This window comes from Streptomyces sp. NPDC034037 (assembly GCF_055575715.1).
In genome coordinates this window covers 1,027,315-1,142,657 of the sequence record NZ_JBVISC010000002.1, presented here as the reverse complement: position 1 = coordinate 1,142,657, position 115,343 = coordinate 1,027,315, and the positions used below count along the sequence as shown (strand labels likewise).

General features: G+C 72.4%; 83 protein-coding genes and 2 pseudogenes (1 of these 85 running past the window's edge). 47 read left to right on the top strand and 38 right to left on the bottom strand.

Annotated features, from left to right (window positions below):
* Positions 1-13,895, top strand: the 3' portion of a protein-coding gene (locus ACZ516_RS10555; RefSeq protein WP_469009588.1) for a non-ribosomal peptide synthase/polyketide synthase. 10,021 nt of this gene lie to the left of the window's left edge; 13,895 of the gene's 23,916 nt are visible here — the last part of the coding sequence; its start codon lies off the left edge, out of view; it ends in the stop codon at positions 13,893-13,895.
* Between the two features lie 111 nt (positions 13,896-14,006).
* Here ACZ516_RS10555 and ACZ516_RS10550 read toward each other — a convergent pair whose 3' ends face one another.
* Both ACZ516_RS10550 and ACZ516_RS10545 read right to left on the bottom strand, forming a co-directional pair.
* Complete coding sequence (locus tag ACZ516_RS10550; RefSeq protein ID WP_358909259.1) at positions 14,007-15,248, bottom strand: alpha-hydroxy acid oxidase; 1,242 nt, start codon at positions 15,246-15,248, stop codon at positions 14,007-14,009.
* A gap of 225 nt (positions 15,249-15,473) precedes the next feature.
* A complete protein-coding gene (locus ACZ516_RS10545; RefSeq protein ID WP_358909257.1) occupies positions 15,474-16,061 on the bottom strand; it encodes a histidine phosphatase family protein in 588 nt (195 codons plus the stop codon).
* A 197-nt stretch (positions 16,062-16,258) separates the two neighbouring features.
* Here ACZ516_RS10545 and ACZ516_RS10540 point away from each other — a divergent pair, with 197 nt between their 5' ends.
* The 6 genes from ACZ516_RS10540 (at position 16,259) to ACZ516_RS10515 (ending at position 23,350) form a co-directional block, all read left to right on the top strand.
* A complete protein-coding gene (locus ACZ516_RS10540; RefSeq protein ID WP_469009587.1) occupies positions 16,259-18,103 on the top strand; it encodes a gamma-glutamyltransferase family protein in 1,845 nt (614 codons plus the stop codon).
* Positions 18,104-18,279: 176 nt separating this feature from the next.
* Complete coding sequence (locus ACZ516_RS10535; protein ID WP_469009586.1) at positions 18,280-19,152, top strand: inositol monophosphatase family protein; 873 nt, start codon at positions 18,280-18,282, stop codon at positions 19,150-19,152.
* Between the two features lie 125 nt (positions 19,153-19,277).
* Positions 19,278-20,687: a phytoene desaturase family protein gene (locus ACZ516_RS10530; RefSeq protein WP_469009584.1), complete on the top strand. Its 1,410-nt coding sequence runs from the start codon at positions 19,278-19,280 to the stop codon at positions 20,685-20,687.
* Between the two features lie 22 nt (positions 20,688-20,709).
* Positions 20,710-21,240, top strand: a complete 531-nt coding sequence (locus ACZ516_RS10525; RefSeq protein ID WP_361083862.1) for an O-acetyl-ADP-ribose deacetylase — start codon at positions 20,710-20,712, stop codon at positions 21,238-21,240.
* A gap of 115 nt (positions 21,241-21,355) precedes the next feature.
* Positions 21,356-22,834, top strand: a complete 1,479-nt coding sequence (locus tag ACZ516_RS10520) for an AlkA N-terminal domain-containing protein (protein ID WP_469009645.1) — start codon at positions 21,356-21,358, stop codon at positions 22,832-22,834.
* Between the two features lie 12 nt (positions 22,835-22,846).
* Positions 22,847-23,350 (top strand): methylated-DNA--[protein]-cysteine S-methyltransferase, encoded by a 504-nt coding sequence (locus ACZ516_RS10515; protein WP_469009583.1) that lies wholly within the window; start codon positions 22,847-22,849, stop codon positions 23,348-23,350.
* 18 nt (positions 23,351-23,368) lie between these two features.
* Here the strand turns inward: ACZ516_RS10515 and ACZ516_RS10510 are convergent, their stop codons facing one another.
* Positions 23,369-23,866, bottom strand: a complete 498-nt coding sequence (locus ACZ516_RS10510; protein WP_361083865.1) for an NUDIX hydrolase — start codon at positions 23,864-23,866, stop codon at positions 23,369-23,371.
* Between the two features lie 280 nt (positions 23,867-24,146).
* Here ACZ516_RS10510 and ACZ516_RS10505 point away from each other — a divergent pair, with 280 nt between their 5' ends.
* A complete protein-coding gene (locus ACZ516_RS10505; RefSeq protein WP_361084121.1) occupies positions 24,147-25,268 on the top strand; it encodes a glycerate kinase in 1,122 nt (373 codons plus the stop codon).
* 134 nt (positions 25,269-25,402) lie between these two features.
* Positions 25,403-26,662: an amidohydrolase gene (locus tag ACZ516_RS10500; RefSeq protein ID WP_469009582.1), complete on the top strand. Its 1,260-nt coding sequence runs from the start codon at positions 25,403-25,405 to the stop codon at positions 26,660-26,662.
* 9 nt (positions 26,663-26,671) lie between these two features.
* Here ACZ516_RS10500 and ACZ516_RS10495 read toward each other — a convergent pair whose 3' ends face one another.
* Positions 26,672-27,925, bottom strand: a complete 1,254-nt coding sequence (locus ACZ516_RS10495) for a PucR family transcriptional regulator (RefSeq protein WP_469009580.1) — start codon at positions 27,923-27,925, stop codon at positions 26,672-26,674.
* A gap of 242 nt (positions 27,926-28,167) precedes the next feature.
* On the opposite strand from ACZ516_RS10495, the gene ACZ516_RS10490 reads away from it, so the two are divergent.
* The 5 genes from ACZ516_RS10490 to ACZ516_RS10470 are packed head-to-tail and all read left to right on the top strand — an operon-like array spanning position 28,168 to position 33,136.
* Complete coding sequence (locus ACZ516_RS10490) at positions 28,168-28,980, top strand: ABC transporter ATP-binding protein (RefSeq protein ID WP_469009643.1); 813 nt, start codon at positions 28,168-28,170, stop codon at positions 28,978-28,980.
* Positions 28,977-29,822: an ABC transporter ATP-binding protein gene (locus ACZ516_RS10485; RefSeq protein ID WP_469009579.1), complete on the top strand. Its 846-nt coding sequence runs from the start codon at positions 28,977-28,979 to the stop codon at positions 29,820-29,822. Before ACZ516_RS10490 ends, ACZ516_RS10485 begins: the two co-directional genes overlap by 4 nt.
* Positions 29,819-30,709, top strand: coding sequence for a branched-chain amino acid ABC transporter permease (locus ACZ516_RS10480; protein WP_361083877.1), 891 nt, complete (start codon positions 29,819-29,821; stop codon positions 30,707-30,709). The genes ACZ516_RS10485 and ACZ516_RS10480 overlap by 4 nt, the downstream gene beginning before the upstream one ends.
* Positions 30,702-31,880 (top strand): branched-chain amino acid ABC transporter permease, encoded by a 1,179-nt coding sequence (locus tag ACZ516_RS10475; protein ID WP_469009578.1) that lies wholly within the window; start codon positions 30,702-30,704, stop codon positions 31,878-31,880. The genes ACZ516_RS10480 and ACZ516_RS10475 overlap by 8 nt, the downstream gene beginning before the upstream one ends.
* Complete coding sequence (locus tag ACZ516_RS10470) at positions 31,877-33,136, top strand: ABC transporter substrate-binding protein (protein ID WP_361083880.1); 1,260 nt, start codon at positions 31,877-31,879, stop codon at positions 33,134-33,136. Before ACZ516_RS10475 ends, ACZ516_RS10470 begins: the two co-directional genes overlap by 4 nt.
* Before the next feature lie 61 nt (positions 33,137-33,197).
* Here ACZ516_RS10470 and pssA read toward each other — a convergent pair whose 3' ends face one another.
* The 9 genes from pssA to ACZ516_RS10425 all read right to left on the bottom strand — a co-directional run bounded on the left by pssA (position 33,198) and on the right by ACZ516_RS10425 (position 44,054).
* Positions 33,198-34,064 carry a CDP-diacylglycerol--serine O-phosphatidyltransferase gene (gene pssA, locus ACZ516_RS10465; RefSeq protein ID WP_469009577.1) on the bottom strand — a complete coding sequence of 289 codons (867 nt, stop codon included), beginning with the start codon at positions 34,062-34,064 and terminating at the stop codon, positions 33,198-33,200.
* Positions 34,051-34,707: a phosphatidylserine decarboxylase gene (locus ACZ516_RS10460; protein ID WP_361083884.1), complete on the bottom strand. Its 657-nt coding sequence runs from the start codon at positions 34,705-34,707 to the stop codon at positions 34,051-34,053. The genes pssA and ACZ516_RS10460 overlap by 14 nt, the downstream gene beginning before the upstream one ends.
* A 171-nt stretch (positions 34,708-34,878) precedes the next feature.
* Positions 34,879-36,084 (bottom strand): acyl-CoA dehydrogenase family protein, encoded by a 1,206-nt coding sequence (locus ACZ516_RS10455; RefSeq protein ID WP_361083887.1) that lies wholly within the window; start codon positions 36,082-36,084, stop codon positions 34,879-34,881.
* Positions 36,085-36,086: 2 nt separating this feature from the next.
* Complete coding sequence (locus ACZ516_RS10450) at positions 36,087-36,599, bottom strand: MaoC family dehydratase (protein ID WP_361083890.1); 513 nt, start codon at positions 36,597-36,599, stop codon at positions 36,087-36,089.
* Positions 36,600-36,605: 6 nt separating this feature from the next.
* Positions 36,606-37,571, bottom strand: a complete 966-nt coding sequence (locus ACZ516_RS10445) for an HpcH/HpaI aldolase/citrate lyase family protein (protein ID WP_358585396.1) — start codon at positions 37,569-37,571, stop codon at positions 36,606-36,608.
* Complete coding sequence (locus ACZ516_RS10440; protein WP_358585394.1) at positions 37,568-39,595, bottom strand: protein meaA; 2,028 nt, start codon at positions 39,593-39,595, stop codon at positions 37,568-37,570. The genes ACZ516_RS10445 and ACZ516_RS10440 overlap by 4 nt, the downstream gene beginning before the upstream one ends.
* Positions 39,596-39,617: 22 nt before the next feature.
* On the bottom strand, positions 39,618-40,955 hold the full coding sequence (gene ccrA, locus ACZ516_RS10435) for a crotonyl-CoA carboxylase/reductase (RefSeq protein ID WP_361083893.1): 1,338 nt from the start codon (positions 40,953-40,955) through the stop codon (positions 39,618-39,620).
* A 392-nt stretch (positions 40,956-41,347) separates the two neighbouring features.
* The gene (locus ACZ516_RS10430) at positions 41,348-42,178 is read right to left on the bottom strand and encodes a TetR family transcriptional regulator (protein WP_358585390.1); all 831 of its coding nucleotides are present in this window, start codon (positions 42,176-42,178) and stop codon (positions 41,348-41,350) included.
* Positions 42,179-42,272: 94 nt separating this feature from the next.
* Entirely contained in the window at positions 42,273-44,054 is a 1,782-nt protein-coding gene (locus ACZ516_RS10425) for a 3-hydroxyacyl-CoA dehydrogenase family protein (protein ID WP_361083897.1), read from the bottom strand.
* 371 nt (positions 44,055-44,425) lie between these two features.
* Here ACZ516_RS10425 and ACZ516_RS10420 point away from each other — a divergent pair, with 371 nt between their 5' ends.
* Positions 44,426-44,995, top strand: coding sequence for an adenylosuccinate lyase (locus tag ACZ516_RS10420; protein WP_358909245.1), 570 nt, complete (start codon positions 44,426-44,428; stop codon positions 44,993-44,995).
* A 65-nt stretch (positions 44,996-45,060) separates the two neighbouring features.
* Here the strand turns inward: ACZ516_RS10420 and ACZ516_RS10415 are convergent, their stop codons facing one another.
* Positions 45,061-46,656: an alpha/beta hydrolase gene (locus ACZ516_RS10415; RefSeq protein WP_469009574.1), complete on the bottom strand. Its 1,596-nt coding sequence runs from the start codon at positions 46,654-46,656 to the stop codon at positions 45,061-45,063.
* Positions 46,657-46,794: 138 nt separating this feature from the next.
* A complete protein-coding gene (locus ACZ516_RS10410; RefSeq protein WP_469009572.1) occupies positions 46,795-47,823 on the bottom strand; it encodes an Rv2578c family radical SAM protein in 1,029 nt (342 codons plus the stop codon).
* Positions 47,824-48,035: 212 nt separating this feature from the next.
* On the opposite strand from ACZ516_RS10410, the gene ACZ516_RS10405 reads away from it, so the two are divergent.
* From ACZ516_RS10405 to ACZ516_RS10385, 5 genes are all read left to right on the top strand, one after another.
* Positions 48,036-49,283 (top strand): SLC13 family permease, encoded by a 1,248-nt coding sequence (locus ACZ516_RS10405; RefSeq protein WP_358589766.1) that lies wholly within the window; start codon positions 48,036-48,038, stop codon positions 49,281-49,283.
* Positions 49,284-49,377: 94 nt separating this feature from the next.
* Positions 49,378-49,821: an SRPBCC family protein gene (locus tag ACZ516_RS10400; RefSeq protein WP_361084130.1), complete on the top strand. Its 444-nt coding sequence runs from the start codon at positions 49,378-49,380 to the stop codon at positions 49,819-49,821.
* 175 nt (positions 49,822-49,996) lie between these two features.
* Positions 49,997-52,420: an MFS transporter gene (locus ACZ516_RS10395; RefSeq protein ID WP_469009570.1), complete on the top strand. Its 2,424-nt coding sequence runs from the start codon at positions 49,997-49,999 to the stop codon at positions 52,418-52,420.
* 160 nt (positions 52,421-52,580) lie between these two features.
* The gene (locus ACZ516_RS10390) at positions 52,581-55,061 is read left to right on the top strand and encodes a SpoIIE family protein phosphatase (protein WP_469009568.1); all 2,481 of its coding nucleotides are present in this window, start codon (positions 52,581-52,583) and stop codon (positions 55,059-55,061) included.
* 194 nt (positions 55,062-55,255) lie between these two features.
* Positions 55,256-55,981 carry a class I SAM-dependent methyltransferase gene (locus tag ACZ516_RS10385; protein ID WP_469009567.1) on the top strand — a complete coding sequence of 242 codons (726 nt, stop codon included), beginning with the start codon at positions 55,256-55,258 and terminating at the stop codon, positions 55,979-55,981.
* A 7-nt stretch (positions 55,982-55,988) separates the two neighbouring features.
* Here the strand turns inward: ACZ516_RS10385 and ACZ516_RS10380 are convergent, their stop codons facing one another.
* The 3 genes from ACZ516_RS10380 to ACZ516_RS10370 form a co-directional block, all read right to left on the bottom strand.
* Positions 55,989-56,168 carry a hypothetical protein gene (locus tag ACZ516_RS10380; protein ID WP_469009565.1) on the bottom strand — a complete coding sequence of 60 codons (180 nt, stop codon included), beginning with the start codon at positions 56,166-56,168 and terminating at the stop codon, positions 55,989-55,991.
* 295 nt (positions 56,169-56,463) lie between these two features.
* Positions 56,464-57,282: a Crp/Fnr family transcriptional regulator gene (locus tag ACZ516_RS10375; RefSeq protein ID WP_358581639.1), complete on the bottom strand. Its 819-nt coding sequence runs from the start codon at positions 57,280-57,282 to the stop codon at positions 56,464-56,466.
* Positions 57,279-57,644, bottom strand: a complete 366-nt coding sequence (locus tag ACZ516_RS10370; protein WP_469009563.1) for a hypothetical protein — start codon at positions 57,642-57,644, stop codon at positions 57,279-57,281. Before ACZ516_RS10370 ends, ACZ516_RS10375 begins: the two co-directional genes overlap by 4 nt.
* An 886-nt stretch (positions 57,645-58,530) precedes the next feature.
* Here ACZ516_RS10370 and helR point away from each other — a divergent pair.
* The 13 genes from helR (at position 58,531) to ACZ516_RS10305 (ending at position 74,134) form a co-directional block, all read left to right on the top strand.
* Entirely contained in the window at positions 58,531-60,741 is a 2,211-nt protein-coding gene (gene helR / locus ACZ516_RS10365; RefSeq protein WP_469009561.1) for an RNA polymerase recycling motor ATPase HelR, read from the top strand.
* Positions 60,742-60,815: 74 nt separating this feature from the next.
* Complete coding sequence (locus ACZ516_RS10360; RefSeq protein ID WP_469009558.1) at positions 60,816-61,550, top strand: 3-keto-5-aminohexanoate cleavage protein; 735 nt, start codon at positions 60,816-60,818, stop codon at positions 61,548-61,550.
* A gap of 207 nt (positions 61,551-61,757) precedes the next feature.
* Entirely contained in the window at positions 61,758-62,435 is a 678-nt protein-coding gene (locus ACZ516_RS10355) for a GntR family transcriptional regulator (RefSeq protein WP_361083931.1), read from the top strand.
* A complete protein-coding gene (locus ACZ516_RS10350) occupies positions 62,432-63,334 on the top strand; it encodes a dihydrodipicolinate synthase family protein (protein ID WP_358699163.1) in 903 nt (300 codons plus the stop codon). The genes ACZ516_RS10355 and ACZ516_RS10350 overlap by 4 nt, the downstream gene beginning before the upstream one ends.
* Positions 63,322-65,079, top strand: coding sequence for an L-arabinonate dehydratase (gene araD, locus ACZ516_RS10345; RefSeq protein WP_469009556.1), 1,758 nt, complete (start codon positions 63,322-63,324; stop codon positions 65,077-65,079). The genes ACZ516_RS10350 and araD overlap by 13 nt, the downstream gene beginning before the upstream one ends.
* Before the next feature lie 156 nt (positions 65,080-65,235).
* On the top strand, positions 65,236-66,201 hold the full coding sequence (locus ACZ516_RS10340) for a carbohydrate ABC transporter permease (RefSeq protein ID WP_469009554.1): 966 nt from the start codon (positions 65,236-65,238) through the stop codon (positions 66,199-66,201).
* On the top strand, positions 66,198-67,028 hold the full coding sequence (locus ACZ516_RS10335) for a carbohydrate ABC transporter permease (protein ID WP_469009552.1): 831 nt from the start codon (positions 66,198-66,200) through the stop codon (positions 67,026-67,028). Before ACZ516_RS10340 ends, ACZ516_RS10335 begins: the two co-directional genes overlap by 4 nt.
* Positions 67,025-68,227, top strand: a complete 1,203-nt coding sequence (locus ACZ516_RS10330; protein ID WP_361083940.1) for a Gfo/Idh/MocA family protein — start codon at positions 67,025-67,027, stop codon at positions 68,225-68,227. The genes ACZ516_RS10335 and ACZ516_RS10330 overlap by 4 nt, the downstream gene beginning before the upstream one ends.
* Positions 68,224-69,105, top strand: a complete 882-nt coding sequence (locus tag ACZ516_RS10325) for a DUF6807 domain-containing protein (protein WP_469009551.1) — start codon at positions 68,224-68,226, stop codon at positions 69,103-69,105. Before ACZ516_RS10330 ends, ACZ516_RS10325 begins: the two co-directional genes overlap by 4 nt.
* Positions 69,102-70,655 carry a glycoside hydrolase family 43 protein gene (locus ACZ516_RS10320; protein ID WP_469009550.1) on the top strand — a complete coding sequence of 518 codons (1,554 nt, stop codon included), beginning with the start codon at positions 69,102-69,104 and terminating at the stop codon, positions 70,653-70,655. The genes ACZ516_RS10325 and ACZ516_RS10320 overlap by 4 nt, the downstream gene beginning before the upstream one ends.
* A 31-nt stretch (positions 70,656-70,686) precedes the next feature.
* A complete protein-coding gene (locus ACZ516_RS10315) occupies positions 70,687-72,087 on the top strand; it encodes an ABC transporter substrate-binding protein (protein WP_361083949.1) in 1,401 nt (466 codons plus the stop codon).
* Positions 72,084-72,809 (top strand): rhamnogalacturonan acetylesterase, encoded by a 726-nt coding sequence (locus ACZ516_RS10310; RefSeq protein ID WP_469009549.1) that lies wholly within the window; start codon positions 72,084-72,086, stop codon positions 72,807-72,809. The genes ACZ516_RS10315 and ACZ516_RS10310 overlap by 4 nt, the downstream gene beginning before the upstream one ends.
* Positions 72,806-74,134 carry a pectate lyase family protein gene (locus ACZ516_RS10305; RefSeq protein ID WP_469009548.1) on the top strand — a complete coding sequence of 443 codons (1,329 nt, stop codon included), beginning with the start codon at positions 72,806-72,808 and terminating at the stop codon, positions 74,132-74,134. The genes ACZ516_RS10310 and ACZ516_RS10305 overlap by 4 nt, the downstream gene beginning before the upstream one ends.
* 144 nt (positions 74,135-74,278) lie before the next feature.
* Here ACZ516_RS10305 and ACZ516_RS10300 read toward each other — a convergent pair whose 3' ends face one another.
* A complete protein-coding gene (locus ACZ516_RS10300) occupies positions 74,279-76,600 on the bottom strand; it encodes a WD40/YVTN/BNR-like repeat-containing protein (RefSeq protein ID WP_469009546.1) in 2,322 nt (773 codons plus the stop codon).
* Between the two features lie 452 nt (positions 76,601-77,052).
* Between ACZ516_RS10300 and ACZ516_RS10295 the strand changes: the two genes are divergently transcribed.
* From ACZ516_RS10295 to ACZ516_RS10270, 6 genes are all read left to right on the top strand, one after another.
* On the top strand, positions 77,053-78,060 hold the full coding sequence (locus ACZ516_RS10295) for a LacI family DNA-binding transcriptional regulator (protein ID WP_469009544.1): 1,008 nt from the start codon (positions 77,053-77,055) through the stop codon (positions 78,058-78,060).
* Positions 78,061-78,289: 229 nt separating this feature from the next.
* Positions 78,290-81,241, top strand: a complete 2,952-nt coding sequence (locus tag ACZ516_RS10290; protein WP_469009542.1) for a glycoside hydrolase family 3 C-terminal domain-containing protein — start codon at positions 78,290-78,292, stop codon at positions 81,239-81,241.
* Positions 81,214-81,396, top strand: coding sequence for a hypothetical protein (locus ACZ516_RS10285; RefSeq protein ID WP_361083963.1), 183 nt, complete (start codon positions 81,214-81,216; stop codon positions 81,394-81,396). Before ACZ516_RS10290 ends, ACZ516_RS10285 begins: the two co-directional genes overlap by 28 nt.
* 79 nt (positions 81,397-81,475) lie before the next feature.
* Positions 81,476-82,027 carry a SigE family RNA polymerase sigma factor gene (locus ACZ516_RS10280; protein ID WP_358581683.1) on the top strand — a complete coding sequence of 184 codons (552 nt, stop codon included), beginning with the start codon at positions 81,476-81,478 and terminating at the stop codon, positions 82,025-82,027.
* Complete coding sequence (locus ACZ516_RS10275) at positions 82,024-82,884, top strand: hypothetical protein (RefSeq protein ID WP_469009538.1); 861 nt, start codon at positions 82,024-82,026, stop codon at positions 82,882-82,884. Before ACZ516_RS10280 ends, ACZ516_RS10275 begins: the two co-directional genes overlap by 4 nt.
* Before the next feature lie 68 nt (positions 82,885-82,952).
* The gene (locus ACZ516_RS10270; protein ID WP_469009537.1) at positions 82,953-83,783 is read left to right on the top strand and encodes a pectate lyase; all 831 of its coding nucleotides are present in this window, start codon (positions 82,953-82,955) and stop codon (positions 83,781-83,783) included.
* A 238-nt stretch (positions 83,784-84,021) separates the two neighbouring features.
* On the opposite strand, the pseudogene ACZ516_RS10265 reads toward ACZ516_RS10270, so the two are convergent.
* From ACZ516_RS10265 to ACZ516_RS10245, 5 genes and pseudogenes are all read right to left on the bottom strand, one after another.
* Positions 84,022-84,321, bottom strand: a pseudogene (locus tag ACZ516_RS10265) (GNAT family N-acetyltransferase); the annotation flags it as partial.
* Positions 84,322-84,538: 217 nt separating this feature from the next.
* Positions 84,539-85,042, bottom strand: a complete 504-nt coding sequence (locus tag ACZ516_RS10260) for a hypothetical protein (protein ID WP_469009535.1) — start codon at positions 85,040-85,042, stop codon at positions 84,539-84,541.
* A 58-nt stretch (positions 85,043-85,100) separates the two neighbouring features.
* Positions 85,101-85,964, bottom strand: coding sequence for a carbohydrate ABC transporter permease (locus tag ACZ516_RS10255; RefSeq protein WP_469009534.1), 864 nt, complete (start codon positions 85,962-85,964; stop codon positions 85,101-85,103).
* Entirely contained in the window at positions 85,961-86,908 is a 948-nt protein-coding gene (locus tag ACZ516_RS10250; RefSeq protein ID WP_469009533.1) for a carbohydrate ABC transporter permease, read from the bottom strand. The genes ACZ516_RS10255 and ACZ516_RS10250 overlap by 4 nt, the downstream gene beginning before the upstream one ends.
* Positions 86,905-88,260 carry an extracellular solute-binding protein gene (locus ACZ516_RS10245; protein ID WP_358581695.1) on the bottom strand — a complete coding sequence of 452 codons (1,356 nt, stop codon included), beginning with the start codon at positions 88,258-88,260 and terminating at the stop codon, positions 86,905-86,907. Before ACZ516_RS10245 ends, ACZ516_RS10250 begins: the two co-directional genes overlap by 4 nt.
* 221 nt (positions 88,261-88,481) lie before the next feature.
* Here ACZ516_RS10245 and ACZ516_RS10240 point away from each other — a divergent pair, with 221 nt between their 5' ends.
* The 5 genes from ACZ516_RS10240 to ACZ516_RS10220 all read left to right on the top strand — a co-directional run bounded on the left by ACZ516_RS10240 (position 88,482) and on the right by ACZ516_RS10220 (position 95,573).
* Positions 88,482-90,974 (top strand): alpha-L-arabinofuranosidase C-terminal domain-containing protein, encoded by a 2,493-nt coding sequence (locus ACZ516_RS10240; protein ID WP_469009532.1) that lies wholly within the window; start codon positions 88,482-88,484, stop codon positions 90,972-90,974.
* Positions 90,975-91,067: 93 nt separating this feature from the next.
* Positions 91,068-92,606 carry an arabinosylfuranosidase ArfA gene (gene arfA, locus ACZ516_RS10235; protein WP_469009531.1) on the top strand — a complete coding sequence of 513 codons (1,539 nt, stop codon included), beginning with the start codon at positions 91,068-91,070 and terminating at the stop codon, positions 92,604-92,606.
* 37 nt (positions 92,607-92,643) lie between these two features.
* The gene (locus ACZ516_RS10230) at positions 92,644-93,639 is read left to right on the top strand and encodes an arabinan endo-1,5-alpha-L-arabinosidase (RefSeq protein ID WP_358581702.1); all 996 of its coding nucleotides are present in this window, start codon (positions 92,644-92,646) and stop codon (positions 93,637-93,639) included.
* Between the two features lie 58 nt (positions 93,640-93,697).
* On the top strand, positions 93,698-94,795 hold the full coding sequence (locus tag ACZ516_RS10225; RefSeq protein ID WP_361083991.1) for a glycoside hydrolase family 43 protein: 1,098 nt from the start codon (positions 93,698-93,700) through the stop codon (positions 94,793-94,795).
* A 34-nt stretch (positions 94,796-94,829) separates the two neighbouring features.
* The gene (locus ACZ516_RS10220) at positions 94,830-95,573 is read left to right on the top strand and encodes an alpha/beta fold hydrolase (protein ID WP_469009528.1); all 744 of its coding nucleotides are present in this window, start codon (positions 94,830-94,832) and stop codon (positions 95,571-95,573) included.
* A gap of 52 nt (positions 95,574-95,625) precedes the next feature.
* On the opposite strand, the gene ACZ516_RS10215 is transcribed toward ACZ516_RS10220, so the two are convergent.
* The 7 genes and pseudogenes from ACZ516_RS10215 to ACZ516_RS10185 form a co-directional block, all read right to left on the bottom strand.
* A complete protein-coding gene (locus ACZ516_RS10215) occupies positions 95,626-96,798 on the bottom strand; it encodes an aldose epimerase family protein (protein WP_469009526.1) in 1,173 nt (390 codons plus the stop codon).
* A gap of 38 nt (positions 96,799-96,836) precedes the next feature.
* Positions 96,837-98,069, bottom strand: coding sequence for a multiple monosaccharide ABC transporter permease (gene mmsB / locus ACZ516_RS10210; protein WP_358581712.1), 1,233 nt, complete (start codon positions 98,067-98,069; stop codon positions 96,837-96,839).
* An 8-nt stretch (positions 98,070-98,077) separates the two neighbouring features.
* Positions 98,078-99,658: a multiple monosaccharide ABC transporter ATP-binding protein gene (gene mmsA, locus ACZ516_RS10205; protein WP_469009524.1), complete on the bottom strand. Its 1,581-nt coding sequence runs from the start codon at positions 99,656-99,658 to the stop codon at positions 98,078-98,080.
* Positions 99,655-100,767, bottom strand: a complete 1,113-nt coding sequence (gene chvE, locus ACZ516_RS10200; RefSeq protein ID WP_358698609.1) for a multiple monosaccharide ABC transporter substrate-binding protein — start codon at positions 100,765-100,767, stop codon at positions 99,655-99,657. The genes mmsA and chvE overlap by 4 nt, the downstream gene beginning before the upstream one ends.
* A gap of 3 nt (positions 100,768-100,770) precedes the next feature.
* Positions 100,771-101,738 (bottom strand): annotated as a pseudogene (locus ACZ516_RS10195) (hypothetical protein).
* Between the two features lie 126 nt (positions 101,739-101,864).
* On the bottom strand, positions 101,865-102,878 hold the full coding sequence (locus tag ACZ516_RS10190) for a zinc-dependent alcohol dehydrogenase (protein WP_469009523.1): 1,014 nt from the start codon (positions 102,876-102,878) through the stop codon (positions 101,865-101,867).
* Entirely contained in the window at positions 102,875-104,041 is a 1,167-nt protein-coding gene (locus ACZ516_RS10185) for a mandelate racemase/muconate lactonizing enzyme family protein (protein ID WP_358581722.1), read from the bottom strand. The genes ACZ516_RS10190 and ACZ516_RS10185 overlap by 4 nt, the downstream gene beginning before the upstream one ends.
* 229 nt (positions 104,042-104,270) lie before the next feature.
* Between ACZ516_RS10185 and ACZ516_RS10180 the strand changes: the two genes are divergently transcribed.
* The gene (locus tag ACZ516_RS10180) at positions 104,271-105,041 is read left to right on the top strand and encodes an IclR family transcriptional regulator (protein WP_361084004.1); all 771 of its coding nucleotides are present in this window, start codon (positions 104,271-104,273) and stop codon (positions 105,039-105,041) included.
* Positions 105,038-105,898 carry an SMP-30/gluconolactonase/LRE family protein gene (locus tag ACZ516_RS10175; protein WP_358581727.1) on the top strand — a complete coding sequence of 287 codons (861 nt, stop codon included), beginning with the start codon at positions 105,038-105,040 and terminating at the stop codon, positions 105,896-105,898. Before ACZ516_RS10180 ends, ACZ516_RS10175 begins: the two co-directional genes overlap by 4 nt.
* 16 nt (positions 105,899-105,914) lie before the next feature.
* On the opposite strand, the gene ACZ516_RS10170 is transcribed toward ACZ516_RS10175, so the two are convergent.
* From ACZ516_RS10170 to ACZ516_RS10145, 6 genes are all read right to left on the bottom strand, one after another.
* Positions 105,915-106,910, bottom strand: coding sequence for an ABC transporter substrate-binding protein (locus ACZ516_RS10170; protein WP_361084010.1), 996 nt, complete (start codon positions 106,908-106,910; stop codon positions 105,915-105,917).
* Positions 106,911-106,986: 76 nt separating this feature from the next.
* Positions 106,987-107,760, bottom strand: coding sequence for an ABC transporter ATP-binding protein (locus ACZ516_RS10165; RefSeq protein ID WP_469009520.1), 774 nt, complete (start codon positions 107,758-107,760; stop codon positions 106,987-106,989).
* Position 107,761: 1 nt separating this feature from the next.
* A complete protein-coding gene (locus ACZ516_RS10160) occupies positions 107,762-108,814 on the bottom strand; it encodes a FecCD family ABC transporter permease (RefSeq protein ID WP_469009641.1) in 1,053 nt (350 codons plus the stop codon).
* 44 nt (positions 108,815-108,858) lie between these two features.
* A complete protein-coding gene (locus tag ACZ516_RS10155) occupies positions 108,859-110,121 on the bottom strand; it encodes an MFS transporter (RefSeq protein WP_469009518.1) in 1,263 nt (420 codons plus the stop codon).
* Positions 110,118-110,957 (bottom strand): Rossmann-like domain-containing protein, encoded by an 840-nt coding sequence (locus tag ACZ516_RS10150; protein ID WP_469009516.1) that lies wholly within the window; start codon positions 110,955-110,957, stop codon positions 110,118-110,120. Before ACZ516_RS10150 ends, ACZ516_RS10155 begins: the two co-directional genes overlap by 4 nt.
* A 76-nt stretch (positions 110,958-111,033) precedes the next feature.
* Positions 111,034-112,026 (bottom strand): pyridoxal-phosphate dependent enzyme, encoded by a 993-nt coding sequence (locus tag ACZ516_RS10145; RefSeq protein ID WP_469009514.1) that lies wholly within the window; start codon positions 112,024-112,026, stop codon positions 111,034-111,036.
* A gap of 277 nt (positions 112,027-112,303) precedes the next feature.
* Between ACZ516_RS10145 and ACZ516_RS10140 the strand changes: the two genes are divergently transcribed.
* Positions 112,304-113,185 carry a GHMP family kinase ATP-binding protein gene (locus tag ACZ516_RS10140; RefSeq protein WP_469009640.1) on the top strand — a complete coding sequence of 294 codons (882 nt, stop codon included), beginning with the start codon at positions 112,304-112,306 and terminating at the stop codon, positions 113,183-113,185.
* 63 nt (positions 113,186-113,248) lie between these two features.
* On the opposite strand, the gene ACZ516_RS10135 is transcribed toward ACZ516_RS10140, so the two are convergent.
* Positions 113,249-115,300: a heavy metal translocating P-type ATPase gene (locus ACZ516_RS10135; protein WP_469009512.1), complete on the bottom strand. Its 2,052-nt coding sequence runs from the start codon at positions 115,298-115,300 to the stop codon at positions 113,249-113,251.
* Between the last annotated feature and the right edge of the window lie 43 nt (positions 115,301-115,343).

Genomic DNA, 115,343 nt, shown 5'->3' with positions numbered 1-115,343 from the left:
GCGCCCAGAGCGCCTTCACGCTCGACGCCCCGACGCACGCCGCCCTGCGGGAGCTGGCCCGCTCGGCGGACGCCACCTTGTTCATGGTCCTGCACACCGGCCTCGCCGCCCTGCTCTCCCGCCTCGGCGCGGGCACGGACATCGCGGTGGGCTCACCCATCGCCGGGCGCACCGACGAGAACTTGGACGACCTGGTCGGGTTCTTCGTCAACACCCTGATCCTGCGCACCGACACCTCCGGCGACCCCTCGTTCGCCGACCTCCTCGCCCAGGTCAGGGAGACCAGCCTGGCCGCCTACACCCACCAGGACATCCCCTTCGAATACCTGGTGGAGAAGCTCAACCCGCAGCGCTCCACCGCCCACCACCCCCTCATCCAGGTCATGCTGGCCCTGCAGAACAACACGGACCTGCGCTTCGACCTGCCGGGCCTGCACACCCAGCTCCTCGAACCGGCGGCCGGCGGCTCGCAGTTCGACCTCACCCTCAACCTGGTCGAGGACTTCGACGCGGACGGCGGGCCCGCCGGACTCACCGGCACGATCGAATACGCCACCGACCTCTACGATCCCGCCACCATGGACGCCTTCGCGGCCCGCTGGACCCGCCTGCTGAGCACCGCCGCGCACGATCCGCACCGCCGCCTTCGCGCACTGGACGTCCTCGACGCCGGCGAACGGCGCGCCCTCGCCACCTGGGGCACCTCGGCGCGCACCGAGCCGACGGCGACCCTGCCCGAGCTGTTCGACAGGCAGGTGCACGCCACCCCGCACGCACCCGCGCTCATCGACGCCGACGGCACCACCTCCTACGCCGAACTCGACGCGCACGCCAACCGGATCGCCCACTGGCTCATCGCGCGGGGCGCGGGCCCCGAGACACCGGTCGGCGTCGCCGTCGACCGCTCCCGCACCCAGATCGCCGTCATCCTCGGTGTCCTCAAGGCCGGAGCGGCCTACCTGCCGATCGACCCCGCGCACCCCGCCGAGCGGATCGCGTACCTCGTCTCCGACGCCCGGCCCGCACTGGTGCTGGCCACCCGGCCCCTGGACGTCCGGGCACCGCTCCACCTCACCGACGACCCCGCCACCCTCGCCGCATGGGGCCGGCAGCCGACGCGGGCACCCCGCGACACCGACCGCACGGCACCCCTGAGCCCGCACAACACCGCGTACGTCATCTACACCTCGGGTTCCACCGGCACCCCGAAGGGCGTGACCGTCACCCACGCCGGCCTGGCGGGGCTGACCGCCACCGCCGAGCGCTTCGGCCTCACCGAGGGCAGCCGCACCCTCCAGTTCACCTCGTCCAACTTCGACGTGTCCGTCATGGAACTCCTGACCGGCTTCACCGTCGGCGCCGCCCTCGTGCAGACCGGCACCGAGCACCTGGTCGGCGAGCAGCTCGCCGCCGCGCTCGCCGCGCACCGGGCCACCCACCTCTTCATCCCGCCGTCCGTCCTGGCCACCCTCCCGGCCGGCGCCGAGTCCGCCCTGCCCGACCTCGGCTCCCTCGTCGTCGCGGGCGAGGCGTGCCCGCCCGCCCTGGCCGCACGCTGGTCCGCCGGACGCCTGATGATCAACGCCTACGGCCCGACCGAGGCCACGGTCTACGCCACCACCAGCCGGCCCCTCACCGGGGCGCACGCCCCCATCGGCACACCGGTCGTCGGCGCCCGCGTGTACGTCCTGGACGGCGGCCTGACCCCGGTGCCACCGGGCGTACCCGGCGAGCTGTATGTGGCGGGCCCCTCACTCGCCCGCGGCTACGTCGGCCGGCCGGGACCGACCGCCGAGCGGTTCGTGGCCTGCCCGTTCCAGGAACCGGGCGCCCGGATGTACCGCACCGGGGACGTCGTCCGCTGGAACGCCGACGGCCAGCTGGAGTACCTGGGCCGGGCCGACGACCAGGTGAAGATCCGCGGGTTCCGGGTGGAGCCGGGCGAGGTGGAGGAGGCGCTGCGGCGGCTGCCCGCCGTCGCCCAGGCGGTCGTCACGCCGTTCGTCCACGCGGGAGAGACACGGCTCGCCGCGTACGCCGTCCCCGCCCCCGGCGCCGAGGCGACGCCCGAGTCGCTGCGCTCCGCCCTCCAGGACGTCCTGCCGGGCTACCTCGTGCCGTCCACGGTCATCCTGCTGGACGCGCTCCCGCTGACCCCCAACGGCAAGCTCGACCGCGCCGCGCTGCCCACGCCGCGGTACGCCGGACACACCGCCACGGCACCCCGCACCCCACAGGAGGAAATCCTCTGCGCCCTGTTCGCGGACATCCTCGGGGTGCCCTCGGTCGGGGTGGACGACAGCTTCTTCGACCTCGGCGGCCACTCGCTGCTCGCGACCCGCCTGGTGAGCAGGGTCCGCCGCGTCATGGGCGTGGAACTGCCGCTGCGGGTGCTGTTCGAGGCTCCGACCGTCGCGCGCCTCGTCGCCCACCTCACCGAGGGAGGGGTGCGCCCGCCACTGGAGGCACGGCCGCGCCCGGAGCTGCTGCCGCTGTCGTTCGCCCAGCAGCGGCTGTGGTTCCTGCACCAACTCGAAGGCCCCTCGGCGACCTACAACATGCCCTTCACCCTCCGTCTCACCGGCGACGTGGACCGCGAGGCGCTGGAGACCGCCGTCAACGACGTCGTGGCCCGCCACGAATCGCTGCGCACGGTCTTCCCCGAGAGCAACGGCCGGCCGTACCAGCGCGTGCTGCCGGTCGGCGAGGCCCGGGTGCCGTTGACCGTCGAACCGGTCGCGGAGGCCGCGGTCACCGACCGCGTCGCCGAGACCATCCGGCACGGCTTCCGCCTCGACCGGGACGTGCCCCTCCGCGCCCACCTGCTCGACGTCACCGGCGGCGCTGATGCGATCCTGGTGCTGGTCCTGCACCACATCGCGGGGGACGGCTGGTCGGCGGGCCCGCTGGCCCGGGACCTGGTGGCGGCGTACGCGGCCCGCTCGGGCGGCGCGGCCCCGGCGTGGGCGCCGCTGCCGGTGCAGTACGCGGACTACACCGTGTGGCAGCACGAGGTGCTGGGGGACGTGGACGACCCGACGAGTGTGGTGGGGTCTCAATTCGCCTATTGGCAGCACCTTTTGGCGGACGCGCCGGACGAGGTGACGGTCCCGGGCGACCGGCCGCGTCCCGCTTCGGCCTCGTACGAGGGTGAGGTGCTCGGCTTCGAGATCGGCGCCGGCCTGCATGCCGGACTGCGCGACCTCGCGCGGTCGGCGGACGTCACCCTGTTCATGGTGCTGCACGCCGGCCTCGCGAGCCTCCTGTCACGGCTGGGCGCCGGAACGGACATCGTCGTCGGCTCACCGGTCGCGGGACGCATGGACGAGGGCCTGGACGACCTGGTCGGCTTCTTCGTGAATACGTTGGTGCTGCGGACGGACGTGTCGGGCGACCCGTCGTTCTCGGAGCTGTTGGGTCGGGTGCGTGAGGGGTGTCTGGAGGCGTTCGCGCATCAGGATGTGCCGTTCGAGCTGGTGGTGGAGCGGCTGAACCCGGTGCGGTCGGGTGGCCGGCATCCGTTGTTCCAGGTGGCGTTGGTGCTCCAGAACAACGAGGAGGGCAGGTTCGAGCTGCCCGGCCTCGGGGTGCGGACGGAATCGGTGGGGACGGGCACGGCGAAGTTCGACGTGACGGTCAGCCTGTCGGAGACCTTCGACGAGGAGGGCCGCCCGGCGGGCATGTCCGGGTTCATCGAGTACGCGACGGACCTGTACGACGCGGGCACGGTGGAGACGTTCGGGGCCCGGCTGGAGCGGTTGCTCAGCGAGGCACTGACCGGCCCGGAGACCCGGGTGGGCGAACTCGATGTGCTGGGGGAGGGTGAGCGGGAGCGGTTGCTCGGGTGGTCGGCGGCCGGCGAAGTGTCCGTTCCGGTGACGTTGCCGGAGTTCTTTGCCGCCCGGGTGCGGGAGTGCCCGGGGGCGGTGGCTGTCATTCGGGGCGAGGAGGCTTTCTCGTACGGCGAGTTGGCCGGTCGGGTGAACCGGCTGGGGCGGTGGCTGATCGGCCGGGGGATGGGTCCCGGGGATGTGGTGGCGGTCGCGGTTCCGGCGGGTGTGGAGCAGCTGGTCTCGGTACTTGCCGTCGTCTCGGCGGGGGCTGCGTATGTGCCGGTGGATGTGGAGTACCCGGGGGCGCGGATCGGGTTCCTGTTGGAGGATGCGCGGCCGGGGTTGGTGCTGACGACGCGGGCGGCTGCGGGTGATCTGCCCGAGGGCGTGCCGGGTGTCGTGTTGATGGACGAAGTCGATACCGCAGCTCTGTCGGGTGCGGAGATCACTGATGCCGAGCGTAGGACGCCGTTGTTGCTCTCACACCCCGCGTACGTCATCTACACGTCCGGTTCGACGGGCCGTCCGAAGGGCGTGGAGGTCACGCACGCCGGTGTCGCGGGGTTCGCGGCCGGTCTGGTGGAGCGGATGGGTATCGGTGCCGGCGGCCGTGTGCTGCGTACGGCGTCGCTGAGTTTCGACGCGTCGGTGTTGGAGCTGGTGCTGGCGTGGGGTTCCGGTTCGGTGCTGGTCATTCCGGAGGGTTCAGGTCTTGCGGGCGAGGAGCTGGAAGAAGCCCTCGCTGGGGGTGGGGTGACGCATGCGTTCCTGCCGCCGTCGGTGGTGGCGACACTGCCCGAGGGCGCGTGGGAACGCCTTGATGGCCTCGTCGCTCTCGGGGTGGGCGCGGAGGCCTGTCCGCCCGAGCTGGTGTCCCGGTGGACGGGTGGCGGGCGGCGCGTGGTCAACGCGTACGGGCCTACGGAGATCACGGTGGCTGCGGCGATCAGTGATCCGCTGACGGCGGGCGAGGGTGTGCCCATCGGGCGGCCGGTGCCGGGTGCGGCCCTGTTTGTGCTGGACGAGCGCTTGGCGCTTGCTCCGGCCGGTGTGCCGGGGGAGTTGTATGTCTCTGGGCCCGGACTGGCACGCGGATACGCGGGCCGCCCGGCGTTGACCGCCGAGCGTTTCGTGGCCAGCCCCTTCGGCGCCCCCGGCGCGCGCATGTACCGCACAGGTGACCTCGTACGGTGGAACGCCGACGGCCAGCTCCAGTACTTGGGCCGTGCCGACGACCAGGTGAAGATCCGTGGCTTCCGTATCGAACCCGGGGAGGTCCAGGCGGCGTTGGAGGCCGAGCCGGGCGTCGCGCAGGCACTGGTGGTCGCCCGCGCGCACCAGGACGACAAGCGTCTCGTCGCCTACATCGTCCCTTCGGCAGCAGGGGAGGACAGCACGACCGGTGAGCAGGTCGAGGAGTGGCGAGAGATCTACGACTCGGTGTACGGCGAGGCCGGGTCGGACGCGCTGGGGGAGGGGTTCGAGGGGTGGAACAGCTCGTACTCGGGTGAGCCGATCCCGCTGGACGACATGCGGGAGTGGCGCGATCAAGTGCTGGCCCGTATCCGGGGGTTCGCGCCTCGCCGGGTGTTGGAGATCGGTGTCGGTTCCGGGTTGTTGATGGGGCATGTGGCGCCGGGCGTGGAGTCGTACTGGGCGACGGACTTCTCGTCGTCGGTCGTGGAGCGGTTGCGCGGGCAGGTGGCGGGCCTCGGCTGGGATCATGTGACGGTGCGCTGTCAGGCGGCCGATGATGTGTCGGGTCTGCCCGTCGGTGGGTTCGACACGGTGGTCATCAACTCCGTGGTGCAGTACTTCCCGGGCTGGGAGTACTTGGAGCGGGTGCTGGACCAGGCGTTCGGGCTGCTGGCCGAAGGCGGGCGGCTGATCGTCGGTGACGTTCGCCACCGGGGGCTGCTGCGGGCCTTGCAGACGGCCGTGCAGGCCCGGCAGCCCGGTATCGAGGACACCGACCGACTGCGCGCGGCGGTGGAGCAGGCCGTGGTGACGGAGAAGGAACTGCTGCTCGATCCCGACTTCTTCGCCGTCTGGGCGGCTACCAGGCCGGAAGCGGTGGGCGTGGACGTGCGGTGGAAGCGGGGCGCTGCCCACAACGAGCTGACCCGGCACCGGTACGACGTGGTCCTGCACAAGGCACCCGCGCGGCCCCTTTCGCTGGCCGGGGTGCCGGTCCTCGCCTGGGACCGGGACGTTCAGTCACTGGACGCCCTGGCGGACGTAAACCTGCCGGTACGCGTGTCCGGGGTGCCGAACGCTCGCCTGACCGGGGAAGTCGCGGCCGCCCGGGCGGTGGCGGACGGAGAGCCCATCGAGCGGGTCCGCGAACTGCTGGACGCGGAGAGCGGGATCGACCCGGAAGCGGTGTGCGCCTGGGCGGAGTCCCGAGGTGGGGGCGCCGTGGTGACCATGGGGCAAGGGCGGTCCGACACCTTCGACGTGGTCCTGCTGCCCCCGGACACGGGTGCGGTGTCGGATACGTTCGTCCCGGTGGGGACGCGTTCGCTCGCGGGATTGGCGAGTGATCCGGTGCGTACGCGGGTGGCGGGTGAGCTGGTGTCCGGCCTGCGCCGCAGTCTGGGGGAGCGGCTGCCCTCGCATCTGGTGCCGGCGGCGTTCGTCGTGCTGGAGGCGCTGCCGCTGACGGTCAGCGGCAAGGTGGACCGCAAGGCCCTGCCTGCCCCGGAGTACGCGTTCACGGCCTCGCGGGCCGCGCGGACCCCGCAGGAAGAGATCGTGTGCGGCCTGTTCGCCGAGGTACTGGGTCTGCCGGCGGTCGGTGTCGAGGACAGTTTCTTTGAACTGGGCGGACACTCCCTCCTGGCGACCCGCCTGGTGAACCGGATCCGGGCCGTCCTCGGCGTCGACCTGGCCCTGCGCGCGCTGTTCGACCAGCCCACGGTCGCCGGTGTCGTACGCCACCTGTCGGCGGCGGGATCCCGGCCGGCACTGGAGCGCCGCGAACGCCCCGAAAGGCTGCCGCTGTCCTTCGCGCAACGCCGACTGTGGTTCCTGTACAAGTTGGAAGGCGCGTCGGCCACGTACAACATCCCGCTCGTCCTGCGACTCGAAGGAGAGCTGGACGTGCCCGCGCTTGAGGCGGCGCTGAACGATGTGATCGCCCGGCACGAGCCGCTGCGGACGGTCTTCCCCGATGTCGACGGGGAGCCCCACCAGCACATCCTCACCCCTGCCGAGACCCACCTCGCTCTCGCCGTCGAACCGGTGACAGAAGGCGCGGTGGCTTCCCGAGTGGCGGCCTGCGTCCGGCACAGGTTCGAACTGGACGGGGAAATCCCGCTGTTCGCACGCCTGCTGGCCACCGGGCCCAGGGAAGCCGTCCTGGTGCTCGTCATGCACCACATAGCCGCCGACGGCTGGTCGATGACGCCCCTCGCTGCCGATCTCGCCTCCGCGTACGCGGCCCGGCGCGGCGGCGCGGAACCGGAGTGGAGCGTGCTCCCGGTGCAGTACGCCGATTACAGCCTCTGGCAGCACGACCTGCTCGGCGAGGACACCGACCCCGACAGCCTGCTGCGCCGCCAGGCCGACTACTGGACCGAGCACCTGCGCGACCTGCCGGACATCGTGTCCCTGCCCACGGACCGGCCGCGCACCGCTACCCCCTCCTACCGCAGCGACACCGTGAGTTTCACGCTCGACGCCTCGACGCATGCGGCGCTGCGGGAGCTCGCCCGCTCGGCGGACGCGACGCTGTTCATGGTCCTGCACGCGGGCCTCGCGGCGCTGCTCTCACGTCTGGGCGCGGGGCGGGACATCGCGGTGGGCTCACCCATCGCCGGACGCACCGACGAGGGGCTGGACGACCTGGTCGGCTTCTTCGTCAACACCCTGGTCATACGTGCCGACTTGGCGGCGGACCCGACGTTCGGCGAACTGCTGAACCAGATCCGCGAGACGAGCCTCGCCGCATACGGCCATCAGGACATCCCCTTCGAATACCTGGTGGAGCGGCTCAACCCGCAGCGCTCGCCCGGCCACCACCCGCTCGCCCAGGTCATGCTGGCGCTGCAGAACAGCACCGACCTCGCCTTCGAACTCCCGGGCCTGCGAGCCCGGTTCGAGGACCCCGGCGTCTCCGGCTCGCAGTTCGACCTCACCGTCAACCTGGGAGAGACGTTCGACCAGGATGGCAACCCCGCCGGCATGTCCGGGCTGATCGAGTACGCGACGGACCTGTACGACGCGGGCACGGTGGAGGCGTTCGGGGCCCGGCTGGTGCGGGTGCTGAGCGGAGCGGTCGCCGTACCCGGCACGCGGGTGGGCGAGCTTGATGTGCTGGGTGGGGATGAGCGGGAGCGGTTGCTGGGGTGGTCGGCGCCTGGTGCCGCGTCGGTGCCGGTGACGTTGCCGGATCTCTTTGCCGGTCGGGCGCGGGAATGTCCGGGGGCCGTTGCTGTGATATGCGGCGAAGGGGCGGTCTCGTACGGCGAGTTGGCCGGACGAGCGAACCGGCTGGGGCGGTGGCTGATCGCCCGGGGGATCGGGCCTGGGAATGTGGTGGCCGTAGCGGTACCGGCGGGTGTGGAGCAGCTGGTCTCGGTACTTGCCGTCGTCTCGGCGGGGGCTGCGTATGTGCCGGTGGATGTGGAGTATCCGGGGGCGCGGATCGGGTTCCTGTTGGAGGATGCGCGGCCGGGGTTGGTGCTGACGACGCGGGCGGCTGCGGACAGCTTGCCGGACGGTGTGCCGGGTGTCGTACTGCTGGATGAAGTCGACACCGCAGCTCTGTCGGGTGCGGAGATCACCGACGCCGAGCGCAGGACGCCGTTGCTGCTCTCACACCCCGCGTACGTCATCTACACCTCGGGTTCGACCGGTCGCCCGAAGGGCGTGGAGGTCACCCATGCCGGTGTCGCGGGCTTCGCGGCCGGTCTGGTGGAGCGGATGGGCATCGGTGCCGGCGGCCGCGTGCTGCGTACGGCGTCGTTGAGTTTCGACGCCTCCGTGTTGGAGCTGGTGCTGGCGTGGGGTTCCGGTTCGGCGCTGGTCATCCCGGAGGGTTCTGGTCTGGCGGGCGAAGAGCTGGAAGAAGCCCTCGCCGGGGGCCGGGTGACACACGCGTTCTTGCCGCCGTCGGTGGTCGCGACACTGCCCGAGGGTGCGTGGGAACGCCTTGACGGCCTCATCGCCCTGGGAGTGGGTGCGGAGGCCTGCCCGCCCGAGCTGGTGGCCCGCTGGGCCCCCGGTCGTAGGCTGGTCAACGCGTACGGGCCCACGGAGATCACCGTAGCGGCAGCGATCAGTGATCCGCTGACGGCGGGTGAGGGTGCGCCCATTGGGCGGCCGGTGCCGGGCGCGTCCCTGTTCGTACTGGACGAGCATCTCGGGTTCGCTCCGGCCGGTGTGCCGGGGGAGCTGTACGTCTCGGGGCCCGGACTGGCGCGTGGATACGCGGGCCGCCCGGCACTGACCGCCGAACGCTTCGTGGCCAACCCCTTCGGCGCCCCCGGCGCGCGCATGTACCGCACGGGCGACCTCGTACGCTGGAACACCGCCGGTCAGCTCGAATACCTGGGTCGTGCCGACGATCAGGTGAAGATCCGTGGCTTCCGTATCGAACCCGGCGAGATCCAGGCCGCGTTGGAGGCCGAACCGGGCGTCGCCCAGGCACTGGTGGTCGCCCGCGCGCACCAGGACGACACCCGCCTCATCGCCTACATCGTCCCCGAGGACCGGCTCGGCCGCTCCCTCGGCGCTCTGCGCGAGTCGCTGAGTCGGCGTCTGCCCCGGTACATGGTGCCGTCGGCCATCGTCGCGCTGGACGAGTTCCCGCTGACCGTGAGCGGGAAGATCGACCGAAGCGCCCTGCCCGCACCGGAGTACGGCGGGACGGGGACGTCCCGGGCGCCGCGCACCCAGACCGAAGAGGTGCTGTGCGAACTGTTCGCCGGCGTCCTCGGCGTACCGACGGTGGGCGTGGACGACGACTTCTTCGATCTGGGGGGTCATTCGCTGCTGGCGACGCGGTTGGTGAGCCGGGTGCGTGCGGTGTTGGGGGTGGAGTTGCCGTTGCGGGCGTTGTTCGACGCGCCGACGGTGGCGGGTCTTGCGGGGAGGTTGTCGCAGGCGGGGTCGCGTCCGGTGCTGGCGCGGCGGGAGCGGCCGCGGGTGTTGCCGTTGTCGTTCGCCCAGCGGCGGCTGTGGTTCCTGTACAAGTTCGAGGGCGCGTCGGCGACGTACAACATGCCGCTCGTCCTGAAGCTGACCGGGAAGCTGGACGTCGGCGCCCTGGAGTGCGCGCTCAACGACGTGGTCGCACGCCACGAACCCCTGCGCACCGTCTTCCCCGACACCGACGGACAGCCCCACCAGGCGGTGCTCGGGCCGGAGCGGGCGCGGATCGACGTCGAGGTGGCGGAGATCGGCGAGGAGCAGGTGCCCGAGCGGGTGGCCCGGATCGTGCGGCACGGGTTCGAACTCGACCGCGAGATCCCCGTCCGCGCCGGGCTGCTGGTCACCGGGCCCGACACGTCCGTACTGGTCGTGGTCATCCACCACGTCGCCGCCGACGGCTGGTCGATGGGGCCGCTGACGCGCGACCTGGTCGCCGCCTACACCGCCCGCCGGGACGGCGCACGACCCGAGTGGAGCCCGCTGCCCCTCCAGTACGCGGACTTCACCCTCTGGCAGCACGACCTGCTCGGCGACGACTCCGACCCGGACAGCCTCTTCGCACGCCAGGCCGCCTACTGGGCGCGCCAGTTGGCCGGGCTGCCGGAGCAGGCCACGCTGCCGCCCGACCGGCCGCGCCCCGCGCTCCCCTCCTACCGCGGCGACGTCACACCCTTCCGCATCGGCGCCGGGACCCACGCCGGGCTGCGCGCACTGGCCCGCTCCGCGGACTCGACGCTGTTCATGGTCCTCCAGGCGGGCCTCGCCGCACTCCTGTCGCGGCTCGGCGCCGGGGACGACATCCCCGTCGGCTCGCCCATCGCCGGCCGCGGCGACGAGAACCTGGACGATCTGGTCGGGTTCTTCGTCAGCACGCTGGTGCTGCGCACGGACACCTCCGGGGACCCGACCTTCACCGAGCTGCTGGCCCGGGTGCGCGAGACCTGCCTGGCCGCGTACACCCACCAGGACCTGCCGTTCGAGTACCTGGTGGAGAAGGTCAACCCGCAGCGCTCCACCGCCCACCACCCGCTGTTCCAAGTCGTGCTCGTCCTCCAGAACGACGACGGCGCGCGCTTCGACCTGCCCGGTCTGACGGTGGGCGCCGAGAAGGCGGGCGCGGGCTCGGCCAAGTTCGACGTCTTCGTCAGCGTCACCGAGACCTTCGACGAGGCGGGCGAGCCGGCCGGCCTCACCGGCCTGGTGGAATACGCCACCGACCTGTACGACGCGGCGACCATCGACGCGTTCACCGCCCGCTGGACGCGGCTGCTCGACTCGGCGATCGACGACCCCCGGCTGCCGGTCAGGTCGCTGGAGATCCTCGCACCGCACGAGCGCGGGACGCTGCTCGAATGGTCCGGGGCCGACCCCGCCGACCTGCCCCCGGTGACCCTGCCGGACCTCTTCCGGGCGGCGGCCGGACGGGCACCCGACGCCGTGGCGACCATCTCCGGCCGGGGCGAAGCGTCGTACCGCGAAATGTCGTACGCCGAACTGGACCGCCGCTCGAACCGCGTCGCCCACCACCTGCTGGGCCTCGGGGTCGGCCCCGGACAGCGGGTGGCGCTGCGGATGCGGCGCGGCCCGGAGCTGGTCACCACCATTCTCGGTGTGGTCAAGACCGGCGCCGCGTACGTCCCCGTCGACCCGGACTACCCGGCCGAGCGGATCGCGTACATGCTCGCCGACGCGGACCCCGCCGTCGTCCTCGACGACGACTGGACGGCCCGCGTCGACCAGGAGGCGCTGCCCGACACCGATCCGGGCGTGCCGGTCCACCCCGCGCACACCGCGTACGTCATCTACACCTCCGGGTCCACCGGCCGGCCCAAGGGCGTCGAGGTCACCCACGCCGGGTTCGCCAACCTGGCGCGGGCCCAACTGGACGCGTTCGCGCTCACACCGGACAGCCGGGTGCTCCAGTTCGCCTCGCCGAGTTTCGACGTGTCGGTGTGGGAGCTGGTGATGGCCTTCGCCTCGGGCGCGGCCCTCGTCGCGGCCTCCGCCGACGCGCTGGCCGGCGACGCCCTAGGGGAGACGCTCGCCGGGCGGCGGGTGACCCATGTGACGCTGCCCCCCTCGGTGCTCGCGACCCTCGACGCGCGGGGACCCGGCGTACCCTTCCCCGACCTGGCGGTTCTCCTGGTGGCGGGCGAGGCGTGCTCGCCCGACCTGACGGAACGCTGGGCCCCCGGCCGCCGCATGATCAACGCGTACGGGCCCACCGAGTCCACCGTCGGCGCGGCCATGAGCGCGCCGCTGACCGGCCGCGAGAGCGGCGTCGTCCCCATGGGGCGGCCCCTGTTCGGCCTGTCCGGCTACGTCCTGGACGCCGGTCTGCACCCCGTGCCGCAGGGCGTCGTCGGTGAGCTGTACGTGGCCGGCGCGGGCCTGGCCCGCGGCTACCTGGGCCGGCCCGGGCTCACCGCCGAACGGTTCGTGGCGAACCCGCTGGGCGGCCCGGGGGAGCGGATGTACCGCACCGGTGACGTCGTGCGGTGGAACGCCGACGGGCAACTGGAGTACCTGGGCCGTGCCGACGACCAGGTGAAGATCCGCGGTTTCCGCGTCGAACCCGGCGAGATCCAGGCCGAGTTGCTGCGGCTGCCCGGCCTCGTCCAGGCCTTCGTGGCCGTCCACCGGCACGGCGGCACGGATCCGCGTCTCGTGGCGTACGTGGTGCCGGAGGACCCCGACGGCTTCTCCGCGGCCGCCGTGCGCGAGGCACTGCGCGACCGGCTCCCCGGCTACATGGTCCCCTCGGCGGTGACGGCCCTGCCCGAACTGCCGCTCAGCCCCAACGGCAAGGTCGACCGCAAGGCGCTGCCCGCCCCCGACTACGGCGGCCGGGCCGGGCGCCCGCCGCGCACACCACGCGAAGAGGTGCTGTGCACCCTCTACGCCGAAGTGCTCGGCCTGCCCGGCGTGAGCGTCGACGACGGCTTCTTCGACCTCGGCGGCCACTCGCTGCTGGCGACCGGCCTCATCAGCCGGATCCAGGCCGTCCTCGGCGTCGAACTGCCGCTGCGCGCCCTCTTCGAGGCGCCGACCGTCGCCGAACTCGCCCGGCGCCTCGACGAGGGTTCCGGCGAGGGAGGCGCCGGGTCGTCCTCCGCCTTCGAGGTTCTCCTGCCCCTGCGCACCAAGGGCCGTCAGGCCCCGCTGTTCTGCCTGCACTCGGGCGGCGGAATGTGCTGGAACTACGCCGGCCTGCTGCCGCACATCGACGCCGACATCCCCCTCTACGGCCTCCAGGCCCGCGGTCTGTCCGACCCCGGGAACCTGCCGGAGTCCGTGGAGGAGGTGGCCGACGACTGCGTGGAGGCGATGATCCGGGTCCAGCCCGAGGGGCCCTACCGGCTGATGGGGCACTCCTTCGGCGGCATCGTCGTCCACGCGGTCGCCGCCCGGCTCGCCGAGCGGGGGCAACGGGTCGAGCTGATGGTCTGCCTCGACGCGAAACCCGCCGCGCGGGAGGACATCCCCGAGCACGCGCACGAGGAGTACTACCGGGGCATCCTCGAACTGCTGGGGGTGAGCACCGTCGAAGTCCCCACGCAGGGGATGACGTTCGAGGAGTTCGCGGCGGTGGCCCGCACGACGAACACCGTGCTGGGCAGCATCGAGGAGAGCGAGTTCCTCACCATCATGCGGGTAATGGAGAACAACATCGACATCACCGGACGCTACCGGCACCAGCGGGTCGAGACGGAGATGATGCTGTTCGCCGCCACCCAGGAGACGGAGAGCGTGCTGGAACCGCACGTCTGGCACGAGTACGTCGACGGACCGGTGGACTACCGGCGGATGGACTGCTCCCACGCCGGCATGCTCAAACCCGAGACCCTTCACCTCATCGGCGGGATCATCCAGGACCGTCTGCGCGGCGGCAGGGACGGTTCCTAGGCGAGGACGGCGGACAAGTGCCCGGCGGGACCGGACGAACCGGCCCCGCCGGGGGCAAGGCGCTCAACCGGCGCGCGGTTCAAACGGCAAGTCGCTCAACCCGCACGCGGCTCAACCGGCGCGCAGCCGGACGCGGTCCTGGGTGAGCTCCTCGACCGAGGTGACGCCCAGCAACCGCATGGTCTGCCGGAACTCCGCCGTGAGGATGTCGAGGACCCGGCGCACCCCCGCCTCGCCACCCGCCATCAGGCCGTACAGGTAGGCGCGGCCGACCAGGACGGCCGTGGCGCCCATGCAGAGCGCCGCCACCGCGTCCGCGCCCGAGCGCACGCCTGAGTCGAGATAGACCTCCGCGGCCCCGTCGACCGCCCGCACCACCGCGGGCAGCTCCTCCAACGGCACCGGCGCACGGTCCAGTTGGCGCCCGCCGTGATTGCTGACCACCAGCGCGTCCACACCGAGGCCCGCGATCACCCGGGCGTCCTCGGCCGTCTGGACGCCCTTGACGATGAGCTTGCCGGGCCAGACCTCCCGCAGCCACGCCACGTCGTCGGCGGTCGCCGCGGGATCGAACATCAGGTTGCCCAGGTCCGCGGCGGTGCCCTGCCACTGCGAGAGCGAGGCGAACCGCAGCGGCGGGGTGGTCAGCAGGTTCAGCCACCACCGCGGCCGCAGCGCCCCGTCCAGCACGGTGCGCGCGGTCAGCGCCGGCGGGATCGTCATGCCGTTGCGCACATCGCGCAACCGCGACCCCGCGACCGGTGTGTCCACGGTCAGCATCAGCGCCTCGTACCCGGCCTCGGCGGCGCCGCGCACCAGGTCGAGGCTGCGCGCCCGGTCGCGCCACAGGTACAGCTGGAACCAGCGGCGGACGCCGGGCACGGCGGCGGCCAGCGGCCCGGCGGCCGTCGTGCCCATCGTCGACAGCGTGTAGGGCACGCCGTGGGCGGCGGCCGCCCGGGCCACGGCGATCTCACCCTCGTGGTGCATCATCCGCGTGAAGCCGGTCGGGGCCAGCGCGATCGGAAGAGCGGACGCCTCACCGAGCAGGACCGTCGAGGTGTCGACCGCCGAGACGTCCCGCAGGACGGCGGGCCGGAACTCCATCCGGCGGAAGGCCGACCGGTTGCGGGCCAGCGACAGCTCCTCGCCGGCGGCGCCGTCCGTGTAGTCGAAGACGGCTCTGGGCGTACGGCGGCGGGCGAGCGCCCTCAGGTCCGCCACATCGGCGGCGGCCGCGAGCCGCCGGGCCCCACCGCCCCCCGGGCGCCGCGGGCGCAGCAGAGGCGCGAGTTCGGCCGGGCGCGGCAACCGTCGGCGGACGCCCTCCGGTGCTGAAGGCAGACTCTCCAAGGCCCCTCCTCGATCTCAGGGCCCTCGCGACCGGCCACGGGCTGCACCCGGGAGGCCCGGGGGCCGTCCTGTCACGTTCCGGGCACTGTACGGCCGGGGCGCGACGCGTGACGAGAAGTGTTCGGCTGCGCAGACCGGAGGAAGCGGCCGGGCCCCGCGCCCCGCCCTCGTGCGGACGGGGCTCTGTTCAACTGCTCGCGTCCGGCGGGGGCTTCGCTCAGTCGCTCAGGGCCGGGCGCCCGGCCCGAAGCCCGTCCAGCGGAGGTTCGCGGGGAGGTGGCTCATGTCGTTGTACACCACGAGCGAGGGGGCCGCGCCGGTGTAGTACTCGATGGCCGTCACCGCCGCGTTCCCGCAGCTCATCCCCAGCCAGCGCTCGCGCGGAGCGTCCAGGGCGTGCCGCAGCAGCCACGCCACCTGGTAGGCGTGGGTGACCAGGACCTCGAGCGTCTCGGTGTCGGCGGGGCGGGCGAACCGGTCCGTCAGCGCGTCGGCGAGGCGCTCGCCCCTGGCGGCCTCCACCGGGTCGTAGCCGTCGAACACCCCGGCCCAGGCCGCCGGTGGCTTCCGCGGCACGTGCGGGATGTAGTCGGTCAGCTCGGGCGCCTCCCGTACGGGGACTCCGCTCAGCCGCTCGCCGATGAGCCGGGCCGAGGACACCGCCCGGGGCATCGGCGAGTGCCACACCGCGTCGATCGGCAGCCGGGCGAGGCGCTCCGCGAGCAACTCCGTCTGGCGCCGCCCCACTTCGGTGAGCGCCCCGAAGGCGTCCGCCGCACCGTGCCTGACCATGTACAGACGCCGAGTCGCCATGTCAGCCCTTCTGGAGAGGACGCCGAGACGGGGGAGAACCAACCAGATGCCCGCAACATCCGGATGGTAACAACATTCCCCACTCCTGTCGTGAGAGCAAGGAAAGCCCCGCCGCCCCGGCCACTACGCTCCTGACCGCTGACCGCTGATCATTCGGCCGACGGCCGACGGTTACAGAACACGAGGTGACAGGCCCTATGTTCACGACCCGCCCCACGCTCCAGGGCACCTTCGGCATGGTGTCGTCCACCCACTGGCTCGCCTCGCAGTCGGCGATGGCCGTCCTGGAGGACGGCGGCAACGCCTTCGACGCCGCCGTCGCCGCCGGGTTCGTCCTGCACGTGGTCGAGCCCCATCTCAACGGCCCCGCAGGCGAGGTGCCGATCCTCCTCGCGCCCGCGGGCGGCCGGGTGCGGGTGCTCTGCGGGCAGGGCCCGGCGCCCGCCGGCGCCACCGTGGCCCACTACCGCTCCCTCGGGCTCGACCTCGTGCCCGGCACCGGACCGCTCGCCGCCGCCGTGCCCGGCGCCTTCGACGCCTGGATGCTGCTCCTGCGCGACCACGGCACGAAGTCCCTCGCCGATGTCCTCACGTACGCCATCGGGTACGCGGAGGACGGCCACTCACCCGTCGAGCGCGTCACCGAGACGGTGGAGACCGTACGGGAACTGTTCGTGAAGGAGTGGCCCTCGTCCGCCGAGGTGTATCTGCGTGAGGGCCCCACCGGCGACGAACCGCCCAGCCCGGGACGGCTGTTCCGCAACCCGGCGCTCGCGGCGACCTGGCGGCGGCTGCTCGCGGAGGCGGCGGCCGGAGCCGGGAAGGGGGCGTCCCGGGGCGCGGTGATCGACGCCGCGCGCGAGGTGTGGCGGAGCGGGTTCATCGCCGAGGCGCTCGTGCGGCAGGCCGCGCGGCCCACCATGGACACGAGCGGAGAGCGGCACACGGGAACGCTCTCGGCGGCGGATCTGCGCGGCTGGTCCGCGTCCTACGAGGACCCGGTCACGTACGACTGGAACGGCTGGACCCTGTGCAAGGCCGGCGCCTGGAGCCAGGGCCCCGCCTTCCTCCAGCAGTTGGCGCTGCTGCCGCATGACGTCGCCGAGCTGCCCGCGTACGGATCCGCCGACTACGTCCATCTCCTGGTCGAGGGCTGCAAACTGGCCATGGCGGACCGCGAGGCCTGGTACGGCGACGCCGGGGCGGGCGGTGCGCGGGACGTGCCCGTCCCCGACCTGCTCTCGGACACGTACAACGCGCGGCGGCGGGCGCTGATCGACGACACGGCCTCGTACGAGCTGCGGCCCGGCGCGCCCGGCGGGCGACGGCCGAGACTCTCCGCGCACGCCCTCGCGGTGGCCTCGGGGGAGGGGGCGGTGCGGGGATTCGACGCGGGGGCCGGGGCCGGCGAGCCGACCGTGGCCGGGGACGGCGGGACGCGGGGCGACACCTGCCATCTCGACGTCGTCGACCGCTGGGGGAACATGCTCTCCGCGACCCCCAGCGGCGGCTGGCTCCAGTCCAACCCCGTCGTGCCGGAACTGGGCTTTCCGCTGGGTACGCGGTTGCAGATGGCGTGGCTGGAGGAGGGGCTGCCGAACTCCCTGACGCCGGGCAGGCGCCCCCGGACCACACTGACGCCGTCGCTGGCGCTGAAGGACGGCGTCCCGGTCATGGCCTTCGGTACGCCGGGGGGCGACCAGCAGGACCAGTGGCAGGTGCACTTCTTCCTCGGGGTGGTGCTGCGGGACCCGGTGCGCGGCGGCCTGGACCTCCAGGGCGCGATCGACGCGCCGAGCTGGCACACGGACAGCTTCCCCGGGTCCTTCCACCCCCGAGGGATGCGGCCCGGAAGCGTGACGGTGGAGTCCCGCACGGCCCCCGAGGTGGTGGCGGAGCTGCGGCGGCGCGGGCATGACGTACTGGTCGCGGGAGCGTGGTCGGAGGGCCGCCTGTGCGCGGTGGCACGGGACCCGCACACCGGCCTGCTCTCAGGCGCGGCGAACGCGCGGGGAATGCAGGGATATGCGGTGGGGCGGTAACCCCGCTGCCCCTACGCCAACGGCCCCATGCGGGGTAAACGGGTGGGTGGGTGGGAAACATCCGCCGCGAAGCGGCGGGCAAGAACACCCACAACGCCGACAAGCGTTCATACGGAGGCAACCCCCGGTTGGGGGAGCCCCCACGCGCTGTCAGCGCGGCATGCTCTCATGGACGCATGATCGAAGAGTTCTTGACACACGGCACAGGCGACGTGGAGGAGGCGCTGCGAAGGGCCGCCGCCACCGAGGTGACCCCCCGCTTCCGGCAGCTCGCCGAGGGCGACGTCGTGGAGAAGAGCGGCCCGCACGACGTCGTGACGATCGCCGACCGCCGGGCGGAGGAGCAGCTCACCGTCGACCTGCCCGCCCTCCTGCCGGGCTCGGTCGTCGTCGGCGAGGAAGCGGTGCACGCCGACCCCGCCACGTACGAGGCGATACGGGGTGACGCCCCGGTGTGGATCGTCGACCCCGTCGACGGGACCCGGCAGTTCGTGCGGGGCGACCCCGGATTCTGCATGCTCGTGGCCCTCGCGGTGCGCGGCGAGGTCCTGGCGTCCTGGACGTACGCGCCGGCGCTGGGCGAGATGGCCGTCGCCGTACGCGGCAAGGGTGTCTGGCTGGACGGGCGGCCGCTGACCGCGGGGTCGCCCCGGCCGGGCGAGGAGCTGCAAGTGGCCACCTCCCACCCCGACTTCACCACCGAGGAGCAGAAGCACGCGCTGCTCGGCCTGTGGACGCAAGGGGTGCGCCCCCGGCCGTGCGGGTCGGCCGGGCTCGAATACCTCGCCGTGGCGAAGGGGGAGTTGGACGCGGTGGCGTTCTCGTGGGAGCTGGCCTGGGACCACGCCGCCGGGCTGCTGCTCGTCACGGAGGCGGGGGGCGCCGCCCTGACGCGGACGGGCGAGCCGTTCAAGATCGCCGGGGGGAACGCCCTGCCGTTCACCGCGGCCCGGGACGCGGCCACGGCCCGCCGCGTAATGGACCTGCTCACAGGCGAGAACGCCACCCGACAGGCCTTCACCGGGGACGCCCGGCCGAGCGGGACCTGAGCCCGACCGCCCGCCCCGGGCGATCGGAGTCGTGAACGGCGCCGCGGCGGCGATGGCCCCGGCGCCGCGGCCTATCCTGGGCGCCAGTGGCCATCGGCTGACAAAGGAGTCCGAAGGTGCCGTCGATGCTTGATGCCGTCGTCGTGGGCGCGGGGCCGAACGGGCTGACCGCCGCCGTCGAGCTGGCCCGTCGCGGGTTCTCCGTGGCCGTCTTCGAGGCCAGGAGCACCGTGGGGGGCGGGGCGCGCACCGAGGAGCTGACCCTGCCCGGGTTCCGGCACGACCCCTGCTCCGCCGCCCACCCGCTGGGCGTCAACTCCCCGGCGTTCCGCGCCATGCCCTTGGAGCGGTACGGCCTCGAATGGCTGCACGCGAGGCTGCCCATGGCCCACCCCTTCCCCGACGGCAGCGCCGCCGTGCTGTCCCGCTCCGTCGCCGAGACCGCCGCCTCGTTCGGGCCGCGTGACGCGGGGACGTACCGCCGCCTGGTGAAGCCCTTCCTCCCCAAGTGGGACACGCTGCTACGGGACTTCATGTCCCTGCCCATGAGTTCGCTGCCCCGCGACCCGGTCACCCTCGCCCGCTTCGGACTCGTGGGCCTGCCCCCCTCGACCTGGCTGATGCGGCGCTTTCGCGACGAGCGGGCCCGCGCCCTGTTCGCCGGCCTCGTCGCCCACGTCATCGCACCGCTCGACGGCATCGTCACCGGCGGCGTCGGCATGGTCTTCGCGCTGGCCGCGCACGCCCGGGGCTGGCCGGTCGCCCGCGGCGGCTCCCAGTCCCTCTCCGACGCGCTCACCGCGTACCTGACGGACCTCGGCGGCAGCGTCCACACGGACTACGAGGTCAGACGGCTCGACGACCTGCCTCCCGCCCGGGCCTACGTCTTCGACACCTCTCCGGCCGCGCTCGCCCGCATCGCCGGTCTCGGCAACGCCTACGACGGCTTCCGCTACGGGGCGAGCGTCTTCAAGGTCGACTACGCCCTCGACGGTCCCGTCCCCTGGACCGCCGAGGAAGCCCGGGCATCGGGTACCGTGCAGGTCGGCGCGAGCAAGGAGGAGATCGGCGCGGCGCTGCACGCGGCGTCCCGCGCGGGACGCGCCCCCGACGCGCCGTTCCTGATCACCGTGCAGCCCGGTGTCGCCGACCCCTCGCGCGCCCCCGAGGGCAAGCACGTCTTCTGGGCGTACGGCCATGTGCCGAACGGCTGGGACGGGGACCTGACCGACGCGATCGAGCGCCAGCTGGAGCGGTTCGCGCCCGGCTTCCGCGACCGCGTCCTCGCCCGCGCCACGGCGGGCCCGCCCCAACTCGCCGCACGCAACGCCAACTACGTGGGCGGCGACATCGCCTGCGGCGCCGCGAGCGGACTGCAACTGCTGCTGCGGCCCAAGCCCTCCCTCTTCCCGTACGGGACCAAGCACCCGGCGGTGTTCCTCTGCTCGTCCGCGACACCGCCGGGCCCCGGTGTGCACGGCATGTCCGGGCACAACGCCGCGAAGGCCGTGTGGAAGAGGCTGCGCGATGCCTGAACCGTCCCCCGAGGAAAGCCCGGTGACCGTGCCCATCACACTCGTCCAGGGCGACATCACGCGCCAGCACGCCGACGCCATCGTCAACGCCGCCAACTCCTCCCTCCTCGGCGGGAGCGGCGTCGACGGCGCCATCCACCGGCGCGGCGGCCCCGAGGTCCTCGCCGCCTGTCGACGCCTGCGCGCCACCTCCCACGGCAAGGGGCTGCCCACCGGGCACGCCGTGGCCACCGTCGCCGGGCGGCTCGACGCCGGACACGTCATCCACACCGTGGGGCCCGTCTGGTCCGCGTCACAGGACCGCTCCGAGCTGCTCGCCTCCTGCCACCGCGAGTCCCTGCGGGTCGCCGCCGAGCTGGGGGCGCGCACCGTGGCCTTCCCCGCCATCTCCACGGGCGTCTACCGCTGGCCGCTGGACGACGCGGCCCGCATCGCCGTCAAGGCCGTGCGGGAGGCCGCCGATCCGGCGCTCTTCGACGAGGTGCGGTTCGTCCTCTTCGACCGGGCCGCCCACGACGCGTTCGCCGCGGCACTGGCCGCCGAGGACGCCTAGGGTGCCCCCGAAGTAGATGTCGGATTCTCGCCAGTCACGCCCGGAGGAATCCGACATGCTTGCCCGCATGCACCCCGACACCGCGACCCGCGTGCACCCCGACACCGAGCGCCGTATGCACCACGACACCGAGCGGTGTGTACGTGCCGTCCGGTCGAAGGACGCCCGTTTCGACGGCTGGTTCTACACCGCCGTCCTCACCACCCGCATCTACTGCCGTCCCAGCTGCCCGGTCGTGCCGCCGAAGGCCGAGAACGTGACGTTCTACCCGAGCGCCGCCGCCTGCCAGCAGGCCGGGTTCCGCGCCTGCAAGCGCTGCCGCCCGGACAGCACGCCCGGCTCGCCCGAGTGGAACCAGCGGGCCGACCTCGTGGCCCGCGCCATGCGCCTCATCGCCGACGGGGTCGTCGACCGCGAGGGCGTGCCCGGCCTCGCCGCCCGCCTCGGCTACAGCGCCCGCCAGGTCGAGCGGCAGCTGCTCGCCGAGCTGGGCGCCGGACCGCTCGCGCTCGCCCGCGCGCAGCGCGCCCAGACCGCGCGGCTGCTCATCGAGACGACCGCGCTGCCGATGGCGGACATCGCCTTCGCCGCCGGGTTCTCCTCGATCCGCACCTTCAACGACACGGTCCGGGAGGTCTTCGCCCTCGCCCCCGGCGAGCTGCGCGCCCGCGCCCCGAAGCAGCTCGGGGAAAGAGCCCGCGCGACACCCGGCGTCCTCTCGCTGCGCCTGCCGTTCCGCGCCCCGCTCAACCCCGACAACCTCTTCGGGCACCTCGTCGCGACCGGCGTGCCCGGCGTCGAGGAGTGGCGCGACGGCGCCTACCGCAGGACCCTGCGCCTGCCGTACGGGCACGGAGTCGTCGCCCTCACCCCGCACCCCGACCACATCGGCTGCCGGCTGAGCCTGACCGACCCGCGCGACCTGACCAACGCCATCAGCCGCTGCCGCCGCCTGCTCGACCTGGACGCCGATCCGGTCGCCGTCGACGACCAGCTGCGCGGCGACCCGCTGCTTGCGCCGCTCGTCGACAAGGCGCCCGGACGGCGCGTGCCGCGCACCGTCGACGAGGCCGAGTTCGCCGTGCGGGCCGTCCTCGGCCAGCAGGTCTCCACGGCTGCCGCCCGCACCCACGCCGCGCGCCTGGTGCTCGCGCACGGCGAGCGCGTCGAGGACCCCGAAGGCGGCCTCACCCACCTCTTCCCCGCCCCGCAGGCCCTGGCCGCCCTCGACCCCGAGGCCCTCGCCCTGCCCCGCAGCCGCCGCACCACCCTGACCACGCTCGTCGGCCACCTCGCCGACGGCAGCCTGCGGCTCGGCGCGGAGAGCGACTGGGGCGAGGCCCGCGCCCGCCTCACCGAGCTGCCCGGCTTCGGGCCCTGGACGGTCGAGGCCATCGCGATGCGCGCCCTCGGCGACCCCGACGCCTTCCTCCCCACCGACCTCGGGATCCGGCGCGGCGCGCGGGATCTCGGCCTGCCGCACACCCCGGCCGCGCTCACCGCGCGCGCCGCAGCCTGGCGGCCCTGGCGGGCGTACGCGGTGCAGTACCTGTGGGCCACCGACGACCACCCGATCAACTCCATCCCCGCGTAAAGGGACATGACCATGGAACGCCTGCACACCGTCCTCGACAGCCCCTACGGGCCGCTCACCCTCGTCGCCACCGACGGCGTCCTGAGCGGCCTGTACATGACCGAACAGCGCCACCGACCGGCGCAGGAGACCTTCGGCGACCGCGACCCGGCGCCCTTCGGCGAGGCGATCAGCCAGCTCCAGGCCTATTTCGCCGGGGAGTTGAAGGAGTTCGACCTGCCGCTGCGGCTCGACGGCACGCCGTTCCAGCGCCTGGTCTGGGACGAGCTCCTGCGCATCCCCTACGGCGAGATCCGTACGTACGGCGAACTCGCCGTACTCCTCGGCAGGCCCGGCGCCTCCCGCGCGGTCGGACTGGCCAACGGCAAGAACCCGATCAGCGTCATCGTCCCCTGCCACCGCGTCGTCGGCGCCAACGGCAACCTGACCGGGTACGGCGGCGGACTCGACCGCAAGCAGCAACTGCTCGCCTTCGAGGGCGGGGCCCTGGGCGGCGGCGCGGACGCGCTGTTCTGAGACGGGCGGCCGGGTGGGTCAGCCGGCCCGGTAGCCGTTCTCCAGCTCCACCGTGCCCTCGCCCCGCTCGATGACGTCGAGCGCGGCGGCGACACGCCGGCCCAGCTCGTCGGGCAGCAGCCCGGCGAGCTCCTTGGGGGCCACCAGACGCCAGGACAGCAGCTCCGCCTCCTGGAGCCTGATCGACTTCAGCTGCTCCGCGTCCAGCACCCCGCCGTCGTACAGATAGGCCACCAGCGGCGGCCGCGGCTGTCCGGCCGGCGGCACCCAGTCCACCGCGAGCAGCCGCCCGAGGGTGACGTCGAGACCGATCTCCTCGGCCGTCTCCCTACGCGCCCCCTGGCGGGGCGTCTCCCCGTCGTCGGACTCGACGGTCCCGCCGGGCAGCGCCCAGCCCTCGCGGTAATTGGGCTCGACGAGAAGGACCTTGCCCCCCGCGTCCCGGAAGAGGGCGGCCGCGCCGACGAGCACGCGCGGCAGACCCGCGATGTACCTGGTGTAGTCCTCAGTGGTCATCGGGGAAGGGTAACGCCGACGCCCGCACGTCGCCCGCCTCGCGCCGACCGTCCCCGAACGGGCGCGGATACGCCCATTCGCCCCTGTTTCGCCGTCCCGCTCCGCGGGCGGCCATGGGCAGGCGGCCCCTTCGGCGGTTAAGGTCGCAGCGGCGCGACTGCCTTGACACGAGCAAGGCCGAAAGCAAGGGGAACGCAAGGTGGCGGACGCTGCAAGGACCACGGGACGCGAGCAGCAGGCGCGGCGTGATCGGCACACGGCGCGCGAGCAGGCGCAGCACGTGCTCATCGCCGCGGACAAGTTCAAGGGCTCACTCACGGCCGTACAGGTCGCCGAGCGGGTGACGGCCGGGCTCCACCGCGCCGCCCCCGGCGTGGCGGTCGAGGCGCTGCCGGTCGCCGACGGCGGCGACGGCACGGTCGCCGCGGCCGTGGCGGGCGGCTTCGAGCGCCGGGAGGTACGGGTCACGGGCCCGCTCGGCGACGAGGTCACGGCCGCGTACGCGCTGAAGGACGGCACCGCCGTGGTGGAGATGGCCGAGGCCTCGGGCCTCCAGCTGCTCCCCGAGGGCGTCTTCGCGCCGCTCACCGCCACCACGTACGGCTCCGGCGAGCTGATCCGCGCCGCCCTCGACGCGGGGGCCCGCAGCATCGTCTTCGGCGTCGGCGGCAGCGCCACGACCGACGGCGGCGCGGGCATGCTGGCCGCGCTCGGCGCGCGCTTCCTGGACGCCGACGGCGAGCCCGTCGCGCCGGGCGGCGGTCCGCTCAAGGAGCTGGCCACCGCCGATCTGGCGGGCCTGGACCCGCGTCTGAAGGACGTCGACATCGTGCTCGCCAGCGATGTCGACAACCCGCTGACCGGGCCGAAGGGCGCGCCCGCCGTGTACGGGCCGCAGAAGGGGGCCGGCCCCGAGGACGTCGCCGCGCTCGACGCGGCGCTCGCCCACTTCGCCACGGTCCTGGAGAAGGCCATCGGCCCCAAGGCGGCCGAGTACGCGCAATCCCCGGGCGCGGGCGCCGCGGGCGGCATCGGCTACGGCGCACTCGTCGGGCTCGGGGCGAGCTTCCGGCCGGGCATCGAGGTCATGCTGGACGTCCTGGGGTTCGCCCCCGCGCTGGAGCGGGCCACCCTGGTGATCACCGGCGAGGGCTCGCTGGACGAGCAGACGCTGCACGGCAAGGCGCCCGCCGGAGTGGCCGCGGCCGCCCGCGCCGCGGGCATCGAGGTCGTCGCGGTCTGCGGCCGCCTCGCGCTGCCCCCGGAGGCCCTCGGCAAGGCGGGCATCCGCCGCGCCTACGCCCTCACGGACATCGAGCCGGACGTGGCGCGGTGCATCGCGGAGGCGGGACCCATCCTGGAGGAACTGGCGGAGAACCTGGGGCGCGACTACCTGGTCTGAGCCCGCAGGCCGGGCGGATCCGGTGGCGCGCCAGGACGGGCGCGCCAGGACGGGCGCCGGGTGCGCGGGTCGTCGTCGGCGGGGCCGGGGGCCGTACGTAGGGTGGCGGACGTACCCCAGGACAGGAGCGCGACATGACCGCCGCCGAACGGACTCCGACCGCCCTGCTCGGCCTCGACGCCCTCAAGGGCGACCTCGCCGACCTCTACCGTGATCTGCACGCCCACCCCGAGTTGTCCTTCGAGGAGCACCGCACCGCCGCCGAGGTCGCCCGCCGCGCGACCTCGTACGGGTACGAGGTCACCACCGGGGTGGGCCGCACGGGTGTGGTCGCCGTCCTGGAGAACGGGCCGGGTCCCACCGTCCTGCTGCGCGCCGACATGGACGCCCTCCCGCTGACGGAGGCCACCGGGCTGCCGTACGCGTCCGGCACCGACGGCGTGATGCACGCCTGCGGCCACGACATGCACGTGACCTGTCTGATCGGCGCGCTGAAACTGCTCGCCGACGCGAGCGCCGACTGGTCCGGCCGGCTCGTCGCGGCCTTCCAGCCGGCCGAGGAGGTCGGGCGGGGCGCGGAGAAGATGCTCGAGGACCGCTTCTACGAGCGGTTCGGCACGCCCGACGTCGTCCTCGGCCAGCATGTCGCTCCGCTGCCCGCCGGTCTGATCGGCGCGCACGCGGGGCCCGCCTTCGCGGCGACCGACGCCCTGCGGGTGCGGATGTTCGGCAGGGGCGGACACGGCTCGCGCCCGGAGACCACCGTCGACCCCGTCGTCATGGCCGCGTCCACCGTGATGCGGCTCCAGACGGTGGTGTCCCGGGAGATCGCGGGCGGCGAGACCGCCGTGCTCACGGTCGGTGCGCTGCGGGCGGGCACCAAGCACAACATCATTCCCGACGAGGCCGAGCTGCAGCTCAACATCCGTACCTACACGCCCGAGGTCCGCACCAAGATCCTCGCGGCCGTCGAGCGGATCATCAAGGGCGAGGCGGTCACGGCCGGGGCGGTGCGGGAGCCGGAGATCACCGAGATCGAGGCGTTCCCCGTCGTGACGAACGACGCCGACGCCCTCGCCAGGACGACGGCGGCGATCGGCGCCGTCCTCGGCGACGAGCGCATCGTGGACCCCGGCCAGGTCACCGGCAGCGAGGACGTCGGCGTCTTCGCGACCTCGGCCGGCCCGCACGTCCCGCTCTGCTACTGGCTGTTCGGCGGCGCCGACCCCGACGAGGTGAGCGCGGCGCGGCGAGCGGGCACCTTCGAGCGGGACATCCCCTCGAACCACTCGCCGTTCTTCGCACCGCTGGTCGAGCCGACCCTCACCACCGGCGTCACCGCGCTGACGGCGGCCGCGCTGGCCTGGCTCGACGGGCCTGGGCGCGCGGGATAGACCGCGTGCCTACCCCGGCGTCAGCCGGTGCGCCTCCAGTGCCAGCGCCACCTCCACCAGGTCCCTGGGTCTGGCCAGGGAGCGGGCCGTGAGCTGTTCCAGGCGGCGCAGGCGGTTGAAGACCGTGTTGCGGTGGCAGTACAGGCGGGCAGCCGCCCGGCCCGCCGAGCCCTCGCACGCCAGCCACGCCTCCAGCGTCTCCAACAGGACCGCGCGGTCGGCCGGTTCCAGCGCGAGGACCTCGCCGAGCACGTCCGCCACCAGCCGCCCCGCCAGCTCCGGCTGGCTCACCACCAGCGCGGACGGCATCCGCTGGTCCAGGCGCACGATGCCCGTCGCGTCCGGCGGACAGGTGCGCAGCGCCAGCGCCGCGAGCCGCCGCGCGTGGCCGAGGCCGGCCAGACCGCCCACCACGGGGCTGATCCCGCCGGGCCCGGGGCACCGCCCGTCGAGCAGCCGGGCCAGCCCGTCGAGCCCCTCACCCGCGCCGAGCGCGACCACCCCGACCTCGCAGTCCGTCCGCATCCGCCAGACGAAACGGAACCCCGGCCGCTGGATCTGCCGGTGGAACGCCTCCCGCCCGTCCCGCCGCTCCACGCGCAGCACCACCACCGCGTACGGGCCGTGCTCGGGCAGGTCGAGACCGGCCGCCGCGCGCGCCGCGAGCCCCGGCGCCGCGTCGCCCTCCAGGAGCGCGTCGAGCAGCGCCTGCAACTGCTCGTCGGTGCGCCGCCGCAGCTCCAGCTCCGTGGCCCGGTACGCGTCGGACGCCACCGCCGCCTGCGCGTCGACCGCCGACCACACCATCGTCGCCGACCGCATCAGGACCGCCAGCTTCTCGGGTTCCCTGCCCGCCACCCCCTCCAGGAGCGAGTCCCACACCAGATAGCCCGCGTTGCGGTACGAGTGCACCAACAGGTCCAGCGGCAGGCCCTGCTGGGCCCGGCGCCGGCCCGCCTCCTCCGCGTGCTCCAGATCCCGGCGCGGTGAGGCCCGCGGCGCCGAGATCGCCTCGATGCCGATCCGCATGGCCTCCTCGGCCTCGCGCCAGTGCACGTCGTGCGGCAGGACGCGGCCGAAGACCGGGGAGTGCTCGGACAGCTGCCGCAGATGCTCGTCGACCAGCTCGGGCACCCGGGGGAGCAGCGCCGTGCACGCCTCCTTCAGGAGCCTCCAGTCGTGCCCGGTCCGCGGCCTGCGTCCGTTCGCGCCCCCGGCCGTCCGCCCGCCCACCCGGTCCTGATCTCCCGCCAACCCGGTCATGGATCTCCCGTCGCCACGCTCCAGGACGCCCTTGGTGCGGAGGATGCCACGGGCCGGGCCCCGCCCGCAGGCCCCTGACACGCGGTGTTGTGCGCGTGCACAACGCCGGGGCGCCGCCGCTGGTCCCCCGCAGCGTTTCCCCCGCTGCCCGTGGACGGGCCGCTCCCGCGGTGCTGGGGTGAGCGCCACGCGACGGCCGCCGGCCGCGCGGAACGGAGGGCTGGTACGTGGGCGGTCACGACATACGAGGTTCCGGACTCGCCGTACGGGAGGTGTCCGTCGGCTACGGCCCCGTGCGCGCCCTGCGCCGCGTCTCGCTGGACGTGCCGGACGGCACCGTCGTCGCCGTGCTCGGCGGCAACGGCGCGGGCAAGTCGACGCTCCTGCGCGCTCTCTCGCGCACCCTCGCCTTCCAGGGCGGGACGCTCACCTCGGGCAGCGTCCACTTCGACGGCACCCGCGTCGACGCGTGGGCGCCCGACCGCGTCGTGGCCGCCGGCATCTCCCACGTCCCGGAGGGCAGGCAGGTGTTCGCCCGGATGACCGTCGCCGACAACCTGCGCGCCGGGGCGCTCGGCGCCACCGGCTCACGCGCCGCCAAGGCGGCCGCCCTGCGCCGCGTCCACGAGCTGTTCCCGGTCCTCGCCGAGCGCGCCGCCCAGCGCGCGGGGCTGCTGTCCGGCGGCGAACAGCAGATGCTCGCGGTCGGCAGGGCCCTGATGGCCGCGCCGCGTCTGCTCCTGTTGGACGAGCCGTCCCTCGGCCTCGCCCCGCTGATGGCCGCCCGCATCGCCGACACCGTCCGGGAGATCAACGCGCAGGGCACCTCCGTGCTGCTCGTGGAGCAGAACGCCGCGATCGCGCTGCGGCTCGCCTCCCACGCGTACGTCCTCGACGTCGGCGAGGTCGCCCTGGCCGGTCCGGCCGACGAGCTGGCCGCCTCTGACGAGGTGCGCCGCCGCTACCTCGGCGTGGTGGACGAGGACGCGGCGGCCGACGCGAACCGGGGTCTCGGCACCCTGCCGACGCTGCCCCGCTGGGAGGCCCGACGATGACCGCGCAGCCCGTACCGCCCCTGGAGGTGCGCGACCTGACCGTCCGCTTCGCCGGGCTCACCGCGCTGGACGCCGTCGGCTTCACCGTCCGCCCCGGCACCGTGCACGCCCTCATCGGGCCCAACGGCGCGGGCAAGTCGACGTGCTTCAACGTCCTGTCCGGCGTCTACCGCGCCACCAGCGGCAGCGTCCGCTTCGGTGCGCACGAACTGACCGGCATGCGCCCGCACCGGATCGCCGGGCTCGGCGTCGCCCGGATCTTCCAGAACCTCGCCCTACCGCCGCGCGCCACGGTCGCCGACAGCCTGCTCCTCGGCCGCCACCGCCTGACCCGCACCGGTTTCCTCGCCGCCGGGCTGCGGCTTCCCGCCGCGGCCCGCGAGGAGCGCCGCCACAGCGAACGCGTCCGCGAGATCGCCGCGTTCGTCGGCCTGGAACACCGCCTCGACCAGCCCGCCGGATCCCTGCCCTACGGTCAGCGCAAACTCGCCGAGCTGGCCCGCGCCCTGTGCATGGAGCCCCGCCTGCTGCTCCTGGACGAGCCGGTCGCGGGCATGACCGCCGACGAACGGCGCCGCACGGCCGCCGTCATCGCGGGCGTCCGCGACAGCCTCGGCATCTCGATCGTCCTGGTGGAACACGACATGGGGGTGGTGATGCGGCTCGCGGACACGGTGACCGTACTGGACTTCGGGCGCCGCATCGCCGACGGCGCCCCCACCGACGTACAGAACGACCCGGCGGTCATCCGCGCCTACCTCGGCGAGGGCGACCGCACCGACGGCCCGGCCAGCCCGAACGGCCCGGACGACCGGTCCGACGAAGGGGGCGCCCGCTCATGACCACCTTCACCGAACTCCTCCTCAACGGCCTGTCGATGGGCTCCGTCTACGCCCTCATCGCCCTCGGCTTCGTCGTCATCTTCCGCGCCACCGAGGTGGTGAACTTCGCCCACGCCTCCCTGCTCCTCGCGGGCGGCTACCTCACCGCCTCCCTCCACGACGACCTCGGCTTCTGGCCGGCGCTGCTCGTCGGCGTCGCGGGCGCCGCCGTGGTCGGCGCGGCCGTCGAGTTCCTCGTCATACGCCGCTACCGGGGCACCGACCCCAGCGTGCTCGCCATCGTCACCATCGGCGTCGACATCCTGCTGACCACCGAGCTGACCCGGCGCCTGGGCACCGACGTCCTGCCGCTCGGCGACCCCTGGGGCGACGACGTGCTGAGCCTCGGACCGATCTCCCTCGCCCACACCCGGATCGCCGCGTTCGTCGCGGCGGCCCTGCTCATCACCGCCTTCCTGCTCGCCTTCCGCCACACCTCCTGGGGCGTGGCCATGCGCGCCGCCGCCGAGAGCCCCGAGACCGCCGCCCTGATGGGCGTACGCCTCGGCCGCGTCTCGCTCGGCGCGTGGGCCGTGGCGGGCGCGCTGGCCGCCGTGGCCGCGCTCTTCCTCACGGTCTTCCCCACACCGGGCCTGGAGCGCGCGACCTCGCTGGCCGCCCTGAAGGCCTTCCCCGCCGCGATCCTCGGCGGCCTGGACTCCACCACCGGTGCCCTCGTCGGCGGCCTCGTCGTCGGCGTCACCGAGTCCCTCGCCACCGGCTACCAGAGCGAGCTGACCTTCCTCGGCCGCGGCCTCGGCGACCTCGCGCCCTATCTGGTGATGACCGTGATCCTGCTCATCCGGCCCGCCGGGCTCTTCGGCACGAAGGAACTCACCCGTGTCTGACACCCACACCCCCGCGGCGCGCTCCCGCCGCCGCGCCCCGGCCGTCGACCGCCGTACGTACCTCTGGGCGGCCGGCACCCTCCTGCTGCTCGCCCTGCCCTTCTACCTGGACCGCTTCTGGCTCCAGGCGGGCCTGTTCGCGATGGCCGCGGCCATCGGCGCGATCGGCATCAACCTCCTCACCGGCGCGACCGGCCAGCTCTCCATGGGGCACGCCTTCTTCCTCGCCGTCGGCGCCTACGGCTACTGCGCCCTCGCCGGGGACGGCGGCGACGGCCTGACGGGGCTCGGGCTGCCGACGGGGCTCGCCGCCGTGCTCGCGGTGGCCCTCTCCGGGCTCGCGGGCGGGCTCTTCAGCCCCATCGCGGGCCGCCTGCGCGGCGCCTACCTCGGCATCGCCACCCTCGCGCTGATCTTCATCGGGCAGCACGTGCTGTTCAACGCCCACGACCTGACCGGCGGCTCCACGGGGCGCGACGTACCGCCCCTGCACCTCTTCGGCCTCACCTTCGACGAGAGCGAGACCGTCGTCGCCGCCGTGCCGTTCGGCTCCGCCGAGAAGCTCTGGTACGCCGGTCTCGTGCTGCTCCTGGCCTGCGGGCTGTTCGCCGGGGGAGTGCTGCGCGGGCGCCCCGGACGCGCCATGAACGCCATCCGCGACCACCGCGTCGCCGCCGGTGTCATCGGCGTCCCGGTGGCCCGCTACCGCGCCGGCGTCTTCGTCCTGTCGTCGATGTACGCGGGCCTCGCCGGGGTGCTGCTCGCCCTGGTCTTCCAGCGGACCGTGCCCGACTACTTCGGCATGACGCTCTCCCTGGAGTACCTCGCCATGATCGTCATCGGTGGCCTCGGCTCGGTCTCCGGCGCGATCGCGGGCGCCGCCCTGGTCTCCCTGCTGCCGCAGCTGCTCACCCGCTACAGCGACGCGCTGCCCCTCGTCTCGGCCCCGGGCGCCGGCGGGGTCTCACCGGGCGAGGCGTCCCGGTACCTGTACGGCGCCGCCGTCGTGGCGGTGGTCCTCTTCCTGCCCGGCGGCCTGGTCCGGCTCGCCGCCCGACGCGACAAACCCACGCCGGACACTCCAGCCACTTCCGGCACTCCAGCCACTCCAGCCACTTCCGGCACTCCAGCCACTCCAGCTACTTCAGGCACTCCAGGGGAGACAGCATGAACGCACTGACCAGGGCCACGGCGGCCGCCACCGCGCTCGCCGCCCTCCTCGCCCTCGCCGCGTGCAGTTCCAAGGCCCAGGACGGCGACGACGGGGGCAAGGCGGCCGGCGGGGTCAAGACCGGCGAGGGCATCTCCGGCAAGACCATCAACCTGGGCGTGCTCACCGACATGACCGGCGTCTACGCCACCCTCGGCAAGAGCGTCACCCAGGCCCAGCAGCTCTACGTCGACCAGACCAACGAGGACGGCGGCATCTGCGGCCACAAGCTGAAGCTGACCGTCCGCGACCACGGCTACGACCCGCAGAAGGCCGTCGCCGCCTACACCGAGCTGGAGCCGAAGGTGCTCGGCTTCGCCCAGTTCATCGGCTCGCCGTTCGTGGCCGCCGTCAAGCAGCGCATCGCCGGCGACAAGGGCCTGGTGCTGCCCCAGGCCTGGTCGGCGAACCTGCTCGGCAGCCCATACGTACGGGTCATCGGCTCCACGTACGACCTGGAGACGATCAACGCGATCGACTTCCTGATGAAGGAGAAGGGCCTCAAGAAGGGCGACAAGCTCGGGCACGTCTACTTCGAGGGTGACTACGGCGAGAGCGCCCTGAAGGGCTCGAAGCACATGGCGGAGAAGGCGGGCCTCACGGTCGTCGAGCAGAAGATCAAGCCGACGGACAACGACATGACCGCCCAGGTCTCCGCCCTGAAGAAAGCCGGCGTCAAGGGCGTCGTGGTCAGCGCGGGCCCGCGCCAGGCGGCGTCCCTGGTCGGCGTCGCCGCGGCGGGCCGCTTCGACGTCCCGGTCATCGGCAACAACTCGGCGTTCGCCCCGCAGCTCCTGGCCACGCAGTCCGGGCCCGCCCTGGAGAAGAACTACTACGTCGCCTCGCCCACCCTGCCCATCGGCGCGGACACGGCCGCGGCGAAGAAGCTCGTCGCCGACTACCGCAAGGCCCACCCGAAGGACTCCCTCGACAACGGCGTCGTCGCGGGCTGGACGGCGGCCTCCGTCTTCGGGGAGGCACTGAAGAAGGCGTGCGAGGACAAGGACCTCACGCGCGAGGGCGTCGGCAAGGCACTGCTGACCCTGGACTCGTTCGACTCCGGCTTCGGCGTCACCCAGGACTTCACCGACCCGAAGGCCCCCTCGTCCAGGGAGAGCGTGATCCTCCGGCCGGACAAGAAGGCGACGGGCGGCATGAAGGTGGTCCGCGCGCCGAGCGCGTCACCGGCGGCGAAGGGGTACAGCACCGGGGGCTGACGGTACGCGAAGGGGGCCTGAACCATATGGTTCAGGCCCCCTGGGCCGCGTACAGGCGCCGTTACGGCACCTGCGCCGCTCGGGCCTCACGCCGGTTGTCGCGGAAGTTGTTCACCCTGCGGGCCGTGGCGAACAGGGGGATCACCGCGCCGAGGACCGCCTGGAGCGCGCAGCCGGTCTGCAGGAGCAGCTGGCCGCCCGGCGCGTCGAACGCCCAGGCCGCGAGCAGCCCCATGGCCGCGACGATCCACGCGAGCATGGCCACCGCGAGGGGGCCGCGCGGCTTGGGGTACTCCACGCGGCTGACCATGAGCCACGCCGTGCCGATGATCGCGAGGAGCGTCGCCACGAAGGGCAGCTCCAGGAGCACGATCGAGACGACCGTCAGCGCCCCAAAGGGCGAGGGCATGCCCTGGAAGGTGCCGTCCTTCACGGTCACGCAACTGAACCGCGCGAGCCGCAGCACCACCGCCAGGAGCACCACGATCGCACCCACCGCCGCCACCCGCTGGTGCGCGTCGTCGGCGACCATGCCGTAGACGAGCACGAAGTAGGCGGGGGCCAGACCGAAGCTGATCAGGTCCGAGAGGTTGTCCAGCTCGGCGCCCATCGGCGAGGACCGCAGCTTGCGGGCCACGAGCCCGTCGAAGAGGTCGAAGACGGCCGCGCAGAGCATGAGGATCACGGCGGTCGCGGCGGAGTGCCGCGCCATGCCGCTCTCGGTGCTGCCCTGGACGTACGGGATGAGGATGCCCGTGGTGGTGAAGTACACCGCCATGAACCCGCACGTGGCGTTGCCGAGCGTGAGGGTGTCCGCTATCGACAGGCGCATGGACAGCGGCATCTCGTCGCCGTCGAGGGACTCGTCGTCCCGCATCCCCGCCTCCGGCACCCAGCCGGCCTGTGTCTCGGGATCAACCACGGTCAATGCGAGTCACCCCTGCCACGGTCTTCTGCCCGACCTCGACGTCCGCCTCGACACCCTCGGGGAGGTAGATGTCGACGCGCGAGCCGAAGCGGATCAGGCCGATCCGCTCGCCCTGCTCCACCTTCGTGCCCTGGGGCACGTAGGGCACGATGCGCCGGGCGACCGCGCCCGCGATCTGGATCATCTCGATGTCGCCGAGCTCGGTGTCGAAGTGCCAGACAACGCGCTCGTTGTTCTCGCTCTCCTTGTTGAACGCCGGGACGAACCCGCCGGGGATGTGTTCCACGGACGTCACCGTGCCCGCGAGGGGGGCGCGGTTGACGTGGACGTTCAGCGGGCTCATGAAGATGGCGACGCGGGTCCGCCCGTCCTTCCACGGCATGATGCTCTGCACCACGCCGTCGGCGGGGGAGATGACCCGGCCCTGAGCGATCTCGCGCTCGGGGTCGCGGAAGAACCACAGCATTCCCGCCGCCAGAGCGGTGGCGGGAACGGCGACGGCCGCGGCGCCCTTGGAGCGGCGCGCGCGGACGAGGCTGAGTGCCGCGGTGGCGACGGTCGGCAGGAGCCACGGCGATGCTCCGCGAGCAAGGCGTCCCTGAAGAATGCCGTCGCGTGGTGCAGAGGTTTGGCTGTGGGGCATGGATGACCTTCGTAGCGGATGATGCCGCGCGGTGATACGGGGGACGGCGGCTTTCTCCGGATGGTATCGGTTGCGAGCCGCAACTGGGCAAGCGAGGAAGCCGAGTCGACGGCCGAAGAGTGTTGACAGGGTGTGATCTTCTTCGCGAAGAAAACGCCCCAAACCGGGCATCTAGCCCTGGAACCGATACTCTTCGAGCAGTCGACGACCAATGATCATTTTCTGGATCTCGGCGGTACCTTCACCGATCAGCAGCATCGGCGCCTCCCGGTAGAGGCGCTCGATCTCGTACTCCTTCGAGAAGCCGTAGCCGCCGTGAATCCGGAACGCGTCCTCGACGACTTCCTTGCAGTACTCGGAGGCGAGGTACTTCGCCATCCCTGCTTCGAGGTCGTTTCGCTCCCCGGAGTCCTTTTTGCGTGCCGCGTTCACCATCATCGCATGGGCGGCCTCGACCTTGGTGGCCATCTCGGCCAACTTGAACTGAATCGCCTGGTGCTGGGCGATCGGCTTGCCGAAAGTGTGGCGTTGCTGGGCATACGAGACGCCCAGTTCGAACGCACGCTGAGCGACGCCGCAGCCACGTGCCGCGACATTCACCCGGCCGACCTCGACACCGTCCATCATTTGGTAAAACCCTCGGCCGGTGGTCCCGCCGAGCACCCGATTGGCCGGAATTCGCAGGTCGTCCATGATGAGCTCGGTCGTGTCGACGCCCTTGTAGCCCATCTTGTCGATCTTGCCCGGGATGGTCAGACCGGGCCGGACCTCGCCGAAGCCGGGCTCCTTCTCCACGAGGAACGTCGTCATCGACTTGTGGGGCGCCGTGCCCTCGGGGTGTCCTTCGTCACTTCGGCACAGAACAGCCACCAAAGTGGACGTTCCGCCGTTGGTGAGCCACATCTTCTGGCCGTTCAGGACGTAGTCGTCGCCGTCCCGCACGCCCTTGGACGTGATGGCCGACACATCGGAGCCGAGCCCCGGTTCCGACATGGAGAACGCCCCGCGCACCTCGCCGGCCGCCATCCGGGGCAGGAAGGTGTCCCGCTGCTCCTGCGTGCCGTGCTGCTTGAGCATGTAGGCGACGATGAAGTGGGTGTTGATGATGCCGGAGACCGACATCCAGCCACGCGCGATCTCCTCGACGCACAGCGCGTACGTGAGCAGCGACTCGCCCAGACCGCCGTACTCCTCGGGGATCATCAGGCCGAACAGGCCCAACTCCTTGAGGCCGTCCACGATCTGCTGGGGGTACTCGTCACGGTGTTCGAGCTGGGTCGCGACAGGGATGATCTCCTTGTCGACGAAGTCCCGGACGGTGGCCAGGATCTCCTGCTGGACGTCGGTGAGACCGGCGGTCTGGGCGAGTCGGCTCATGGCTACTTCTCCTGGCTCTTCGGCTCCGGGCGGCCGGGCTGCTCGCCGCCGCGCTCCTTGATGTACGTCTCGGTGGGCACCATCACCTTGCGGCGGAACACGCAGACCAGGGTGCCGTCCTGCTTGTAGCCCTTGGTCTCCACGTGGACGATCCCGCGGTCGCTCTTGGACTTCGAGGGCGTCTTGTCCAGGACGGTCGTCTCGCCGTAGATGGTGTCGCCGTGGAAGGTCGGCGCCACGTGCTTGAGCGACTCGACCTCCAGGTTGGCGATGGCCTTGCCGGAGACGTCGGGCACGGACATGCCGAGGAGCAGCGAGTAGATGTAGTTGCCCACGACGACGTTCTTGCCGAAGTCGGTCGTCTTCTCCGCATAGTTGCTGTCCATGTGGAGGGGGTGGTGGTTCATGGTGAGCAGGCAGAAGAGGTGGTCGTCGTACTCGGTGACCGTCTTTCCGGGCCAGTGCTTGTACACGGCGCCGACTTCGAACTCTTCGTAGGTGCGGCCGAACTGCATGGTGTCTTACGCCTCCGGGGCCTCGAACGTGGACGTGCGGGTCATTCCGGCCGCACGGCCCTTCCCGGAGATGACCAGCGCCATCTTCCGGCTGGCCTCGTCGATCATCTCGTCGCCGAGCATCGCCGAGCCCTTCTTGCCGCCCGCCTCGGACGTGTAGTACTCGTACGCGTCCAGGATCAGCTCGGCGTGGTCGAAGTCCTCCTGCGAGGGCGAGAAGACCTCGTTGGCGGCCTCCACCTGGCCGGGGTGCAGGACCCACTTGCCGTCGAAGCCGAGGGCGGCGGCGCGGTTCGCGACCTCGCGGTAGCCGTCGACGTTCTTGATCTGGAGGTAGGGGCCGTCGATCGCCTGGAGGTTGTTGGCGCGGGCGGCCATCAGGATCTTCATCAGGATGAAGTGGTAGGCGTCCGCGGGGTAACCGGGCGGCTGCTCGCCGACGACCAGGGACTTCATGTTGATGGAGGCCATGAAGTCGGCCGGGCCGAAAATGATCGTCTCCACGCGCGGGGAGGCCTCGGCGATGGCGTTGACGTTGTTGAGGCCGCGCGCGTTCTCGATCTGCGCCTCGATGCCGATCTTGCCGACCTCCAGGCCGACCGTCTTCTCGATCTGGGTGAGCAGCAGGTCGAGGGCGACGACCTGATCGGCCGTCTGCACCTTCGGCAGCATGATGCAGTCGAGGTTCTGGCCCGCGCCCTCGACGACGGTCACGACGTCGCGGTAGGTCCACTCGGTCGTCCAGTCGTTGACGCGCACGACCCGCGTCTTGCCCGTCCAGTCGCCCTCGTTGAGGAACTTGACGATGGTGTGCCGGGCCTCCGGCTTGGCGAGCGGCGCGCAGGCGTCCTCCAGGTCGAGGAAGACCTGGTCGGCCGGCAGGCCCTGGGCCTTCTCCAGGAAGCGCGGGTTCGAGCCGGGGACCGCCAGACACGAGCGGCGGGGGCGCAGCCGGTTCACGGGGTGGGTCATGCGGGGACCTCCAGAGGGTCGAGCTTGTTCGCTTTCCGGATCTCGTCGACGATACGGCCGATGATCTCCGTGATGCCGAAGTCCTTGGGCGTGAAGACGGCGGCGACACCCGCCGCCAGCAGGTCCTCGGCGTCGCTGTGGGGGATGATGCCGCCCGCGATGACGGGGATGTCGCGCGCCCCCGCCTCGCGCAGGCGCACCAGGACGTCCGGCACGAGTTCGGCGTGCGACCCGGAGAGGATCGACAAACCCACCGCGTGCACGTCCTCGGCGAGCGCCGCGTCGACGATCTGCTCGGGCGTGAGCCTGATCCCCTGGTAGACCACCTCGAAGCCGGCGTCCCGCGCGCGCACCGCGATCTGCTCGGCGCCGTTGGAGTGACCGTCGAGACCCGGCTTGCCCACCAGGAAGCGCAGCTTGCCGACGCCGAGGTCCGCGGCCGTCTTGGCGACCTTCTCGCGGACCAGGGCGAGCGGCGTGCCCGCCTCGGCGGTGACGGCCACCGGAGCGCTGGAGACGCCCGTGGGCGCCCGGAACTCCCCGAAGACCTCCCGCAGGGCGCCGGCCCACTCGCCGGTCGTCACACCGGCGCGCGCGCACTCCAGGGTGGCCTCCATGAGGTTGCCCGTCCCCGCGGCGACTTCCTTGAGCCGCTCCAGGGCCTTGCAGGGCCGGGGGTGGTTGAACGGCGGCTGGTAGCGGTTGTCGCGCCAGTCCTTGAGGGCGCTCACCACGCGCGCCTCGACCGCCGGGTCAACCGTCATGATCGCCCCGTCCAGGTCGGCGGTGAGCGGACTCGGCTCGGTCGACTCGTACGAGTTCACACCGACGATCTTCTCCTCGCCGGACTCGATGCGCGCCCGGCGCTCGGCGTGCGAGGAGACGAGCTGGGACTTCAGGTAGCCCGACTCGACGGCGGCCATCGCGCCGCCCATCCGCTCGATGCGGTCCATCTCGGCGAGGGACTCCTCGACCAGGGAGGCGACCTTGGCCTCCACGACGTGCGAGCCGTCGAAGATGTCCTCGTACTCCAGCAGGTCGCTCTCGTGCGCGAGGACCTGCTGAATGCGCAGGGACCACTGCTGGTCCCAGGGCCTCGGCAGCCCCAGCGCCTCGTTCCAGGCCGGAAGCTGCACGGCACGCGCGCGGGCGTCCTTGGAGAGCGTGACGGCCAGCATTTCGAGCACGATGCGCTGGACGTTGTTCTCGGGCTGGGCCTCGGTCAGACCGAGGGAGTTGACCTGCACGCCGTAGCGGAACCGGCGCTGTTTGGGGTTCTCGATGCCGTACCGCTCGCGCGTGACCTGATCCCAGATCCGCCCGAACGCCCGCATCTTGCACATCTCCTCGATGAAGCGGACACCCGCGTTCACAAAGAAGGAGATGCGGGCCACGACGTCCCCGAACTTCTCCTCGGGAACCTGCCCCGAGTCGCGTACGGCATCGAGAACCGCGATGGCGGTGGACATCGCGTACGCGATCTCCTGGACCGGTGTGGCCCCCGCCTCCTGGAGGTGGTAGCTGCAGATGTTGATGGGGTTCCACCTGGGGAGGTGGGCCACCGTGTACGTGATCATGTCGGTGGTCAGGCGCAGGGAGGGCACCGGCGGGAAGACGTGCGTCCCGCGCGAGAGGTACTCCTTGACGATGTCGTTCTGCGTCGTCCCCTGGAGCTTGGTGATGTCCGCGCCCTGCTCCTCGGCGACCACCTGGTAGAGCGCCAGCAGCCACATGGCGGTGGCGTTGATCGTCATCGAGGTGTTCATCTGCTCCAGGGGGATGTCCTGGAACAGCCGTCGCATGTCGCCGAGGTGGGAGACCGGTACGCCGACCCGGCCGACCTCGCCGCGGGCGAGGATGTGGTCGGGGTCGTAGCCGGTCTGGGTGGGCAGGTCGAACGCGACCGACAGGCCCGTCTGACCCTTGGCGAGGTTGCGCCGGTACAACTCGTTGGACGCCTCCGCCGTGGAATGACCGGCGTACGTCCGCATGAGCCACGGCCGGTCCTTCTGGCGCTCTGTCATGTCCCGCTGCTCCTTAGGGCGTTCAGACGTTGCGGAAGCGGTTGATGGCGTCGATGTGCTTCGCCCGCTTCTCCGGGTCCCGCACGCCGAGGCCCTCCTGGGGGGCGAGGGCGAGGACGCCGACCTTGCCCTGGTGGAGGTTGCGGTGCACGTCGTAGGCGGCCTGGCCGGTGTCCTCCAGGGAGTACACCTTGGAGAGCGTCGGGTGGATCTTGCCCTTGGCGATCAGGCGGTTGGCCTCCCACGCCTCGCGGTAGTTCGCGAAGTGCGAGCCGATGATGCGCTTGAGGGACATCCACAGGTAGCGGTTGTCGTACTCGTGCATGTAGCCCGAGGTCGAGGCGCAGGTGGTGATGGTGCCGCCCTTGCGGGTCACGTAGACGGAGGCGCCGAAGGTCTCGCGGCCGGGGTGCTCGAAGACGATGTCGATGTCCTCGCCGCCGGTGAGTTCGCGGATGCGCTTGCCGAAGCGCTTCCACTCCTTGGGGTCCTGGGTGCGCTCGTCCTTCCAGAACTTGTAGCCCTCGGCGTTGCGGTCGATGATCGCGTCGGCGCCCATGGCGCGGCAGATCTCCGCCTTCTGGGGGCTGCTGACCACGCAGATGGGGTTGGCGCCGCCGGCCAGCGCGAACTGCGTGGCGTACGAGCCGAGTCCGCCGCTCGCGCCCCAGATCAGGACGTTGTCGCCCTGCTTCATGGCGGCGCCGTTGCGGGAGACCAGCTGGCGGTACGCGGTGGAGTTCACCAGGCCGGGGGAGGCGGCCTCCTCCCAGCTCAGGTGGTCCGGCTTCGGCATCAGCTGGTTGGACTTGACGAGCGCGATCTCGGCGAGGCCGCCGAAGTTGGTCTCGAAGCCCCAGATGCGCTGCTCGGGGTCGAGCATCGTGTCGTTGTGGCCGTCGGAGGACTCCAGCTCGACGCTCAGACAGTGCGCGACGACCTCGTCACCGGGCTTCCAGGAGTTCACGCCGGGGCCGGTGCGCAGCACCACGCCCGCCAGGTCGGAGCCGATGATGTGGTACGGCAGGTCGTGCCGCTTGGTCAGCTCGCTCAGGCGGCCGTAGCGCTCCAGGAAGCTGAAGGTGGAGACCGGCTCGAAGATCGAGGTCCACACGGAGTTGTAGTTCACGGAGGAGGCCATGACGGCCACCAGGGCCTCGCCGGGGCCGAGTTCGGGGACCGGCACGTCGTCCAGGTGGATCGACTTGCGCGGGTCCTTCTCGCGGGTCTCCAGACCGGCGAACATCTCCGTCTCGTCCTTGTGCACGGTGATCGCGCGGTACGAGTCGGGCAGGGGGAGAGCGGCGAAGTCGGCGGACTTGGCGTCCTGCGACTGGATCGCGTCCAGGATTTCCTTCACGGTGTTGCCTCCGGCGAAGAAGCGCTCTGCGGTGGCGCTGCTTGAGGGTTGCGTCGGGGTGCTGGTGGTGCGGGGGAGGTGTGCCGTCGGTTCGGCGAAGGGTGGTGCTCGGCGACGCCTTGGTGGGGCGTGGGAGGTGCCTGTGACGCAGGCGTCCGGGCGCACAAGCCGGGGCTTGCGGGGACAGCCGGTGTACGGAGGATCTCTGTACGCCGGCCGCCCGGACAACATCAACGTATGGCACCGCGTGCCAGTCGGCAAGACACTGGGTGCCACTAATTTTTGACCGATGATCGATCAGTGCAGGTCAGAAGGGGTGACGACATGGCGAAGGGGCCACTACCAGCCGGTAGCGGCCCCTCGAAAGCTCAGGACGAAGTAGGCGAAAAGGGCTAAGACGCGCGCTCTCTGAGCGCCTTCTCGATGGTCCGCATGACCTCGTCCAGCGGGGCGTCCGTCCGTGCCACCGTGACCAGGACCTCACCGTGGGCGGACGCCGTCGGCGCGCCCGCCGGGGGCAGGGTGTCGCGCCCGGCGCCGATGCCCGTGCCGAAGGTGCGCCGCACGATCGCGAAGGCGTGGTCCAGCTGGCTCTCCACGTCGCCCTGCCCGCCCGCCCGCAGCCAGCGCCGCAGGACGTGGTTGTGGGCGGTGACCACCGCGGAGGCCGCCACCTCGGCGAGCAGCGGGTCGTCGTTGCCGTCGTGGTGCGCGTGCTCGTCGAAGTGGCCGAGGAGATAGCGGGTGAACAGCCTCTCGTAGCGGGCCACCGAGGCGATCTCGCGCTCGCGGAGCGTGGGGACCTCGCGGGTGAGGCGGTAGCGCTCCACGGAGACCGCGGGGGAGGCCGCGTACATCTTCATGACCTCCTTGATGCCGCGGCACACCGTGTCCAGCGGGTGCTCGTGCGGGGGCGCCGCGTTGAGCACCGCCTCCGCGCGGATCAGGGTGTCGTCGTGGTCCGGGAAGATCGCCTCTTCCTTGGAGCGAAAGTGCCGGAAGAAGGTCCGGCGGGCGACGCCGGCGGCCGCGGCGATCTCGTCGACCGTCGTCGCCTCGTACCCCTTGGTCGCGAACAGCTCCATGGCCGCGGCCGCCAGCTCCCTGCGCATCTTGAGCCGTTGGGCGGCGGCGCGGCTGCCCGCGGCGCTCTCCGGGGCGTCGGGCGTGGCGGGCGTGCGCGAGGTCTTGGCGGCCTTGGACATGCCACGAACGTACTGCATGTGCGCGGTGCGGTGCTCCGGAGGGACGGGCCCGCCCGGAGGCCCGAGCAGCCCGCCCCAGTCCGCCCGCGCCCCCAGCCGCCCTCCGGCCGGCTCAGCGCCGGGCATATTCGCGGAAGCCACGGCCCGTCTTGCGGCCGAGGCAGCCCGCGGCCACCAGGTGTTCGAGCAGCGGCGCGGGGGCCAGCCCCGGGTCGCGGAACTCGCGGTGCAGCACCTTCTCGATGGCCAGCGAGACATCCAGGCCGACGACGTCCAGGAGCTCGAAGGGCCCCATGGGGTAGCCGCCGCCGAGCTTCATCGCGGCGTCGATGTCGTCGAGCGAGGCGTAGTGCTCCTGGACCATCTTGATCGCGTTGTTGAGGTAGGGGAACAGCAGCGCGTTCACGATGAAGCCGGCGCGGTCGCCGCAGTCCACCGGGTGCTTGCGGACGCGTGCGCACACCTCGCGGACCGTGGCGTGCACGTCGTCCGCGGTCAGCACGGTGCGGACCACTTCGACCAGCTTCATCGCCGGGGCCGGGTTGAAGAAGTGCATGCCGATCACGTCGCGCGGGCGCGTGGTGGCGCGGGCGCAGGCCACCACCGGCAGCGAGGACGTCGTGGTCGCGAGGATCGCGCCGGGCTTGCAGACCTTGTCGAGCGCCTGGAAGAGCTGCTGCTTGACCTCCAGGTCCTCGGCGACGGCCTCCAGCGCCAGGTCCACGTCGGCGAACGCCTCGTAGGACCCGGCCGGGGTGATCCGCTCCAGCGTCAGGGCGGCGGCCTCGGCCGTCATCCTTCCCTTGTCCACGGAGCGCGCGAGGGACTTGCCGATCCGGGCCTTGGCCGTCTGCGCCTTCTCGTCGGTGCGGGCGGCGAGGACCACGTCGTAACCGGCCTTGGCGAAGACCTCCGCGATGCCGGACGCCATCGTCCCCGAACCGGCGACGCCCACGGAGCGCACCGGGCGGCCCTCGACACGCCCCTCGCCCGCGAGCGGGGTCAGGGCGTCGGGCACCACGTCCGCGCTGCCGGGCGCGGCGTAGGTGTAGAAGCCGCGGCCCGTCTTGCGGCCGGTCAGGCCGGCCTCGCTGAGCTGCTTGAGGATCGGGGCGGGCGCGTGCAGCCGGTCGTGCGACTCGGCGTACATGGCCTCGAGGACGGTGCGGGCGGTGTCCACGCCGATCAGGTCGAGCAGCGCGAGCGGGCCCATCGGCAGGCCGCAGCCCAGCCGCATCGCCGCGTCGATGTCCTCGCGGGAGGCGTACTTCGCCTCGTACATCGCGGCGGCCTGGTTGAGGTAGCCGAAGAGCAGCCCGTCGGCGACGAAGCCGGGCCGGTCGCCGACCGCGACGGGCTCCTTGCCGAGGGCCTGCGCCAGCTCGGTCACCGAGGCGACGGCGGCGGGGGAGGTCAGCACGGACGAGACGACCTCGACGAGCTTCATCGCGGGCGCCGGGTTGAAGAAGTGCAGGCCCAACACGCGCTCTGGGCGCGCCGATTCGGCGGCGAGCCGGGTCACGGACAGCGCGTTGGTGCCGGTCGCGATGATCGTCTCGGGACGCACCACCGCGTCCAGCTCCCGGATGACCTGCTGCTTGATCTCGTACGACTCCGGGACGACCTCGATCACCAGATCGGCCTCGGCCGCGGCCCGGAGGTCGGTGAAGGTGCGGAAGCGGGCGAGGACGTCGCGCCGCTCCTCGTCGGTGAGCTTCTCGCGGCGCACGGCCCGCGCGGTGGAGGCCTCCAAGGACGCCACCGCCCGCGTGGCCGCCGCCTGGCTGATGTCGATGCCGATGACCTCGCGGCCCGCGCGGGCCAGGACCTCGGCGATTCCGGTGCCCATGGTGCCCAGACCGATGACGGCGACCGTGTTCAGGGGAGTGTCCATGCGTGGACTCCTGGTAAGAGAGTGACGACTGAGGGGCGCACGCGGACACGTGACTGTCGCGGGGCGTGCGGGAAGGCGGGTGTCGTGTCCGGGCGGCGTCGCTGCGCCCACGCCCGGTGAGGCCGGCCGGCTCTGTCCCGGAGCCATGCCGTACTGGGGCGGACAACCGGAAAGATCCGGGATGTCCGCGGTACCGAACCGACGTGCATCCATGACGGCTGCGTCACCAGGCCGTCATGAGGAGGTGCTCACGGGGAGTGTGCCCCGCTCACATGAGATTAACCGCCGGGTAACGAGCGCGCCAGCCCGTCCGGATCCCCGATCCCTGTGATCTACGTCGCGACCGGCGCGCAAGGCTTAGGCTCGCGGCCATGGATGAGGAGTTGCGCACGGTGGTGGAGCGTTTACGCCGTGAGGCGGGGGCCTCGCGGGAGTACGAGAAGCTGGCCGCGACCGGCGACCTCGACGAGCTGGCCGAGGTGCTGGTCTCCCCCGGCCGCCCGCTGTGGGCGCGGGAGTTGGCGGCGGTGCGGCTCGGTGTCGCCGGCGACCGCAGGGCCTTCGAGTCGCTCGTCCTCTTCCTCAACCACCGCGATCCGCCGCGCTGCGCCGCCGCGGCCCACGCCCTGGCCCGCCTCGGCGACCCGCGCACCGCCCGCGCGGCAGCGGCCCTCGCGACGAACGAACTCCGCGTCGCCTACGCCCTCCACCCGGTGCGGCTGCTCACGGAGCTGCGCGCCCCCGAGTCGGCCCCGGCGCTGATCACCACCCTGCGCCGCAGGCTCGCCCCGCACGACCCCTACGGGAAGATCGCCCTCGCCTGCGTGGAGGGACTCGGCGCCCTGGGCGACGCCCGGGCCCGCCCGGTGCTGAGCGAGGCCCGGGCCCACCCCCGGCTCGCGGCGGCAGCGGCGGCGGCACTGGCGCGGCTGCCGGAGTGAGGCGGGCCCGGCGCCCGTTCGCCACGGCCCGCCGGACCCGCCGCGCCTCGGGACGCCGACGCGGGTCAGTCCGCCCGGACCCGCGGGACGGGCCAGGGCACCGCCGACGCCCCGCGCCCGCCGCGGGCGGGGCCGTGCCCGGCGCGGGCCGGCTTCGGCTCGGGCGGCGCGTCGCACACGGCGTCCGCCTCGGCGGCCGGCGCGCCGCCCCCGTCCGGCACCTCGCCGCTCGCCAGGTAGGCCGTCAGGTGCCGGTCGAGGCAGTCGTTCCCGCGCAGTGAGACGCCGTGGTTGCCGCCGCCCCGCTCGACCACGAGGCGGGAGCCGGCCAGCTTGCGGTGCAGGGTGACGGCGCCCTCGTACGGCGTGGCGGGGTCGTCGGTGGCCTGGAGCAACAACACCGGCGGGAGGGCGGAGTTGGAGACGTCGGGCTGGCTGAGGTGGTACGTCGGCCAGAAGGCGCACGGCGCGTTGTACCAGGCGTTGTTCCAGGTGGAGAACGGTGCCTTCGCGTACGTCCGGGCGTTGTCCTCGCGCCACGTCTCCCAGGAGCGGGGCCACAGCGCGTCGCGGCACTGGATGGCCGTATAGACGCTGTAGCTGTTCTCGCCCGCCGCGTCGGTGGCGCCGAGGCTCTCGTACGCCTTGAGGAGCGGACCGGCGTCCTTGTCGTTCGTGTACGCGGCGAACGCCTCGGCCAGGCGCGGCCAGTAGCCGTTGAAGTAGCCCCCGGGCAGGAAGGTGTCCTCCAGTTCGGCGGCGCCCACCTTCTTGCCCGCGGGCCTGCGGGCGAGCGCGTCGCGCATGGCGTACCACTTGGCCTCGATCCGGGCGGGGTCCTTGCCGAGCCGGTACGCCGCGTCGTGCCGGGCGATCCAGGCCATGAGCGCCTTGTGCCGGGCGTCGAAGGCGTGATCCTGGCGCAGGTTCCCCTCGTACCAGACGCCCGTGGGGTCGACCAGGGAGTCCAGCGCCATGCGGCGCACCCGGTGCGGGTACAGCTTTCCGTAGACGGCGCCCAGGTAGGTGCCGTACGAGTAGCCGAAGTAGTTGAGCCGCTCGGCGCCGAGGGCCGCGCGGATGGCGTCCATGTCCTGCACCGTGCTCACCGTGTCGATGAACGGCAGGACGTGCCCGTGCTTCGCCGCGCATCCCCGGGCGAAGGCGCGGGCCCGGTCGAGGTTGGCCCGCTCCAGGGCGGGCGTGCGCGGAAGGCTGTCGGGCCGGACGGGGGCGAAGTGCCCGGGGCGGCAGTTGAGGGCCGGCCTGCTCCGGCCGACGCCGCGCGGGTCGAAGCCGATGACGTCGTACTGCGCGGCCACGTTCTTCGGCAGCGCGTTCGCCACGAAGCCGGCCATGGCGAGGCCGCCGGCCCCCGGACCGCCGGGGTTCACCAGGAGCGGCCCCTGGAACGTGTCCGCGGTGTGCGGTACGCGCGACAGGGCGAGGGTGATCTTCTCGCCGTCCGGCTCCCGGTGGTCGAGCGGGACCTTCAGCGAGGCGCATTGCAGCGAGGGGTGGGCCTTCGTGGAGCACGCCTGCCACGCGAGCGGGGCGTGCGCGGGGCGCGCCCGCTCGTAAGGAGGCGGCGCGGCGACGGCCGGCCCGACGAGCGCGGTGAGCGCGGTGAGGGAACAGAGGGCGACGGCGCTTTTCTTCATCGGCTTCCCAGGACGAGGGTGCGGGCCGTGCCCGCCACGACCTCTGGCGCATCGTCCCGGACATCACGGCCGCGGGGTCGCGGTTGCGCCGAGGAAGTACCTGAAAGGAGCACGCCGATGCCTCGGCGGCCCCGCCGCCTACAGCAGTGTGAGCTGTGTGGGCCCGGCCGCCGGCTCCTCGGGTGCCCGTACGCGGCGCGGGGCGCCCGCGCGCGTGGGGCCGATGCCGAACTCCTCGGCCAGCTCGTGCACCTGCCGTGTGACGCGCCGCTGGTACCACTTGGGGGCGTAGGCGCCCTCCGCGTACAGCCGCTCGTAGCGCCGCACCAGGTGGGGGTGGTGGGTGCCCACCCACGCCATGAACCACTCCCGGGCGCCGGGCCGCAGGTGCAGGACGAGCGGTGTCACGGAGGTCGCCCCGGACGCGGCGATGGCCCGCACCGTGGCGCGCAGCTGATCGGGGTGGTCGCCGAGGAAGGGGATGACCGGCGCCATCAGGACCCCGCAGCCGATGCCGTGGCCGGTCAGGGTGCGCACGACGTCCAGGCGCCGCTCGGGGGCGGGCGTGCCCGGCTCGACGGTGCGCCACAGCTCCTGGTCGATGAAGCCGACGGAGACGGAGATGCCGACGTCGGTCACCGCGGCGGCCTGCCGCAGCAGATCGAGGTCGCGCAGGATGAGCGTGCCCTTCGTCAGGATGGAGAAGGGGTTGCCCCTCTCGCGCAGCGCCGCGATGATCCCCGGCATGAGGCGGTAGCGGCCCTCGGCGCGCTGGTAGCAGTCGACGTTCGTGCCCATGGCGATGTGGTCGCCGTGCCAGCGGGGCGAGGCCAGCTGGCGCCGCAGCAGCTCGGCGGCGTTGACCTTGACGACGATCTGGCTGTCGAACCCGAGGCCGGTGTCCAGGTCCAGATAGCTGTGGGTCTTGCGGGCGAAACAGTAGACGCACGCGTGCGTGCAGCCCCGGTACGGGTTGACCGTCCATTCGAACGGCATGCGGGAGGCACCCGGCACGCGGTTCACGATCGAGCGGGCCCGGATCTCGTGGAAGGTGATCCCGGCGAACTCGGGGGTGTCGAACGTCCGTGTCGTCACCGCGTCCGCGCCGAACAGCGCGGGATCGGCGGTGCCCTGACGCGGCCCGTCGGAGAGATTCTCCCAGCGCATGACGCCTCCTCGGTAGAACTGACCCCAGAATAGAACATACGTTCCCTTGATCGTGCGACCCGGAGCTCCGCGCCCCGAGCGAGAGAGCACCTCGCCGCGCCGGAGGCGTCCCGCCCGACAGCCGACACGCACGACCCGATTGCTGACACGCACTAACGGAATCACCGGGTCCGGTGACGGGCGGGGCGAACGCACGATGCATGATCGGACGCATGCCCGTCGAGTTCCTGTCCGTCGCCGCCCTGGCCGTCGTCCTGATCTGTGCCGTCGTGCGTCCCTTCGGACGCCCCGAGGCCGTCTTCGCCGTACCGGCCGCCGCCGTCGTGATCGCGGCCGGCGCGATCACGCCGGCCGACGTGCGCGACGAGGCGGCCCGGCTCGGGCCGGTGATCGGCTTCCTGGCCGCCGTACTCGTGCTCGCCAAGCTCTGCGCCGACGAGGGGCTCTTCCACGCCTGCGGCACCTGGATGGCGCGCCGGGCCGGCGGACGGCCCCGCCGGCTGCTCGCCGCCGTCTTCGGCCTGGCCTCGGTGATCACCGCGGCGCTGAGCCTGGACGCCACCGTGGTCCTGCTCACCCCGGTGGTCTTCGCCACCGCCACCCGCATGGGCGCCCGGCCCCGGCCGCACGTCTACGCGAGCGCCCACCTCTCGAACACCGCGTCCCTGCTGCTCCCGGTCTCCAACCTGACGAACCTCCTCGCGTTCACCGCCACCGGCCTGAGCTTCACGCGCTTCGCGCTCCTGATGACCTTGCCGTGGCTGGTCGCCATCGCGGTCGAGTACGCCGTCTTCCGGCGCTACTTCGCCGCCGACCTCGACGCCCCGACCGACGCCGACGAGAGCGCGGAGCCCCCTCGGATGCCGCGCTTCGCCCTGGTGACCGTCGCGGCCACGCTCGCCGGGTTCGCGGTCGCCTCCACCGTCGGCGTCGACCCGGCCTGGGCCGCCGCGGCCGGCGCGGGCGTGCTCACCGTGCGCGCCCTCGTGCGGCGGCGCACGACCCCCGCCGCGATCGTGCGCGCCACCTCGCTGCCGTTCCTCGCCTTCGTCCTCGCCCTCGGCGTCGTCGTGCGGGCCGTGGTCGACAACGGCCTCGGCGACGCGCTCGGGCGGGTGCTGCCCGACGGCACCGCCCTGCCCGCGCTGCTGGGCACCGCCGCCCTCGCCGCGCTCCTCGCCAACGTCATCAACAACCTGCCCGCCGTCCTCGCCCTGGTCCCGCTGGCCGCGCCCTCCGGCCCCGGCGCGGTCCTCGCCGTACTCATCGGCGTGAACATCGGGCCCAACCTCACCTACGCAGGCTCCCTCGCCACCCTGCTCTGGCGCCGCATCGCCCACCAGCACCAACACCGCGTCGGCCTCAAGGAGTTCACCGTCCTCGGCCTGCTCACCACCCCCGCCGCCCTCGTCCTGTCGACCCTCGCGCTGTGGCTCTCGCTGCGCCTCCTGCCGGGCTGAGCGCGCCCTGGGCGGGGACCCGATTTGGGGGGCCGGAGCGCAGGGTGGTTGGCTCTCCCTGAACTCCCCGAGAAACCAAGTGCTGGAGGAAGCAATGGCGCAGGTCGAGGCGACCACGGAGCGGATCATCGCGGCACAGCCGGACGACGTCTTCGACGCACTGGCCGACTACAACGGCACGCGCGGAAAGATCCTTTCGGAGCACTTCAGCGAGTACGAGGTGCGCGAGGGCGGCGACGGCGAGGGCACCCTCGTCCACTGGAAGCTCCAGGCCACCAGCAAGCGCATCCGCGACTGCCTCCTGGAGGTCACCGAACCCACCGACGGCGAGCTGGTCGAGAAGGACCGCAACTCCTCCATGGTCACGACATGGCGGGTCACCCCGGCCGGCGAGGGCAGGGCGCGGGTGGTCGTCACCAGCGTGTGGAACGGCGCCGGCGGCATCGGGGGCTTCTTCGAGCGGACCTTCGCCCCCAAGGGACTCGGCCGGATCTACGACACGGTCCTCACCAACCTCGCCGCCGAGGTGGAGAAGTAACTTTTCACGCTCACCGTTTCGAGTGGTCTTCTGTTCGGCTCCGTTGTACGCCGTAGGGCTCCGACCGGCGCATACGCCCGCGTAACCCCGGAAAAGGCCGACTCGTCGCGCTTGCTCACCGTTGTCGCGCAATGCGAGAAAGCAGGCGGCGCAGGCGCGACGAGGGGAGCGGTACGTGGGTGGGACGACGCTGGTGAAGGCCGCGGGGCGGGGCGACGAGGCGGCTGCCCCGGCCCCCGGCGCACGACAAGCGGGGCAGCAGCCGCCCCCGGCGCCCGGCCCGCCCGCGCGCGAGCTGGGCCCGCGCCGTGTGCGCCTGGTCTTCTGCGGGCTGATGCTCGCCCTGCTGCTCGCCGCCCTGGAGCAGATGATCGTCGCCACCGCGCTCCCCAGAATCGTCGGTGAGCTGCACGGCCTGGACCGCATGTCCTGGGCGATCACCGCCTATCTGCTCACCTCCACCATCACCCTGCCCGTCTACGGCAAGCTCGGTGACCTCTTCGGGCGCAAGGGCGTCTTCCAGTTCGCCATCGTCGTCTTCGTCGTCGGCTCCGCGCTCGCCGGGTGGTCGCGGACGATGGACCAGCTCATCGCCTTCCGCGCCCTCCAGGGCATGGGCGCGGGCGGCCTCATGATCGGCGTCCAGGCGATCATCGCGGACATCGTGCCGCCCCGGCAGCGCGGCCGCTACATGGGCCTCATCGGCGCCGCCTTCGGCCTCGCCTCGGTCGCCGGCCCGCTGCTCGGCGGCTTCTTCACCGACCACGCCTCCTGGCGCTGGTGCTTCTACTTCAACGTGCCGTTCGGCCTGGTCACCCTCCTCGTGATCACCCTCGTGCTGCACCTGCCCAAGCCCGCCGCCAGGGGCCGGCTCGACGTGCTCGGCGCGCTGCTGCTGGCCGCCGCCTCCACCTGCCTGGTGCTGCTCACCAGCTGGGGCGGGACCCAGTACGCCTGGGGCGACCGCGTCATCCTCGGCCTGGGCGCCGGCGCCGTCGTGACGAGCCTGCTCTTCCTCGTCGCGGAGCGCCGCGCCCCGGAACCGATCATCCCGCCGCGCCTGTTCCGCGACGCGGTCTTCAACCTCACCTCGCTCATCGGCATGGTCGTCGGCGTCGGCCTCTTCGGGGCCGCCAGCTATCTGCCGACCTTCCTCCAGATGGTCGACGGGGCGAGCGCCACCGAGTCCGGCCTGCTGATGCTGCCCATGATGGGCGGCGTCGTGGGCGCCTCGATCCTCTCGGGACAGCTCATCAGCAGGACCGGGCGCTACAAGATCTACCCCGTGCTCGGCGGCGCCCTGTCCGCCGTCGGCATGTGGCTGCTCTCCCGGCTCGAGACCGGCACCGCACGGCTGGAGTACAGCGTCTGGATGGCCGTGCTCGGCGCGGGCATCGGCCTGGTCATGCCCGTGCTGATCCTCGCCGTGCAGAACGCCGTCCGCCCCGCCGACCTCGGCACCGCGACCAGCGCGCACAACTACTTCCGGCAGATCGGCGGCAGCGTGGGCGCCGCGATCTTCGGCACGCTCTTCGCCGACCGGCTCGCCGACGCGCTGGGTGACCGGCTGCCCGCCGGATCGCACGCCTCCTTGCCCGACCCCGAGTCCGTCACCCCCCAGCTCGTCCACGTGCTGCCCGCGCCCCTGCGCGAGGGCTACATCCAGGCGTACGCCGACGCGATGCCGCGGATCTTCCTCTATCTGGTGCCGGTGCTCGTCCTCGGCACGCTGCTCGCCTTCTTCCTCAAGGAGACCCCCCTGTTGTCCAGCGCCCCTTCCCCCGACGCGCCCACCGCCGAGCCCGCGCCGATCCCGCACGCCCGTGCGACGGCGCACGCGGCCGGGATCCCGGTCTGCGGCACCGTGCAGCACCCCGACGGGAGCGTCGTGCCCCGCGCGGCCCTCACCCTCATCGACGTGGCCGGGCAGCAGATCGGGCGCGGTGCCAGCGGCGTGGACGGGCGGTACGCCCTGTCGACGCCCGGCTCGGGGTCGTACGTGCTGATCGCGGCGGCGGGCGGCCACCAGCCGCAGGCGGTCACCGTCACCGTCGGCGAGCGGCCCGTCGAGCTGGACGTGGTCCTCGGCGGCGCGGGACGCCTCGCGGGGACGGTGGTGACCGCCGACGGCACACCCGTCAGGGACGCCGCCGTCACCCTCACGGACGTCCGCGGCGACGTCGTCGCCACCACCCGCAGCGGCCGCGAGGGCGGCTATGTCATCACCGAGCTGGTGGCCGGCGAGTACACCCTCGCGGCGAGCGCCCCGGCGTTCCGGCCCGCCGCGCTGCCCGTCACCGTGCAGGCCTCGCGGGAGACCCGCCAGGACGTGGAGCTGGCCGGCGGCGCCGTGCTGCGCGGCACCGTGCGGGCGGGCGGCGGACGGGCCGTCGAGGACGCGCGCGTAACGCTGCTCGACGCCGCGGGCAACGTCGTCGACACCCTGACCACCGGCGCGGACGGCACCTTCCGCTTCGTCGACCTGTCGTCCGGCGAGTACACCGTCATCGCGGCGGGCTACCCGCCGGTCGCCACGGTCCTCCAGGTCGCGGGCGGCGGCCGCACCGAGCGGGACCTCCAACTGGGGCACGCGGACTGACGTACGGGCAAAGACTGCCCCAGGGGCCCGAGGGGGGCGTACGCCGGGGGAATTCCGGCCGAGGTCAATTCCGGCATTGCACCACACGACAACCCGTGACGGCCGTACGGTGGTTGCCGGTGGCCCAGATCTTGCGCCGCCGCGGGAAGGAGCATGCGCCATGGAGCGAGGCACTCCGGACGAGCCGGTGACGACGGGTGCCGTGGCCGGCCGCATCCCGCTGGCCGTGGTCGTCGTGGACGGCGCGGGTCTCGTCTCGCACTGGAGCGTCGGCGCGCGCCGCCTGTTCGGGTACCCCAAGGAGGAGGCCGTGGGCCGCCCCGCGGGCGACCTGCTCCCCGTCCACGGCGCGCTCCCCGAGGACCGCGAGCCCCGCGGGGCGTACGACGGTCTCGGGCCCGACCTGGAGACCTCCCTCGGCGGAGGGATCTCCTACCCGGCCGCCGGACGCGCCCGGCTGACCGGGCCGGGGCGCGCGGACGGGCGGGTCGACGTGCTCTGGTGGGCCTACCCGCTGATCGGCCCCGGCCCCGAGCGGCTCCTCGTGCTCGCCGCCGACACCGCCGGGCTGGCGCCGCCCGACAGCGAGGGCGGCACGGACGAGCGGGGCGAGCAGGGCGAGCGGATCACGCCCGGCTTCGCCCTGCACACCGACTTCCCCGGCGCCGAGGAATTGGCGGGCCGGCTGCCCGAGATCCTGCCGAGCATGAGCGTGGACGAGAGCTCCCGCATCGTCGCCCAGGTGCTCGAACTGGGCTATCCGGTCCTGGAGTTCAGCCGGCACGACCGGATCCCCGTCACCCCCGACTGGGGCGTGGCCCGCCGGGCCGAGCGCGAGGCCCGCAAGCGGCGCGTCCAGCAGGCCGCCGCCCGCGGCCTGCCGACGGCCGCGCCCGGCGCGAACGGCGTGTACGACGGGAGCGACGACGAGAGCGAGGACCTCGAGTACGCGGCGGTGCGCGAGCGCCTCGAATTCCTCAACGAGGTCAGCGGCCGCATCGGCTCCTCGCTCGACCTCTCGCACACCATCCTGGAGGTCAGCCGGGCCGTCGTGCCGCGGTTCACGGACGTCGCCGGCACCTATCTGCGCGAACAGGTCGTCGCGGGCGAGGGCTTCCCCGAGGGGCCGCCGGACGAGACCACCCTCTGGCACCGGGTCGCCGTGGAGCACACCGACGAGCCCGGCCGCTGGGACGACGTGGTGCCGGTCGGCGAGTCCATGCCCTTCCCCGCCCACACGCCGTTCTTCCAGTGCATGACCTCGGGCGACCCGGTGCTCGTGCCGCGCATCACCGAGGAGATGGGCAACGCCATCGCCTCCCAGTTCGAAAAGCGTGACATCCGCCCGCTGATCAACCACCGCTCGATGCTCGTCGTACCGCTGAAGGCCCGCAATGTGGTGCTCGGCTTCATGATCCTGCTGCGCCACCGCGAGCGGCCCGTCTTCAACGACATGGACCGCGTCACCGGCGCCGAACTGGCCGCGCGGGCCGGCCTCGTGCTGGACAACGCCCGGATGTACACCTACCAGGAGTCCGTCGCCGACACCCTCCAGGACAGCATGCTGCCGCACATCCGGCCCCGCATGTCCGGCTGCGACATCGCCACCCGCTACCTGCCCGGCACGCTCCTCGGCCGCGTCGGCGGCGACTGGTTCGACTCCGTCAAACTGCCCGGCTCCCGCACCGCGCTCGTCGTCGGCGACGTGATGGGCCACGGCCTGAACTCCGCCGCGATGATGGGCCAGATGCGCACGGCCGTACAGACCATGGCCGCCCTCGACCTGCCGCCCGAGCAGCTCCTGCGCAATCTCGACGACCTCGCCCAGCGCCTCGGCGAGCACTACCTCGCCACCTGCCTCTACGCGGTCTACGACCCGATCGCGGGCGAACTCCATCTCGCCAACGCCGGCCACATCCCGCCCGTGCTGGTCCGCGCGGCGGACGGCCGCAGCGAACTCCTCGACCTGCCCACCGGGGCGCCCATCGGCGTCGGCGGCGTCCCCTTCGAGTCCGTCCGCGTGCGGGTGGCGCCCGGCGACCGGCTGCTGATGTGCACCGACGGCCTCGTGGAGGTCCGCGGCGAGGACATCGGCGTCGGACTCGCCACGCTCACCGAGTCCGCCGCGCACCCCGCCGCCTCCATGGACGAGGCCTGCGACGCGATCATCCGGGCGCTCGCCACGACCTTCCCGGACACGGCCGGCGGCGGTCGCAAGGACGACGTGGCGCTCCTGATGGCCCGGCTGAACGGCATCGCCGCGCACGACGTCGCCCACTGGCGCCTCACTCCCGACCCGGGCGAGGTGGGCCGGGCCCGCCGACTGGTCCGCGCCCAGCTGCGGACCTGGTCCCTGGACGCCCTCGGCGAGAGCGCGGAGCTGCTGGTCAGCGAGCTGGTCACCAACGTCGTGCGGCACTCCCGCAGCACCCGTCTCGACCTGCGCCTGGTGCGCTCCGGGACGCTGCTGTGCGAGGTCGAGGACGACGACCACACCCTCCCCGCGCTGCGCGGCGCGGGCCCCGGTGACGAGTTCGGGCGCGGCCTGCGGGTCGTCAGCTCGCTCGCCAAGGAGTGGGGCACGAGCCGGACGAACTCCGGCAAGACCGTCTGGTGCGAACTGACGCTGCCCCGCCGGTAGCCGGTAGCCGGTAGCCGGTAGCCGGTAGCCGGTTGGAGCGGGGCGCGTGGAGCGCGGGCCCGGCGGGGGAGGGGCGGAGTGCGCCGTGCGGGGCCGCACGGGATCGTACGGGTGCCTTGTCCAGGGGCCCGGGGCGCGGTAGACCGATCTTGTCGTCGGCTTCGGCGGCCGTCGTCGCACCCTGGGGAGCTGGCATGAGCGTCACGAGTCGGTATCGCGAGGCCTGGGAGGCGTTCTGGCGGGCGGCGCCCGACGAACCGGGGGCCGTCATCTGGGACGCCGAGGCCGCGCTGACCGTCGGCCCTCAACTGGCCCTGTTCGAGCCCTACTTGGCGGCGGCCGGACTGCCCCTGGTGGACCTGGGGTGCGGCAACGGCACGCAGACCCGCTTCCTCGCCGACCGCTTCCCGCGCGTCCTCGGCGTGGACCTGTCCGCCGCCGCCCTCGCGCACGCCCGGCTCGCCGATCCGGCGGGACAGGTGGACTTCCGGCAGCTCGACGCCGTGGAGAGGGGCGAGGCGGAGCAGCTGCACGCCGAGCTGGGCGATGCGAACGTCTATATGCGCGGTGTCCTCCACCAGTGCGAACCGGACGACCGCCAGCCGCTCCTCGACGGGGTCGCGACGCTGATCGGGGAGCGCGGCAGGGCCTTCCTCGTCGAGCTGTCCGAGGCGGCGAGGCCCGTCCTGTTGGACCTCACGCGGCGCCCCGAGGGCGCGCCGCCGAAGCTCGTCCCGGTCTTCGCCCACGGCCTCGCACCCGCCGAGGTGACCGACGAGGCCGTGCCCGCGTACGTCGCGGGGGCCGGTCTGGACATCCTGGCGTCCGGCGAACTCCCGCTGCTCACGACGGAGTTCAGCACGGACGGCACGCGCATCGCACTGCCGTCGAAGTGGCTGGTGGTGGGACGCCCGAGCTGACGAGGCGTCAACGGGACCCGACGTGGGCCGCGGGCACCACCTCGCCGGACAGGGGCAGGCCGAGCCCGGCGACGGCCCGCGCGACCAGGCGGGCCATCCGCGCGGCCCCGTACTCCTGGAAGTGCGTGTTGCCCTGCACGCCCGAGGGGAAGTTCGGGTACTGCCCGGGCGCGAGCCACAGGAACACCTTCTTCGCGGCCTCCGTGCCGATCCCGTCCAGGTAGGCGCGAGGGCCGGGCGGACTTCGGCATCGACTGATGCCTGCGCGACATACACGGCATTGCGCTTTTCTTGCCACACATGGGTATATGCATTCCATAAACCCGTAAGGGGTGAATTTGAGTTTCACCTTCAAATGTTTCGGCGTCAAGAATCAATACCTAATTTTGAAGCCGTCGAGAGAGTAATACGTCTAGACCACATAGGAAAAGGCGCCGGCCGGGAGATGCTCTCCCGGCCGGCGCCTCAGGTCGTTCTGATATCTAAGGGTGCGAAGCTTCCCCGGTAACCCGCTGGACCGGAATACACACCTTACCGAATTGCGCGAGCGCGGCCTCCGAAGGAAACGAGAACGTGCGGTAGCCCGTGACCACCAGGTTTTCCTTGCGGAGCAGCCGCAGAGCACACTCGACGGTGGCCCGGCTGAAGTTCAGGGCATCGGCCAGGTCGACCTGAGAGGGGCCCACCAGCATCCGGCCGAAGCGCGGGCAGGGCACCGCGCAGACACCGAGCAGATGCGTGAAGAGGCCGGCCAGACGCTCCTCGGGGCGCAGGCCGACACGGCCGTACACGCGCTCGGCGGTCACCAGGCGGTCGGTGATGCCGGCGCCGAGGGTCGCGCTGAGGATGCTGTTGTGCTCGACCATGGCCCGCATCCTGTCCATGGGCAACGCCAGCGTCATCGTCGTGTTCAGGCAGCGGGTGGTGGGCGTGGCCAGCGTCTCGTCGAAGACTTCCAGGTCCCCGAGGACGGCTCCGGTGCCCAGGATGCGCACCGTCGTGGTCTCCCCGTAGGAGGACTCCTCGGCGACGCAGCCGCTGAGTACGATGTGCACCATCGCGCTGCCGGAACCTCGCAGATGCGCCTTGCGCTCGTAGATGCGGCGCTGGAAGGCCGCAGCGAACTCGGCCCGGTGCGCGTTCGGCAGACGCTGGAAGAAGGGGTTGTGCTCAAGTACCGCCTCCATGCTGCGGGTGGCCGCGTACTGGACGCGGCCGGTCGTCTCGTCGACCTGGTACAGCGAGCTGCCGATGAGCAGGTCCCGGCGGCGGTCGTCGCGTCGGCGGTTAGGGGCCATCATGACCACAGGACCCCGCTTCCGGCCCGGCCGAGACCTTCTGCGCGGGCCCCGGGCGCCACCTGCCGCGTGCCGGGGGCGGCCCCTGGCGTTTGCGACGGGGCCGTTGAAGCCGTGGGCGCGCCGGTCACCGACGGCGGGGCCTCGGACGGCGCCGTGCCGGGCATCCGCACGCCCGGCTCGGCGACCGGGTCGGCGGGGCGCAGGGACTCGAAGAGCGCCGGGAGGGTCACGACCAGCGCCGTGATGGCAGTGATCACTGCGACGATCCGCAGCGGGGTGGAGGAGAGTTCCTTGATCGCGTAGGCGACAAGAAAGGCCACGATCGCAACGATGGCGACCGAGGCCAAGAGGAACCCGGTCACGGGTACTCCTTGACGTCGATTTTTGTTTGTTTTGGAGGGCCTGGCGGAAGTTCCACGGGAAGATCGACGGATTGGTGGTCCGTCAAAAACAAGACCTTCTCGATCGCAGCAGGATATAGCACGAGGGCGGGGGTGCAGAAACAGTCACTCCGGAACAGGGATTCCACCCTGCCGTAACGCCCCCCTCTCGTCCGGAGGGGGGCGCGCATGTCCGGACGTGCGCCCCTTCCTGATCCTGCCGGAGGCAATTCCCATTACCACCGCGCGGAGGTTGACCGCAGTACGGAATACCCTGAGCGCAAGGTAAGTCCTGGCATTCCCTGAAACCAGGGAATGCCAGGCGTGGGTGCACCGTTACATTCATCAGGCTGACGTTGAGCCTTGGAGGGCCTGGCGCAGCTGTCGTGTGGGGCCCCTTGGGGGTGGTGCCCCTGGGGCCCCCCGACTCTCGGAGCAGGGAGGACGACACCCGAATGACCGCACTCGCATGCTGAGGGGCGGCGCTGTCAGCGCCGCCCCTCAGTTCGTGCGTCCGGCCCTGTTCCCGGCGCTCCCGGCCGAGGCGCGCCGAGGCGGCCGCGTCCCCGTCCGGCCGGCCCACCACGACAAGCGGACCCCGGTCCAGCGAGAGGCACGGGACAACACGCATACGTCGGTGCTGGGCGCCACGGAGTTCGCGGCACTGGTGCACGGGGAACTCACGGGAGGGCCGGCTCATCCGGCGGGACGTCCGGCTCGAGGAGGATCGGCGGGAGGCTGACAGACGCCCACGCACTCCTCGCCACTCTCAACTTATAGCGCACCAGGGGGCTTGCGGCAAGGCCCCCTCGGTGCGGCAAAATCCCGGTTCTCACGCCACGACCTGCGAAAACGGGAGAACCACGAAGTGCGCTCGCCTGCCGAAGCTCCTGTCACACCGCCCGCCCCCGCCACCGCCGACGACAGCGCGTTCGATCTTCCCGACCACCTCGCCGTGAAGGCCGATCCGGCACTGATCGCCGGCGACGAGCGGCACTTCGCCGCCGTCGCGGCGTGCCTCGAAGAGACGATCACCGAGCTGTCCGAGCGTCTGGAGGCCACCCGCAAGGCGCCCGGCGGCATCGGCCGCGAGGCGATGGACCGGGACGCGGAGATCCACCGGCTGACCGCACGCCTGCGCGCCCTGCGCCGCTTCGGCCTGGACCTGTGCCTCGGCCGCGTCGTCGGCGAGGACGACGCCGAGCCCGTATACATCGGACGGCTCGGCCTCACCGACAGCACGGGGCGCCGGCTGCTCGTCGACTGGCGTTCCCCGGCGGCGGAGCCGTTCTTCGCGGCCACCCACGCCCACCCCGCCGGCCTGGTCAGCCGCCGCAGATACCGCTGGACCCGCGGCCGGATCAGCGACTACTGGGACGAGGTGTTCACCGCCGACGGCCTCGAAGGGCACGCCGCGCTCGACGACCAGTCCGCCTTCGTCGCGAGCCTCGGCTCCAGCCGCTCCAGCCGGATGCGCGACGTGCTCGCCACCATCCAGTCCGACCAGGACGCCATCATCCGCGCGGGCTCCCGCGGCGCCCTCGTCGTGGACGGCGGCCCCGGCACCGGCAAGACCGTCGTCGCCCTGCACCGCGCCGCCCACCTCCTCTACGCCGACCCCCGCCTCGGCCACCGGCGCGGCGGGGTGCTGTTCGTCGGCCCGAGCCGCCCCTACCTCGCCTACGTCGCCGACGTCCTGCCCAGCCTCGGCGAGGAGGGCGTCCAGACCTGCGTCCTGCGCGACCTGGTCGCCGAGGGCGCCACGGCGGCGACCGAGACCGATCCGCGGGTGGCCCGCCTGAAGGCGTCCGCGGACATGGTGCGGGCCATCGAACCGGCCGTCGGCATCTACGAGGAGCCGCCCACCGAGGGCATGACCGTCTCCAGCCACTGGTCCGACCTGTGGCTGAGCCCCGACGACTGGGCGGCGGCCTTCGCGGCGGTGGAACCGGGCACCCCGCACAACGAGGCGCGCGAGCAGATCCGCGAGGAACTGATCACGATCCTGCTGGACAAGGACGACAGCGACGCCCCGCCGCACCTCCTGCGCCGCTCGCTGCTCCAGGACCGCGAGCTGACCACCACCCTCGACCGCGCCTGGCCCATGCTGGAGGCGAGCGACCTCGTCGGCGACCTGTGGACGGTGCCGGCCTACCTGCGCAAGTGCGCCCCCTGGCTCACCCCCGACGAGGTCCGCTGCCTGCAGCGCGCGGACCCGGCGGCCTGGACGGTCTCCGACCTGCCCCTCCTGGACGCGGCACGCCGGCGCCTCGGCGACCCGGAGGCCGCCGCGCGCAAGCGGCGCCAGGACGCCGCCGTCGCCGCCGAACGCGCCCGCCGGGCCGACGTCATGGACAGCCTGCTCCAGAACGTCGAGATCGACGAGAGCGAAGGCGCGCTCGGCATGCTGCGCGGGCGCGACCTCCAGGACAGCCTGATCGACGAGAGCGCGCTGCCCACCGCCGAACCGGACCTGCTCGCGGGCCCGTTCGCGCACATCATCGTGGACGAGGCGCAGGAACTGACCGACGCCGAGTGGCAGATGCTGCTCCAGCGCTGCCCCTCCCGGAGCCTCACCGTCGTCGGCGACCGCGCCCAGGCCCGCCACGGGTTCACGGAGTCGTGGCAGGAGCGGCTGCGGCGGGCCGGGCTCGGCCGCATCAGTGTGACCTCGTTGAGCATCAACTACCGCACCCCCGCCGAGGTCATGGCCGAGGCGGAGCCCGCGATCCGGGCGGCGCTCCCGGACGCCAACGTGCCGACGTCCGTCCGCAGCGCCGGTGTTCCCGTCGTCCACGGCCGCGCCGCCGACCTGGAACAGGTCCTCGACACCTGGCTCGCCGCGCACGCCGACGGCATCGCCTGCGTCATCGGCGCCCCCGGATTCCGGGAGAGGCCCCGCGTACGGTCGCTGACGCCCGAGCTGGCCAAGGGCCTGGAGTTCGACCTGGTCGTCCTCGTCGACCCCGACGCGTTCGGCGAGGGGATCGCGGGCGCGGTCGACCGCTATGTCGCGATGACCCGCGCGACGCAGCAACTCGTCGTCCTCACGGGTCCTCACGACGCCCTGACGCCCTGAGAAGCCGTCGTCGCCGACGTCGTCCGGGGCGTCCGCCGAGGTGGCTGTCAGCGGGACATGGCAGGGTTTCGTCCATGCTGCAAGTGTGTTTGAACGGGGCCCGGGACCGGAGCGAGTGCCGTTCTCTTCCGGTTACGGCCGAAGAGCTGGCCGCCGAGGCGAGGAGAGCCGTGGTAACTGGTGCCGAGGACATCCATCTGCACCCCAAGGATGCCGACGGCCGTGATTCCTTGGCTCCTGAGTCGGTGGCCGAGGCGGTCGCCGCGGTGCGTGCCGCTGTGCCGAGGGGTGTGCGGGTCGGCGTGACCACGGGGGCGTGGGCGGCCCCCGATCCGCAGCACCGGGTTCGCCTCATCCGCTCGTGGTCGGTGCTGCCCGATCACGCCTCGGTGAACTGGCACGAGGAAGGCGCCGAGGAGGTGGCCGGTGTGTTGCTCGAACGCGGCATCGGTGTCGAGGCGGGCATCTACTCCGGTACCGAAGCGGCCCGCGTATTCCGTGCCTCCCCGCTGTCGGGCAGGGTGTTGCGCGTGCTCGCCGAGGTCACCGACACCGACCCGGGAACGGCGGCGGCCACGGCCGCGGACCTGCTGCGGGAGCTGGGCGATGAGCTGATGGCGCCCGTTCTGCTGCACGGGGAGGAAGGCGGGGCGTGGCCGGTCCTGCGGGTCGCCGCACAGCACGGGCTGGACGCCCGGATCGGTCTCGAGGACGTCCTGGTCCTGCCTGACGGCTCCCCGGCCGGGGACAACGCCGCGCTCGTGCACACCGCGCGACGTCTTCTGCGGACAGCGGCCTCCACGGGTTGAAGCGCTTCCTGGGCGCCGAGGGCCGCCGCCCCCTGCGGACCTCAGGCGGAGCCCCGCCGTACCAGTTCCGTCGGGAGGATTCCCGGCGGAATCCGTCGCACTTCTTTTGTCGGAAGCGTTGACGAACCCCGGGCACCCTCCTAGCTTCGACGCGTCGTACTTCGTACGTCATATATGAGACGCGATATGCGAGATCTGAGGGTGCCCATGACGTCCGTCCCGACTCCCGCCCCGGCCTCGGTGCCGCCCCCGGTCCCGATCCCTTCGCGCACGCAGTTCGTGCTCGACTCGATCAAGCACCGCATCCTGACGGGCGAGTTGAGACCGGGCCAGCCCTTGATCGAGACGGAGCTGGCCCGCGCGTACGGCGTCTCCAAGACGCCCGTGCGCGAGGCGCTGAAGACCCTCGCGGGCACCGGGCTCGTCGAGATGAGCCAGTACAAGGGCGCCACCGTACGCACCGTCGACGCCGCCATGGCGCGCGAGGTCTACGACGTACGGCTGCTCCTGGAGCCCGAGGCGCTGCGCCGCACCGTGCTGCGCGGCGCCCCGCTCGAAGCCGCCCGCGAGGCCCTGGTGCGGGCCGCCGCCGCCGATGACGCGGCCGAACGCTCCCTGGCGAACCGGGAGTTCCACCGCGCGCTGTACGTCGACTGCGGCAACCCGCTGCTCGGGCGGCTGCTGGACGGCGTACGGGACCAGGCGGCGCTCGTCTCCGCCGTGGCCTGGGCCGCCGACCCCTCGTGGGCGCGTGAGGCCACCGAGCACGAGCAGATCCTGCGGCTCGCCCTCGCCGGCGACCAGGACGGGGCCGCGCGCGCCCTGCACGACCACATCGAGTCGTTCGTGAGCCGTGCCTTTCCCGGGGAAGGGGAACTCCAGTGACGTTCGAGACGCAGCGCGCCGCACTCGCCGACGTCGTGGCGATCCCGGTGACCCCCTTCGCGCAGGACGGCACCCTCGACCGGGCCGCCCACGGGGTGATCCTGCGACGGCTGCTCGACGGCGGGGTGCGCACCCTGACCCCGAACGGGAACACCGGCGAGTTCTACGCGCTCTCCCCCCAGGAGCGGCGCGAGATCATGGAGTTGACGGCCACTCAGGCGCGCGGGCGGGCCGAGGTGCTCGCCGGGGTGGGGCACGACCTCCCCACGGCGGTCGCCGGCGCCCGGCACTCCGCCGAGCACGGCGCGAGCATGGTCATGGTCCACCAGCCGGTGCACCCCTACGTCTCCGACGCGGGCTGGGTCGCCTACCACCGGGCGATCGCCGAGGCCGTTCCGGAGCTGGGCGTCGTCCCCTACCTGCGGGACGCGGGTCTGCCCGGCGCCCGCCTCGCCGAACTCGCCGACCACTGCCCCAACGTCATCGGCGTGAAGTACGCCGTGCCGGACGCCGCCCGCTTCGCCGGGTTCGCCCGCGACGCGGGACTCGACCGCTTCGTATGGGTCGCGGGGCTCGCCGAGCCGTACGCGCCCTCGTACTTCTCGGCGGGCGCCACCGGCTTCACCTCGGGGCTCGTGAACGTCGCCCCCGGCCTTTCGCTGCACATGATCGAAGCGCTTCGATCCGGCGACCACCCCCGGGCCATGAAGGTGTGGGAGCGGATCCGCCGCTTCGAGGAACTGCGCGCGGCCGACGGCTCCGCGCACAACGTCACCGTCGTCAAGGAGGCCCTCGCCGTACTCGGCCTGTGCCGCCGCGACGTGCGCGCCCCCAGCAGCCCGCTGCCGGACGCCGAACGGGCCGAGGTCGCCGCGATCGTCGCGGGGTGGTCCCTGTGACGGCGGCGGACGGCGAAGGGGAAGGGCGCCGGCTGCGCAGCGCCCAGTGGTTCGGCGACAGCGTGTCCGCCGGGCTGCGCTCCTTCAGCCACCGCGCCCGCACCCGCCAGCTCGGCTACCTCCCCGAGGAACACCTGGGCAAGCCCGTCATCGCCGTCCTCAACACCTGGTCCGACATCAACCCCTGCCACTCCCATCTGCGGGAGCGCGCGCAGGCCGTCAAGCGCGGCGTCTGGCAGGCGGGCGGCTTCCCGCTGGAGTTCCCCGTCGCCACCCTCAGCGAGACCTTCCAGAAGCCCACCCCGATGCTCTACCGCAACCTCCTCGCCATGGAGACCGAGGAACTGCTCCGCTCCTATCCCGTGGACGGCGCCGTGCTGCTCGGCGGCTGCGACAAGACGACGCCCGCGCTGCTCATGGGCGCGGCGAGCGTCGACCTGCCCGCCGTCTTCGTGCCCGCCGGCCCGATGCTGCCCGGCCACTGGCGGGGCAGCGCCCTCGGCTCGGGCACCGACATGTGGAAGTACTGGGACGACCACCGCGCCGGTCTCATCGGCGACTGCGAGCTGGCCGAACTGGAGAGCGGTCTGGCACGCTCGCCGGGCCACTGCATGACCATGGGCACCGCGTCGACGCTCACCGCGGCGGCGGAGGCGCTCGGCGTGAGCATGCCCGGTGCCTCCTCGATCCCGGCGGTCGACTCCGGGCACGAGCGGATGGCGGCGGCATCGGGACTGCGGATCGTCGACCTCGTACGCGAGGACCGCAGGCTGTCCCACATCCTGACGCCCGACGCCTTCGCGGACGCCGTCACCACCGTCCTCGGGCTCGGCGGCTCCACCAACGCCGTCATCCACCTCATCGCCATGGCCGGGCGCGCCGGGGTGCGGCTCACCCTGGACGACTTCGACCGGACCGCCCGCACCGTGCCCGTGCTCGCCAACGTCAGGCCGGGCGGCGAGCGCTACCTGATGGAGGACTTCCACTTCGCCGGCGGGCTCCCCGGCTTCCTGTCGCGCATCACCGACCTGCTGCACCTGGACCGGCCCACCGTGGCCCACGACACCCTGCGCGAACAGCTCGCCGGGGCCCGCGTGCACGACGCGGACGTCATCCGCACCCGGGCCGACCCGGTCGCGCCGGAGGGCGGCGTCGCCGTCCTGCGCGGCAACCTCTGCCCGGACGGCGCCGTCATCAAGCACATCGCGGCCGAGCCCCGGCTGCTGCGGCACACGGGCCCCGCCGTCGTCTTCGACGACTACCGCACGATGCAGCGCACCATCCACGACCCGGCCCTTCGCATCACGCCCGACCACGTCCTCGTCCTGCGCGGCGCGGGCCCCAAGGGCGGCCCGGGCATGCCCGAGTACGGGATGCTGCCGATCCCCGACCACCTGCTCAAGCAGGGCGTCCGGGACATGGTGCGGATCTCCGACGCGCGGATGAGCGGCACCTCCTACGGCACGTGCGTGCTGCACGTCGCACCCGAGTCGCATGTCGGCGGGCCGCTCGCGCTGGTGCGCACCGGGGACCTGATCACCCTCGACGTCGCGGCGCGCACCCTGCGCCTGGAGGTGCCGGACGAGGAGCTGGCCCGCCGCCGCGCCGCGTGGACGCCGCCGCCCGCCCGCTACGAGCGGGGGTACGGCGCGCTCTACGCGGAGCAGATCACCCAGGCCGACACGGGCTGCGACTTCGCGTTCCTCGCGCGGCCGGGCACCGTGCCGGACCCGTACGCCGGCTGACCTCTCGTCAGCGCCTGTTCGGCAGCGTCGGTTCGTCATCGTCCGCTCGTCGCCGTCCGCTCTTCACTGTCCGTCCGTGTCCGCCCTCGCCTGTCCGAGATCTCGAACGCCGTGCGCGAAGCGCTTCACCCGCACATCCACGATCGGAGAACTGTCATGGCCCAGGCCGCAGCCGTGGCGAAGCCACCGCCGAGCACCGCCCCGCCGCCGCCCGACCCGGCGCGGCGGCGCCGCCGGCGGGTCGGGGCGACCCCGCGCCGCCTCCCGTATCTGCTGATCGCCCCCGCCGCCCTGTTGATGTTCGGCTTCATCGCCTACCCGGTGGTCAGCGTCTTCTACTACAGCCTGCGGCACTACAACCCCACCAAGCCGTGGCGCGACGGCTTCGCGGGCCTCGACAACTTCGTCACCGCCTTCACCGACGACCCGCAGTTCTGGCCCACCCTCGGCTTCAGCCTCCAGTGGGTGGCCGTCGAGATCGTGCTGCAACTGCTGCTCGGCCTCGTGCTCGCGCTGCTCGTCAACCAGACCTTCGTCGGCCGCGCGGCGGCCCGTGCCCTGGTCTTCTCGCCGTGGGCCGTCTCCGGTGTCCTCACCTCCACCATCTGGCTGCTGATCCTCAACTCCCAGACCGGCGTGACGCGTTACCTCGCCGACATCGGGATCGGCTCGTACGGGACGTCCTGGCTCTCGGACACCGGCACGGTCTTCCCCGCCGTCGTCGTCGCCGAACTCTGGCGCGGGGTCCCCTTCTTCGCGATCCTCATCCTCGCCGACCTCCAGTCCGTCTCCAAGGACCTCTACGAGGCGGCCGAGGTGGACGGCGCGAGCCGCTGGCGGCAGTTCCTCCACATCACGCTGCCCCACCTCAAGGACGCGATCATCCTCTCCACGCTGCTGCGCGCCGTCTGGGAGTTCAACAACGTCGACCTGCTCTACACCCTCACCGGCGGCGGCCCGGCCGGCGAGACGACGACGCTGCCCCTGCGCATCGCGTCCATCGCCGTCGACTCGCACGACTTCGGCTACGCGTCCGCGCTGACCGCCATCGCCTTCGTGATCCTTCTCTTCTGCTCGCTGCTGTATCTGCGGCTCAGCAAGTTCGGGGGCCAGGACAAATGACCGCCACCGCCACCACCCTCGCCCGTACGCCCCGCTGGCAGATCTACACGCCGCTGGGGCTGTACCTCCTGTTCACCCTCGTGCCCTTCTACTGGATCCTGCTCTTCGCGCTGCGCCCCACCGGCTCCACCTCCCTCGTGCCCTGGCCGCTGACCTTCGACCACTTCGACAAGGTGTGGACCGAGCGCAGCTTCGCGACGTTCTTCCAGAACAGCCTGCTCGTCGGCGTCGTCTCCATGGTGATGACCACGCTCGTCGCCCTCGCGGGCGGCTACGCCCTGGCCCGCTTCGACTTCCGGATCAAGCGCGCCTTCCTGCTGGCGCTGCTGTGCTCGCAGTTCATCCCGGGCGCGCTGATGCTCGTACCGCTTTTTGAGATCTTCGCCGAGCTGCGGATGATCAACTCGCTGGCCAGCGTCGTCGTCGCCGAGACCGTCTTCCAGCTCCCCCTGTCGATGATCCTCATCAGCGGGTTCATCAAGAACGTGCCCTGCGTCCTGGAAGAGGCCGCCTGGGTCGACGGCTGCGGCCGCTTCCGGGCGTTCTGCGCGGTCGTCCTGCCGATGCTGCGGCCCGGTCTGATCGCGGTCGGCTCCTTCGCCTTCGTGCACAGCTGGAACCACTTCCTGTTCGCCCTGATGTTCCTCAGCGACCAGGGCAAGCAGACGATCCCGGTCGGCCTCGCCACCCTGATGGGCGCCGACAGCGTCGACCTCGGCGCGCTCGCCGCCGGGGGCGTGGTCGCCGCCGTGCCCGTCGTCATCGTCTTCGCGTTCATCCAGAAGTGGCTCGTCACCGGGTTCAGCGCCGGGGCGGTGAAGGGATGAGCGCCGCGCCCGGGGGCCTGCGGCTCCCGCTGCCCGTCGTCCTCGCGGGGGCGCGCGGCCACGGCGGCGCGCACCTGGAGAACATCCGCCGCCTCCAGCGCGCCGGCCTGGTCCGCCTGGTGGGCGTCTGCGAGCTGAAGCCGCTGGTGGGCGAGGAACTCGTCGGCTTCGGCGCGGTCGAGCAGTCCGACGACTTCGCCGCGCTCCTCGATGCGACCGGCGCCGCCGTCGCCGTGATCTGCACGCCCATCCCGACCCACGCCGATCTGGCGCTCGCCGCCGCGCGGCGCGGCGTCCACGTGCTCCTGGAGAAGCCGCCCGCCCCCTCCTACGCGCAGTTCCGCCAGATCGCGGACGGGGCCGCCGCGGCCGGGACCGCCGTCCAGATCGGCTTCCAGTCGCTCGGCTCCCACGCGCTCCCCGCCATCCGGCGGCTGATCACGCAAGGCGCGATCGGTGAGGTGACCGGCGTGGGCGGGGCCGGCCTGTGGGTGCGGGACGAGGCCTACTTCCGGCGGGCGCCCTGGGCGGGCCGGCGCCGCCTCGACGGCCTCGACGTGGTCGACGGCGTCCTGACCAACCCCCTCGCGCACGCCGTCGCCGGCGCCCTCGCCCTGGCGGGCAGCACCGCCGCCGAGGACGTCACGGACGTGGAGTGCGAACTCTTCCGCGCCCACGCCATCGAGTCCGACGACACCTCCTGCGTACGGATCTCCACGGCGGGCGGCGGCCGCGTCACCGTCGCCGCGACGCTCTGCGCGCCCACCTCCCAGGAGCCGTACCTCGTGGTGCACGGCACCGAGGGACGCGTCACCTGCTGGTACCGGCACGACCGCGTCCAGGTGCGGCGCGGCGCCGACGACACCGAAGGCTCCCAGACCCTGTACGGCAGGACCGACCTCCTGGAGAACCTCGTCCAGCACCTCATGGGCCGCGCCGAACTCCTCGTACCGCCCGCCGCCACCGGCGCCTTCATGCGGGTCGTCGAAGCGGTGCGGCTCGCGCCCGACCCGGCCGCGCTGCCCGCCGACGCGTGGCACCGCGCGCCCGGTCCAAGCGCCGAGCGCCGGGTGGTGCCCGGCATCGAAGGGCTGGTCCCCCTCGCCGCCGACACCCAGTGCCTCTACTCCGAACTGGGCGCCTCCTGGGCCCGGCCCTCCCGCCCCGGCGACCTTCACGACGAGGTGAACCCGTCATGAGCACTTCCCCGCGGCACACGAACGGTCCCGGGCGGCAGCCCGGCGGATCGGTCACCCTGCGCTGTGCCGGGCGCCCGGTCGCCCGCTACGTCGTCTGCCCCGAACTGGCCCCGGACCTGTCGCCCCGCCCCCACCTGCACCCCGTCACCACGTTCGCCGGGAGACCCGTCACCGAGCTGAGCCCCGCCGACCACCCGCACCACCTCGGGGCCGGCGTCGCCGTGCCCGACGTGGCGGGACGCAACTTCTGGGGCGGGCGCACCTTCGTACGCGGCCAGGGGCCCACCGAGCTGGACAACCACGGCGTCCAACGCCACCAGGGGTTCAAGCTGCGCGACCCGGACGGCCTCGTCGAGGACATCGTGTGGACGGCACGCGGCGAGACCCTGCTGCGCGAGCGCCGCACCGTCGCCGCCGTCGCCCTCACGGACACCGCCTGGGCGCTGGACCTCACCTTCGCGCTGACCAACGCGACCGGCGCCGAACTGTCCCTCGGCAGTCCCGCCACCAACGGCCGCCCCGGCGCCGCCTACGGCGGCTTCTTCTGGCGCGCGCCCAAGGAGGCGGCGCCCCCACGGGTGCGCACCCCGCACGGCGAGGGGGAGGCGGCCGCCCACGCCGCCCGCGCGCCGTGGCTGGCGCTGGCCGGGGACGGCTGGACGCTGGTGTTCGCCGGGGCCACGGCACGCACCCGCCACGACCCGTGGTTCGTGCGCGCGGCCGAATACCCGGGCGTCGGCTCCTCGCTGGCATCCGAGGACCGGCTGCCGCTCGCCCCGCGCGACACCCTCGTACGCCGGATCGTGACCGTCGTGGCCGACGGCGCCCTCAGCCGCGACGAGGCGGCGGCCCTGGTCCGCAAGGCGGTGACGGCGTGAGCGCGGGCCCGGGGACGACCGGCCCCGACGCCACCGGCGACCTCGGCGACGGCACCTACCGCAACCCCGTCCTCGCGGCCGACTGGTCCGACCCGGACGTCCTGCGGGTCGGCGACGACTTCTACCTCACCGCCTCCAGCTTCGGCCGGGCCCCCGGGCTCCCGCTGCTGCACTCCCGAGACCTGGTCAACTGGACGCTCATCGGCCACGCCCTCGACCGCCTCGAACCGGCCGAGGCCTACGCCACGCCCCAGCACGACCGCGGCGTCTGGGCCCCCTCCCTGCGCCACCACGACGGACGCTTCTGGATCTTCTGGGGCGACCCCGACCACGGCCTGTACCAGGTCAATGCCCCCCGGATCCGGGGACCTTGGAGCCGCCCCCACCTCGTGAAGGCGGGCAAGGGGCTCATCGACCCCTGCCCCCTGTGGGACGAGGAGAGCGGCGCCGCGTACCTCGTGCACGCCTGGGCCAAGTCCCGCTCCGGCGTGAAGAACCTGCTGACCGGCCACCGCATGAGCCCGGACGGACGCGAGCTGCTCGACGAGGGGCGGACCCTCGTGGACGGCGACCGCGTCCCGGGCTGGTTCACCGTCGAGGGCCCCAAGCTCTACCGGCACGACGGCTGGTTCTGGATCCTCGCCCCCGCCGGCGGCGTCGCGACCGGCTGGCAGGGCGCCTTCCGCTCCCGCGCCTTCCACGGGCCCTACGAGGAGCGCGTCGTCCTCCAACAGGGCGCCACCGACGTCAACGGACCGCACCAGGGCGGCTGGGTGCGCACCGCCACCGGCGAGGACTGGTTCCTGCACTTCCAGCAGCGCGGTGCCTACGGCCGCGTCGTGCACCTCCAGCCGATGCGCTGGGACGCGGAGGGCTGGCCGGTGCTCGGCCGCGACGGCGAGCCCGTCGCCGTACACCGCAAACCGGACCTGCCCGCCCAGCCTCCGTCGGCCCCCGCCACCGGCGACGACTTCCCCGGCGGACGGCACGGCCTCCAGTGGCAGTGGACCGCCAACCCCCGCACCGGCTGGGCCACTTCGCACGCGGGGGACGGGCTGCGGCTGGCCTGCGTCCGCTCGGCGCACGCCGACGACGTACGCGCCCTGCCGCACACCCTCACCCAGCGCCTGCCCCTGCGGCCCTGCTCCGTCGAGGTCGAGCTGCGTCTGGACGCCGAAGTTCCCGGCGCACGGGCTGGGTTGGCCGTACTGGGGGACGCGTACTCGTGGGTCGGCCTGGAGCGGGACGAGGACGGAGCGGTGCGGCTCGTGCACCGGTTCGCCGAAGCGGGCGCGGCGGCCGAGCGTGACGCCGCGCCCCCACACCCGGCACCCGGCGCCGCCGCCCGGCTGCGGGTGGAGATCACGGACGGCGCCCGCTGCCGCTTCACCGCCGACACGGGCGAGGGCCCGCGACCCACCGGCGGGCCAGTCTTCGCCGCGACGCCCTGGCGCTGGGTCGGCGCGCTCCTCGGCCTGTTCGCGGCGGCGCCCGCGGACGAGGGACCCACCGGGACCGCCTTGTTCACCCGCTTCCGCATCACCCGTTGAATCACTCCGCAACCCGAGAAGAGAGCCGCTGATGCCCACCAACCCCAGCCCGCGCACCCATGAGAGCCCCCGCACCCATGAGAGCCCGCGTACTTGTGAGAGCCCCCGCACCCGACGCCGTGCCGGTGTCGCCCTCGCCCTGACCACCGCGCTCGCCCTGACCGCCACCGCCTGCGGGGACGACGGCAGCGGCGCGGCGGGCGACAAGGGCGGCGAGGGCAGCGGCAAGGGCGAGATCGTCTTCTGGGACAACAACACCGCCGTGCGGCACGACATCTGGCAGGAGATCATCGAGGACTTCGAGAAGGAGAACCCCGACATCGACGTCAAGTACGTCGGGGTGCCCGCCGAGAACGTCCAGTCCAAGTACGACACCGCCATCCGGGGCGGCGGCCTGCCCGACGTCGGCGGTGTCGGCGCCGCGATGCTCGCCGGGATCGCCGCGCAGGACGCCCTGGAGCCGCTGGACAAGCGGGTCGAGAAGAGTCCCCTCGCCGACGAGCTGAACCCGGCGATGGTCGACAGCGTCCGCGCGGCCGGCGGCGGCGTCGACCTCTACACCGTCCCCACCTCCGCGAGCAACGGCGTCCTGTACTACCGCACCGACCTGTTCGCGGCCGCCGACCTGGACGCGCCGACGACCTGGAAGAAGTTCTACGCGGCCGCCGACAAGCTCACCGACCGGGCCCACAACCGCTTCGGCTACACCATCCGCGGCGGCGAGGGCTCCATCGCCCAGGCCCTCGACGCGATGTACGGCCAGTCGGGCATCGGCGACTTCTGGGACGGCGACGAGACCACCGTCAACGACCCGAAGAACGTCGCCGCGCTGCAGAAGTACGTGTCCCTCTACAAGAAGGCCACCCCGTCCGCCGACCTCAACAACGACTTCACCAAGATGGTCGCCCAGTGGGACAGCGGCCAGATCGGCATGCTCAGCCACAACCTCGGCTCCTACCAGGACCACGTGAAGGCACTCGGCGAGAACAAGTTCCGCGGTCTGCCGAACCCCACCACCGGCGCGGGCGTACGCGTCCAGGTGTCCAACCCCGTCGACGGACTCGGCCTGTTCAGGTCCAGCAAGAAGAAGAAGGCGGCCTGGAAGTTCATCGAGTTCGCCGCCTCGCACGCGTCCAACAGCAAGTGGAACGAGTCGGCGGGCGCCATCCCCGCCAACACCGAGGCCGCCAAGGACGCCTGGGTCAAGAAGTCCGAGCCCACCAAGCTGGCGGCCGAGGCCCTCGAGGACGGCTCCCTGAAGATCGTGCAACTGCCCTACTACCTGCCCGACTGGAACACCATCAGCAAGGCCGAGAACGAGCCCGCCTTCCAGAAGGTCCTGCTCGGCAAGATGTCGGCGAAGGACTTCCTCGACTCCCTCGCCGAGCAGCTCAACGAGGCGCAGGCGGAGTGGAAGGAGCAGAACCGGTGACCGCCGCGGGACCCGGCCGCCGCACCCTGTTCGTCGCGGGCGACTCCACGGCCGCCCAGAAGTACCGCCCCGCCGCACCCGAGACGGGCTGGGGCATGGCCCTGCCCTTCTTCCTGCGCCCCGCGTTCCCCGTCGCCAACCACGCGGTGAACGGCCGCAGTGCGAAGAGCTTCGCCGACGAGGGCCGTCTGGCCGCGCTCCTCACCGCGATCGGCCCCGGCGACCTCCTGCTGATCCAGTTCGGCCACAACGACCAGAAGCGGGAGGACCCCGCCCGGTACACCGAACCGTGGTCGACCTACCAGGAGTACCTGCGCCAGTACGTCGGCGGCGCCCGGGCGCGTGGGGCGCGCCCCGTGCTGCTGACCTCCGTGGAACGCCGGCGCTTCGACGCGGGCGGCGCCGCCGTGCCCACCCACGGCGACTATCCGGCCGCCGTGCGCGCCCTCGCGGCCGAGGAGGGCGCCGCGCTCCTCGACATCCAGGCGCTCTCCCTCGCCCTGTGGGGAAAGCTCGGGCCCGAGGAGACGAAGCGGTACTTCAACTGGACCGCGTCCGAGCAGGACAACACCCACTTCAACCCGCCCGGCGCGATCGCCGTGGCCCGCCTGGTCGCCGTGGAACTGCTGCACCGCAGGGTGCTCGCCCCGGGCGACCTGCGCCGCCTCGACGCCACGGTGCCGGAGTCCTGGATCACCTGGCCGACGGAGGAAGACGCATGACGAGACGTGTCCGTGCCACCCTGCTCACGAGCTGCGCGGCCCTCGCCCTCGCGGCGCCCACGGTGTCCACGGCGGCGGCGCACCCGGCGTCCGCCCGGCCCGTCCCGGCCGCCCACGACGTCCTGCCGGCACGCGACGGCTGGGCCTCCGCCGACGGCGGCACCACCGGCGGCGCGGACGCGGGCGCCGCCCGCACCCACACCGTCACCACCTGGCAGCAGTTCACGGCGGCCCTCACCGCCGGCGGCCCGGGGCCCCGCGTCATCCGGGTCAAGGGGACGCTGGACGCCACCGGAACCGGAACCGCAACCGCAACCGCCACCGGCGGCTGCGCCGCGTTCGCGGCCGAGGGGTACGACTTCGCGCGGTACCTCGCCGCGTACGACCCCGCGGTGTGGGGCAGGGACCGGCCGGTCAGCGGCGAGCAGGAGGAGCTGCGCGCGGCCTCGGCGGCCCGGCAGGCGGCGGCCGTCAAGGCGTACATCCCCTCCGACACCACCGTGCTCGGGGTCGGCGGGCACGCGCGGATCATCGGCGGCAGCCTCCAGATCAAGGACGTGGACAACGTCGTCGTCCGCGGCCTCACGCTGGAGAGCCCCCTGGACTGCTTCCCGCAGTGGGACCCCACGGACGGCGAGCGGGGCGCCTGGAACTCGGAGTACGACAGCGCGGTGGTGCACGGCTCCACGCACGTCTGGCTGGACCACAACACGTTCACCGACGGCGCCCACCCCGACAGCTCGCTGCCCTCCTACTACGGGCAGCTCTACCAGCGGCACGACGGTGAGCTGGACGTCGTGCGGGGCGCCGACCTCGTCACCGTCTCCTGGAACGTCTTCGCCGACCACGACAAGACCCTCATGATCGGCAACAGCGACGGCGCGGGCGGCACCGACCGCGGGAAGCTCCGCGTCACACTCCACCACAACCTCTTCCGGAACATCGTCGAGCGCGCCCCGCGCGTGCGCTTCGGCAAGGTCGACGTCTACAACAACCACTACGTCGTGCCGCGCGACGGCTACCAGTACTCCTTCGGGATCGGCGCCGAGTCCCAACTGGTCGCCCAGGCGAACGCGTTCACCCTGCCGGACGGCGTCGGCGCCGGACGCGTCCTGAAGAAGTGGAAAGAGGCCCCGGTCACCGCCGACCACAACTACGTCAACGGTGAGCGGACCGACCTGATCGCCGCCCACAACGCGCAGTTCCCCGAGGAGGCGCTGCGCTCCGGAGCCGGCTGGACCCCGCACCTGCGCCGGCACGTCGACCACCCGCGGGCGGTGCCGTACATGGTGAATCACCGGGCGGGTGCCGGCAGGCTCCGCTGACGGTCCGCGCGTGCGAGCGGCGGCAACCCGGGGGCGTACGGCGGCGACTGACCGGTTGAACCCCCTCACCCCAGCCTCCGGGAGGCCCCCGTGCGCAACTACCGCGCCCCGCCCCGCGGTCACCACTCCCTGAAGCCGGCCGCTCTAACGTGCCGCGGTGTCGCCCTGGACGATGCCGCGGCCGTTCGTCCCCACGTACACCCGGCCGTAGACGTTCGGATCGCCGGTGATGGCGCCGCCCGTCCAACCCCACTGGTGCCGGGCGTCGTTGACGCGGATCCAGCTCGCGCCCGCGTCCGTGGAGCGGAAGACGCCGCGCACCCCGCCGATCCTCGCGCTGGTGTAGAGCGCCTGGTAGGAGGCGCCGGGCGCCGCCTTGCCGAAGCCGATGGTGTCGGCCTCCTGGACGCCTGTGACCCGGGTGAAGCTCGTCCCGCCGTTCGTGGAGTGCCACAGGCCGTACGTCCCGCCCGCCTTGCCGCCCGCGAGCCAGATGTCGCCCGTCCTGCCGGGCACGGCCTGGAACTTGACGGGCCCCTCGGCCGGCAGCCCGGTCGACGCCTTCGCGGTGAAGGTGTTGCCGCCGTCCGAACTGACGTAGAACGTGCCGGACTTGAAGCCGTAGAACCGCTTCGGGTCGACCCGGTCCGACTCGACCACCGCGCCCTGGGGGATGCCACCGGCCGCCGTCCAGGCGGCTCCGGGCCCGGAGGCGGTGTGCACGCCCGCCCCCGCGGGGCTCCACACGAAGCGGCTGCCGTCGGCCGCCGCGGCCACCGTGCCGCCGCCCGTGACGCCCGCAGGCTCCTGGCCGCCGGACCAGGTGACGCCGTTGTCGGTGGAGAAGGCGACATGGGGCGCCGCGTCGGCGTCGCCGGAACGCACCACGGTGCTCGGCCTGGCCGCCGCGTGGTCGAGGCTCGTCGTGGACGAGAAGGTGGGGGAGGTGTACATCCGCTCCGGCACCTTGGTGAGGTCCGTGTGCCGGAAACCGCCGATGTCGCCGAGCGCGCTCAGCAGCGGCGCCCCGGACTCGGGGGCGGCGAGGTCGTTGACGGCCGTCTCCTCAAGGCCCTTCACCATGGGCCGGATGGTGAACGTGCCGCCCGGGGCGTCCCATCGGGTGAGGTTCTCGGTGCCGTAGACCGTGGCCCCCGTCCCGTACATCATGCGGTCGGAGTCGAACGGGTCGATCTCCAGTGACTCCGTCATCCAGCCGAGCTTCGGGCTCTGCTCGGGCGGCGCGGGGTGCGCGCCCCAGGAGAGCCAGGGCACGGAGGAGATGTCCATGGTGTAGCGGTTCTGCCGGGTCGGGTACGCGGAGTAGCTCCACGCCGAGGTCCAGTTGGCGCCGCTGTCCCGGGTGCGGAAGATCTGCGTGTCGGGCCACCAGGAGCTGTAGCCGGTGACCATGACGGTGCCCGGGTGCTGCCGGCCGACGCTCAGGCCGCTGAAGCCGTAGGAGGTGTCGGCCTCGGCGACGGGGCTGATGTTCTTCCACTCACCGGTCCGCGTCGCGTACCGCCACACCTGGCCCTTGCCGCCGTCGTAGGGCCCGGCCCGGTCGCTGTAGGCGAGGTAGAGGTAGCCGTTCTCCGCGTCGAGGACGCCCTTGTGGGCGAGCAGTCCGGTCGGCTGGCCCGCGACACGCGACCAGGTGCCGCCGCCGTCCGTCGACCGGTACACGGAGTTGGCCTTGTCGGCGACGCCCACGTAGAGGGTCTGCGTCTTCCCGTCGCCCGCGCCCGTCGACTCGTCGAACGTGACCCAGACGATGCCCTGGTTGTCGGAGTTGTAGCCGCTCGTGTCACCCGGGTCCTGCTGGAAGTTGCCGGGGTTCGGGAAGTTCGTCACCTGCCGCCAGGTGGCGCCCGCGTCCGTGGAGCGCCACAGGCCCTTGCCGCTGGGCGCCCCCAGGTAGAGCACGTCGTTGTCGTGCGGGTCGACGGCCAGGCGCTCGCCCATGCCGCGGCCGGGCATGTTGCCGCCGAGCTTGAACGGCAGGTCGGCCTTGCGCCAGGTCACGCCCCGGTCGGCGGAGCGCAGCACGGCGCCGTTGCCCGGGTCCCAGTCGTTGGTGTAAGTGCCGACGGCCGCGTACACCCGGTCGGGGTCCACGGAGTCGGAGGCGAGGCTCACCACCCCGGCGTGGCCCCAGTCGTCCCAGCCGACCGAGTCGAGCAGCGGCGTCCAGGACGCGGAGGACTCCTGCCAGCGGTAGGCGCCGCCGATGTCGGTGCGGGCGTAGGCGAGGTCGCGTTCGGAGCGGTTGAAGACGATGCCGGGGACGAAGCCGCCCCCGTCGACGCGGACGTTCTTCCAGTCGTACGGAGCGGCCTTCACCGCGGCGGCCACGGGGGCGTGGTCGTCGGCGCTCGCGACCGGACCGCCGACGAGCAGCCCGCCGATCAGGCCGCACAGGGCGGGGAGCACGCGTGTTCTGTGCGCGCGGAGCACAGGAGACATGGGGGTTCCTTCGCACGTCGGGTGGGGGAGGGCGACATCCACCTGGGCCCAGAAGCGGTGGCAGGCGCACGTGGGCGCCTCACCGCCGTCGTACGGGGCGGCCGTCGCCGATGTCCCTCTCCGGTGGGGGGGTGGGAGCGCTCCCAAAGTCCTTGTGCCCCTTGGGGATGTCAAGGGTGTGCGCGGAAATCGAGTCGTCGAATCCATTCGACGGGCGAACGCGCCGAGATTTCCCGCAAAACCGGCAACCTTTCTCGCCGCGCCGGCGACTGCATGGCATGAGGAACGCTTATCCGACGCCGGGGCCCGAGACGCGGAAGTGGACCGGGGCGGGAGAGGCGCCCCGCTCCTGCGCACCGGAATCGAAGCGCTTCAAATCAACGTATGGACAGGTCAGGGGCGCCCCTCTAGGGTCGGTCGCACCGCCTTCTCGCCCACCCCAGGAGAGCCGCATGGTCACCCTCGCCGAGGTCGCCAAGCACGCCGGAGTCTCGGCCAGCACGGTGAGCTACGTCCTCAGCGGCAAGCGCTCGATCTCCACCGGCACGCGGGAACGCGTCGAGCGCAGCATCGAGCAGCTCGGCTACCACCCGAACGCGGGCGCCCGCGCCCTCGCGAGCAGCAGATCCAACGTCATCGCCCTGATGATGCCGCTGCGCACCGACATGTACCTGCCGGTGATGATGGAGATCGCCGTCGCCGTCGCCACCACCGCCCGCACCCACGGCTACGACGTCCTGCTCCTGACCGGCGACGAGGGCGCGGCGGCCGTGCGCCGCGTCACCGGCAGCGGTCTCGCCGACGCCGTGATCCTCATGGACGTCGAGCTGGACGACGAGCGGCTGCCACTGCTGCGGGCGAGCGAACGGCCCGCCGTGCTGATCGGGCTGCCCGCCGACACGGCCGGGCTCACCTGCGTGGACCTCGACTTCGTGGCGACGGGCGCGCTGTGCGTGGAGCACCTGGCCGGCCTCGGTCACCGGGACATCGCCGTCATCGGCGAGGCCCCCGCCGTCTACGAACGCCACACCGGCTTCGCCGAACGCACGCTCGACGGACTGCGCGCCAGGGCCCGCGAGTTGGGGGTGCGGTTGCTGCACCGGCCCTGCGAGGCGGGGTACGGGCCGACGTCCGCCACGCTCGCCCGGGTCTTCGACGAGCGGCCGGGCACCACGGGCTTCGTGGTCCAGAACGAGTCGGCCGTGGAGCCGCTGCTCGGCCTGCTGCGCCAGCAGGGCCGCGCGGTGCCCGAGGACGTGTCCGTGATCGCCGTCTGCCCCGACCAGGTGGCCCTCCAGGCCTCCGTACGGCTCACCTCGGTCGCCATCCCCGCCGAGGAGATGGGGCGCAGGGCCGTCGAGCGGATCGTCGCCAAGCTGACCGGACACGGCGAGGACGACGTCACACTGATCGCCCCGGAGCTGACGGTGCGAGCCAGTACCGGGAGCGCGCCCGCCTGAGCGCCAAGCGCTTCGATGTCGGTGGGGAGACTAAGTGAACCCCGGAGCCCTCACAAGGGTGCGTGCCGAACTTCGCGGCAGAAGCTGTGAGTTCGCCTGGGCCCGGTATTGAGCGGGTCGACGGGGCGTTCCGAGGCAGGCGCCTTGACATGGGCATCAGGTAACGCCCAGCATCGAAGCGCTTCGAGAAATTCGCTTCCGCTTCACCGCCCGCCGAGGGGACCCGCACGTGACCGAGAGCCCGCCGCCGTTCCGCGACCCGGGACTTGGGCCGGACCAGCGCGTGGACGACCTGCTGTCCCGGCTGACCGTCGACGAACGCGTCGCGCTCCTGCACCAGTGCGCGCCCGCCATCGGCCGGCTCGGTGTCGAGGCGTTCCGCACCGGCCAGGAGGCCCTGCACGGCGTCGCCTGGCCGGGGCCCGCCACGGTCTTCCCGCAGGCCGTCGGGCTCGGCGCGACCTGGAGCGACGACCTGCTGCGCAAGGTCGGCGAGGCCGTCGCCGTGGAGGCCCGCGCCCTGCGCGCCCGGGACGACCGCGTCGGCCTCAACGTCTGGGCGCCGACGGTGAACCTCCTGCGCCACCCCCTGTGGGGCAGGAACGAAGAGGGGTACGCGGAGGACCCGCACCTGACCTCGGCCCTGGCCGCCGCCTTCACCCGCGGCCTGCGCGGCGACCACCCGACGTACTGGCGCACCGCGCCCGTCCTCAAGCACTGGCTCGCCCACAACAACGAGACGCGCCGGGACACCACGAACTCCTCCGTCCGCCCGCGCGTCCTGCACGAGTACGACCTGCGCGCCTTCCGTGGCGCGGTCGAGGCGGGCGCGGTCGCCGGGGTGATGCCCGCCTACAACTTCGTCAACGGCCGCCCCAACCACGTATCGCCCCACCTGGGCGAGCAGTTGCGGCGCTGGACCGACGACGTGCTGCTCATCTGCTCCGACCAGAGCGCGCCGAGCAACCTCGTGGAGAGCCAGCACTACTTCGACACCCACGAGGAGGCCGTCGCCGCGGCACTCAAGGCGGGCGTCGACAGCTTCACCGACCACGGCACCGACCCGGGTCCCATCATCGGACGCGTCCAACGCGCTCTGGCGGCAGGTCTGTTGACCGAGGCCGACATCGACGCGGCGGTACGCCGCCACCTCACCGTGCGCCTGCGGCTCGGGGAGTTCGACCCGGACGGCGGCCCCTACGGCGGCGTGAGCCCGCGCGACGCCGACACGGCCGAACACCGGGAACTGGCCCGCGAGGCCGCCGAACAGGCCGTGGTCCTGCTCAAGAACGACGGCCTGCTGCCCCTCGCGCCCGCCGCCGACGGGGGCCGTATCGCGGTCGTCGGGCTCCTCGCCGACGAGTGCAAGACCGACTGGTACAGCGGCAGGCTGATCCACCGGAGCACCGTCCTGGACGGGCTGCGCGCCCGCTTCGGCGCCGAGCGGGTGACCTTCGCCGAAGGCGTGGACCGGGTGCGCCTGAAGTGCGCGGCAGGCTGGCTGCGGGTGCCGGAGCCCTCCGCCGCCGGCGCTCAGGCCCGGGTGGCCGCCGGCGTGCTCGACCCGGCGCTGCTGTCCGGCCGCACCGACCTGCCGCCGGTCGGCGTCTGCGCGGACGGGGCGCGGGCCACCGAGTTCGCCCTCGTCGACTGGGGCGCGGGCGCCTGGACGCTGCGGGCCCCCGACGGGCGCTACCTGTCCGTCGCCGACGACGGCTTCGTGCGCGCGTCGGCCGATCAGCCCGGGGGCTGGATCGTCCAGGAGACGTTCGCGCTCATCGCCCGCGAGGGCGAACGCCGGGACGGGCAGGACGGCGGGCACGGGGGCGAGTACCTCCTCAGGCACACGGGAACGGGCGGCCATGTCTGTGTCGCCGCCGACGGCCTGCGGGTTGCCGTCCAGGGCGAAGCTCTCGCGGCCGACCGCGCCGAGCCCTTCACGGTCGTGTACGTGGAGCGCGGCGAGGATGCCGTGGCCCGCGCCGCCGCGACCGCGGACTCCGTGCTCGTCGTCGCCGGGAACGACCCGCACATCAACGGCCGCGAGACCCAGGACCGCACCACCCTCGCCCTGCCGCCCCACCAGGAACGGCTGTGGCGCGCGGCCCGCGCCGCGAACCCCCGCACCGCGCTCGCCCTGGTCAGCGCCTATCCGTACGCGGTCGCCGACGCCCACGCCGAGCTGCCCGCGCTGCTGTGGACCGCGCACGGCGGGCAGGCCGCGGGCACCGCGCTGGCCCGCGTCGTCGCCGGTGACGTCTCCCCGGCCGGACGGCTCCCGCAGACCTGGTACGCCGCCGACACCGACCTGCCGGACCTGCTCGACTACGACATCATCGGCTCCCGGCAGACCTACCTGTACTTCGACGGCACCCCGCTGTACCCGTTCGGGCACGGCCTCGGGTACTCCTCCTTCGCCTACCAGGGGCTGACCTGCGAGCGCGACGGCGACACCCTGTGCGTCGCCTTCACCCTGACCAACACCGGCGCCGTCGCGGCGGACGAGGTGGCGCAGCTCTACACCCGCGCGCCCCGCGGCCCCGTCGCGACCCCGCACCGCAAGCTGGCCGCGCACCGCCGCGTCCACCTGGCGCCCGGCTCCTCGCGACGCCTCGAATTCCGGCTCCCCGTCAGCGACCTGGGCTTCTGGGACGTACGCCGGGGCCGCTGGAGCGTGGCGCCCGGCACGCACGAGCTGTTCGCCGGGGCGTCGAGCCGGGACATCCGGCTGCACGCGCCGGTCGAGATCGCCGGTGATCCGCTCGCCGCCAGGCCGGTACTGGGGGCCGGCCTGGCGGCGGCCGACTACGACACGCAGCGCGGCACCGAGATCGTCGACCGGACGAAGACCTCGGGCGACGCGGTGCGGGCCGTGAACGGCTCCGTGGGCGAACTGCTCTTCGAAGCATGCGACTTCGGGACCGGGACCGACGCCGTGCGGATCGAGGCCGCGGGGGAGGGCGCCGTCGATCTCATCGCCGGCGCCACCGCCACCACCGTCGCCGTCGCGCCCACCGGCGGCACGTACGACTACGCCGAGAGTGCCGTGGGCTTCGCCGTGTCCGGGGTGCGCGACCTGCGCGTACGGCTGCGCGGTCCGCTCCGCCTGGCCCGGCTCGCCTTCACCGCCGCCGCACCACGGGAGGACGCCCCATGCAGTTCACCGACGGCTGCTGGCTGATGCCCGAGGGGGTCCACGCCTCCTACGCCGTCGAGGTGCGCGACATGCGGGTGGCCGAGGGGCGCTTCACCGCCTTTCGCGCGAGGCGGCACGGCGACGGCGGCAGGGGGGAGGTGACCCTGCCCGGTGTCCTCGCGGACGGAACGACCCGTTAGAGTGCCCGGTTCCGACAGGGAGACGGCACCCGGGACCGCGGAGGGCGGTGCGCCGGGGCCCGGGGGAAAGAGGACACCCATGCCTTCGGCCGCCGACGACGCGGCCGCCGAGTTCCATGCCTTCTTCGAGCGGCACTACGCCGAACTCGCCCGGCTCGCCCATCTGTTGACGGGCGAGGCGGACGGCGCGGACGATCTGGCGGCCGACGCGCTGCTCGCCCTGTGGCACCGCTGGGACCGGGTGCGCGCTGCCGACCACCCGGCCGCGTACGCCCGCGGCGTCGTCGCCAACATGGCCCGCAGCCGCATCCGCAGCGCCGTACGGGAACGCCGCCGCGTCACCCTCTTCTGGTCGGGCCGCGGCGAGGCCGTCGCGGACCCCGACGTGCCGGCCGTGGTCGACGTGCGGGAGGCGCTGCGCGCGCTGCCCTTCCGCAAGCGGGCCTGCGTGGTGCTGCGGCACGCCTTCGACCTCTCCGAGAAGGACACCGCGCAGGCCCTCGGCATCTCGGTGGGTACCGTGAAGAGCCAGACGTCGAAGGGAATGGCCGAGCTGCAACGACGCCTCGGTCCGCACACCGCCTGGCAACAGGTGCGCGCGGTCACGGCGGACACGGGGGGAAGCACATGAGGGACGACGACGAGGTGCGCCGGAAGCTGCGCGGGGCCGCCCAGGCGCACCGGCCCGACCGGGAGCGGATGCGGGCCCGCGTCGAGCAGGGCATGGCGGCGGGCGCGCGGCCCGAACGCGCGCCGAAGCCGCTCCGGGCGGGCGCCTCCTGGCTGCGCGTGGTCACCGCGACCGCCGCCGTCGCCTCCCTCTGCGCCGTGGCCGGGTACGGGGTGGCGTCCGCGCTGCGCGAGGACCCCGACCCGCAGTCCGTCGCCACCAGCGAGACGCCGGACGCGCCCCCCGCCGCCACGCGACCCGGCGGGACCGCGCCGCCGCCCTCCCGGCCGCCGCACAGCACCCCTGCCGCGCCTCCCGTCTCCCGGGGCCCCTCGGCGGGGCCGTCCAGGGGACAGACGCCCCCGCCCGCCCCTCCGAGGTCCGGCGCCCCGAGGTCCGGCGCCCCGAGGTCCGCGGCGGACCTGCTGTGGGCGGACGGCTCGATCGACCCCGGCTCCAGCACGTACTGGTCGCAGAGCGACATCACCGTCAAGGCGAAAAAGCCGCTGACCGCGCTCACCGTGGAGCTGCGCGTCGCCCGGCCCGGCGAGGTCGCCGACACCGGCAACTGGCGCTCGCTGCCCGTCGGCGACTTCGACGTGACGGTGGCCGAGCGCGGCGGCTTCCTCCTGTACCGGTGGACGCTCAAGGCGGGGCGCACCGTACCGGTGGGCGAGCACGTCTTCGCCGGGCAGTACGACCACCGCGGCGGCAAGCGGGACGCGTACGCCGACCGCTACACGGTCCGGGCCTCCGCCGCCGGTGAACGCGACGAGTGGAAGGGCGACTTCGCCCCCGCGGCGCACCCGCGAGGTTGAGGGCAACCTTTCCGCGCCCGGTGACGACCAGGAGACGCACACTTCTGTCCACCGAAGGAAATCCGGACATGACCCCCACCACGAACGGGCCCGTACGCCACCGCCGCGGCCGGACCCGCCGCCGCGCCGTCATCGGCGGCGCGGCCGCGCTCGCCCTGACCGGCGCCGCCCTCGTCACCACCTCCCTGATGTCGACCGCCGGGGCGGCGAGCAGCTGGCCCGAGGCCAAGGGGCAGCAGCCCGTCTCCCGGACCATCGAGGTCTCCGGCACCCGCGACGGCGGCCTCAAGCGCTACTACGGCAGCGGCGAGCTGGGCGGCGACGGCCAGGACGAGGGCCAGGACCCCCTCTTCAAGCTGAAGGACGGGGCGACCCTGAAGAACGTCATCATCGGCGCGCCCGCCGCCGACGGCATCCACTGCCAGGGCAGCTGTACCCTGCAGAACGTCTGGTGGGAGGACGTCGGCGAGGACGCCGCGACGTTCAAGGGGTCCTCGGCGGGCTCGACGTACGCCGTCCAGGGCGGTGGCGCCCGCAAGGCCGACGACAAGGTCTTCCAGTTCAACGGCGCGGGCAAGCTCGTCGTGAACAAGTTCCAGGTCTCCGACTTCGGCAAGCTCGTGCGGACCTGCGGCAACTGCTCCAAGCAGTACCGGCGCGACATCATCGTCAACGACACCGACGTCACCGCCCCCGGCAAGTCCATCGTCGGCATCAACACCAACTACGGCGACACCGCCGCGCTGCGGAACATCCGCGTCCACGGCGACGGCAACAAGAAGATCAAGACCTGCATGCGCTTCACCGGCAACAACACCGGCGCCGAGCCCGTCGAGACCGGCAGCGGCCCTGACGGCAGGTACTGCAAGTTCACGGCGTCAGACATCACCTACAACTAGTACGGCACACCCGACACGGACGCCCCCGCCGACACCACGACACCGTGGGCGAAGGCCAAGCGTGACGTCCGCCTTCACGACCCGTCGCGGCCCTGAAGGCGGACGCCCGCACCCGAACGTCTCGCCCGGCGGCCCTACGGCCCCTCACTGGCCCTGCGGTACTAGGGCCTGTTCCGGAAGTGGACCTGTAGATGACTGCCGATCGGGCGGGCGCCCGAGGGCGTCCGCCCGGGAGGTGTCAGAGTTGGCGGAAGTAGACGGTGCGTGGGTGGGGAGTGCAGTCGAGCGACTCGTAGAGGGCTCGAGCCGGTGCGTGGAACTGGTCTCCTCCGGTGCCGATCTCGACGACCTCGGCTCCGAAGGCCCGCATCTGGTCGAAGGCGTGCTCGCACGGTGCCGTGCCCACATGGTGACGTCGGTGCTGGGCCGAGACGGCGAGGATCTTGACCTCACCCTTCTTGCGGTCCGGGACGACGTTCCACGCCACGTAACCCGCGATGGCGCCTTCCACTTCGGCGATGGCGACGTGCGAGTGCCGTTTGGGAGAGTGGAGCTCGGCGACCTGTTTGCGGTAGTCGTCGCCTGCTCACCGGCTGAAGCCGGACTCGGCCGATCATCGACCGCGACCGGCGCCGGGCCGAACACGGCTGACGCCGACGTTCTCGCCGTCACCGGACAAGGGGTGTGCCCCCTGCCACGTAGCAGTGGGGCACACCCGACAGTTCATTCAGCAAGGAGGTGACCTTGGGGCCTAATCAGGGCCGCCGGAAGCTGTTCACGAAAAGGACCGGAGCCCCGTAGTCGTCCTCGTCTGCCACTTCCACGTCGAAACCCGCCGAAGTGAGGATTCCAAGAAGGGCGTCCCGCATATGCACGCGGACGGTTGAGTGATGGCGGAGAGCGAAAGGCTGATTCGCAGGATCGAATCCTTTGCCCTCCAGAAGAGCGCCCTCCAGAAGTTTTACGGCAGCAGTCGTCAGTTCTGCCCCCGTGTTCCAGTCCACCACCACTCGGCCGCCGGGGGTGGCTTCCATGTGAACCTCCGCCCCAGGCCTGCCTTCAGGCCCACCCCCAAGTTCAACCCGATGAACGGGAACTCCGGCTTGGGTCAGTGCTCGGCAAGCCTCATCGGCCAGCTTGTCGCGTTCAGCGAGGATCTCCGGTGAGGACTTCAACGGCAGATCAAATCCGTACTCGGCCATACATCGTTCACTTCCCTTCCTGTTGTTGGCCTGCCGAAGCAGTTCCGCATCCGGCACGACAGCTACTTCCTGGAGGGCTTCGGGCCCGGGGAAGACAGGCCCTAGGGTCCCCCTCTCACTGCCCCGCCAGGCCCGTGTGCGCCACCCCCGCGACGATCTGCCGCTGGAAGAAGACGAAGACGACGATCAGCGGGAGCCCCGCCATCAGCCCGCCCGCCATCAGCTGCGCCCACTGGATGCCGTAGGAGTTCATGACCGTCGCGATGCCGTTCGGCATGGTCATCAGGTCGGGGTTGTTGGTCACCATGTAGGGCCACAGGAAGTTGTTCCACGACGCGATGAACGTGAAGATGCCGACCGCCGCGAGGGAGGGGCGCGACAGCGGCAGGATGACGGTGAAGAAGACCCGCCAGCGCCCGGCGCCGTCGATGAACGCCGCCTCCTCCAGCTCCTTGGGGACGGACTGGAAGAACTTGTAGAGGATGTAGACCATCGCGGCCGGCGCGCACTGCGGCAGGATCATCCCCCAGTACGTGTCGACCATCCCCATGGACTGGACGGTGCTGAACAGCGGCACGCCGAGGACCGCCGGGGACACCATGAGGCCCGCCATGACCAGGCCGAGCAGCGCGTTCTTGCCGCGGAACTCGGTGCGCGCGAAGCCGTACCCGGCGAGCGCGCTCACCAGGACCACGACGGACGTCACGCACACGGAGACGACGACGGAGTTCACGAACCAGTCGGTGATGTTGCCGGTCTCGAACATGGCCCGCCACGCCTGGAACGTGACGTCGCGCGGTATCCAGTGCGTCGGCACGGCCACGGCCTCGGTCTCCGACTTCAGGGAGGTGAACAGCGCCCACACCAGCGGCGACAGCCACACCGCCGAGACGGCGGTCCCGAGCGCCGTCAGGACGATCTGTCCCGCGGTCCACTTGGCTCTCGTACGGTTGACGGGCATCGCGTGTCCCTTTCTCATCGCACATCCTCCGCACGCCTGCCCAGCAGCCACAAGCGGCCGAGGGCCACGGCCGCGATGAGCACGAAGAAGATGATGGACACCGCGGAGGCGAAGCCCACGCGGTAGCTGGTGAAGCCCTCTTCGAGGGTGTACTGCACGAAGGTCCGGGTCGATTCCTCCGGCCCCGGGCCGAAGTCCTGCATCACCACGACCTGGTCGAACACCTGGAGCGAGGCGAGGACCTGGAGGGTGACGACGAGACCGGTGACGGTGCGCAGCATCGGCAGGGTGATGTGGACCATCCGCTGCCAGGCGTTCGCGCCGTCCAGCTCGGCGGCCTCGTACAGATGCCGGGGGATGTTCTGCAACGCGGCGAGGAAGAGGAGGAAGCTGAAGCCGACCGTCCACCACAGGGTCGTGATGACCACGGCGAGCATGGCGGTCGACTTGTCGGTCAGCCAGGGCGTGTCCAGGCCGAGGACGTGGTTGATCATTCCGGTGCCGGGGTTGAACAGCCATTGCCAGAGGTTCCCGGCGACGGTGGACGGCAGCAGGAACGGCGCGAAGAAGCACAGCCGCCACAGCCACTTGGCGCGCTCGATGTGGTGGGCGAGCATCGCGAGCAGGAACGCGAGGACGACGATGCACGGCACCACGAGCAGCGTGAAGTACGCGCTGTGGCCCAGCGATTCCCATATCAGCGGGGTGTCGAAGGCCTCCCGGTAGTTGTCCAGGCCCACGAAGCGCTCGCCGGTGCCGGAGATGTTGGCGTCGGTCAGGCTCAGCCACACCCCGCGCCCGATCGGCAGCAGCACGAACAGGGCGAACAGGAGGAGGAAGGGGGCGACGAACCAGCCGCCGTGCTGGAGGCGGCGGGCGAGGCGGGCCCGGGGCGAGTCGGCGCGGACGGCGGCCGCCGGGCGTGCGGCGGCCGGGCGCAGGGCGGTGTCGACGGTGCTCACGCGGCGCCACCTCCCGCGCGGCCGGCGGACCGGCCGGCCATCGGGTCCCTCATCGCGAGCAGCTTCTCCAGGACGCCCCGCATCCGCCGGGCCGTGGCGGCGGCCCCCGCGGAACCGGAGTTGGCGGCGGCGACCACGGGGCCGATGCGCTGGGCGAGGGTGCCGGTGGAGCCCGCGAACCACACGTGCGGCTCGACGGCCATGTGGTCCATGGCCGAGACGTACTCGGCCTGCGGCTTCAGCGCCCGGTACCTCTCGTCCCGCAACGTCGGCCGGTACGCGGGGATGTGGCCGCCGCGCGACCAGTCGAGGGCGTGCCGCACGACGTACGCGGCCAGCTGGTGGGCGCCCTCGTCGGCGGGGCCGCCGCGCCCCTCCTGGTGGGGCAGGACGAAGCAGTGGGACTCGGCGTGCGTGGCGGCGCGGCCGAAGACGGGCGGCAGCGGGGTGGCGCCGTAGTCGAGCTTCGCGCCGCCGAAGACCGGCACGGACCAGTTGCCCTCCCAGGTGAAGGGGGAGCCGTTGAGGAACATCTCGCCGTCGGCGGTGCCGACCGGCGTGGTGTAGCCGTCGGTGACGTGCCGGCGGAGGAATTCGAGGACCTCGACCGCCTTGTCGGTGTCGAAGGTGAGGTCCCGGCCGTCGGGGCTGAGGCAGGTGCCGCCTAGCTGGGTGTAGAAGGAGAGGAAGAACCACCAGCTGAAGTTGGGTTCGTTGGCCTTCATGCCGAGGGTCTGGAGTCCGCCCCTGGTCGCCTTCCGCGCGGCCTTGAGCGCCTTGAACCACTCCTCGGGCGAGGAGACGGCGGCCAGTTCGCCGTCCTCGCCGAGCAGCCCCGCCCGCCGGCACACGTCGCGGCGGTAGAAGCAGAGCTGGGCGTGGATGTCGAGCGGCAGCCCGTACAGCTTGCCGTCGACGACGGCGCGTTTCCACAGCAGCGGGTCGAAGTCCGCCTCCCGCACGCCGTACCGGGCCAGGAGCCGCACGTCCCAGGGGTCGAGCAGCCTGCCGGGCGCGAAGCCCGGGATCCGCCCGAGGTGCATGACGGCGAGGTCGGGGGCGCGCCGCCCGGCGGCGGCCATGGCCAGCTTGGTGTAGTACGGATTGCCCCACTGGAGCGTCGAATCCTTCACGTCCACCCGGGGGTTGGCCCGGCGGAACGCGTCCAGCATGGCGATCATGTTGACGCCGTCGCCGCCGCTGAAGAGGTTCCAGTAGCGGACGCGGACCTCGGCGTCCGAGGCGATGGCGGAGGCGCCGCGCCCGGTGGCCGCGACGCCGAAGCTGCCCGCGACGGCGAGCGCCCCGAGAGTGCCGAGCACGCCGCGGCGGGTGGCAAGGGGTGGAGGCACGACGGCTCGTCCCTCTCTCTGAGACGGAGGTGTTCCGGGACAGGCGTGTTCGACATATCGAATGCTGCCCGTCAGTTCGAACGGACCGTAGAGTCGATCTCCTCGCGCGTCAACGCTTTGCGCAGGGTTGGTCCCAGGCGTTGACGCGGCCTCCCTCGGGTTCCTAAGTTGCCGTTCGAAGTATTGACCGACGTCCGGTATTTCGAACAGGTGGGGATGACATGGCACACAGACGAGGGAGTCTCGCTCTCGCCGTCGGGGCGCTCACCGCCGGAGCCCTGCTGGCCGGCACGCTCGGCGCGGGCCCCGGCGCGGCCGCCGAGCCGGCCGACTACACGATCGACGTCGACGCGAACAGCACCGGCGCGAAGATCGACGACACGATGTACGGCGTCTTCTACGAGGACATCAACCGCGCGGCCGACGGCGGCCTGTACGCCGAACTGGTCCAGAACCGGTCCTTCGAGTACGAGCCCGCCGACAACCGCTCCTACACGCCGCTGACCTCGTGGGACACCCAAGGCACCGCCAAGGTCGTCGACGACGGCGGACGGCTGAACGAGCGCAATCGCAACTACCTCACCCTGGGCGCCGGTTCGTCCGTCACGAACGCCGGCTACAACACCGGGATCGCCGTCGAGAAGGGCAAGCGCTACGACTTCTCGCTCTGGGCCCGCGCCGAGCGCTCCGGCGCGCCCCTCACCCTCACCCTGCACGACGCCTCGGGTGAACTGGCGGCCGCCCGCCGCGTCACCGCGCGCGGCGGCTGGGCCAAGTACCGGGCGACCTTCACCGCCACCCGGACCTCCGCCGCCGGCCGGCTGACGGTCGCCTCGGGCGCCCCGGCCGCGCTGGACATGATCTCCCTCTTCCCCCGCGACACCTACAAGGGCCGCGAGAACGGCCTGCGCAAGGACCTGGCCGAGAAGATCGCCGCCCTGAAGCCCGGCTTCCTGCGCTTCCCCGGCGGCTGCCTGGTCAACACCGGCAGCCACGAGGCGTACGACGAGAAGTCCGGCTGGCAGCGCAACCGCTCCTACCAGTGGAAGGACACCATAGGCCCGGTCGAACAGCGCGCCACCAACGCCAACTTCTGGGGCTACAACCAGAGTTACGGACTCGGCTACTACGAGTACTTCCAGTTCGCCGAGGACACCGGCGCCATGCCGCTGCCCGTCGTGCCCGCCCTGGTGACCGGCTGCGGCCAGAACAAGGCCACGGACGACCCGGCGCTGCTCAAGCGGCACATCCAGGACACCCTCGACCTCATCGAGTTCGCCAACGGCCCGGTCAGCAGCGAGTGGGGCAAGAAGCGCGCCCGGATGGGCCACCCCAAGCCGTTCGGCCTCACCCACCTCGAAGTCGGCAACGAGGAGAACCTGCCCGAGGAGTTCTTCGCCCGCTTCCAGCAGTTCCGCGCCGCCATCGAGGCCGAGCACCCGGAGATCACGGTCATCTCCAACTCCGGGCCCGACGACAGCGGAGCCGTCTTCGACAAGGCCTGGAAGCTCAACCGCGACGCCGACGTGGCGATGGTCGACGAGCACTACTACAACAGCCCGCAGTGGTTCCTGGAGAACAACGACCGCTACGACTCCTACGACCGGCGCGGCCCCAAGGTCTTCCTCGGCGAGTACGCCTCCCAGGGCAACACCTTCGGCAACGCCCTCTCCGAGGCCGCGTTCATGACCGGCCTGGAGCGCAACGCGGACGTCGTCAAGCTCGCCTCGTACGCCCCGCTGCTCGCCAACGAGGACTACGTCCAGTGGAAGCCCGACATGATCTGGTTCGACAACGACCAGTCGTGGGGCTCGGCCAACTACGAGACGCAGAAGCTGTTCATGCGCAACGTCGGCGACGAGGTCGTGCCGTCCAGGGCCACCGGCAGCCCCGCCACGTCCGGCCCGATCACCGGCGCGATCGGCCTGTCCACCTGGGCCACCCGCGCCGCCTACGACGACGTCTCGGTCACCGGCGCGGACGGCAGGCCGCTGTTCTCCGACGACTTCTCGGCCGGTGACGGCAAGTGGACCAGGGCGGCCGGCCGGGGCGCGTGGGCCGTCGAGGACGGCGCGTACGTCCAGTCCGACGAGAGCGCCGAGAACACCCTGGTCACCGCGGGCGACAAGGGCTGGCAGAACTACGACCTGAAGGTCAAAGCCACCAAGAAGTCGGGCAAGGAGGGCTTCATGGTCGCCTTCGGCGTCAAGGACACCGGCAACCACTACTGGTGGAACCTCGGCGGCTGGAACAACACCCAGTCGGCCGTGGAGAAGTCCGTCGGCGGCGCCAAGCAGACGATGATCCAGGACACCACGAAGATCGAGACGGGCCGCAGCTACGACCTGCGCGTCGAGGTGCGCGGCCGCCAGGTGACGCTCTACCTGGACGGCGAGAAGTGGGGCTCCTTCACCGACGACAAGCCCGCCGAACCGTTCCGCCAGGTCGTCACCCGCGACAAGGCGACCGGCGACCTCATCGTGAAGGTCGTCAACGCCCAGGCGGCACAGGCCCGCACCAAGATCGACCTCGGGCGGGCGAAGGTCGCGTCGAAGGCACGGGTGACCACGCTGGCCGCCGACCCGGCCGCCGAGAACACCAAGGACAGCTCACCGGTCAAGCCCGTCGACTCGGTCCTCGACGGCGTCGGCCCCTCCTTCTCGTACACCTTCCCCGCCCACTCCGTGACGTTCCTGCGGATCAGGACCGGCTGACGGGACGAGGACCGGCCGCACAGGTCACCCTCCCCGGCCTGTGCGGCCCGCCCCCCCTAACCGCTATGCACAGCACACCAGTTGAGGATCGCCATGACGCGTGACCGCCGCCCCGCCCGCTTCACCCTCCACCCGGACTTCGCCGTCGGCGACGTCGACCCCCGGCTCTTCGGCTCCTTCGTCGAACACCTCGGGCGCTGCGTCTACACCGGCATCCACGAGCCCGGCCACCCCACCGCGGACGAGACCGGCCTGCGCGGCGACGTCCTCGACCTGGTCCGCGAACTGGGCGTCACCGCCATCCGCTACCCCGGCGGCAACTTCGTCTCCGGCTACAAGTGGGAGGACTCCGTCGGGCCCGTCGACGAACGGCCGCGCCGGCTCGACCTCGCCTGGCGCTCCACGGAGAGCAACCGCTTCGGCCTCGCCGAGTTCATCCACTTCGTCCGTGCCGTAGGCCCCCAGGCGGAACCGATGATGGCCGTCAACCTCGGCACCAGAGGGGTGGCCGAGGCCCTGGAACTCCTGGAGTACGCCAACCACCCCTCGGGCACCGCCCTTTCGGACCTGCGCGCCACTCACGGCGACAAGGACCCCTACGGCATCCGGCTCTGGTGCCTCGGCAACGAGATGGACGGGCCCTGGCAGACCGGGCACAAGACCGCCGACGAGTACGGCCGCCTCGCCGCCGAGACCGCCCGCGCCATGCGGCAGCTCGACCCGGCCCTCGAACTCGTCGCCTGCGGCTCCTCCGGACAGTCCATGGAGACCTTCGCCGCCTGGGAGGCGACCGTCCTCGCCGAGACGTACGACCTGGTCGACCACATCTCGCTGCACGCCTACTACGAGGAGATCGACGGCGACCGCGACTCCTTCCTCGCCTCGGCCGTCGACATGGAGTCCTTCATCGAGAACGTCGTCGCCACCTGCGACCACGTCGGCGCCCGCCTGAAGTCCACCAAGCGGATCAACCTCTCCTTCGACGAGTGGAACATCTGGTACCAGCACCGCACCGCGCTCCAGCCCGAGGAGGACTGGCAGGAGGCCCCCCGCCTCCTGGAGGACAACTACACCGTCACCGACGCCGTCGTCCTCGGCTCCCTGCTCATCGCCCTGCTGCGCCACGCCGACCGGGTGACCGTCGCCTGCCTCGCCCAACTCGTCAACGTCATCGCGCCGATCCTCACCGAGCCGGGCGGGCCCGCCTGGCGCCAGACGACGTTCTTCCCCTTCGCACAGGCCTCCCGGTACGGCCGCGGCACCGTCCTCGACGTACGGGTGGACTCACCGACGTACGACACGGCGAAGTTCGGCGAGGTGCCCCTGCTGCACGCCACGGCGGTGCGCGCCGACGACGGCACCGTCACCGTCTTCGCCGTCAACCGCGACCGGAGCCACCCGCTGCCCCTCGAAGTCACGCTGAGCGGCCTGGAACCGGGCGCCGTCATCGAGCACACCGCCGTGGCCGACGCCGACCCCGAGGCCCGCAACACCCTGGCCGACCCGGAGCGCGTCACCCCGCACGACGTGCCGGGCACGCGCCTCGCGAACGGCGTCCTGACCGCCACCCTGGAGCCGCTGTCCTGGAACGTGATCAGGCTGGGCCGAGGGCGGAACCCCGACCGCACGTGAGCACCCCCCACCGCCCCACCGGCCCGAGGAGACCCGTGTGAGCCGCACCCTCCCGCGCACCGTCCGCCCCGCGAGACGCCGCGTGCTTCTCGCCCTGTCCACCGCCGCGCTGCTCGCCCTCGTGCCGGGCACCGCGGCGGCCTACCCCGACCCCGGGCCCGTCACCGGGGACACCGTCCTGCACGACCCGAGCATGGTCCGCACCCCGGCGGGCAAGTACCTGCTCTACGCGACCGGCGGAGGCATCAGCCACCGCTCCTCCACCGACCGGATCACCTTCAAGGCCGGCGCGGATGCCTTCGGCAGCCGGCCCGCCTGGTGGTCGCGCTACTCCTCCGTACCGGAGGCCTGGGCACCCGACATCTCCTACCACGGCGGCAAGTACCTCATGTACTACTCCGTCTCCAGCTTCGGCTCCAACACCTCCGCGATCGGACTCGCGACGTCGGCCACCGGCGAACCGGGCAGCTGGAGCGACCAAGGCGCCGTCTACACCTCCGGGGCGAACAGCGACTACAACGCCATCGACCCCAACCTCTTCGTGGACGACGACGGCACGTGGTGGCTCACCTTCGGCAGCTGGTGGACGGGCATCAAGCTGATCCGCGTCGACCCGGCCACCGGCAAGCAGTACGCGGGCGACACGGCACGGCGCTCGCTGGCCTCCCGCCCGACCGGCTCCAAGGCCGTCGAAGCACCGACCCTCGTCAAACGCGGCGGCCACTACTACCTCTTCGCGTCGTACGACACGTGCTGCGCGGGCACCGACTCCACGTACAAGATCAAGGTGGGGCGGGCCACGAAGGTGACCGGCCCCTACCGCGACAGGAACGGCGTCGCGATGACGGACAACGGCGGCACGCCCGTCCTGGAGTCGCACGGCCGCTACCTCGGCCCCGGCGGCCAGTCGGTCATGAAGGACGTCGACGGCGACCTGCTCGTCCACCACTACTACGACGGCCAGGACGGCGGCCGACCCAAGCTGGGCGTGAACCTCCTGAACTGGGGGAGCGGCTGGCCCGTGGCCTACTGAGCCCCCTCCCGCGTCCCCGCCGCACCCTCCAGCACCCCCACCCCGAAAGGCACGCCACATGAGTGACAGGCACGAACTCCCGCACCGCCGACTGCTGTTGAAGGGCACCCTGGCCACCGCGGCCGGCGCGGCGGGCGCCCTCGGCCTCGCGCGGGGCAGCGCCCACGCCGCCGCCCCCACCGCCACCGAGGCCGCCCGTCCCGCCAACCCCCTCGTCCCCCACCGCGCCGACCCCCACATCCACCGCCACCGCGACGGCCGCTACTACTTCACCGCCACCGCCCCGGAGTACGACCGCGTCATCCTGCGCCGCTCCCGCACCCTGCGCGGCCTCGCCACCGCCGAGGAGGCCGTCGTCTGGCGGCGCCACACCAGTGGTGACATGGCCGCGCACATCTGGGCACCGGAGATCCACCACATCGACGGCAAGTGGTACCTCTACTTCGCCTCCGCGCCCGCCGACGACGTGTGGAAGATCCGCATGTGGGTCCTGGAGAACGCCCACCCCGACCCGTTCAAGGGCACCTGGGTGGAGAAGGGCCGGATCGCCACGGCCTGGGACACGTTCTCGCTCGACGCCACCACGTTCACCTACCAGGGGGAGCGCTACCTGTCCTGGGCGCAGCACGAGCCCGGCACCGACAGCAACACCGGCGTCTTCCTGTCCAGGATGGCCGACCCCTGGACGCTGAAGGGCCCGCAGACACGCCTCACCACCCCCGAGTACGACTGGGAGCGCGTCGGCTTCAAGGTGAACGAGGGCGCCTCGTTCCTCCAGCGCAACGGACGCGTCTTCATGACGTACTCCGCGAGCGCCACCGACGCCAACTACTGCATGGGGCTCCTCACCGCCCGGGCGGGCAGCGACCTCATGGACCCGGCCTCCTGGACCAAGTCGCCGCGCCCCGTCTTCACCAGCAACGACAGGACCAAGCAGTACGGTCCCGGCCACAACTCCTTCACCGTCGCCGAGGACGGCCGCACCGACGTCCTCGTCTACCACGCGCGCCAGTACAAGGAGATCACCGGCGACCCCCTGAACGACCCGAACCGCCACACCCGTATCCAGCGCCTGGGCTGGAAGCCGGACGGCACCCCCGACTTCGGCGTCCCCGTGGCGGACGGACCGGTCCCCGACCTGGCGCGGAAGCGATAGCCGCGCCGCCGCCGCGCGCCACTATGCTCGCCCCGTGGGCGAGATCGTGGTGGTGCGCGACGGCCGCGGGCCGGAGATCCTGCTGGTGCACGGCGGCGCCGGCCCGCGGACGACGTGGGGCGCCCTCGCCCCGCTGGCCGACCGCTGGACCCTGGCATACGCCCATCGCCGGGGTTATCCGCCGAGCCCGCCCCCGGACGTGCGGCAGGACTTCGCGGTGGACGCCCGGGACCTGGCGCCGCTGTTCGCCGGCCGTCCGCACGTCGTCGCCCACTCCTACGGCGTCCTCGGGACGCTGCTCGCGGCCGCGGCCGCACCGCACGCCGTGCGGTCCCTCACGCTGATCGAACCGCCGCTCAGCCACCTCGTCCCCGGCGACCCCGACGTGGCGCGGCTGGCGCGCATCGGCGACGAGGTCCTCGCCCACGGCATGGACACGGACCCGGCCGAACTGCGGGAGTTCCTGCGTATCGCGGGCGCCCCCGTCGGCGACGGGCCGCTGCCCGAGGACGTCGTCGCCGGGGTCCGGCGGGCGCACGGCGCCCGGCCGACCGGCGAGGCGCGCCCCGACCTCGACGCGATCCGGGACGCGGGAGTCCCGGTGCTCGTCGCGTCCGGGGGCCACGCGGTCGCGCTGGAGCGGATCTGCGACGCTCTCGCGGAGGCGCTCGACGGCCGGCGGAGCGTGCACCCCGGGGCCGGTCACTTCGTCGCCGCGGCCCCGGGCTTCGCCGCGCGGCTCGAAACCTTCCTGAACGAGCCCGCCGCTTCCGCGTGACCCTCGCGGCCGTGCCGGGCGGCGCGTGCGCGGCCGCCCGGCACGAGCCGGCTCAGCGGGCCGAGAAGCTGTGCACGGTGCTCGTCGCGTAGGTCTCGCCCGGGCGCAGTACCGTCGAGGGGAACGACGGCTGGTTCGGGGAGTCGGGGAAGTGCTGGGTCTCCAGGCAGAGGCCGTCGCCCTGGCGGTAGGTGCGGCCCGAGGGGCCGGTCAGGGTGCCGTCCAGGAAGTTGCCGGAGTAGAACTGCACGCCCGGCTCCGTCGTCGCGATCTTCATCGTGCGCCCCGACTCCGGGTCCCGCAGCGTCGCGAAGTGCTCGGGGCGGCGCGTGATGCCCTTGTCGAGGACCCAGTTGTGGTCGTAGCCCTTGGCGGTCACCAGCTCGGGGTGCGCGACGCGGATGTCCTCGCCGACCCTCTTGGCCCGCCGGAAGTCGAAGGGCGTGCCGGTCACCTTCGCCAGCTCGCCCGTCGGGATCAGACCGGCGTCGGTCGGCGTGAACCGGCCTGCCTTCAGGGTCAGTTCATGGCCGTAGATGTCGCCGCTGCCCTCACCGGCGAGGTTGTAGTACGTGTGGTTGGTGAGGTTGACGACGGTCGCCTTGTCGGTCCTCGCCGCGTAGTCGATCCGCCAGTCGCCGCGCGCGGTGAGGGTGTACGTCACCTTCACCCGCAGTGTGCCGGGATAGCCCATCTCGCCGTCGGCGCTCACGTACCGCAGGACCAGGCCGACGCCGGTGGAGTCGGTGAACGGCTCCACGTCCCACACCCGGGTGTTGAAGCCCTTGGCGCCGCCGTGCAGGCTGTTCTCGCCGTCGTTGACGGACAGCTGGTGGGCCTTGCCGTCCAGGGTGAAGCGGCCGCGGGCGATGCGGTTGCCGTAGCGGCCGATCAAAGCGCCGAAGAACGTCGTCCCCGCCACGTACGCGTCGAGCGAGTCGTAGCCGAGGGAGACGTTGCGGTGGCGGCCGTGCCGGTCCGGCAGCTCCAGGGACTGCACGATGCCCCCGTAGGAGAGCACCTTCAGGCGCGTCCCGCCGTTCGCCAGCGACCAGCGGTGGACCTTCGTGCCGTCGGCCAGGGTGCCGAACAGCTCCTTCTCGGGCTTCGCGAAGTGCACGGACCCGCCGCCTTCCGTGGCGTAGGAGGTCGAGGTGCCGGCGACGGCGGCGGTGAGGCCCGCCGCGGCGGCGGTGGTCAGGACGGTACGTCTGCTCGTTTCCATGTGCGGCTCCAGATGGACTAGTTGGGAGAGGAATTCGGTCAGCGACCGACCTTGCGCTTGTTCCACACGTCGAAGCCGACGGCGGCCAGCAGCACCAGCCCCTTGATGACCTGCTGGTAATCCGTGCCGATGCCGACGAGCGACATGCCGTTGTTGAGCACGCCGAGCACCAGACCGCCGATGACGGCGCCCATGACCGTGCCGACACCGCCGCTCATCGAGGCGCCGCCGATGAACGAGGCGGCGATCGCCTCCAGTTCGAAGTTCAGGCCCGCCTGCGGGGTGCCCGCGTTGAGCCGGGCCGCGTACACGCAGCCGGCCAGCGCCGCGAGGACGCCCATGTTGACGAAGACCAGGAACGTGACGCGCTTGTCCTTGACCCCGGAGAGCGTCGCTGCGGCCTTGTTCCCGCCGAGCGCGTACACATGGCGGCCCACGACGGCGTTGCGCATCACGTACCCGAGGGCGATGAGCAGCCCGCACATGATCAGCATGACGACCGGCACACCGTGGAAGCTGGCCAGCGTCAGAGTGAACGCCACCACCGCCGCGGTCATCGCCACGCACTTGGCCACCCACAGCCCCGTCGGCAGCACCTCCAGGTCGAACGCCGACTGCCGCCTGCGGTCCCGGATCTCACGGAGCAGCAGGAAGACGACGGTGGCGAGGCCCAGGAGCAGCGTCGGGTTGTGGTACTGCGTGTACGGGCCCATCTCCGGGATGAAGCCCTTGGCGATGTTCTGGAAACCGTCGGGGAAGGGGGCCAGCGACTGGCCCTCCAGGACGATCTGCGTCAGACCGCGGAAGAGCAGCATGCCGGCCAGCGTCACGATGAACGACGGGATGCCGACGTACGCGATGAAGAAGCCCTGCCAGGCGCCCGCGACCGCGCCGATCAGCAGCGACAGGACCAGGGCGAGCACCCACGGCATGTCGTGCTTGACCATCATCACCGCCGACATGGCACCGACGAACGCCACCAGCGAGCCGACGGACAGGTCGATGTGCCCGGCGATGATGACGATCATCATGCCGATGGCCAGGATGAGGATGTAGCCGTTCTGCTGGATCAGGTTGGAGACGTTGTTCGGCAGCAGCAGCGTGCCGTCGGTCCAGATCTGGAACAGCACGACGATGAACGCCAGCGCGATCAGCATGCCGTACTGGCGCATGTTGGAGCGCATGCTCTCGATCAGCAGCGCACCGGCCGAGCGCACGGCCGGCGCCGGCGCGGGGGACGAGTCCCGTGGGGGAGTGGTCGTGGTGGTCATGGCGGCCCTCAGCTCTTGCTTCTGGTCTTGGTCATATGGCGCATCAGGACTTCCTGGGTGGCCTCCGCGCGCGTGACCTCGCCGGTCAGGCGGCCCTCGGCCATCGTGTAGATCCGGTCGCACATCCCGAGCAGCTCCGGCAGCTCCGAGGAGATGAACAGGACCGCCTTGCCCTGGGCCGCCAGCTTGTCGATGACGGTGTAGATCTCGAACTTGGCGCCGACGTCGATGCCGCGCGTCGGCTCGTCGAGGATCAGGACCTCGGGGTCGGCGTGGATCCACTTGCTCAGGACGACCTTCTGCTGGTTGCCGCCGGAGAGCCGGCCCACCTGCTCGAACACGGTGGGCGTCTTGATGTTCATCGAGGTGCGGTAGCGCTCCGCGACCTGCCGTTCGTGGTGCTCGTCGACGAAACCGCCCATGCTGCCGAAGCCGCGCCCGCGCATGCCGGGCAGCGACGCCAGCGACACGTTGCGGTTGATGTTGTCGATGAGGTTCAGGCCGTAGCGCTTGCGGTCCTCGGTGACGTACGCGATGCCGGCGTCGACCGCCGCCGACACCGTCCGGGTCACCACCGGGCGGCCGTTGACCGCCACCTCCCCGGCGACGTACTGCCCGTAGGAGCGCCCGAAGACGGACATCGCCAGCTCGGTGCGGCCCGCGCCCATCAGGCCCGCGATGCCGACGATCTCGCCGCGCCGCACGGTCAGCGACACGTCGTCCACGACCGTGCGCTGATGGTCGACCGGATGGCGTACCGTCCAGCCCCGCACGGACAGGGCGAGCTCGCCCGCGTCCGGGCCCTCGTACGGCGTGCGGTCGGGGAAGCGGTGGTCGAGGTCGCGGCCCACCATGCCCCGGATGATGCGGTCCTCCGACACCTGGGGCTCGTGCAGCGGGCTCTGCCGCACCGGCAGGGACTCGATGGTCCGCCCGTCGCGCAGGATCGTCACGGTGTCGGTGATCTGCCGGATCTCGTTGAGCTTGTGGGAGATGACGATGCTGGCGATGCCCTGCTCGCGCAGTTCCACGATCAGGTCGAGGAGCTTCGCGCTGTCCTCGTCGTTGAGCGCGGCCGTCGGCTCGTCCAGGATCAACAGCTTCACCTCCTTGGACAGCGCCTTGGCGATCTCCACCAGCTGCTGCTTGCCGACCCCGATGTCCGACACCGGCGTCTGCGGGTTCTCCCGCAGGCCCACCCTTTTCAGCAGCGCGTTCGCCCGGCGCAGGGTGTCGTTCCAGTCGATGAATCCGCGTCGGGCCTGTTCGTTGCCGAGGAAGATGTTCTCGGCGATCGACAGATAGGGGACCAGGGCCAGTTCCTGGTGGATGATGACGATGCCGTGGCGCTCGCTGGCCCGGATGTCCTTGAAGGCCATCGGCCGGCCCTCGAAGAGGATCTCGCCGTCGTAGGTGCCGTGCGGGTAGACGCCGCTGAGCACCTTCATCAGCGTCGACTTGCCGGCGCCGTTCTCCCCGCAGATCGCGTGGATCTCCCCGGGCCGCACGGTCAGACGCACGTCGGAGAGCGCCTTGACGCCGGGGAACGTCTTGGTGATGCCGCGCATCTCCAGGAGCGGCGCGCTCACCTGAGCTGCCCTGCCTTGAAGTACCCCTCATCGACAAGCAGTTGCGTGTTGGACTTGTCGACGCTCACAGGCTTCAGGAGGAAGGCCGGCACGGTCTTCTCCCCGTTGTTGTAGTCCTTGGTGTTGTTGACCTGGACCTTCTTGTGGGTGAGGACCGCGTCGCCCATCTTCACCGTCTGCGCGGCCAGCTTCCGCGTGTCCTTGAAGACCGTCTGCGTCTGCTCGCCCCGGATGATGGACTTCACCGACGCCAGCTCGGCGTCCTGGCCGGTGATGACGGGCAGCGGCTCGCTCTTCGTCCCGTACCCCGCGCTCTTGAGCGCCGAGATGATGCCGATGGACATCCCGTCGTACGGCGAGAGGACCGCGTCCACCCGCTTGTCGCCGTAGCTCTTGCTGATCAGGTCGTCCATGCGCTTCTGCGCGGTGCCGCCGTCCCACTTGAGCGTCGTCGCCTGGGTCAGCCGCGTCTGCTTGCTGCGGACGACCAGCTGGCCGCTGTCGAAGTACGGCTTCAGCACCTTCATGGCGCCGTTCCAGAAGTACTTGGTGTTGTTGTCGTCGGGGTCGCCCGCGAACAGCTCCACGGAGCGCGCCTCGCCCGCGTTCTTGTCGGGCTTGCCGAGCTTCAGCTTGTCGACGAGGTACTGCCCCTGGAGGCGCCCCACGCGCTCGTTGTCGAAGGAGGCGTAGTAGTCGACGTTCTTCGTGCCGAGGATCAGCCGGTCGTACGAGATCACCGGGATGCCCGCCTCGTGGGCCCGCTGGAGCACGTCGGTCAGCGCGGAGCCGTTGATGGCGGCGACCACGAGCAGCCGGTGCCCCTTCGTGATCATGTTCTCGATCTGGGCGACCTGGTTCTCCACCTTGTCGTCGCCGTACTGCAGGTCGGTCTCGTAGCCGGCCTTCTTGAACTGCGTCGCCATGTTCTTGCCGTCGGCTATCCACCGCTCGGAGGACTTGGTCGGCATGGCGAGGCCGATCGTGCCGCCCTTGCCGGTGTCCGGCTTGTAGCGGCTGCCGCCCTTGGCCTCCTGGCCGCAGGCGGACAGTGAGAGGGCGAGCAGCGCGGTCGTGACGGCGACGGCGCCGAGAGTGCGGGTGCGCATGGGTCAGTCCCCTTCCGGGACGGCGAAGCGGCGCAGCTCACCCGGCAGCCGCGAGCCGAGCGGCGACATGCCGCCGTCCGCGCCGTGCCGGGCCAGCAGGTCCAGCGCGAGACGGCCCCGCCTGACCCGTTCCCGGGCCGTGGCGTGGGCGTGCTCGCGCAGGTGCGCGCCGTAGGGGTAGATGCCGGTGGCCTTGGCCAGGCCGAACTTCACGTACAGCGGGGCGCCGCGCCGGATCAGCTCGGCGACCTCGTACATCCGGATGTAGCCGCCGAGGTCGTCCGGGGCCTCGACGTACATGTCCATCGGTGCCCGGCTCACCCGGCGGATCTCCGTGAGGTGGGCGGGCGTCAGGTCCGAGGGCACATTGAGGGAGTCGGCGCCGAGCCGCTCGTACACCGCGTACGAGGCCGGGTTGACCGGGCCGGTCAGCGCGGACAGCTTGAAGGTGGTGTCCGCGGGGAGCACTCCGGTGGCGCGCAGCCTGTGCAGCGTCCACAGGACCCCCTCGTCGGCGACGAGCAGGCACTTCACGCCGAGCCCGGTGGCGCGCACGGCGTCCTCCACGCAGCCGGCGAGCGCGTCGTGGCCGCGGGCCCGCAGCCCGGCGCCGCCGGAGTCGGTGCGGGTGGAGCCGCCGATGTCCCAGGTGCCGCGGGGGCCGGTGAACAGGCACAGCTCGATGTCGCGGGCGGCGCAGCCGTCGACCATCTCGGTGATCTCGGTGTCGGTGAGCATCCACACGCCGCTGCCCTGGCTGATCCGGTGCACGGGCACATCGAGGCGGGCGCTCTCCTTGAGGACCACGGCGAGCGCCTCGGGTCCCTCGACGGAGGGGATCTCGGTGCGCCAGGTGCCGCCGTCGGGGAACGTGTGCGGGAGGCGTCGGCCGGATCGGGGGCGGGTACGGGGTACCCGATCCGGGCGAGCGGTTCGGCGCCGGGGCGCCGGGGGGCTGACGGGGCGGTCACGGTACGGGGGCTCCAATACGTGAAAGAAGGCGCCCCGGAAGGGGCGTGGGACTCGGACCTGTGCGGCTTCGCCGCGTGCGGCCCGCAGGGAGGGGTCCCCGCGGGGTGGGGCCCCGCGGGGAGAGGTCAGGGGAGCAGGAGCACCTTTCCGACCTCGGGATCACCGGCGCCCACCAGGGCGACGGCCTCCCCGAACCGCTCCAGGGGGAAGGTGTGCGTGATGAGCGGCGCGGGATCCAGCAGCCCGAGCCCGAACGCCCGCACCGCGTCCGACCAGGCGCAGGACGGCGCCCCGAACACGGAGCGGACCTCCAGCTGGCTCAGCGACAGATGGACGGGGTCGATGCCGACGGCCCCCTGGGCGAACATCCCGGTGAGCACCACCCGGCCGCCCCTGCGGGCGAGCAGGCAGGAGGAGGCGGCGGTGGACGCCGCGCCCGCCGTCTCCACGACCAGGTCGAAGGAGCCGCCCGCCGACTCGGCGTCGGCGGGGGAGAGGGCCGCGCTCGCCCCGAAGTCCAGCGCGAGCCGGCCGCGCGCCGCGCGGGGATCGACGACGGCCAGCTCGGCGGGGCGGGACGCGGAGAGCAGCTGGACCGCGAGCAGCCCGAGGGTGCCGGCGCCGACCACCGCGACCCGCTCGCCGGGCCGGGGGCGGCCGGTCCGCACCGCGGCGGCGATCACCGCGGACGGTTCGAGCAGCGCGGCGGCGCGCAGGTCCGCGTCGTCGGCCAGCGGGTGCAGCAGGCGGGCCGGCACGGTGAGGTGGTCGGCGAAGGCGCCGGGCTCGGTGAACCCGGTCTCGGCGTAGCCGCCGGTGCACAGGCTGGTCTCCCCGCACCGGCAGCGCTCGCAGACGCCGCAGGAGCGGAACCCCTCGGCGACGGTCGCGCGGTCGATAAGCGCGGGGTCGACGCCCTCGCCCACCGCCGTGACGGTCCCGGCCCACTCGTGGCCCGGCGTCACGGGGTAGCGGACGTAGGCGGCGTCGCGATGACCGTCGTACACCTCGCGGTCGCTCATGCAGATCCCGGCGGCGCCCACGCGGACGAGCACCTCGCCGGGGCCCGGCACGGGGGGCTCGCCGGTGACCAGCCGGTGCTCGCCCGGCCGGTCGACGACGACGGCGCGGCTGCTCAACTCGCCGTCCCGCCGGGCGAGCGCTTCTCCCAGCCCTCGGCCCACAGGTCGAACCGGGCCTGCTGCTGGGGGAACTCGGCGGCGGCGTCGACGTCCAGCTCGACGCCGAGGCCCGGCGCGTGCGACAGCTCGAAGCAGCCCGTCTCCGGGTCGACCTGGGGGGCTCCCTTGACGACCTTCTTGATGTCCGCGTCCGCGAAGTCGTTGAAGTGTTCGAGGATCTTGAAGTTCGGTGCCGTGAAGCCGACCTGGAGCGAGGCGGCGGTGAGCACGGGCCCGCCCACGTTGTGCGGGGCGACCAGCATGTAGTGCGTCTCGGCGGTGGCCGCGAGCTTGCGGGTCTCCCAGATGCCGCCGATGTGGCCGACGTCGGGCTGGAGGATGTCGGCGGCCTGGCTCTCGAACAGCTCCCGGAACTCGATGCGGTCGTGGATGCGCTCGCCGGTCGCCACCGGCATGTCCACCTTCGCGGCGACCTTCGCCAGGGCCTTGAGGTTCTCCGGAGGGACCGGCTCCTCGAGCCAGGCGGGGCGGAAGGGGGCGAGGTCGCGGGCGAGCCGGATCGCGGTCGCGGGCGAGAAGCGGCCGTGCATCTCCAGCATCAGCTCGGCGTCGGGCCCGATCGCGTCGCGCACGGCCTCGATCAGCGAGACGGCGTACCGGCTCTGCTCGTGGTCCAGCTCGTAGTGGCCGGTGCCGAACGGGTCGATCTTCAGGGCGCGGTAGCCGCGCTCCATGACCCCCTGGGCGGCCTTGTGGTAGGCCTCGGGGGTGCGCTCGGTGGTGTACCAGCCGTTGGCGTACGCCTTGACGCGGTCGGTGACCTTTCCGCCGAGCAGCTGCCAGACGGGGACGCCGAGGGCCTTGCCCTTGATGTCCCAGCAGGCCATCTCGATGACCGCGATGCCCGACATCACGATCTCGCCGGCCCGGCCGTAGTCGCCGTACTTCATCCGTCGGACGAGGTCCTCGACCGCGAACGGGTCGGACCCCGAGATGTGGTTGGCCTCCGCCTCGCGGAGGTAGCCGATGAGCGCGTCGGTGTGCCCGAGCATGCGCGTCTCGCCGATGCCGGTCAGACCCTCGTCGGTGTGCACCTGGACGTAGGTGAGGTTACGCCAGGGCGTTCCGACCACATGCGTGCTGATTCCCGTGATGCGCAAGGCAGTTGTCCCTTGACTTGTTCGATATTTCGTCACACGTTCGAAATGCTGGCGTGACGTTATTCACGGTGGCCGGAACGTGTCAATGGTTCGCGCGAAATGGTCTTGAGGACGGTCCGGCGGCGGCCATTGCGCCGCGAACGCCCACCTGCCTAACCTGTGTTCGTCATACCGATCAGCGGCCGAGGTTTCGGACGCGGGGGTTCGGACGCGAAGGGTGGGAGGCCTCATGGGACGACTCGTTCCCGCGGTGACCAGGTCGCTGGACATACTGGAGCTGTTCCTGGAGGGGGACGGGACGTTCTCCGCGCCCGAGGTGACCCGCAGGCTGCAACTGCCGCGCACCACGGTGCACGAACTGCTCACCACCCTCGCGGCCCGCTCGTACCTGGTGCAGCTCCCGGACCAGCCCGGACGCTACCGCCTGGGCGTACGCACCTACCAGCTCGGCAGCCGCTACGCCGAGCAGCTGGACCTCGCGGCCGAGGGGCAGCAGGTGGCCCGGGAGGTCGCCGAGACCTGCGACGAGACCGTCCACGTCGCGATCCTGGAGGACACCGACGTCATCTACATCGCCAAGGTCGACTCCACGCACGCCGTGCGCATGGTCTCCGCGGCGGGCCGCCGGCTCCCGGCGCACTGCACCTCCGTCGGCAAGATGCTGCTCGCCTCGCTGCCGCAGACCGAACTCGAAGCCCGCCTGCGCGGGCGGGAGTTCACCGCCATGACCCCCGACAGCATCACCGATCCGGACGAGCTGGTCACCGCGCTCACCACGATCCGCGAGCGGGGCATCGCCGTCGAGCACCGCGAGTCCAATCCCGACGTGAGCTGCGTGGCCGCACCGGTGCGGGACGGCGCGGGCCGGGTCGTGGCGGCCCTGTCCATCTCCGTGCCGATGATCCGCTGGAGCGAGGAACGCGAGCGGGAGCTGGCCGAGCTGGCCGCCAAGGGCGCCGGCGACCTGTCCGTGCGCCTCGGCCACCGGGGCGCGCGATGAGGGCCGGCTGGGAGGTGGCGGTGCGCGAGCAGGCCCTGCTCGGCGAGGGCCCCACCTGGGACGCGGCCACGGAGCGGCTCGTCTGGGTCGACATCCTCGCCTCCCGCGTCCACACGTACGCCCCCGGCGACGGCCGCCGGACGGTGCTGGCCACCGAACAGCACGTCGGCGCCGCGAAGCCCCGCGCGGGCGGCGGCCTGGTCGTCAACCTCCGCGACGGCATCGGCCTCTACGGGCCGGACGGGTCCTCCTTCACCTGGCTGGTGCGCGACCCGGTGCCGGGCCGCCGCGGCAACGACGCGGCCGTGGCGCCCGACGGCGCGCTCTGGGCGGGCACCATGCGCTACGACGAGGCGCCGGGCGGCGGCGGCCTGACCCGCGTCGCCCCCGACGGCACGGTCACCGAGCAGCGGGGGACAGTCGGTGGCGTGGCCGTCAGCAACGGCCCGGGCTGGAGCCCCGACGGGCGGCTCATGTACTACGTCGACAGCCCCACGCGCCGGGTCGACGTCCTCGACTTCGACGGGCACCGCGCGCATGGCAGGCGCCCCTTCGCGGTCGTCGAGGACGGCGCGGGCGACCCCGACGGGCTCACCGTGGACGCGGAGGGCTGCGTCTGGGTCGCCCTCTGGAGCGGCGGGGCCGTCCGCCGCTACACCCCGGACGGCCGGCTCGACCGCACCGTCCGCCTCCCCGTACCGCGCCCCACCGCCTGCGCGTTCGGCGGCCCCGGCCTGCGGGACCTGTACGTCACCACGGCCCGCGTCGGCCAGCAGCGGCCGCATCCGCTGGCGGGGTCGGTGCTGGTGCTGCCGGACGCCGGGCAGGGGGTGCCGGGCACGGCGTTCGCGGGCTGAGGCGGCGGGGGCGGGGTCAGCGCTTCAGCTCCCGCAGGTACCTGCCGAACTTCTCCAGGCCGTCGATGTCGCGCGGCCCGCTGATGCCCTCGTTGTAGTCGAGGACGAAGAAGTTGTTCTTCTTCACGGCGGGCAGCTCCCTGGTGTGCGGGGACTTCTTCAGGAACTCGATCTTCTTCTTCGCCGGCTGGTCGCCGTAGTCGAAGACGATGACGACCTCGGGCTCGGCCCGGGTGACCGCCTCCCAGTTGACCTGCGTCCAGCGCTCGTCGAGCTCGTCGAAGATGTTCCGGCCGCCCGCGGTCTTGATGATGTCGTTCGGCGGGACCTGGCTGCCCGCCGTGAAGGGCTGATCGGTCCCGGAGTCGTAGAGGAAGACCGGCACCGGGTCACCGCCGGGCGCCCTCTTCGCGACGGCCGCCACCCGCTTCTTCAGGTCCCCGACGACCTGGTCGGCCTTCTTCTCGACGCGGAAGATCTTCCCCAGCCGCTCCAGGTCGCTGTAGAGCGCGTTGAACGGCGTCACCCGCTGCGGGTACTTGGGGTAGTTGAAGCAGCTCTCGGTGTGCATGAAGCTCTGGACACCGAGCTTGTCGAGGATCTGCGGAGTGATGCCGCGCTGGTCGCTGAAGCCGGAGTTCCAGCCCGCGACGACCAGATCCGCCTTGGCCCGCACGACCACCTCCTTGTTGAGCAGGTCGTCGCTGAGCATCTTCACCTTGGCGTACTCCGACGCCCAGGGCGACTCGCTCACCGGCGGGTTGGCGGGCGGCATCACATACCCGTGGACGTGCTCGGTCAGGCCGAGGCTGAACAGCTTGTCGGCGCTGCCGCCCTCGTAGGCCACGGCACGCCGGGGCACCTTGTACGGGACGGACTCGCCGCATCTCTTGACGGTGACCGTCTCGGACGCCTTGGCGTCGCCGTCCGTCTCGACCTCGGCGCCGCAGCCGCTCAGCAGCAGCGTGACCGCGAGCGCGGACGTCAGGGCGATGGACCGGGTGGGAATCATGGGGTGTTGATGCCTTTCGGAGAGATTCAGGCAGATTTGGGCAGAGCCGGGCAGAGCCGGGCAGAGGGGGTGGTGGTCAGGGGGAGGGGTGGAGCGCGTAGAGCAGCTGCGGGTCACCCGTCAGTGGGTGCGTCACGACGCTGGCCCGCACGCCGAACACCTCGGCGACCAGCGCCTCGGTGAGGACCTCCGCCGGGGTCCCGGCGGCGACCAGGCGCCCGTGGTGGAGCACGCCGATCCGGTCGCAGGCGGCGGCCGCGAGGTTGAGGTCGTGCAGCACGACCAGGACGGTGGGGCCCGCGCCCCGCAGATGCGAGAGGACCTCGATCTGGTGGCGTACGTCGAGGTGGTTGGTCGGCTCGTCGAGGACCAGTACGCGCGGCTCCTGGACGAGGGCGCGGGCGAGCAGGACGCGCTGGCGCTCCCCGCCGGACAGGGTGAGGACGCCCCGTCGGGCGAGGTGCCGGATGTCGAGCCGCTCCATGGCCCGCTCGCACAGCTCCCGCTCCCGCGCGCCGAGCGCCTGGTTGCCGCGCAGGTGCGGGGCCCGGCCGAGGGCGACCACCTCCTCGACGGTGAAGTCCAGGTCGACGGCGCCGTCCTGCGTCATGGCGGCGACGAGCTGCGCGCTGCGCCGCATCGGCAGGCGGGAGATGTCGTCCCCGCCCACGCGGACGGTGCCGGCGGCCGGGCGCAGCGCGCGGTAGACGCAGCGCAGCACGGTCGACTTCCCGCTGCCGTTGGGACCGACGAGGCCGACGACCTCGCCGCTGCCCACATCGAGCGACAACTCGCGTACGAGGCGCGTGCCGTCGACGTCGACACCGAGCCCCTCGATCCGCAGCTCCATCTCAACGCCCCCCGAACACATGCGACTTGCGGCGCATCAGCGCGATGAACACCGGCACTCCGACGAGGGCCGTGATGACACCGAGCGGCAGTTCGCGCGGGGCGACCGCCGTGCGGGAGAGCAGATCGACCCAGACCATGAAGACCGCGCCGACGAGCGGGGTGACGGCGAGGACCCGGGCGTGCCCGGCGCCGACCACCATCCGCACCAGGTGCGGCATGACGAGCCCCACGAAGCTGATGGCGCCGCTCACCGCGACCATCACGCCGGTGACCAGCGAGACGAGCACGAGCAGGGACCTGCGGTGCCGGTCGGGGTGGAGGCCGAGGCTCGCCGCGGTCTCGTCGCCGAGCGCGAGCACGTCCAGCGCCCTGCCCTGGCGGTACAGGACGACCAGGCCGAGCAGCACGACCGCGGCGACGACGGGCAGCGCGCCCCAACTGGCCGCGCCGAAGCCGCCCATGGTCCAGTACAGGACCATGCCGGTCGCCTCGCTGTCCGGCGAGAAATAGATGATCACGCTCATCACGGCCTGGAAGCCCAGCGACATGGCGACGCCGGTCAGGACGAGCCGCAGCGGCGAGAGCACCCCCCGGTGCGAGGCGGCCGCGTACACCAGGAACGACGCGACGAGCGCGCCGAGGAAGGCACCGGCCGACACGGCGTGGACGCCGAACGCGGCGAGCCCGCCGCTGACCGTCACCCCCACGGCGCCCACCGACGCCCCCGAGGAGACCCCGAGGACGAAGGGGTCGGCGAGGGCGTTGCGCACCATCGCCTGGATGGCCACGCCGACGGTGCTCAGCCCGGCCCCGACCAGCGCGGCGAGCAGCACGCGCGGCGTCCGGATCTGCCAGATGATCTGGTACGTCGTCGTCTCGTCGGCGCCGATCCGTCCGCCGGTCAGCGCCGCCCACAGATACCGGGCGGTCTCGGCGGGCGGCACGAGGACGGCGCCGAGCCCGATGGCGACGACGACGGAGGACACCAGGACGAGGAAGAGGCCGACGCAGGTCAGGGTCAGCGCCCCGGGGGAGGCCAGCCGCTCCCGCACGGCGGCCCGGGCCGGGGCGGGCGCGGCAGCCCGTGCGGCGCCGCTCACCGGGCCTCGCCCCCGGCTCCGTCGCCCCGGTGCACGCGCGGCACCAGGACGGCCGCTCCGAGCGCCACGACCACCAGCGCCCCGAACACCGCGGCGGTCCCGGGATAGCCGGCGACGGCGAGGCCCGCGCCGCCGAGCGCCGCGCCGACGAACACGCCGAGGCTCTGGCCGGCGGCGTTGAGGCTCAGCGCCGAACCGCGCAGCGAGGTCCCGCAGCGCCGCACGATGAGGCTGACCACGCACGCGGCGACGACCGCGTGACTCGCCGCGTGCAGCGCGGTCAGGGCGAGGGCGAGCGGCAGCCAGTGCGTGAAGTAGAAACCCACGACGCCGACGAGGGCGGCGACAAGTCCGAGGGGGAGCAGCCGCTCGGTGGTGAGGCGCGGTGCGGCGGAGTTGGTGAGGCGACCGGTGAGCAGGTTGCTGACGAAGAACGCCGCGCCGCTGAGCGTCCACACGAAGGCGAAGAGCCCTGCGTCGAGGTCGAACCGCTGCTCGTAGAAGGCGGCGAGATACGACAGGTACCCCATGAAGACGGCGGTGCGCAGGAAGCCGATCAGCAGGAGCGGCAGCACGCCGCGCACCGCCGCGAGCGCCTTGAACGAGGCCAGGTAGCCGAGGCGTTGGGCGTTGGGCGTGTCGCTCGGCGGTGTCCGCTTCCCCCGGGCCACGAAGACGACCGCGAGCAGCAGCGACACGGCGCTCACGCCCAGCAGGTCGCCCTGCCAGCCCCAGTACAGCGCGGGCAGCGCGATGACGGGCGCCGCGAGCATGGCGGTCATCGACTGGACGGCGGTGACCAGGGTCGCGGCCCGTCCGGCGGCCTTGCCGGTGCCGAAGCGGTCGGCGGCGGCGGCCGTCAGCGCCGGGTTCAGGACGGCCGTGCTCGCGCCGATGAGCAGGCAGAACACGGCGAGCAGGACGAAGTCGCCGCCGGCGCCGAGCGCCGCCGAGAGGCCGAGCGCGGTGAGGGCGCCGGCCGCCGCCCACTCCTTGCGCACCCGGTCGATCAGCGGGGCCAGCGCGGTGCCCACCAGGAGTGCGGCGAGCCCGCCGAGTCCGCGCAGGCCGCCCATCGCGGCGACGCCGGTGTCCGCCCCGTCGGCGATCGGCACGAGGTAGGTGCTGAAGACGGTGAACGGCAGCAGTCCGACCGCCGAGGCGAGCAGTACCGGCCACAGTGCGCGGGCCATGCGCAGGTCGCCCGGCACCGCTTCCCCGGTGCCGGCCGGGGTGTCCTTGCGGGCGTCGACGCTCACGCCGTGGCTCCGTTCGGCGCGAGGGCGGCCCGGTAGCGGTACATCGGCGTGGGGTCGGCGCTGAACTGGGAGAAGGTGAAGGGCTCCGCGTTCAGCCCGGTGACGCCGGCGCCGAGGAAGGCGCGGGCGACGGCGCTGCCGCTCTGGGCGTAGACGGTCAGCGGCACCCGGTGCTCCACGCAGTGCCGCAGGATCAGGTCGAAGGTGCCGTTGCCGAGCGTCATACCGGTGGCGACCACGGCGTCGGCCTTCGCCAGGACCTCGGTCATGTCGTCGCTGACGGGCTCGCCCCACGCGGTCGTCCGCAGGTTGAGGTCGCAGGGCAGGCAGACGCCGCCCCGCTCGCGTATCGCGGCGACGAGCGGGTTGACCACGCCGATCAGGGCGACCTTGGCGCCGGGCCCGATGTCGAGCAGCCCCGCCACGGCGGCGTCCCGGGCCTCGGCGCGGACCTCGGGCATACCGGTGGGCAGCATGACGCGTTCGGCGTCCTCGGCGTCGCGGTGCGGGCGCACCCGGGCCAGATAGGCGTCGAGCGCGGCGGTGCGCACCGGCGTGGACTCGTCGCGCAGGAGCTTGTCCAGGGGGTGGCCGGAGGCGTTCTCGCAGAAGCGCGGGGCGAGTTCGCCCGCCTCGAAGGAGCAGGCCCCGAAGGCGTCGCCGACCCGCAGCAGCAGGTAGTGGTTGTGGTACGTGACGTCGCCGCCCGCCAGCCGGGTGGTGTGGTAGAGCCAGAACGCGCTGGTGACGGTCAGCTCGGCGGGGTCGGGGCCGTACTCGCCCGCGAGGACGGCCTCGGTGAGCTCCGCGACGGAGCGGGGCGCGGGGTGGGACATGGGTGGGTTCTCTCCCGGGATCGCGGGTCGGTAAGGGGGTGCAGGGGGTGCAGGGGATGCAGGGGGTTCAGGGAATTCAGGGGTTGTGGGGCGGCCAGGCCGTGGTGGACCACGGGTGGCGCAGGTCGTCGAGCGAGGTGACCTCGTGCGGCTTCAACGTGTCGATGTCCGGCGCCTGTTCGTGGTGGGCGTAGGCGCTCTCGACGTAGCGGTGTCCGGTGTCGGCGGCGATGAAGACGTAGGTGCGGGAGCCGTCCCCGCGCCGCTCCCACAGCGCGCTCAGATAGGCGGCGCCCGCCGAGAGCCCGGCGAAGATGCCGCCGGTGCGCAGCAGGGAGACCGCCCCGCAGACGGCGCTGTCGAAGTTCACCCAGTGCACGCGGTCGTACAGCTCGTGCCGTACGTTCCGGAACTCGATGGCGCTGCCGATCCCGGCGATGATCATGTCGGGGTCGGCGACGTGCTCGGAGCCGAAGGTGACGCTGCCGAAGGGCTGGACGCCGATGAGCCGCACGTCCCGCCCGGCCTCGCGCAGATAGGTGGCGAGGGCCCCGGTCGAGGCGCCCGACCCCACACCCCCGACCAGCGCGAGGGGACCGGCCGGGAGGTCTTCGTCGAGCGACTGGGCCACCTCGCGGTAGCCGTGGTAGTGGATCGCGTCGTGGTACTGCCGCATCCAGTGGTACGAGGGGTTGGCGGCCAGGATCTCGGCGATGCGGCGCACCCGCGACTCCTGGTCCAGGCGCAGGTTTTTGGAGGGCGCGACCTGCTCCAGCGTGGCGCCGAGTATCTCCAGCTGCACCCGCGTCGAGCGGTCCACGGTCGTGGAGCCGACGATGTGGCACTTCATGCCGTAGCGGTGACAGGCGAGGGCAAGGGCCTGGGCGTAGATGCCGCTGGAACTGTCGATGAGCGTGTCACCGGGCCGCACGGCACCGGTGTCGAGGAGGTGGCGGACGGCGCCGAGAGCCGAGTAGATCTTCATGGTCTCGAACCGCAGACAGGCCAGATCGGGTGCGAGGGATATGAGATCCGGTTTCTTCACCGCTTCGGCGATGTGGGCGTGCATGACGGGACCCCCCGGTAGGGATGTGAGAGCTGGAGAGGCCGGGGGTGGGTGCGGCTCCCCGGAACGCCGAGAGCATCACACTAGATGAAAATGATTGTCAAGACCGGGTAAGGTCGCCGCACTGGTCCATGAGGAGCGGTGCGCCGTGCGCGCCCGCCGTGTCGAGAGGAGTCGCGTGAAGCTGTCCCAAGAGGTCGGAGCGAGGGCCTGCCTGCCGCGGCAGGGACCGCCGGCGCCGTGGGCGGGCACGGGTACGGGCGTGGGTGCGGGTACGGGCGTGGGCACCGCGTTCGGCACCTTCGGCGAGCTGCTCCAAGGCGTGCTGCCGGAGGAGGACGGGGACTTCCTCGTGACGCTGCCCGTCGCCCGCTGGACCATGGCCACCTTCCGGCGGGAGTCCCCCTCCGGGGAGCTGGAGGTCTGGCCCCGGCACAAGACGAAAGCACTCCGACTGGCCCAGATGATCGCGGAGTTGGCGCCGGTGCGTGCCCGCTCCGCGCACGGCGGATCGCTGACCCTCGACAGCGTGATCCCCGAGGGCAAAGGGCTCGCCAGCTCCTCCGCCGACCTCGTCGCCACCGCGCGCGCGGTCGGCCGGGCGCTCGGCGTCGCCCTGCCGCCCGCCCGGATCGAGCGGCTCCTGTCCCGCATCGAACCGACCGACGGAGTGCTCTACCCGGCGATCGTCGCCTTCCACCACCGCAGCGTGCGGCTCCGCGCGGTCCTCGGGTCGCTGCCGGCGATGGCCGTGGTCGGCGTCGACGAGGGCGGATCGGTCGACACCGTGGACTTCAACCGCATCCCCAAGCCGTTCACTCCGGCCGACCGGCGCGCCTACGCCGACCTGCTCGCGCGGCTCACCGACGCCGTGCGCGGCCGGGACCTCGCACGGGTCGGCCGCATCGCGACCCGCAGCGCCCTGATGAACCAACGCCTGCGCCACAAGGCCCTGTTGGACCCAATGCGAGACATCTGCCGCGAGGTCGGCGGCCTCGGCGTGGCCGTCGGGCACAGCGGTACGACCCTGGGCATCCTGCTCGACGCCACGGACCCCGCGTACACGCGCCGCGTGACGGCGGCGGCCCAGGCGTGCGGGGAGCTGGCGGGCGGCGTGACGCTCTACCGGACGCTGAGCTTCCCCACCACGTCCCCGTGCTGAGCGTGTGGTCCGAACGGTTCGGCGAGGGCGGCGCCCGCGCCGGACCAGAGCGGGCCCACCGGTTCAGCGGCGGCCGTCGGCCGGGCCGTCCTCACGGGGCCACGCCGAACGGCGCAGCAGGCGCAGCCCGTTGAGGCCGACCAGGACGGTGGACCCCTCGTGGCCCGCGACGCCGAGTGGCAGCGGCAGATGCCCCACCAGGTCCCAGACCACCAGGGCGCCGATGCACACGGAGGCGATGACGAGGTTCTGCACCACCACGCGCCGGGCCCGCCGGGAGAGCGCCACCACCGCGGGCACGGCGACGAGTTCGTCCCGCACCACCACCGCGTCGGCGGTCTCCAGGCTCAGGTCGGAGCCGGTCCTGCCCATCGCGATGCCGCTGTGCGCGGTGGCGAGCGCGGGCGCGTCGTTCACGCCGTCCCCGACGACGAGGACCCGCTCGCCCCGCTCCTGCCACTCCCGTACGGCCGCTGCCTTGTCCTGCGGAAGGAGCCCGGCCCGCACCTCGTCGATCCCGGTCTTTCGGGCCAGCGCGGCGGCGGCCGCCGGGGTGTCGCCGGTCAGCAACACCGGGGTGCGGCCCGTCAGTTCCCGCAGCCCGGCGACGGCCTCGGCGGCCTTCGGCCGGGGCAGGTCGGCGAGGCGCAGAAGGGCCGAGGGAACGCCGTCGACCACGACGAGGACGAGGGTCCCGCCGTCCCCGTCGTCCGCCGCGCCCCCGCTCCCGTCCCGGCCCTCGGCCGCGCTGCCGCCCCCGGCCGCGCGCGTCGAGGCGTACGCGGGCATGACCGACGTACGGGCGGCCTCGTCGGCCAGGAGCCGCTCGGGGCTGCCGACCTGGACGGTGCGGCCCGCGACGAGCGCGCGGACGCCGCGCCCGGGAGCGGCGGCGAAGTCGTGCGCGCCCTCCAGCGGCAGCCCGCGCTCGCGGGCGGCGGCGACCACGGCGCGGGCGAGCGGATGTTCGCTGGGGTGCTCCGCGGCCGCCGCCAGGGCGAGCACCTCGTCGCCGGTCAGGTCCGTGCCCGGCAGCGTCCGGATGTCCGTGACGCGGGGCGTGCCCTCGGTGAGCGTTCCCGTCTTGTCCAGGGCGACCTTCGTGACCGCGCCGAGCCGCTCCATCACGACGGCGGACTTGACGAGGACCCCGTGGCGTCCCGCGTTGGCGATCGCGGAGAGCAGCGGCGGCATGGTGGCGAGGACCACCGCGCACGGCGAGGCCACGATCATGAAGGTCATGGCCCGCAGCAGCGTCCCGGTGAACGCGGCGCCGAGCGCGAGCGGCACGGCGAACAGCGCGAGCGTGGCCACCACCACGCCCACCGAATAGCGCTGTTCGACCTTCTCGATGAACAGCTGGGTGGGCGCCTTGGTCTCGCTGGCCTCCTCGACCATGGCCACGATGCGGGCGAGCACGGAGTCCGACGGGTCGCGGCCCACGCGCACGCGCAGCGCCCCGGTGCCGTTGAGGGTGCCCGCGAACACCTCGTCGCCGGCCTCCTTGGTGACGGGCAGGGGTTCGCCGGTGATGGTGGCCTGGTCGACCTCACTGCGGCCGTCGAGCACGGTGCCGTCGGCGGGCAGCCGCTCGCCGGGCCGCACCAGAACGAGGTCGCCGACCCGCAGCGCGTCCGCCGCCACCCGCTCCCCGTCGCCGCCGTCCGGGGGCAGCCGGAGCGCCATGGCGGGGGCGAGGTCGAGCAGGCCGCGCACCGAGTCCGCGGTGCGCCGGGTCGCGAGGGCCTCCAGGGCGCCGGAGACCGCGAAGATGACGATGAGCAGCCCGCCGTCCAGGAACTGCCCGATGGCGGCGGCGCCCAGAGCCGCGACCACCATCAGCAGATCGACGTCCAGACTCCGCTCCCGCAGCGCCCGGAGCCCCTCGAGGCCCGGCTCCCAGCCGCCGGCCGCGTAGCACACCGCGTACAGCGGCCCCCATGCCCAGGCGGGGGCCCCGGCGAGGTCGAGCGGGAACGCGAGCAGGAACGCGGCCGTGGCCAGCGCCGCCCAGCGCACCTCGGGCAGGGCGAGCAGCCGGGTGCGCCGCGCCCGTGCGGGTACGGCGGGGGAGGGGGCCGGGGTCGGCCGGTCGCCCACCAGAGCGGAAGACATCGGAGCACACCTCGTGGTCGGGGTCGTCGCGCGCCGCGGGACG

Excerpts from the sequence above, each read along its gene's own strand:
- ACZ516_RS10510 (WP_361083865.1), bottom strand. The coding sequence starts at position 23,866 with ATGACCACTGAGGACTACACCAGGTACATCGCGGGTCTGCCGCGCGTG.
- ACZ516_RS10445 (WP_358585396.1), bottom strand. The coding sequence starts at position 37,571 with ATGACCCACCCCGTGAACCGGCTGCGCCCCCGCCGCTCGTGTCTGGCG.
- ACZ516_RS10470 (WP_361083880.1), top strand. The coding sequence starts at position 31,877 with ATGAACGCACTGACCAGGGCCACGGCGGCCGCCACCGCGCTCGCCGCC.
- ACZ516_RS10535 (WP_469009586.1), top strand. The coding sequence starts at position 18,280 with ATGATCGAAGAGTTCTTGACACACGGCACAGGCGACGTGGAGGAGGCG.
- ACZ516_RS10520 (WP_469009645.1), top strand. The coding sequence starts at position 21,356 with ATGCACCACGACACCGAGCGGTGTGTACGTGCCGTCCGGTCGAAGGAC.
- ACZ516_RS10145 (WP_469009514.1), bottom strand. The coding sequence starts at position 112,026 with ATGCACGCCCACATCGCCGAAGCGGTGAAGAAACCGGATCTCATATCC.
- ACZ516_RS10340 (WP_469009554.1), top strand. The coding sequence starts at position 65,236 with ATGGCCCAGGCCGCAGCCGTGGCGAAGCCACCGCCGAGCACCGCCCCG.
- ACZ516_RS10305 (WP_469009548.1), top strand. The coding sequence starts at position 72,806 with ATGACGAGACGTGTCCGTGCCACCCTGCTCACGAGCTGCGCGGCCCTC.
- ACZ516_RS10225 (WP_361083991.1), top strand. The coding sequence starts at position 93,698 with ATGAGTGACAGGCACGAACTCCCGCACCGCCGACTGCTGTTGAAGGGC.
- ACZ516_RS10540 (WP_469009587.1), top strand. The coding sequence starts at position 16,259 with ATGTTCACGACCCGCCCCACGCTCCAGGGCACCTTCGGCATGGTGTCG.
- mmsB (WP_358581712.1), bottom strand. The coding sequence starts at position 98,069 with ATGACCACCACGACCACTCCCCCACGGGACTCGTCCCCCGCGCCGGCG.
- ACZ516_RS10175 (WP_358581727.1), top strand. The coding sequence starts at position 105,038 with ATGAGGGCCGGCTGGGAGGTGGCGGTGCGCGAGCAGGCCCTGCTCGGC.
- ACZ516_RS10215 (WP_469009526.1), bottom strand. The coding sequence starts at position 96,798 with ATGGAAACGAGCAGACGTACCGTCCTGACCACCGCCGCCGCGGCGGGC.
- ACZ516_RS10330 (WP_361083940.1), top strand. The coding sequence starts at position 67,025 with ATGAGCGCCGCGCCCGGGGGCCTGCGGCTCCCGCTGCCCGTCGTCCTC.
- ACZ516_RS10165 (WP_469009520.1), bottom strand. The coding sequence starts at position 107,760 with ATGGAGCTGCGGATCGAGGGGCTCGGTGTCGACGTCGACGGCACGCGC.
- ACZ516_RS10270 (WP_469009537.1), top strand. The coding sequence starts at position 82,953 with ATGACCCCCACCACGAACGGGCCCGTACGCCACCGCCGCGGCCGGACC.
- ACZ516_RS10135 (WP_469009512.1), bottom strand. The coding sequence starts at position 115,300 with ATGTCTTCCGCTCTGGTGGGCGACCGGCCGACCCCGGCCCCCTCCCCC.
- ACZ516_RS10440 (WP_358585394.1), bottom strand. The coding sequence starts at position 39,595 with ATGACAGAGCGCCAGAAGGACCGGCCGTGGCTCATGCGGACGTACGCC.
- ACZ516_RS10420 (WP_358909245.1), top strand. The coding sequence starts at position 44,426 with ATGGATGAGGAGTTGCGCACGGTGGTGGAGCGTTTACGCCGTGAGGCG.
- ACZ516_RS10275 (WP_469009538.1), top strand. The coding sequence starts at position 82,024 with ATGAGGGACGACGACGAGGTGCGCCGGAAGCTGCGCGGGGCCGCCCAG.
- ACZ516_RS10515 (WP_469009583.1), top strand. The coding sequence starts at position 22,847 with ATGGAACGCCTGCACACCGTCCTCGACAGCCCCTACGGGCCGCTCACC.
- ACZ516_RS10170 (WP_361084010.1), bottom strand. The coding sequence starts at position 106,910 with ATGATTCCCACCCGGTCCATCGCCCTGACGTCCGCGCTCGCGGTCACG.
- ACZ516_RS10430 (WP_358585390.1), bottom strand. The coding sequence starts at position 42,178 with ATGCAGTACGTTCGTGGCATGTCCAAGGCCGCCAAGACCTCGCGCACG.
- ACZ516_RS10485 (WP_469009579.1), top strand. The coding sequence starts at position 28,977 with ATGACCGCGCAGCCCGTACCGCCCCTGGAGGTGCGCGACCTGACCGTC.
- ACZ516_RS10455 (WP_361083887.1), bottom strand. The coding sequence starts at position 36,084 with ATGAGCCGACTCGCCCAGACCGCCGGTCTCACCGACGTCCAGCAGGAG.
- ACZ516_RS10390 (WP_469009568.1), top strand. The coding sequence starts at position 52,581 with ATGGAGCGAGGCACTCCGGACGAGCCGGTGACGACGGGTGCCGTGGCC.
- ACZ516_RS10385 (WP_469009567.1), top strand. The coding sequence starts at position 55,256 with ATGAGCGTCACGAGTCGGTATCGCGAGGCCTGGGAGGCGTTCTGGCGG.
- ACZ516_RS10530 (WP_469009584.1), top strand. The coding sequence starts at position 19,278 with ATGCTTGATGCCGTCGTCGTGGGCGCGGGGCCGAACGGGCTGACCGCC.
- ACZ516_RS10300 (WP_469009546.1), bottom strand. The coding sequence starts at position 76,600 with ATGTCTCCTGTGCTCCGCGCGCACAGAACACGCGTGCTCCCCGCCCTG.
- ACZ516_RS10150 (WP_469009516.1), bottom strand. The coding sequence starts at position 110,957 with ATGTCCCACCCCGCGCCCCGCTCCGTCGCGGAGCTCACCGAGGCCGTC.
- ACZ516_RS10295 (WP_469009544.1), top strand. The coding sequence starts at position 77,053 with ATGGTCACCCTCGCCGAGGTCGCCAAGCACGCCGGAGTCTCGGCCAGC.
- ACZ516_RS10315 (WP_361083949.1), top strand. The coding sequence starts at position 70,687 with ATGCCCACCAACCCCAGCCCGCGCACCCATGAGAGCCCCCGCACCCAT.
- ACZ516_RS10180 (WP_361084004.1), top strand. The coding sequence starts at position 104,271 with ATGGGACGACTCGTTCCCGCGGTGACCAGGTCGCTGGACATACTGGAG.
- ACZ516_RS10450 (WP_361083890.1), bottom strand. The coding sequence starts at position 36,599 with ATGCAGTTCGGCCGCACCTACGAAGAGTTCGAAGTCGGCGCCGTGTAC.
- ACZ516_RS10495 (WP_469009580.1), bottom strand. The coding sequence starts at position 27,925 with ATGACCGGGTTGGCGGGAGATCAGGACCGGGTGGGCGGGCGGACGGCC.
- ACZ516_RS10400 (WP_361084130.1), top strand. The coding sequence starts at position 49,378 with ATGGCGCAGGTCGAGGCGACCACGGAGCGGATCATCGCGGCACAGCCG.
- ACZ516_RS10405 (WP_358589766.1), top strand. The coding sequence starts at position 48,036 with ATGCCCGTCGAGTTCCTGTCCGTCGCCGCCCTGGCCGTCGTCCTGATC.
- ACZ516_RS10545 (WP_358909257.1), bottom strand. The coding sequence starts at position 16,061 with ATGGCGACTCGGCGTCTGTACATGGTCAGGCACGGTGCGGCGGACGCC.
- ACZ516_RS10325 (WP_469009551.1), top strand. The coding sequence starts at position 68,224 with ATGAGCACTTCCCCGCGGCACACGAACGGTCCCGGGCGGCAGCCCGGC.
- arfA (WP_469009531.1), top strand. The coding sequence starts at position 91,068 with ATGACGCGTGACCGCCGCCCCGCCCGCTTCACCCTCCACCCGGACTTC.
- ACZ516_RS10410 (WP_469009572.1), bottom strand. The coding sequence starts at position 47,823 with ATGCGCTGGGAGAATCTCTCCGACGGGCCGCGTCAGGGCACCGCCGAT.
- ACZ516_RS10255 (WP_469009534.1), bottom strand. The coding sequence starts at position 85,964 with ATGAGAAAGGGACACGCGATGCCCGTCAACCGTACGAGAGCCAAGTGG.
- chvE (WP_358698609.1), bottom strand. The coding sequence starts at position 100,767 with ATGCGCACCCGCACTCTCGGCGCCGTCGCCGTCACGACCGCGCTGCTC.
- ACZ516_RS10355 (WP_361083931.1), top strand. The coding sequence starts at position 61,758 with ATGACGTCCGTCCCGACTCCCGCCCCGGCCTCGGTGCCGCCCCCGGTC.
- ACZ516_RS10280 (WP_358581683.1), top strand. The coding sequence starts at position 81,476 with ATGCCTTCGGCCGCCGACGACGCGGCCGCCGAGTTCCATGCCTTCTTC.
- ACZ516_RS10415 (WP_469009574.1), bottom strand. The coding sequence starts at position 46,656 with ATGAAGAAAAGCGCCGTCGCCCTCTGTTCCCTCACCGCGCTCACCGCG.
- ACZ516_RS10335 (WP_469009552.1), top strand. The coding sequence starts at position 66,198 with ATGACCGCCACCGCCACCACCCTCGCCCGTACGCCCCGCTGGCAGATC.
- ACZ516_RS10500 (WP_469009582.1), top strand. The coding sequence starts at position 25,403 with ATGACCGCCGCCGAACGGACTCCGACCGCCCTGCTCGGCCTCGACGCC.
- ACZ516_RS10425 (WP_361083897.1), bottom strand. The coding sequence starts at position 44,054 with ATGGACACTCCCCTGAACACGGTCGCCGTCATCGGTCTGGGCACCATG.
- ACZ516_RS10375 (WP_358581639.1), bottom strand. The coding sequence starts at position 57,282 with ATGATGGCCCCTAACCGCCGACGCGACGACCGCCGCCGGGACCTGCTC.
- ACZ516_RS10360 (WP_469009558.1), top strand. The coding sequence starts at position 60,816 with ATGCTGCAAGTGTGTTTGAACGGGGCCCGGGACCGGAGCGAGTGCCGT.
- ACZ516_RS10480 (WP_361083877.1), top strand. The coding sequence starts at position 29,819 with ATGACCACCTTCACCGAACTCCTCCTCAACGGCCTGTCGATGGGCTCC.
- ACZ516_RS10460 (WP_361083884.1), bottom strand. The coding sequence starts at position 34,707 with ATGCCCCACAGCCAAACCTCTGCACCACGCGACGGCATTCTTCAGGGA.
- ACZ516_RS10240 (WP_469009532.1), top strand. The coding sequence starts at position 88,482 with ATGGCACACAGACGAGGGAGTCTCGCTCTCGCCGTCGGGGCGCTCACC.
- ACZ516_RS10285 (WP_361083963.1), top strand. The coding sequence starts at position 81,214 with ATGCAGTTCACCGACGGCTGCTGGCTGATGCCCGAGGGGGTCCACGCC.